Below are 111,521 nucleotides of genomic sequence, written 5' to 3'. Positions count from 1 at the left end.
ATTAGTCTCCAGCTCTCCAAGGAGTTCAAGCTGCCTTCGAACCTGATGTTCATCGCAACGATGAACACCGCCGATCGCAGCATTCGCTCCATAGATGCGGCGATGCGGCGCCGTTTCGAGGTTTTCGAGCTCGCACCGGATGCGGAAGTGCTGGAGCGCTACTTCAGCTCCATAGCTCTACCCTCAGCAGCCGTGATAGAGGGGCTGTCCAAGCTCAATGGGCATCTCACAAGGGATCTGGACCGACACCACACCATCGGCCATTCCTTCTTCATGCGCAATGACATGTCCCCAAAAGTTCTAAGGGAAGTCTGGATGCGAAAGCTGCTGCCCCTCATTGAGGAGTACTACTACGATCAGCCGGATGGCATGGGTTCCCTGAGCGTCAACCAGTTGTGGCCTGACTATGCTGACTGAAGTGGTTCTCGAGGAAAATCGAGAATGCTCTGTTCGCTTATCAGATCAGCAGGTTCACGCGTTAGAGGAAATTGGTCGTCGGATGGCCGGCCGCCTAAACTGGTGGGGCTCAAAGGCTAAAACGAATACCGACGGTATCGGTAACCCGGATGAACAAGCATCAGTGGTTAGCGTCGGGTATCGGCCTAATGGCACGCACCTACTGAAATTTAGGAACGTAGTGGGCGTAGTTCGTTTGGGCGACCTACAGCTCCAGGTTGTGCCCAAGATCCCGCTGAGCCACTTCTGCCACCTAATGGGGAGGTCTGAGGTGGCGCCGAGAGTGGATGATTCGCCAACTCGCGTCGGCAGCTCGCAAGAGTTGCGTGAACTGGTCTGTAGCTGGCTGCTGACGGAAGCCGAGCGAGTGCTACGGCTTGGACTGCATAGGGACTACAGCGAGTACGAGGATGGCCTTTCTGAGGTGAGAGGCTCCGTACAGCCTGTACCCACGGTGCTGGCAAACCTCTCTGGTCGAGTCGTGGTTCATTGCACCTATTCAGAGCTAGACGAAGACGCGGCGATCAATCGTCTGATGAAGGCGAGCTGTGCAGCCGTGGCTGCGGACCCGGCTATCGACTTGTCCCAGAGGCGGCACGCGCGCCGTCTCGTACTGGCGATGGGTCCTGTGGGTGTCCTACGTGAATCCGACTGGCGATTCCAAGCGACACGTCTGCATGCGCGCTACTCACGGGTACTGCCGCTTGCGAGGCTAGTTCTGGCGTCGCGAGGAGCATCCATGGAAGCGGGCAATGTCGCGGGGACCTGCTTCCTGATCCCAACGCCAGGCATAGTGGAAAGTGGATTGCGCAACATCCTCGCAAACGCGCTATCACCGATTGATGTGAGGAAGCGAGGGCTCCGGTTAACGGAGGGTGGGATCACGCTCAATCCAGATCTCGTTGTGGACGGAGGTCGCATCGTGGGGGACGTCAAGTACAAGTACTTCGGTGGCGACTGGGACCGTGCGAGCTTCAATCAGATCGTGGCATTCGCATCTGGCTTTGAGGCAGAGAGAGGCTTCATCGTGGGCTTCAGGCACAGGGAGGATGGATTGGTACCCTTGCCAGCCGCAATCGGCAAGATTCGGGTGAGGAAGTTTGCGTGGGTGGCGTCATCTGGGACAGACCCTGTGCTGAGCGAAGGCGTGCTCGCTGAAGAGGTCCGAACTTGGATCAGCGTGTAAGCCTACGAGTTGAGCCGCGCCAAGTTGCTAGGGCTGGTGTCGTAGGGACCAGAACGAGTCCATCCGAACCAAGTCGTAGTCCTCCCCAAACGCCAGCGCTGCCTCCCACGCGGGAAGGTCCATGTAACGCGCAAGCAGAAATTCATCCATTCCGGCGTCCGAGTGGTCGATGGCAAAGAACTCCATCATTGCGTCATCAAACTCCCGCAGCCACTCCCCATCAACCTTTGTCATCTGATCACCTCCTGAAAGAGGGCGAAGGATGCGCGCAGACCTTCCCACAGGCTGCGACTGTTCTGGGCTGATTGCGTCGCACCGTAGACGCAGCCAACCAACCCGCGCCAGATCAACAGGAACAAGCAATTTCCCATCCTCCGCACCAACGCGCATGGTGTTCATCGGAGCGTAGAAACTCCTCTAGCTGCAAAATGTTGGACGTCCCTTTGTCGGGAGGGTGGCTAATACAACACCCTCGTGGAAATACGCCCGCCGGTTGCAGCTAGACGGTTTCTAACCTCCCGACGCCCTTGCCATCCCGGCAAGGGCACGCCCTGCAGGAGGTCCAACATGTTGACGCCGTGGGAAGACGAACCCGATGACGCGCGCCCCAAGCGCAAACCCTACGCCCGCCCCGCACGCAGCTACCGCGTAGGCGCGCTGACGTACCCGGACCGCGAAGAATGCGGTCCCACCGAGATTGTTCCCTACCTCAAGCTGCGCGGCCGCTGGCTGGACAAGCTCGGCTTCGACGTAGGCGCCCGCCTGAAGGTGGAGGCCACGCACGGCAGCATCACCCTTACGGTGGTGGAGCGGCCCGTGCCGGTGGTCAAGAAGATCCCCCGCAAGTTGCAGCGCCGCACCGGCTGAGCGCCCGCGCCCACCCGTCGGGTGGGCCGCTGCACGGCCAGTGCCCGCCAGCCCTTGCGGGCGGCCTGGCCGGACAGCCGTAGCGCATGCCCCGGTTCGGCAGCGCTGCGCTGTGGCGGGCGCAAACGCCAGCACGCCACTGCACGCCCGGTGCAGTGTGGATGTACAACCTGTTTCATAACCCAGCAGTGGGAGGAACGCATGAGCAAGAGTGTCTTCATGCAGTTGGAAATGGCCGCTGGCCTGCGCGCCAGCTTTCAGCACGCGGCGGCGCGCGAACACCGCCCCGCCGCACAGGTGCTCCAGCGGTTGATGCGGGAGTATGTGGTGCAGCAATCGTGTGTGGATGCCGACGCAGAGGCCGGGGCCTTCGACCCGGTTGAGCGGCCGGCAGGCGCGGTGGCCCTGGAGGGGGCGAGGGTGGCCACGTGTGAGCCGGAGCCGGCGCCGTGCTTTGAAAGCGGCGACCGGGATCTGGAGGCGATGGCGGCCCGGCAGCTTGGGTGGCGGTGTTCGCCGTTTGGGGTGGGGTGAGGGGGCTTGCTGTGGGGAAGAGCCAGGCTCTCATCAAAAGTGAGCGCTAATGATGGAAGCCCAGCTCCCCCCATTCAGTGGGATCAACGTCGGAAACCAATGCTCGTTAAGGCATTCATCGCGTAGGGGGGAATGCGCCCGCCGGGCGCATGCTCGGTTTCTAGCCTCCCGACATCCTTTCGCCTGCCTAGGCGAAAGCCACTGCCGTCTGGGGCGGACACCATGCGCAACGTCACCACTCGCCAACCACTTTCAGCCGAGCATCCGCCAATGTCTCGCATTGTTGCGGCGCGACACCCACTGGAGACCAAGCCATGACCCCGCCCACCGGGCGCCTCGCCTTGTCAGAAGTGGTCGATGCCTTCCGCCACGCCCGGAACTGTGCCGGCCCATCTGGCGCGCCTCGTTCGAGGTCTGTTGCCTGGCGTGGGGCCTGATCCCAGTAAAGGAGTGGGGAGCGGCTAGTCAAGCTGACACGGCAGGAGGGCGCGGGTTGAGGAAAGGACAGCCCACCGGTCAACAGGCGGCGGGCTGCGCCGGGTGCAGCCACCGCCGCAGCATGTCATCCAACGCCGCTGCAGGTTGATCAAGCGCCAACACGTGCACGCCGGTGCGGTTCTCCGCATGAAAGGCAGGTACCTCCAGCCAGGGCGCGTCACCCCCCGCAGGCACCAGAAGCAGGGAGCAGTCCGGGCGCTGGCCGTCCCATCGCAGCGCATCCTGGTAGAGGTGCGCCGAGCGCATGGCCTGCAGGATGTTGTGCCGGCCAGTGCGGTACTTCGCATCCAGCACCAGCATCCGCCGGGCGCCCGCGATCTCCGTGGTCACCAGGATGTCTGGCTTCAACTGCAGCGAGATACTCCGCAGCCCCTTGGATGCACCCTCGGCGGTCACGAGCGTTCGCTGCAGCGAGGCTTCCACGCGTGTATGCCCGGCGGCTCCCACGTAGCGAATCACGTCCACCGAAGTTTGCGTCCCGCGTGCCCATGCCAGGCCCGGGAACAGCGTGCGCAGGCTGTCCAGAATGCGCACGTAGCACCAGCGTTCGTAGATCTCCCAGGTGGGGCTGAGCCACAGTTGCTCGTCGCGATCCGGCCCGGCCACGCCCGGCCGCAGCGTTGCCCACCCCAGGCGATACGCGCGCGCGTACTCCGGATGCGCGGAGATCGCGGTCAACCCTGCCGCACCCACCTCGCGGCGGCTCACGTTTGCGTAGGGGGATAGCTTTGCCAGTGACTGCAGGCGGCTTGCCTGTGCCTCCAGATACTCAAGCTTGCGGCCAATGCGGCAGGCCAGCGGCGTGCGTGCGCCTTCTTCTTTGTCCACGGCGGCCAACTTCGCCAGGCCGCTGGCCACGTGTGCGCAGCGTAACCGTACCTGTGACAGCGTTGCCGCCAATGCGCGGTTGGCTGGGTTATCCAGGTTCTCAGCCGATTGAACGACCTCCAACAAGGGCGTACTGCCTGCGGCGGAAGGCTGCCTGCGCAGCAGCCCCGCCGTTTCGGCCCGTGCCATCAGTCGCCGGGCCGAGGTAGTGTCAATTCGCCTCACCCGCTGGAAGGGAACCTGCCTGCGCTCGTGTTGCAGCCGGGTCAGGGGGCGCGCGGCCACCTGCTGCAGCGCTTTGATCAGCCCTTCCGAGTGCCGGCGCAGCCGGGCGTACTGAAGAAACAACGTGGTCACATCGCCGACAACGCCGATGTTGCCCTGCGCGGCTTCCGAGCCCAACAGCAGGGCGGGGTCGAACGCCTGGATCTGCGCCATCATCTGCTGGTAGAGCGCAGCGCCCATCTTGCGCGCATCCGGTGCCACATCCAGACGATAGCTCGCCAACGGCCGGCCGAGGCTGTCCACCACCTCGGCCGATACCTCACCGGCATAGAAGCCCGCCTGCCAGCGCAGCACAGGCCCCGCCGCGGTGGATACCGGCTCCACCGCGGCTTCGTCGATGTACAAAGTGGCGCCGTCCGGCAGCACCTGGAACTCGTAGACGCCCGTTTCTCGGAAGCCACTGCAGCAATCGCCCGGGGACACCTCAAAGCGGGTACGCGCCTGGTCATGGCAGATAAGAACGATCATCGGCTCAGCGCCAGAACCGCGCGCTACCCTGCTCGTGCAGGTCCACGGTGAGCTCCTTCACCTTGGTGGCCGATGTGTCCAACTGGTGCGCGGCAAGAACGGTGCTTACCGCCGCGAATGCCTCACGCAGCCGCCGGGTGTCCTCGCCGCGCAGTTTGGGCAGTACCTTGGCATACACAGAGAGATCCAACGCTTGGCGGGCGGTGAGCTCGCCACCGTCCACACCGGCCTCCACATAGCCCAGTACATCCCCGATGGTGCGCCAGCCAAAGTGCAGCCGCACCGCGCGTAGGGGGGCCATCAGTTCGGCAAGCACTGTCTTTACCAAGGTCAGGTCATCCGGTGCCAACGTGGTGGTGGTCCAACCCGGATACTGTTCCACTTGGATGTCCCAGAACTCGATGACCGTGCTGCGGTCGAGCACTTTGTCGCTCAGGCCGTGGGTGGTCTCATCCATGTTCACGGTGCCGATGATGACCAGGTTGGCGGGGTAGGGCAGGCGGCCGGGTACATCGCCCACCTCATCGCCCAATGCGTGGAGCTCGATGTCATCGCCGGTTTCCATCGCCGACAGCAGCGGCGCCAGATACTGCTCGGGGTGCGACAGGTTCATCTCATCCAGCAGCACAACGTAGGGCCGGTCGGGATCGGCGCTGGCGCGCAGCAGGAACTCCAGAAAGCCAGTGCGCATGTACACATCGGTGTCGATGGGGTTCACATAGCCCAGCAGGCTGCTCGGGTCATGCCAGCCCGGTTGAACCGCCACTACATGCCAGCCCTTCTGGTCGCCAGGTTCCTCATCGGCATGAGCCCACAGCGCCTTGGCGTACCCCATGGCCAACAGGGTCTTGCCGGCACCGCTCAGGCCAGTGAGCACGGCAAAATGACGGCGCGGGTGGCGCCGGTTCCACACGCCGGTGTGCAGCTGGGTAATCAGGCTCGGATCAAATGCCAGGTCCTTGCCAAATGAGGCTTTGATGGCCTGCACCGACGGAAGCTGCGACCACAGGTCATCCACCTCGGTCACTACCGAGGTGCTGGCAGTGTCTGCCGCTTCCTTGGCCCGTGCGGGTAGCTCGCCGGGCTTCCAATGGATACGCGAGGCCCACTCCCGGCCCCGCGGCGTAAGGTGCAGCACTTTGGCTGCATCCAACTCTGCCAGCTCCATGCCTTTGATCCAGTTGATCAGCACGGTAGGAGCGAAATTGCTGGTCCAGCCCGGGTTGACCCGCTGCAGCCGGCTGATGGCCTGTTTCTGCGGCAACGGCGCTTGGTCGAGCGCGTGCAGCAGGTTGTCAAAACCGAGAATCTGGGTAAGCAGCCAGTCCGATACGTCTTCGGCCTCACCAGATTCCAGCAATGCCTCGCCCCGGGGGGTGAGATACAGGTCGTCGCCCGTGGAGCGAAGCGCGCCCCACTCGGCGATGAGCGCGTTGAGGTTGGTGCCCAGGGAGTTGGTTGCCAGCTTTGGGTTAACCGAGCGGATGTGCTCCAGGAAGTCGGCGCGCTTGCAGCCATCTTTTGCGAAAGCCAGCATGGCCACCACGCTGGGCACCGAGCCGTTGATGGCCAGCATGCCGCGCCGCCGGCGCTCGGCTGGAAGAGGGTTGAGCTTCAACTCGCTGGGCGATTCGCCGGGCACCTCGGTGGCGGCGTCGCTTTTCTCCTGCACAAAATGCACGAATACCGCCCACGCCAGGGTCATGCGCTCTTCGCGGCTGGTGGTCGCCACGCCCGCTTCATCAAAGCGCTGCAACACGCGCTGGTGAAGCTCGGTGCGGTGATCCAGACCCGTGCTCAGCCCCATCGCCTTGCCTAGCGCCCGCAGCTTCTGGTAATGCGCCACCGTGGTGAAGTGCGCCGGCCACAGGGAGGCGAACACGCGATACATCTTCAGCCGGGGGCGTTTGGGAACCAGTGCAAGCACGCTGTCGTCAAGGCGCTCCCATGCGGCGCCAAACCAGGCGATGCGCTCATCCTCGGTGGCGGGGAGCTCGGCCTGCTTGAGGTCCCAGAGCATCTCGGCAATGGCGTTGCTGGCGATCACGGCCGATACGTCGATGTGGCCCTGGCCGGTGGCCGCGATCGTGCGTTCTTCCCACAGCTCCCGCTGGAACGCTGCGCTCACGAACGTATCGTGGTCGGCGGCCTCAACCCGCGCCAGCCACGTGGAGAGCCGCGAGATCCAGCCATCCAGGTGATGCCACTTGCGGTGCTGCTCAAGCGCGGCATGGCAGGCATCGGCCAGCCCGGTATTGCTCTTAAGATCGATGGTCACTACGAAATCCCTTTGTTGATGTCGCGATCACTGGCCAAAGCCGATGCGTAACAGGATAGAGGCGCTTCAGGGGCGTATCCACCGTTTGATGCGCGGGCAATAGTGCACTGAATACTGCTGCAGATACGCCATCAACATGGCGGCCAGCACCCCATACCACCATCGTAGCGAGTGGTCATCCGCTACCGTGGGGTGCCACCTTACTCGCCTATCGCGCCGCGCCTCGATCATCTGATCGACTGACAGTAGAGTGTTGTAGCCACTTGGCTCACAGCAAGCACTGCTGCGCAGCTGCCACCTCCGTCAGCAGCCGCAGAGGGTCTTAAGCAGATCATGGGAAACCAACAGCGCGAGCAGGAGATCGGCAATCTGTTGGCTGAAATAGCCCGCCAGCGCTACCGACAGCGCCTTGAGCATCAAATCCATCGGCATGGTCAGCCGCCTGCAATACTCAAACTCATGGCAGATGATTCGATGCAGGCGGAAGCCATACCGTGCTTCGGCGGCCAGTACGCCCTTCACGCCTGCTACCACCCGCGCTCTGAACACACGGTAGTCGCCCCACTCCATGGCGTGAACTGGCATGGTGCCGTCGATCACGTTGCGCCAGGTTTCCTTCTTGCTTGACAGGTCATAACGAACGCGATCGAGGCCCTCCCACTCTCTCAAGAGACTGAGTGAAAGTTCAAATTCATTCTTCTGCATGTTCTCTTCGATGCTCATCGCAATCCTTGTTTAGTTGAACGAACGTGCTACGTCGCTATGCTTTCCGCCATCTGCCCGCCCAGAGGGCAGCCATACCCGGCCACTGCCGCGCGCAGGTCCGCAGCAATTTCCTCACGCAGGTGCGCCGGTGCTTCCACCTGCACATGGCGACCAAACCCCATCAGCCACCAGCGCAGCGATTGATCATCCTCTACCGTGGCGTGCAGCCTTATCTGGTCATCGCCCAGGGGCTGGATCACCTGATCGGCTGACAGCGGCGTGTCGCGCAGATGCTCGGCCGCAGCCGCATGGAAGCGCACCACCAGTGCGATCTGCCCCCGGCCCTGGTATGCGGTGGCCACCGTGGATGCGTACTGCTGAAACTCGAAGCCCTCCGGCGCGTTGGCTGGCTCGTCCAGCACCTGCGTGCGCGAGAGGCGGTGCAGCGCCAGGTGCCGCACATCGGGGTAGTGGCGCAACGTGCAGACCAGGTACTGCGCGGGGCCCCGCACGATCAGCCCGAGTGGGTGCATCACCATTTCCTTGGGCTCATCGGTCCCCTTGCTGCGGTACCAGCCGGTGAGGCGTCGCTGCAGCAGGAGCGCCCGGTGCACATCCACCTGCACGGCCATGGCCACCTCCGGTGCCTCGAGCGCCATGCCCGTCGGCAGAATGGCGGTGCGCCGATGCCATTCGCTCCAGCCGGTGGCGGCAACATCGCCCCGTGCCATGTCGAACACGGGCATCAGTTCATTCATGGCAGTGGCAGGCAGCAGGCTGCGAAGGTGCGCCTGTGAGAGCAGCAGCGCCACGCTCTGCGCGGTAGACAGGCGGGGCGTGAAGGCAAAATTGGCGTCCTTGCTCCAGCTCCAGCCAAAGGGCTTGTCGCTCTCATCCACGACCAGCTGGAACCGCGAGGACAGATTCTGCAGGTCCCGCTCGATGGTGCGGCTGGTGGCGGTGAAGCCCAACTCAATGAGCGCCTGACGAACCTGTTTGGCGGTGATGCGGCGCGGAGCGCGTGGGATCAGGCGCAGCATCTCCCATTGGCGCATGAGGGTGTCACTGGAACGGTCTTTCATCCGTGCAGCCTTTGGCACTGCTGTCGTCTTGGGGGGCGCTGCAGTGCAGAGAGTGGGAACAGGGGAAGCGGACCGGCTACCCGACCGCTGTCGGGTAGCCGGAATGCACACTTAGGCAGCCGCCGGCGCGGCTTGCTCCTGCAGCTGGGCCAGCACGCCATCCACGTCGCGCACGGTCTTCTCGGTGGAGAGCACTAGTGCGCCATCCTTGTCCAGGATCGGCGTATCCACCATGAGCTTGATCAACTGTGCGATCTTGACCGCCCGGAAGATCTTCTCGCGCGTCTCCAGCGGGTAGGTGCTGAAGTCCTGGCCATGCGCCGCGATGGCGGCGCGGATGTCCGCAACGCCACGGCGCAGGGGCATGCCGAGCTTGGAGAAGGTCTTGTTGGCCAGTGTGGTGATCACCTGCACGGCGGCCAGGCGCTCGGCGGCCAGTACGGCCTCATCGTAGTGCGTGCGCGCCACTTCTTTGTTGCGCTTGGCGGTGGACAGCGCGGCGTCGGCCTTGGCGCCGACCACCAGGCCGAAGATCGCCAACGCCGGGCCGGCTACCAGTCCGCCTAGCACCATGGTGCCGCCGGCCATGCCAAAGCCACCGGCAGACAGCGCGCCACCACCCAACCATGCCAGGGTGGCATTGGTGGCCGCCGCACCGCTCAGCGTGGAGATGGCGGTGCCGGTGCTGGCGCTGGCCAGCAGGAAGGTGCCGTTGTACGCGCCAAACGCCAGCGCTGCGCCGCTGCCGAGGCCTGCGCCAACGCCCAGGCCGGAATCCATCAACAGCTGGTAGTCGCGGCGCAGCCCATCGAGGGAGACGACGGAGAAATCACCGTCAACCAGCTTCTCCAGCTCCGGTGAGCTCACGCTGTCCACGTTCTTCAACTTGCCGAAGGCCTCGACGAAGTCTTTGATGGCACCGTTGAACGAGCGCAATTTGCGCGCGCCGTAGTCCTCCAGCACGGCGTTGGTTTTCTTACGCTGGTCATCCAACAGCTTGGTGCCACGGCTGATCAGCTGGTTGGCATCTGCGTTGGCGACGTTGGCGTCCTTGTGGTCAGACACCGCCTTGCCACCTTTGTACAGGCCGTAAATCGCACTGGCGGCCATGGCCGCGCCGACAAACACTGGAATCATGTTCTGCTCCGTTTACTCAAGGATGATGGCGATGGTGCGGCTGGCTTCGGCATTGATGCTCATGGCGCGCTCCAGCAGGTCGGCATAGGTGTAAGGGTCCACGCCGAATCTATCGGCCAGCCAGCGCAGCTGGGCTTCCTCCACGCTGGAGACTTCGCCGTCGGCCAAGGCCAGCAGCATCAACTCATACAGCATCACTTTCGGTGAGGAGGGCTGCATGGACTCGGTGAGTGTGTCGTCCACCAAGGTGCCCAGCAGGTCGCAGGCCACGCGGGCGCGCTCGTCCGGATCGGCCTGGCGCAGCAGGGGCAACTGCTTGAGGCGCGCGAGCAGGTCTTTGGTTACGCCATCGGCGCGGTATACCTTCCCGCACTCGCGTGCGAAGTTGTCGAAGATGGCGCGCTCGTGCTCGGATTCGGCCAGGCTCACATTGCTCAGGTCGGTATCACCGGTGAGCTCGTCGTGGGCTTTTCCATCCCACAGCAGGGTGTTGTCGCTAACGCTCATGAGGCGGGCAACCTTGAGGAAGGTCGCCTGCTCGGCGTCGGGCAGCAAGTACAGGAACATCGTCTCTCCGGAGGGTCAAGATGACGCGCTGAATCAGCAACGGCGGCCAGCGCGCGCAGGGATTGGCCGCCTGAATAAAGCTCTGGTACGGCTAGAGCCGAAGCGGTTGATCGCTGGCCATGAACATCTCGAACTCGTCCATGCAGCCAAATTCCAGCGTGGCACCGAGCAGCGTGGCGTAGCTGTTGATCGCCGTGGCGAAGGCATCCACCTCCAGTGCAGCCGCGCTGGCATCCAGTGCAAGGAGCAGCTCGGTTGTGGCTGCGCGCATAGCAGGCAGTTCGGCCACCATGAACATCGCCAGTGCCTCACGCTGCCGCTGGATTTCTTCACGGGCGGCTTGATGCAGCTCGATGGCCTGGTCCAGTGCTTCCTTGGCCAGGGCGGCGTTCTTGCCGGCCAGCATCGCTTCGCGATAGAACATCGAGGACAATGTGCAGCCGATCATGCCGCCGATGGCAGCGCCCAGCACGGGAATGGGAATGGCCACTTGCCCCAGTGCGGCCATCATGCCCGACGCCAGCATGCCAGCGCCCTTCTCGCCGATCTCCTCCATGAACTGCAGGCCGTCGATCTCGCTGTTGGCGTAGCGCTTGATGCTCACCCCCATCGTGATGCACACGTTGACCACCATCGCCGGGGCAGTGGTGCGCGATAGCGTCTGCAGGCCCTGGCTGCTGGATTGCTGCATCACCGAGGTGAGCGTGGCGCCCGCCGCTGCGGAGGCATAGCCCAGCCCAGCGGCCTTGGCGGTGCCGATGGCCACCGCACCTACGGCTGCCTTCATCTGCTGGCGCTCGGTGGCCACCAGGAAGGCATTGGTGGCCAGGCTGATGGCGGCACCGACCATGGCGCCGCCTTTGGCGCCCTCCATGCCGGCACGGTGGCTGGTATGGGCGATGTCACGCAGCGTGGCGATACGGGGGTGGGTGCGATAGAAGAGCGCATCCTCGCTGGTCAGGCCGGCATCCTTTAGGTTACCGGCCAGTTGATCGTAGTTGTCGGCATGCTCGCGCAGGCGAGCGGCCACCTCCGGCTTGCCCAGTGCATCCACCGCATCGGCGTTGGCGCGCAGCTTGGCCGCTTCCGAGCGGCAGGTGGCCTCTGCGCCGGCCATCTGCTCGGAGGGCAGCTCCAGCTTGATGCCACGGTAGCGGGCAAACTCGCCATCGGGCTTGGCAATCTTGTTCAGCAGCGCGTCGCAGTTCTTGGCAGCGACAAACTTCATCTGCCCCTCGCTGCCCATGACCACTTGACCATCAAGCACCTGTAGCCGGTCAACCACGGGGTGGTTGCGCTTGTACTCGGGGTGATCATCGCTACGCACGGTGCGTACCGGCGAGCCGTTGATGATCGCCTCGGCATTATCGCGGCTGGTGGCGGCCACTTCAGCGGCATAGCCGGCCTGGCTGGCCAGCACCTTGGCGGCATGATCGGCCGGCACGCTGTAACCGGCGATGGTCTTCAGGCCCAGGGCAAACGTCTCGCCGGTGACGGCATCACGGCCGGTGTAGCCTTTGATGTACTCGGCACCGGCAGCGCCATAGCGCTGAACCACTTCGAGGGTAGATGCCGCCACGGCGGCGTCTACTGCTTCCCTGGTAACAGGCGCTGCGGCCTGATCCTTTGCATTTTGTTCCATGTGCCGTGTCCTCCGTGGAGCGTGGCGTGTAGCGGGAGTTCCATCTTCATCGTGCATAGCGACAGTGGATGTCGCAGCGCGCCGTACGCCCTGACATCGGCAGGGCGGGCCATATCTTTAGGGTCACTATTGTCGAGGCAAACGATATGGGCGCCATGCGACATGGTTTGTCGGAGCACGCATCAGGATCAACGGCGAAGGATCAATTCTGGGCACGGACGCTCGACTCTCTCGACACGCTGGAAGGACGATCATGTTCAAAATTATTGGCGCAGTGGTGGTGTACGGATTCGCCGTGTATGGACTTGGGCAGTGGATGGCGGACAAGGCGGCCGTTGAGGACGGTCGGCTCTGAGTTGGCCTTTGTACTTGTGCAGAAGCGTTATTTGCCCAGCCGGCCGCAGCCGGCTGGGCCCCCCTCACCGCGTATGACAAACCGGCGAGCAGGTGGCGCAGCTATCGCTGTTGGCATGGAAGCGCTTGGCTTCCCGCACGGCGGACTGGCAGGTGGTGTGCTCGCCCAGTGCCGTCTTGGAAGTGACAGCGCTCAACCAGCGGCAATCCCGGCGGTGCACTTCATGTTCGCCCGTGCGCTGGGCGTGGTTGTTGACGTAGTACTGAGCCATCTATGGCCTCTTTGCATCCGCGCGATGTTGCGCGCTATCGACTATCAGCATTTCGGCCAGAATGTGTTGCGACGCGTGTCAATGCCCGCGCATGGCAGCGAATAGGAATTTGATGAAAAGCAGGGAAGTGGGAGATGCGTCCCGCGAGGATTGCGCACGGAAAGCGAGTCGCCAGAAAATCGCAACGTCGATTGGCCCACCCCCAAGCGGAATGGCACGTACAGCGCCTGGAATGCAGACGCTCAGTGCAGTAGGAAGACTCTCATTTCGTTCAAATAATGAAGCATGTCTCGGAAATGAGTACACATGGCAAGGAGAAACATGGATGGCCGCTGCTAGCCTTTCAGCACATCAATAAAAGCCAAGGATACGGCGTGGGACGCACCGTAATAGTTGTGGGCGATCGCACCAGCAGCGGCGGCACCGTACTCACCGGTTCGCCCTTCACCGACATCAACGGTATGGCCGTCGCTCGCGTGGGCGACAAGGCCTTCTGCCCCAAACACAACGGCCCATTTCCCATCATCACGGGTGACACCACGTTTCTCGTGGATGGCCAGCCCTTGGCGCGTGAGGGTGACTACATCGCCTGCGGTTGCCAGTTGGTGGCGGTGAAGCAGAGCACGGTAACTGTGGAGTCGGGCGGTAGTGCGGCGCCCAGTGCCCGCAGTACCGCGGGCGCTGCAGCGGTGCCGCCCGCGGGTGGGTTTGTCGCGGCGGGTACCAAGGCCATGCCAGCGCAACGCGCGCCGGTCAAGCAGGACATCCTGCTGCACTACCACTACGGCGACCTCGACCGCACCCCGGTGCGCGGCGTGGCCTACCAGGTGATGCTGCCCGACGACAGCATCCGCACCGGCCACCTGGACGACGAGGGCCGCGCGCGTATACCCGAGGTCACCGTTGGCCCGGTACAGATGGTGCAGGTGCTGTTCCAGCCTGACGAGCCCGACGAAGACAACGCCCCCATCCTGGCCGCACGCGCGCGGCTGAAGGCGGCCCTGGACGCCATCGTCGTGCAGACCCGCACCGACATGGCCCCGGAATGGCAGCAGTGGGACAAGGCGGGCAACGCCATGCGCTGGGGCCTGCAGCGCGGCAACCAGGTGCTGGGCATGGGGCAGGGCACGTGGGACTACGTGGCCGGCACCGTGGAAACAGCGGTGGACATGGCCGTGCTCATGTACAAGGCCGACCGCGAACTGAAGGAGTGGACCCGCCTGCTGCTCACCGGCGACCGCGACGGCCTGGACCGCAAGATCGCCGCCCTGCGCGCCACCGGCGGCAAAGGCATGGATGCCGCCAGCGAGGCCAAGGAGCTGTTCAATCTGCTGATCGAGGACCCCGGCATCACCGAGGTGCTGCCGTCCTTCGGCGTGGCCTGGTGGGAGGCAGTACCGCCCGACGAACAGGAGCGCATCGAGGCTCGCTTCAGCTCACAGATCATGGTGGACGTGGTGGTGTCCATCCTGCTGGCCGCCGTCACCGTGGAATTGGGCGGCGCCGGCGGCTTTGGCTATGCTGCGGCCAAGGCGGGCAACACGGCCGCCCGCGTGGGCAAGAAGCTGCTGCACCTGATGGAAGAGGTGGAGGACGCGTTCAAGGGCTTGGCCAAGGTACTGAAGACGCGCAAGCGGCGTCAGGCCGATGGCAACCGCACGCCGGATGGTGGCAGGAAGATCGAGACCACGCGGCTGCCGAAGCGGATGCCGCGGAAGAATTTACGCTGCTTCAGCCCTCAGAAGCTCCCCGCAAGCAAATATGACGAAATGGATCGCCAGTTGAAGGGACAGGAAGCGGGTCTGAACGACATGACTGTGGAGGACTATCTTGAGGCAAGGAGGGTGTTCGATTCGGACAACCGAGATCCAAAGATCGCGAAGGCAGCACGGAAGAAGTACGAAGATAAGGTCTACAGAGATAAGTACGATGAGCTGAAGCTAGCGAAAGTCCCAACCGATCAGGCAAAGAAGGGTGCTCAGGAGTACGCCACGGCAACCATGGAGCTCTTAAACGCTCTCCACAATCCAGATCTGATCGCAGGCGGAAAAGATCGAATAGATGATTTTGGAGATGGTCAGGTCAACAAGACCATTGGTCGGCAGTGGAATCGTGGTAGGGAGGCTGGCCACACTCGGATCGAGGATCTAGACAATGCCGCGGCGAAGATACCGATCAGCGAACGTGGGAAGACGAAAATGAATGGCGGTCTGGAGCGATGCAAATGATGAACATGGTTGATGAAGGATTCGATTCTTTCTATAACGATGAAGGTTTTGGGCCAGCAATCGATGCGCGCTTAGTGCCGTCTAACAAGTTGGCGTACTATCGCGGAAAGTTGCCGAATAGACTGATCGAGTACTGGAGTGCCTATGGATTGGCTGGGTACGGAGATGGTCTTTTTTGGATGACAGATCCTGATGATTACTCCGAAGTCCTCAATGCGTGGCTCCACGGAACAGAGTTCTATGGAAGGGATAAGTACTACGTCATTGGTCGAAGTGCCTTTGGGGAATTGTTCATCTGGGGTACCAAGACAGGTCCGAGCCTGACGATTGTCAGCAACAAGGCCATGATCTTTCCCTCTGACAAGTCAGATCAAATAAGTGATGGCCGCGCTGACAGCATGATGTCCAACTGGTTCGCATCAACCAGGCGCACCAGCTTGGATGAGGATGACGATGACGACCGCCCTATGTTTGAACGCGCCCTCAAAGTGCTTGGGCCGTTGGCGGAGGATGAAATGTATGGCTTCGTTCCCGCACTAGTCATGGGTGGACCAGGTCGGCTGGATCACTTGAAGAAAGTGAAGGTCGTCGAGCACCTGATGTTCCTTGCACAACTTGGTGAACCTGAAATCATGTTGGACATCGTGAAGGAAGCAAAAGATCGAGGTGTTTGGAAGTAGCTTTCGGGCAGTGCGAGTTTTCTTGGCGTTGGCGCCGGAACAATGACCATCGCCACCTTGCGCTCCAAGCCATGCATGACGAAGCCGAAAATGATGAATGGCGACTTAGAGAGGTGCAAGGGTTGAAGATGCTGGACAGAAGTTTTGGCTTCTTCTATGAAGACATGGGATTCGGGCCGCCTGTCGCCGTTCGCGCAGTCCCCCACGAGACACTGAACTGCTACAGAGGAAGGCTCCCGGATAAGCTGTTGGCCTACTGGGCCGCGTACGGTTTCGCCGGTTACGGCGAGGGGCTGTTCTGGATGACCGATCCCGATGAGTACGCCCTTGTCCTTGAGCAATGGATCAAAGGCACGCCGTTTGACGGCACTGACAAGTACCACGTCATTGGCAGAACCGCGTTTGGCAAGCTATTCATCTGGGGGGAAAAGACCGGGCCATGCATGAAGATACTGCCCGCTTGGGCAATGATCTTCCCCCGCAGCACGCCAACCCCGATAGCGCCGGAGGAAGCTGACTTCCTCATCGCGACTTGGCTGTCCGGAATGGACAAGGAGAATTTGGATGAAATGGATGAGAATGAAGTTCCCCTATTCAAAAGGGCCCTGCGGACGCTTGGGAAACTTGAAGTAGATGAGATCTACGGTTTCGTGCCTGCTTTGAGCATCGGGGGCGCGGCCAGACTCAACCACCTTCAGCGAGTGAAAGCGATCGAGCATCTGACATTGCTAGCTCACTTGGGTCCACCGCAAGTCATGCGCGACGTCGTGAAGGAGGCCAAGGATGCGGGGCTTTGGTAGTCAGTGGACGCTGGAAGAAACAGCGCAACGTTCCCGGCATGCCGCCACGAGCGTCGCCCGGAACCATGAAAGCCAACAGTGGCCTTGAGTGTTGCAAATGAAACCCGTGCTAGATGAGAGCTTTGCGTACTTCTACGACAAGAAGGCATTTGGACCTGCAGTACCAGGAGGCGCGGTAACTCCCGAGCACCTTGCCCGGTACCGTAGCAAGCTGCCTGCCCGGCTCTTGGCGTACTGGCAGCTCTTCGGTTTTGCTGGGTTTGGAGACGGAAGGTTCTGGCTTGTCGATCCTGCAGAGTATGAGGTCGCCCTTTCCACCTGGATCCAGGGCACGCCTTTTGAAGGTAACGACGATTACTTTGTCATCGGCCGCAGCTGCTTCGGGCGCCTTGATGTGTGGGGCACGAGAACCGGTCCGAGCCTGAGAATCCTGCCAACGTGGGGGATGCTCTTCCCCAGCGACCAGTCCAAATGGATGAAAGAAGGCGAAGCTGACTTTCTCGTATCCATGTGGATCGAGCAGATGGACAAGGTTTATCTTGACGAAACGGACGAGAATGACCAGCCACTCTTCGAACGGGCGATGAAACTGCTTGGGCCGCTTCACGACGATGAGATGTATGGCTTCATTCCTGCATTGGCATTGGGCGGGCCCTGCCGCTTGGACCACATGCAAAAGGTCAAAGCCGCAGAGCACCTTACGTTGCTTGCGCATCTTGGAGAGCGGGAGGTCATGATGGATATCGTGAAGGAAGCAAAAGATCGAGGTGTTTGGAAGTAGCTTTCGGGCCCAGTGCGACTTTTCTTGGCCCTGGCGCCGGAACAATCACCATCGCCACCTTGCGCTCGCTGCCCCACGACAGCATCCGCACTGACCACCTGGACGACGAGGGCCGCGCGTATACCCGAGGTCACCGTGGGCCCGATACAGATGGTGCAGGTGCTGTTCCAGCCTGAGGAGCCCGAGGAAGACAACGCCCCCATTCTGGCCGCGCGCGCGGCTGAAGGCGGCCCTGGACGCCATCGTCGCCCAGACCCGCACCGACATGACCCCGGAATGGCAGCAATGGGACAAGGCCGGCAATGCCATACGCTGGGGCGTGCAGCGCGGCAACCAGGCGCTGGGCATGGGGCAGGGCACGTGGGACTACGTGGCCGGTACCGTGGAAACAGCGGTGGACATGGCTGTGCTCATGTACAAGGCCGACCGCGAGCTTAAAGAGTGGACCCGCCTGCTGCTCACCGGCGACCGCGAAGGCCTGGACCGTAAGATCGCCGCCCTGGGCGAACGTGGGAAGACGAGAATGAATGGCGGACTGGAGCGCTGCAAATGATCAAGATGTTGGATGACAAGTTCGCCTACTTCTACCAGAAGAAGGCATTCGGTCCCGCCGTGGATGTGCGACCGGTGTCGGAGCACACGTTAAGCAAGTACCGTGGGAAGTTGCCAAACAAGCTGCTGGAGTATTGGGAGGCGTATGGCTTTGCTGGATACGGTCGCGGCATGTTCTGGATGACCGATCCCGACGAGTACATTGACGTCGTCGAAGCATGGCTGGAGCGAACTCGTTTTTCTGATGCCGACAACTATTACGTTATCGGCCGAAGCGCATTTGGCGAGCTGATGTTGTGGGGGACCCGATCAGGTTCGAGTATCACCATCCAGTGCCCATGGGGAATGATCTTCCCAGCCGACAAGTCGCGATGGATGAACGAAGGTAAGCAGGATTTCCTGATATCGACGTGGATCGCTGGTCTGAATCATGACGGTCTTGATCAGACAGACGAACGCGAAGCTCCACTCTTTGAGCGGGCACACAAGCGGTTGGGCCACTTGGCACCGGACGAAATGTACGGGTTTGTACCTGCGCTTGCCATGGGCGGTCCCTGCCGTATCAGCAACCTTCAAAAGGTGAAGGCTGTTGAACACCTCATGCTGCTCGCCAAACTTGCCGAGCCGGAGGTGATGAGGGACATAGTGAAGGAGATCAAGGATCAAGGGCTATGGAAATAGTGCAGCCCCACCTCACTTTGGATCCTGAGCCCAAACACTCACCAACGCCTTCCTGAGCTCGCAGCCATGCAAGACGATGACGAAGATTTCGAAGGCAAGTACTGGTACGGCGAAGTGGGCTACACCCTGCGCCGTAGCCGCTGGGAACGGGATCGCGGCACACCCGAGGAAGAAGGCTTGGTCGCCTTCGTCGCGTCGGGTTGCTCGATCGAGGACATTACCGAACAACTCTACTATGAGTTGCTGGCGAGGCATCTGGACATGGCTCCCGACGGCCATTACCAACTGGGCACGCCCGCCGAAGCCGCCGTGGCCATAGGCCCGGAGCTGGCAGCATGCATGTTGCGATTGTGCGAAGCCGAACCCATTGCCTTTGGCCCATTCCCCTTCGACTAATTGCCGCCCCCAAGCACCCACCCCCACACCCTGCTACCATTCCCCGGCATTCCAGCCAGCCAGCCCACGCACACATGCGGGACCGGCCGTCACACGTACGGCCCAGCGAGCCAGGACACCCTCCCGTGCCCATTCAAGGACGCTCGCATGTACTCTCGTTCCCTTCTCCGTTCGGCCGCGCTGGCCCTCGCCGTCACCCTGTCCCTTGGCACCCCGTCGGCGTTCGCCGTGGGCAAGACCACCCCGGCTGCCGAAACCGCAGCCGCCGTGCTGCGCAAGCCCGTTGCCCAGGGCCTGTATGAGCTGGCCTACAGCCCCACGGTAGACGTGGTGTACGTGGCCTCGTCCGGTGGCTTCGGCGATGCCGCCGGCCCGGCGCAGCTGTTGCTGCTGGACCCCAACACCCTCGACGTTGAAGCGCAGATCCCGCTGGAGCGCAAAGCCTTCGGCCTGGTGCTGGACGACGCCAACCACCGCCTGTACATCGGCAATACCGTGGACACCTCGGTCACCGTGGTGGATACCAACACCCACAAGGTGGTGGGCATCGTGCAGCTGATGGAAAAGAAGGTGGGCAGGGACGGCAAGGCCGCCTACACCCACGACCTGCGCGAGCTGGTGGTGGATGGCGTGGCCAACCGCCTGTACGTCACCGGCCACTCCGGCGACGGCAGCGTGCTGTTCGTGGTGGACACGCAGTCGCTGAACGTGGTCAACACCATTCCGGGCCTGGGCAACGCCAAGGCACCGGGTCTGGCACTGGATGCCAAGGGCAAGCGCGTGTACACCTCCAACCTGCTGGCCGAAGTGGTCACCGTGGGGACCGACAGCGGCAAGGTGGAGCAGCGCTTCAAGGTGAGCGCCGAGCAGCCGATGAACATCGCGCTGGAGCCGTCGGGCAAGCGCCTGTACGTCACCGACCAGGGCTCGGAGATGATCCGCAAGTACCAGGCCAGCAGCTCGGGCTTCACCTCCACTCACCCGGGCCAGCGCGTGCTGGTGCTGGACCGCACCACCGGCAAGGAACTGGCCAGCATCCCCACCGACGCCGGCCCGTTGGGCATCCTGCTGGACGCCAAGCGCAAGCGCCTGTACGTGACCAACCGCGAAGCGGGCACGGTGACGTCGTACAACAGCGATACGTACAAGCCGCTCAAGACCTATTCGGTGCCCACGCACCCAAACAGCCTGGCGCTGGATGCGAAGAAGAACGTGCTGTACGTGACCCTCAAGAACGGCGACAACGAAGCCAAGGGCAGCCCGGAGTCGGTGGCGCGGATCCAGTTGGACTGATGCGTTGACCAAGGGCCCAACCGCGTCGGCGGCTGGGCCCCTTGGTGTGGTCGGATGCTGCCGAAGCCGCACTGGGATCCGTACTATTTCTTACAAGGCGCCATGCCAACTACCTTGTCGGTAGGGATCCGGTATACGGTTGTATCCTTGCCGCCGTCTATGCGTGCCAGATAGATCCCGCCTAGATTGGAAAGGAGCTTGAGGCCAACGGTCCTTCCCTTCGCAGTGGGCTTGCTGTCGATCAGCATGCCGAAATCAGCAGCGTCAGCAGCAAGCTGCAACGTCACGCACCGGTGACCCCCTGATGCGCTGTCGCGGAGCGCAATGCTGGTCAGTGCCGCGCCGCTGTGTGGATATGTGTAAAGGCGACTGCAACCAGCAGCAGGGCAGCTATGAAGCCCTGCCGCACGAATCCGGCATGTTGGCTGGTGTCTTGAATCACCACGACGATAGTTACCTGCAGTACGGCGACGGCGATCACGGCCCCCGCCAGAAGTAGCGCTACCCACCCTGTGTTCGTCGAATCCTCAACGTATCGAAGGCTTAACTGCATGGCAAGCAATGCGGCCATCATCTGGACTGCGCACGCCGCCAATGCAAACGCCATGAATTCGGAGAGAATCGGTGCCTTGAGCGCGCCCCGCCGGATGCGTCTTGTAATCAATGTGAACACCACCATTGAAACGCCGATAGCGGCGCCCACCAGCCAATTGCCCTGGATGTTGAAAGCAGTATCGGCGATCACCGCCGCTACGATCATGAGGCCGGGTAGCGCCAGTGTGCCCCACCATTGCAACAGCTTTCTGAGCCTCACAGGGAGGTATCTCGGCAGCACTCGCAGACGTCCGTCCGGCTCGCGGATGGCGCCTCCAAACATCATCAAGGCGGGCAGCACGAATAGTGCGCACAGCATGATGACCAGGAATGAGACGCGTGTAAGCAGCATGGGCAATGCTGCTATGGCATCGGACGAAGCGATTTCCAGTGGTACGTTGCCGTCCGCAACGAAATGATAGAGCCCGGAACTAGGCAAAAAGAACGCAAGTGCTGTCAGGAGGACCGGGTGATCTTCTATCCATTTGCGGATGATGCGAGATTCTTCCGGCCAGGTTCGTTCGCCAGTGATCGGCTTGCCGTTTGGCGTACTCATTCTCTTTGTCTCTATTATTCATGCAGGGCCGGCGCGGGCGCGCAGTGGTATGACGTACGCCTTTCGTCTCCCTTTCGGATGCGTTGGTGTGACTTCCTTGTGGCACTCGCCGGGGAAGCGGTTGATCACAGGTGCCGTCGACGGTCAGGTCGGCGATTCCTGCGGCTGTGCTTCCAATGAGGAACTAGCTGGCGGTGGTGGCGTGTAGACATTAGTCGTTGGCGCGGCTGCGCCGGTGTCGTGGGGCGGAGCGGTTGGCGTGGCTTCATCCGGGAGGCAGGTTACAGCCGCGCGGTGCTTGGCCTGGGGAGGCTTGCGCGACGGTTTGGCTCTCACGGGCGGGGCCGCAGCGATGGTGGCTCGGGTAGGAGGCTGGACAGAGGACGCACTTTCGGCTGTCGGCTCTTGATGGCTTTCTTCATACTTATACCAAGAGATGACGTCGGCAGCAGGCAGCGGGACTGAGCGGCTCGTTTTGCGGGAGAAGCGCCAGCCTTTTTCACCAATCACTACGTAGCTGCCTAGCCGCGTCAGGATCATTACCGGTTTGATCTCGTAAAGTGAAGGCGTTGATGTGGGGCTGTAAATGGGGTTGCAGCCGGTTGCGACGCCAGCCGCCTTGGCTATGTGGCATCCCTTTTCGGTCACGAGTACCGTCTGATTGGCCATCATGCCTATGCGGAAATTGCTGGTGGCGCGATCAATCCATTCAAAGCCGACACCCGTGGTGACAGTGACCAATAGTGTCATGCCCATCAACAGGCCGAGCCGAAGTGCAACTGTAAGTCGGTGCGTGATAACTACCGCGAAATGGGCAACGATCAGGATGCCAAGAAACACTATGGGACTATCTTCACTCTGGGAGAGAGTTTCCGGTGCGGTTGCTCCAAGAATGACCGCGGAAATCGGAATCGTGATCGCGTAGAGCGCGCCGATGTAGAGGGCAAGCTCAATCCGGCTTCGCGCTCCGTTGGTGCGCCATCTGCGAATCCACCACGGCCACTCATCTGCCATCATCAGCACAAGGAAGAGGAGGCCGGCGGTGCCCACGTAAACCAGGAGACTGATCTGCAGGGCCATGCCGCTCAGTGCTTTCGCCATGATGTAGTAGGCAGTTGCGGAGATGATCCAACCGAGGAAGGCATACCGCGCAATAGTCCCAAAGGAGGCGGGCGCGTGCTGCGGCTCGTCGATGAGGTTGGCCAAGGCTAATCCCGGCGCCAATAGCACAAGCGAAAAATAGATGAAAATGAGTGCCGCGAAGCAGACGATCGCGCCGGCCACCAGGCCCAGATCGATAACCGACAGCTGTGGCAGAAACCCTGCGCGCCAGAAGTGAATGATGACGCAGAAGGTACCAAGCGCACCAAACAACCATTTCCACTGCCCCAGCATGGCCAGCAGTGCATGCCAGTCCGTCGGCTTCGGCGCGGCTAGCGGTCGGGTGGCCGTTCCTGCACTGTGCCCGTTGGGATAGCCGCGGCGGCCATTGCGCGCATCGATATTCATTCGAAATCCTTTTCCTGTTCAGATCGTTGCGAGAACGTGCGCCTTGCGGCGGGTCATCCATTCCTGCTCACACGGGCAAGACTACACTTCCAGCGCCTCAGGCAATGCCGTCGGCTGGGCGCTAGGGCTAAGTACCTCACTCACGCGGTTTTTTTGGTTAAAGAACGCGGCGCTGCGCTGGCGCGCATCGGCGATGTGGTCCTCCACCAGCGCGAACCGCTGGGTGCAGGCATCGGGCAGCCGATCACTGGCAGCTATGAATCGCGCGACGTCGCGCGAGAGCGCAGCAAAATCCGGTCGCGCCACACACTCCGCTACGCGGAGCGGCCCGACATGGATTGTCGGCTCGGAGGGTGTGCAGTTGGTGCCTAAGATGCTGTCGGCCACCCGCTCGGTAGTTTGGATGTCCCCTTGCAGAGCGTACTGAGCAGTTTGGGGTGGAAGGTCAATCTTATTCTGCGGCTTGTGCGTAGAAGCCGGCACGAGCCGCGCCAATGACACGATGCGCGTTGTAGCCTGCGGAATCATTGCAACACCGCTGATGCGTGGATGCAGGTAGTCACCACCACCACACGCGTGTCTGGCAGCAGACGAAGCGGTCCCAGACCCAAAGGCGAGCGCTGAATGGGCGAGACCCATGCGTCTTCAGCGGCACCGTGCAATGCAGCCGCGGTCTGGAATGTGTTGGGCAACCGAATTAGGTTGACCGTGACAAGGTCGTTCCGGGTTGCGTATTCCTTGCTCATTGCTGCTCCTGGTCGAGAAGCTCTGCGTCACCGGACGTAACGGCGGGAAGTGTGATTTCTTTAGTGAAAAGTTCCCTGAGCCGGCTGCGCCAACTGCTTGGGTCATAATCAACGGTCGCGTCACCAGTAGACGCACCGCTACCGAGATCACGGATGTCCCCACCTTCCCCGCGCACCCTCATCGCGATGCCCGCCGACCTCCGCTCCCGCTTGCAGGCCGACCTCACCCGCCAACGCGCCACCGGCAATCTGTGGCTGTTGATTGCCGTCTGCCTGGCTGTTGCGATCACCGCCTACTTCGGATGGCTGGGCCTGCATCGCGCGCATGCAGCGCCCACCTGGGTGCCGATGATTCTGGCAGCGGTGGTGGGGTTGGCTGGCATCGTCGCGGCGGCACTGGTGCGGCAGCGTCGCCCGGTGTGGCTGCGCGAGGCACTGGCATCTTCCGAGGTGGCGGTGATGGAGGGTGCGCTGCAGTCCGCCGAGATCCTGCCGCAGCAGGCACGCTTTGCGCGGGCGCCACGCAGCTACGTGCTGGGCGACTACCGCCACCTGGTGCTGGAGGAATCGCCCGGGACCGACGCGCTGTCCGGCTTCGTGCCGCAGCACGTGTTGGGCCCCGCACCGGGCACGCCGCTGCGCCTGGTATGGAGCGCGGCGCATCCCGGTCACCTGCTGCAGGTGGATTACCCCGGCATGGCAGCGGTGGCCGATGCGCCCGCACCGATGGACGCACAGGATTGGCGCGACCTCTGCACCCGTCCGGTGGCGGCGCTGCGTGCAGCGGCTTGGCTGTGTGGTGCGGCGCTGCTGGGCATCGCCGTGCTGGCCGCAGCGCCTGCCGTCGGCGCGGGTGTCCGCGTGTGGCTGTGGGCCGGCGTGGGCGTTGCACTGCTGTGGCTGCTGGGTCTGTGGGCCCCGGTGGCGCGGCTGTGGCTACAGCGCGGGCAGTTGCGCCGCCATACCGTCAGCGGACCCGTGCAGGAGCTGATGTGGGCGCGCCGCAACGATGGTCGCCAAGGGGTTGAGCATGCGCTGTTCGCGCGGCTGGGCGGGCATTGGCATCTTCTGGACACGGCCGGCAAGGCCAGTGCGCTGCAGACCGCGCTTGTTCCCGGCGCACCGCTCACGGTGCGTTATGCGGTGCTGGGCGACCACCGCGTGCGGCTGCGGCATTCGGCGGCGCTGGCCTGAGCGGTCACGGCCGGCGCGCTGCAACGTCTGGCGTTGCAGCGCGTGCCGCTGTCACTTGCGCACGTAGTACGCGCGCGCCTCGCCATGCACCACGCTCAAGGCGTTGACCTTGCCCCACGCATCGCGGTGGAACTCGATCTGCAGTCCGTCGATATCCGGTGACACGAAGCGATTGGGGGCAAGCGGCAGTACTTGCCCGTCCTGCGGCCGCCCGGCAACGCCCACGCGCACCTGTCCGTTGGCCACCTTCACCTGCAATGCCGGAATGTCGAAGATGTCGGCCAAGGCGCGGCGGTGCGCCATGGGCACGTTGCGGTCCTGCTCGAACACGCCGGCGTAGTCGGCATAGGCGGGTGCGCGCAGGTCCAGCGCGACGGGGCGCACGGGCCGGTTCACACCACGGCCCAGTGCGTCGGACAGGGCATTGCGGATCTCGGTGGTGAGCTCGGCACCGTTCTCGCCATTGGTGAGGATGACCAGGCCGTCGCCGCTGTCCAGATAGCCTTCGATCCACGCGCGGTAGCTGTCGTTGGAGCCGCCGTGGTGGAAGATGCGGGTGGCGCCGCTGCCGTCCAGGCGCGGGCCCAGGCCATGCCAGCTCGGGGATACCTCGGTCATCATGTCGATGGCGATCGGCTGCGGCAGGAAACCGCCTGGCGCGCGATAGCTGTTGGTCAGCGCCGCCACGAAGGCGGCCAGGTCGTTGGCGCTGGTCCACAGGCCCGACGCACCGGCTTCGGGGAACGTCTGCCAGCCGCGCGGCAGGGCGGTGGGCGCGCCGTCGCCGTCGTGGGCCTTGGCGATGTTGTCGAGGGTATCCGGCGGGGTGGTGAAGCGGCTGCGCTGCATGTGCAGCGGTGCGAACACCTGCGCGCGGGCGAGTGCATCCAGGGGCTGGCCGCTGGCATCTTCAAGCACCTGCTGTTCCACCATCACCCCGCCGCCGGAATAGTCGCCGCGCTCGCCGGGTGCGTGGATCAGGCGCACCGGTTTGTTCTTGGCCGGGGCGATGCCGTCCAGCGTTTGCAGCAGCGTGGGCAGCGGCTCGCCCGGCAGGTAGTCGGCAAAGCCGTGCACGCCCAGCCCGGCGGTGTGCGACATCAGCATGCGCAGGCTCACCTGCGGGGTCGGGGTGGTGGGCGTCGCCGCCAGCTTCCAGCTGCGCAGGTAGGTGGTGATGTCCTGGTCCAGCGCGAGGCTGCCATTGGCCACCAGCCGCAGCGTGGTGGCCGCGGTGATGACCTTGCTGACCGAGCCGACCGAGAACAACGTGTCCGCGTTCACGGCATCGCGGCTGCCGGCCTGGCGCAGGCCGTACCCGGCACTGTGCACCAGCTTGCCGTCACGCAGCACCGCAATGGCCACACCAGGCACGTGGTAGTGGGCCATGCGCGCCTGCAGCGACCAGCGCGGCAGCGAATCGCTGGCGGGCACCACGCTGGGGCGCAGGCCGGCGGTCAGTGCGCTGTCGATGGCGGTGTCGTGGCGGTCGGCGGCGAAGGCGGGCAGGGCCAGCAGCAGTGAGAGCGTGGTGGTGAGTGCGCCACGCAGCAGGATGTGGCGGGGCGGCAGCACGGTGGCGGCAGGGGAAGCGCGACGGATCGAAACCATGCGGAACCTCGGGGTGGGGTGTGCGGGCGGGAAACCGGACGTGCGGCGCTGCCAAACGCAGGCCGCAGTCGGCCGGTGATGGCCGGGTGGCCACCACGTGGGGGTGCTGTTGCAGGGACGGGTTACGCGCGGTGTGCGCGTGGGCTCAGCGGCGGCCGGTGACAGCGCCGCGTTGGATCAGGTAGTCGCGCACGCGGCTGTTGCGCGCCTGGTTCAATGGCGAGCGCCACTGCCCGGCGTCGGCCACCACGCCCAGGTTGACGTCGGCACCGTGGTTGACCAGGTAGGCCACGGTATCCACGTCGCCGGAGCGGGCGGCGTTGATCAGCGGGGTCTCGTCGTAGGCGACGATCCGGTTGACGTCGGCGCCGGCGCCCACCAGCCGCTCCACCACGGGCAGGTGGCCGCGGCGGGCGGCGGCGATCAGCGGGTTGCCGTCGCCACGCGAGGCCAGGTCCGGCGCGGCACCCAGGGCGAGCAGCGCGTCTACCGTGGCCAGTTGCCCGTGGCGCGCGGCGGCGATGAGCGCGGTGCCGTCACCGGGAAGCTGGGTATCCACGGCGACGCCGCCTTGCACCAGTTGCCGCACCTGCGCGAGGTCGCCTTCTGCAGCGGCGTCGAGCAGGCGTTCGGCCTGTGCCGATGCGGTGCGTGTGGCGGTGTCGCTGTTGGGCGCCACCACGGTCGGCGTGCCCAGGCGCGGGGTGGCCGCCACGGTGACACCCACGTGGGTGGCCAGCGCGGCCAGGCACAGTGCGCTCCAGCGCAGCCGGGTACGCCAGCTCACCTGCCCCCGCTGCAACTGCAGCAGCCCGTCCACACGCTGCGTCAGCCCACTGCGGCTGCCCGACATGCCCACCGCCAATGCGGCGCGCTGTGGGCGTTGCTGCACCATGCCGGCGATACCGCGCAGCAGCGAGTCGGCGTAGTCGCGGCCACTGCTGGAGCGGTGTGCGGCGCGGGCATCGCAGGCCATTTCGCGGGCCAGTTCCAGCCGGTTGCCCAGCATGCGCAGGCACGGGCTCCACCAATACACCGCCAGCAGGGTGCGCTGCAGGGCGGTTACCCAGAGATCACGGCGCTGCACGTGCGCGGCTTCATGCAGCAGCAGATCGCGCAGCGCCGGGGGCGACAATGTGCTGGCCAGATGCGGTGGAACCAGGATGCGCGGTGCGAACAGGCCCACCACCATCGGGCCGGCCACCGCATCGGACAGGGCAACGCAGCTGCCGCGCGGCAGTGCCGGGCCCAAGAGGGCATCCAGTGCGGGCGAAGGGCGTGCAGCACGGTGCAGCCGCCGTGCCTGCCAGATGCCCTGCGCCAGGCGCAGCAGTCCCCACAGCGTGCCGAGTAGCCAGATCATCGCCAATGCCTGCAGCGCGGTGGGTACGAAAGCGTCCAGTGTTGCAATGGGTGACGCTGGCGCGGCCGGCACATCGGATACAGGCAGTAGGGTCGACTGTGCTGCAGTGGGCAGGGCCACCCCGGCCTCGGCTACGGTGACCACTTCGCGCGGCAGCAGCACCAGCAGCGGCGACACCGCGGCCAGTGCGAAGGCCCCGCACAGCAGCCACGAACGTGCCTCGGCGCTGAGCCGCGCGCGCTGCCCTACCAGCAGCACCAGCGCCAGCAACAGCGCTGCATGCCACAGGTGCTGCACGGCAACGGTCAACAGGGTGTGGGTGGTGTGTGCGCTCATGCTGATTACCCCGGGGTGCCCGCGTCGTCAACACGCTTCTGCAGGGCGGCCAGTTCGTCGGCGTCCATGTCGTGTTCGTCGATGAGGTGCTGGGCCAGCACGCTGGGCGAGTCGTTGAAGAACGACTTGAGCAGGTTTTCCAGGGCCTGGCGGCGGGCCTCGCTGCGGCTGATGGCGGCGCTGTAGATGAACGCGCGGCCTTCGCTGCGGTAGGTCACCAGGCCCTTCTTTTCCAGCACTTTGAACATGGTCAGCACGGTGGTGTAGGCCACCGGCTTCTTCTTCGACAGTGCGTCGGCCACCTCGCGCACGGAGGCTTCCTTGGTCTTCCACAGCACTTCGAGGATGCGGCGCTCGGAGTCGGTCAGGGTGGGCGAGCTGGGGCGGGCCATGGGCTGTCTACTGGTTTCTTAGTTGATGAGCGGATCGTGCGCCCGCCGCGCTCGGCATGTCAACTATGTAATTAGTAATGGGGCCGGCAACGTGCCAGGCGCGAGGACCCGGGGCGCTTGGATGTGGGGCTGCTGGGTGGGTGCGAAACCGGTGCGCTCAGGCGCTGGCTACCAAGGCCGCCTTACCTGTGCACGCGGCGCTGCGGGCGGCCGGCGAAGCGGCACACCCGTGCGAACGCGGGGCCGCGGGGCAACACTGGCATGTCCCGAGCTGCGTGCTGCTGCGCAGTGCCCTGCGCAACGCGGCGCGCGAGGCGGGGTGTGCGCCCACGCCGTGCAGCAGCAACGTGCGCGCCAGGCCGCCGCAGGCAACGCGCGGCAGGGCCAGCACGGCTGGGGCGGTGGCGCGGGGATAAAGCGGGCGAAGGTCCATCTGTCCCGGTCTCTGTGGAGTGGCACGTGATGCAGCATGCGGCGCAGCTGTCTCACAGGTTGAGACAGCTGCGCCGATGGACCGCGCCGCTACGATGGAGGAGACACGCATGTGTGCGGCGTGGTTGACCCGGAGTGGATGACGCGCCCTACGGTTGATGTGCGATTCATTCCCGTACTCCGTGCGCTGGCGATGCGCACACTGCTGTGCAGGCGGCGTAGACGTTGCGGCGGATTTTTTCACAGGCCGCGCGGTGCCGTCTGCCTAGCATCGGCCACTCTCTTTCCGCCCACACACGGAGTTTCCATGACTGCTTCCCGCGTTCGCCTGCACGTTGAAGATACCGGCGGTACCGGCCGCCCGGTGGTGTTGATCCACGGTTGGCCGCTGTCGGCCGAATCGTGGAAGGCACAGGTGCCGGTGCTGAAGGACGCCGGCTATCGCGTGGTGGCCTACGACCGCCGTGGCTTCGGGCGTTCGGACAAACCGGCCGCCGGCTACGAGTACGACACGCTGGCCGACGATCTGGCCGGGGTGATCAACGACCTCGACCTGCGGGATGTCACGCTGGTGGGCTTCTCGATGGGCGGCGGCGAAGTGGCCCGCTACATCGCCCGCCACGGCGAGCAGCGCCTGCACAGCGTGGTGTTCGCCTCGGCCGTGCCGCCGTACATGCTCAAGACCGATAACAATCCCGAAGGCCCGCTGACCCCGGCCAAGGCCGATGAGATGAAGCAGGGCCTGGAGCGCGATCGCGATACCTTCTTCGATGGCTTCACCAAGGACTTCTTCAGCGCCAACGGTGAGCTCAAGGTCAGCGAAACACAGCGCCAGGAGGCCATCGCATTGTGCAAGCAATCCGACCAGACCGCTGCGCTGGGCTGCATGAAGGCCTTCGGCACCACCGACTTCCGCGAGGACCTGAAGAAGGTCACTGTGCCCACCTTGGTGCTGCACGGCGACAGCGATGGCACGGTGCCGTACGAGGGCTCGGGCAAGCGCACCCACGCGGCCATTGCCGGGAGCGAGGCGGTGGTGCTGAAGGACGCGCCGCACGGCTGCAATGCCAGCCACGCCGAGCAGTTCAACGCGGCGTTGGTTGCGTTCCTGGCCAAGTGACGGTGCGGTAGCATCTGCCCATGCGCCAGACCCGCACCCCGCCGTGGAAGAAACCCAACCCCAATGGCGGGGCCTCGCGCCCGTTGTCGCCGGCACAGAAAGAAGCCGCACGGCAACGGGCCGAAGAAAACGGCCGGGCGTATCCAAACCTGGTGGACAACATGTGGGCGGCAAAGCTGCCGCGCGGGGACTAACGCACCCCGCTCACGCGCCGTCGCCCGGAAACGGGCGGCGACGTCAGCGGCGAACCGCGAGTACGCCGTCCATGGCCAGGTCGGCCTTGAAGCCGGCCTTTTCCAGACGCTTGGCCACTTCGCGCGGCACATCGCGGCCGCTGGTGAGTTTGTTCGGCGCGCCGGTGTAGTGGAACATGCGCCCGCCCTTGCGGATCACCCGCGCCAACTGGTCGTAGAACACCTGCGAATACAACTCGCCGGCAATGCCGAAGCGCGGCGGGTCGTGCAGGATGGCGTCTACCGAGCTGGATTCGATCCCTTCAATGGCCTGTGACACGTCGGCATGGGTCAGCGACAGGCGTCCGCCGCTGCTGGCCGCCTCCGGGTCGGGCGACCACGGGTTAAGCGTGCGCAGCCACAGGACGTCCGGGTTCTTCTCGAACGACTGGATACGGGTAACACCACCTTCCAGGCAGCACGCCGCGAAGTAGCCGAGCCCGCCGCACGTATCCAGCACGAACTTGCCGGCCGGGGCAATCAGCGCCACCTTGCGCCGCGCATCTTCAAACGGCGACACCTGCGCGCTGGGCAGCATCTTGATGCCGTCGATTTCGAAGGTGGGGGCATCCCACTCGGTGGGCACCAGCTTGATCAGCGCCGAGCCGAAGCGCGACACCGCGAGGAATTCTTCGCCGTCCCAGTAGTACAGGGTGCGGTCCTTGGTCTTGCCCGGGTAGTCGTAGCGCTCGCCCTTCCACAGCCAATGGTCGGCGGCCAGCGTGGCGGTGCCGGTGGACAGGCCCAGGTCGAGCGAGCCGGTCCATTCGGTTGCGCCGCTGTCGCGGGCGCGGGTGAGGGCTTCGGCAAGCGGGCGGGTCAGCAGGGGGCCGGTGTAATGGGGCACGGGAGTGGGGGCGCCGGGGCTGCGGGGCAGCGTGGCGTCAGGTCAGCCAGGGGAGGGCATCGTACCTGAGACCGCGCCCGGGGGCAGGCTGCGGGAGCGCGGGAGGCTCTATAGTACCGGCGGCATACCGTGCTGCAGGGCCTTACAGGGAATCGACGTGGTCACACCGTTGGAGTACATCCGCCATTTCCCGCGCTGGGCGCGCGCACTGATGATGCTGGGCGTAGTGCTGGTTACCGGCTGCAGCGCGCCGCATGGCCCGCCGGCAGGCGCCTTGCAGGACGTGCAGTCCATCGTGATCCGGTACCAGTACAGCGGCTGGGGCCGGGTGGACGAAGTGCACCGATTGGAACCGGGCGCGGGCCGACGCACGTTCCAGCGCAGCTCGCAGCTGGACAGCCAGGACGACCCGGATGCGGTGGTGACCGATGCGATCCCGGCGCAACGCGTTGCCGAGCTGCTGTGGGCGGTTTCCGCTCCACCGTGGTCGCGCGAGCGCGGCGTGGACGCGGTGGCGCGACGGGTGCGGCCAGCGCGGATACTGGAACAGGCGCTGCCGGACTATTCGACGCCGGCACCTGGTTGCACCCCGCGCGCGTTCGAGGCCAAGGTGCATGCGCTGCTGCAGGGCGCCTCCCTGAAGGCACAGCTGGGTCGTTACTACGCCAGCGGCATCTGGACCGATGATGACCCCGCCATGCGGGTGGTGATCCGCTACGAGCACCGACCACCGCAGGTGCTGGCTTCCAACGAGCGCACGTTGCTGATGCTGCCGTGGGTGCTGGGTGACCCCGGTGCAGGCGATGCCGCCGTGACCACCTGGTCGGTGCCGGTCAGTCAAGCGCTGCGTCGGCTGCTGCCCGACTCCTCCAAGGCGTTTGAACGGCTGGGCCGTCGCGAGGACGCGATTCTGGTGGAGCGGATCGCCGCCACCGCGCGGGTCGCCTGCGAGGCGCAGCATCGCTGATGACGGTGCGCGTCAGGTTCCGTAGCGCAACAGCGTTCCGCGGCTGAACAACCACTGGCAGCGTTGCTTGCGCATGGCACGCACCTGGCCGCCTTCGACCACCACATGCGCATCGTCCAGCGCTTCGCCGTGGACGCGTGCACCGGCCTTGAAACGGAACACGCCACTCTGGCCGTCCGGGGTCAGCAGGGCGTCTTCGATCTGGGCAAGCTCGGCCGCATTGAACAGGGTCGCGCGCTGCTCGTCGTCGGGGGTGATCAGCGGTGTGTCCACCTGGCGCCAGGGCGAGGCGAGCCGGTAGGCGATGAAGTAACGGCCGTCCACGCGCGTGAGTTTGACGCTTTCCCGGCTGTGTGGCCCCGGTGCGGCATAGCAGCCGATCAACCGCCCCTGGCCGATCGAATCGCCGTTGCCGCAGCCGGCCAGCAGCACAAGCGCAGGCAACAACAGGGCGGACAATCGCATCAGGCAGCCACGGGTGCGGGTGACCGCGCAGTCTAGCGTCGCCACCCCGATGAGGGGATGCCTGACCCGCCGCGGCTCATGCGATGACAGCACCGTGCGTGGCTTTCCCAGCCAGCGGCACTGCGTGTCCTGATCGTTGCTTCGCAGGCGGACACGGACACTGTGTGCATGTCCTCCGATCACCGCCCCTGGCAGCCCGGCAACGCGTACTTCTTCAGCGCGCACCTGCACCGTGCCCACACCGGGTTGCTGGTGGAGCACGCGCAGGCATTGCGGCTGGCGTTCCGCGTAGCGCAGCAGGCACGGCCATTCCGCATCGACGCCATCGTGGTGCTGCCCGACCATCTGCATGGCGTCTGGACGCTGCCGGCGGGGGACGATGACGGGCACCGGCGCTGGACACAGATCCAGGCCATCTTCGACCGCCATCTACCGGGCAAGCCGCCGCGCGCGGTGCTGCGTCGCGATCGTTCCGCGCGGCCGCTGTGGCACAGCAGTTTCCGCGAACACCGCATCCTGGACGAGGACGATTTCCATCGGCACGTGGCCTATGTGCACCAGAACCCGGTGAAGCACGGCCACGTGCGCGATGCGATGGAGTGGCCGTACAGCTCCATCCATCGCACGGGGCGGCAGGAGGAGGTGCCATGCTGAGGTAATGCCGTTGTCGCCAGGATCAGCCGCAGCGCACCTTGAACACCGGCCCGGCCCCGATCAGTACCAGGGCCATGTAGTCGCTGTTCTTGTCCTTGCCCTTGAGCGTGGCGCCCGGGTTGAAGTGGAAGATACCGAACCCGCCAGTGGGCCGGACCAACGCCTTGTCGATCTGGTCGGCATCGTCCTTGAAGTAGCGGGTGATGTCCGCGCGCGAGGAAACCTGCAACGCCGTGGACTCGCGCTGCCATTGCTCGTCGCGGTTGAAGCTGACGAAGTACTGGCCCTGCTGCTGCTCGATGCGGAACTCGGCGGGTTTGCGCGCGTGGGTGGCGTAGCAGCCCAGCAGGGGATCGGCGGAGAACACGCCCGCGCCGTTGTCGTGGTTGCCGCAGGCGCCAAGCAGCAGTACCGGGGCAAGCAGAAGCAGTGAAGCGGCAGGGCGCATGGCGGTGACCTCCTACGGCGATAGGCGCAGTCTAGGCAACCTCGTCCAACGACGCCGTGTAGAGAGGCCACCGTGTACGCCGCTGCCATGCGCCCGGGTGTACGGTGGAGACATTCCAGACGAGTAGCGCCTGTGCCCCAGGACACCCTTTCGCCCGCACCAGCATCCGTTCCCGCATCACCGCGTGCCACGCGCGCGCCCCTGTTGGGGCTGTGCAGTTTCCTTGGCCTGCCCGTAGGCGGTGCGGCCGGCTGGCTGGCCGGCGTGGCCAATCACGGCGTCATTGCCGGGGCCGGTACCACCGGCGTCGCCATCGGCGTGCTCGCGGCGGCGGCCGTGGGGCTGGTGGCCAGCATGGCCTCGCGGGTGCGCCAGGAACGCTGGCCGTGGCTGGGGATCGTCGGTGCGGTGGTCAGCACGGCACCGTTGGCGCTGTTCCTCGTGTCGATGCTGCTGCACCGCTGAGTGCGGTGACGGCGGGCGGCCGCGCGCTGACGCGGGGCCGCATCACGCCCGCCGCTACGGCTGACACCCGCTCAATGCCGATGCCGCCGCCATGCGTTCCAGACATGCGTGGCTGCCAACAGCAGACTGCCGGCGACGGTCATCGGGGTTTCGCTCTCGTGGCTGGGCCACTCGGCGGCGCCGGCCAGCAACAGCAGCAGGCCCAGCGCGGCGCTGGTGACGGCCGCTGCAGGCAGGCGCTGCTGGCGGTGTGCGCGCCACAGGGCGAAGCCGGTCAGTGGGGCGGCGATGGCCACGAACAGCACGTGCACCCATTCGGCCTGCGCCCACACCCCGAACAACGGCAGGGTGGCGGCCAGGATCGGCAGGGCCAGGCAGTGCAGCAGGCACAGGCTGGACAGGGCGATGGCGCCGGCATCGAGCAGGGTTGAGGAACGCTTCATGGGGGTGGGGCCCGGATCGGTGAATGTTATATAGTAACATTTCATTCCGCTGCGGACCCTGTCCTTCCATGAACGCCACTGCTGCCCCCACCGATGCCCGCCTGCCGGTAACCGTGTTGTCCGGTTTCCTTGGCGCCGGCAAGACCACGCTGCTCAACCAGCTGCTGCGCAACCGCGAGGGACGGCGGGTGGCGGTGATCGTCAACGACATGAGCGAGATCAACATCGACGCGCAGCTGGTGCGCGATGGCGGCGCGGCGCTGCGCCGTACTGAAGAGACCCTGGTGGAATTCAGCAATGGCTGCATCTGCTGCACCCTGCGCGACGACCTGCTGCAGGAGGTCAAACGGTTGGCCGCCGAGGGCTGCTACGACTACCTGCTGATCGAATCGACCGGTATCGCCGAACCGATGCCGGTGGCGGCCACGTTCTCGGTACGCGATGAGGACGGCTTCTGCCTCAACGACATCGCACGGTTGGACACGATGGTGACGGTGGTGGACGGGCAGCAGTTCCTGCACGACTTCGGCTCGACCGACCGGCTTGCCGACCGTGGCCAGCAGGCCGGCGCCGATGACGTGCGCGGGGTGGTCAACCTGCTGGCCGAGCAGATCGAGTTTGCCGATGTGATCGTGGTGAGCAAGTGCGACCTGATCACCGACGACACGCTGCAGTCGACCCAGGCCGTGCTGCGCGCGATGAACCGCGACGCGCGGCTGGTGTTGTCCGAGCACGGCAACGTACCGCTGCACGAGGTGCTGGACACGCATCGCTTCGACTACATCAAGGCGCAGTTGGCACCGGGCTGGATGCAGGCACTGCGTGGCGTGCATACGCCGGAGACCGAGGAGTACGGCATCAGCAGCTTCGTGTACCGGGCGCGCCGGCCATTCCACCCGCAGCGCTTCGCGCAGCTGCTGCAGCAGGGGCTGGGGCCGGTGATCCGCAGCAAGGGCTTCTTCTGGCTGGCCAACCGCATGGACTGGGTGGGCGAGCTGTCCAGCGTGGGCGCGGCTACCCGCACCGAGGCTGCCGGTTTCTGGTACGCCGCGCGCCAGCGGGTGGAGGCCGGGTTGGAAGACACTCCGCCGCTGCTGCCGCCGCCGCAGGTGCCGTACACCGACGTGGGCTGGGTGCGCCAACAGGCCGCCTGCTGGACCGCGCCGATGCCGGGCAGGGACGAGGTGGGCGATGCCGGCGAGTACCAGACCATGCGCCGGATGTGGCACCCGTGGTGGGGCGATCGCCGCCAGGAGCTGGCGGTGATCGGGGTGGAGATGGACGAGCGCGCGGTGCGTGCCGAGTTCGACGCTTGCCTGCTCACCGATACCGAAATGCGCGCCGGACCGATGCTGTGGCAGCTGCTGCCCGACGCGTTCCCGGCGTGGTCGCGGCACTGACGCGTCCGTTTACACCGCCGTCAACGACCAGCCTTCGGCGGCTGCGTCCAGGTAGTGGGTCAGCCCCACGGCGTCGAGCAGCGCCGGGTCGTGCGAGACGAGCATCAGCGTGCCCGGGAACTGGCTGAGCATCTGCTCCAGCGCGGCCAGCGAGGGCAGGTCGAGGTGGTTGCCGGGTTCGTCGAGCAGCAGCAACTGCGGCGGCGCGCGCGCGTACAGCACGGCGGCCAGCGCGGCTTTCAGGCGCTCGCCGCCACTCAGCGTGGACAGCGGGCGCAGGCTGCGTTCGGCGTCCAGCCCGAGCAGCGCGAGCCGGGTGCGCGCATCGGCGTCGCCGCCGTCGGGGTGGGCATCGCGCAGCAGCTCCAGCGCCGTTGCCTGCGCCGGCAGCGACGACAGGGATTGGTCGAGCAGCGCGGTGCGCGCGGCTACCGTGCAGGTACCGGCGACGGCCTCACACTGGCCGGCCAGCAGCCGCAGCAACGTGGATTTGCCACTGCCGTTCGGGCCGCGCACGCCGATGCGTTGGCCGCGCTGCACCTGCAGGGTGTGGTGCTGCCACGGCGGCGACACCCACGGCAGCTGGACGTCGGTGAGCTCGGCCACGCGCTGCGGCCCGGGCTCTGCGTGGTGGGGGGGCAGCAGGGCAATTCCGGTGGCATCGTCCAGCTGCGCAGCGGCGTCGCGCACGCGGGCGTCCACCACCGCGCTGCGCTCCAGCTGCTGGGCCTGCCAGCGCCCGGCACTGTGCTCGCTGCGGTTCTTCATGCCGCCCAGCAGGATCGGCGCCTGGTTGGCCGTGCGCGCGGTGCGCTGCGCGCGCGACTGGCGGTGCTCAAGCCGTTCGCGTTGTTCGCGCGCGGCATCGTGCTGGTGGCGCCGCTCGCGCTTGCGCAGGGCGAGCAGTTCGGTGGCGGCACTGTGCTCGTCGTGCTTCTGCGCGGCGTACAGGTCGTAGTTGCCGCCGTAGCTGCGCAGCCCGCCCGGCGACAGTTCGACGATGCGCTGCATCGCGCCCAGCACGCGGCGGTCGTGGCTGATCACCACCAGGCCGCCGCGCCATTGCGCCAACGCATCCAGCAGCCGCGTGCGGTGGCTGGCATCGAGATGGTTGCTGGGTTCGTCGAGGATCAGGCCGTCGGCCTGCGACAGCAGCGCACCGCCAAGGGCCACCTGCATGGCCTGGCCACCGCTGAGCGACGCGGCCGGCCGCGCGGGATCCAACGGCGGCAATCCCAACTGCTGCCATTGCGCCTGCAGCTGTTCGCGGATGTTCCAGCGCTCGCCCACCACGGTGAAATCGGCGGGGTCGACACTGCCGGCCTCGATGCGCGCCAACGCATCCAGCAGCGGGGCCACGCCGGCCAGGGCGGCGATGCTGCCCGGTGGGGCGCCGCTGTGCTGGGCCAGCAGGTGCACATGGCCGGTGCGCTGCACCTGGCCGGCGCTGGGCGCGTGCTGGCCAGCCAACACGCGGGCCAGCACGCTCTTGCCCACGCCATTGCGCCCGACCAGGCCAGTCGGGGTGGTGTCGATGTGGGTGCTGATATCGGAAAACAGGACCCGCCCATCGGGGAGGGTGCAGGTCACGCGGTCGAGCGTGAGAGAAAATGCGGTCATGCGACCTCCAGGGATGCCGTGGGTTCCCTTCACGCACGGGGCGGGAAGGACACAGGCCGTCAAACAGACGGCGGGGCATCACTGGCGCATGCGGGCATACCTCATTACACAGGCGACTGGCTGTCGCGCGGCCAGTATAGATTTGCACCGGGCCAAGGGAGTGAATGCACGCTGTTCAACAGCTAACCCCGGTGAGCCGCGCGCTGACGAAATCGATGAATACCCGCAGCTTGGGCAGCACGTGGCGGCCCGACGGCCACAGCAGGTGGAAGGTGCCGCAGGCGTGGATCTGCTCGGGCAGCACGCGCACCAGGCGGCCATCGGCCAGCGCAGCACGCACCGAGTGCTCGGGGATGTAGCCGATACCGCGCCCGGCCAGCGCGAAGGCCAGGCGCGCCTCGATGGTGTTGGCCACCATCGATACCGGCAGCTCCAGCGCCGGTTCTCCGGGCGCGCGTGGCAGCGGCCACGGTTCCAGCTTGCCGCTGCTGGGGTAGCGGTAGTGCAGGCAGTCGTGCTGCAGCAGATCGGGCGGGGCCTGGGGCGTGCCGCGCCGTGCCAGGTAGTCCGGCGAGGCCACCAGGTAGCGCGGGAACACGCCCAGTCGTCGCGCGCTGAGCCGTGAGTCGGACGGCTCGCCCACGCGCAGCACCGCATCGAAGCCTTCCTCGACCACATCCACCAGGCGGTCGTCGAAATCCAGCTCCAGGCGGATGCCGGGGTAGGTGGCCATGAACGCCGACAGGATCGGCAGCGAGAGGTCACCCACCAGCGGCAGGCTCAGCCGCAGCACGCCACACGGGGCGGCGGCCTGCTGGGCCAGTTCGGTGCGGGCGGTGTCCAGCTCGTCGAGGATGCGCCGGCACCGCAGCAGGAAGCGCTCGCCCTCGGCGGTGAGGGTCACGCTGCGCGTGCTGCGGTGGAACAGGCGCACGCCCAGCGCCTGCTCCAGGCGCGTGATGGTCTTGCCGGTGGCCGAGGCCGACACGCCGAGCAGGCGTCCGGTGTCGACGAAGCTGCGGGTGTCGGCCACGTGCACGAAGGTCTGCAGGTTGCCGATGTTGTCCAATGCCGACATGGCCGCACCCAAGGGGAAAGGCGCCACTCTAGCGGCCCGGCGCAGCGGTGGCGCGCGGCCGGTGGGATGCAGTGGTGCGTGCCGCGGTGGCATCGGCTGCATCCCTTGCTGGTACGGGGTCTGCGCGGATTGCGGAATGCAGTGTCCGGAATGTGTGGACCGCTGCCTGGGTGTTTGGCGCGCCGCCGAACGCCGAGCATGGCGCTCCCCCTGTTGCTGGAATGCCGCCATGTCCTCCGTGCTTGATGCGCCCCCCTTTGCCCCGCTGCGGCTGGCCGCGGTGGATGCCTTACTGTCACTCGCCAGTGCCAGTGCCTGTTCCAGCAGGACGTGGGCATGAGCGGCGCAGGCATGAGTGGCGAGGCCGGCGCGTGTGCGCTTGCCGCTGAGCCCGTAGCGGCCGAACGGTTGCCGCTGTCCGGGTTGCTGGCGCTGGCCTGCGCCGGCTTCATCACCATCCTCACCGAAGCCTTGCCGGCCGGGCTGCTGTCGCCGATGAGCGCCGATCTGGGCGTGAGCCGCGCGCTGGTGGGCCAGCTGGTAACCATCTATGCGTTCGGGTCGCTGGTGACCGCGTTGCCGATGACCGCCCTTACCCAGCGCCTGCCGCGGCGACCGCTGCTGCTGGCCGCGATCGCCGGTTTCGTGGTGGTCAATACGATTACAGCCCTGACCCACCACTACGCGGTGATGCTGGTGGCGCGCTTCGTCGCCGGTATCAGCGCGGGCTTGCTGTGGTCGTTGGTGGCCGGCTATGCCAGCCGTATGGTGGCGCCCCGGTTGCAGGGGCGCGCCATCGCGGTGGCGATGGTGGGTACGCCGTTGGCGTTGTCGCTGGGCATTCCCGCCGGCACCTTGCTCGGGCAGACCATCGGCTGGCGCTGGGCGTTCGCGCTGATGTCGCTGCTCAGTGTGGGCCTGCTGGTGTGGGCACGGCTGGCCTTGCCGGCGCTGGCGGCACCGGGCGCGGGCGCGCGGCAGACGCTGGGCGCGGTGTGGCGGCTGCCGGGCATGCGCGCGGCGCTGTTGACCATGTTCCTGTTCGTGCTGGCGCACAACGTGCTGTACACCTACATCGAACCGTTCGCGGCCTTGTCGGGCGCGGTGGCCTGGCTGGACCGGCTGCTGCTGGTGTTCGGTGTAGCCGCGCTGGCGGGCATCTGGATCACCGGGTTGTGGGTGGACCGCTGGCTGCGCGTGCTGGTCCTGGCCAGTACGGCCGGGTTCGTGCTGGCGGCGCTGGCCTTCGCGCTGTGGCCCGCATCGCCTTGGGTGCTGGTGCTGGGCACGGTGGTGTGGGGCATGGCGTTCGGCGGCGTACCCACCTTGTTCCAGACCGCCGTGGCGCGCCGCGCCGGGGTGGCCGGCGACATCGCGCAGTCGTTCGTGGTCACCGGCTGGAACCTGGCCATCGCCATCGCCGGGGTGGTGGGTGGGGTGATGCTGGAAACGTGGGGCGAGCGGTGGCTGCCGGCGGTGGTGCTGGCACTGTTGGCCGCCACGCTGGTGGTGGTGATGCGCCGGCCGGGGGCGTGGGGGCCCAGCGCGGATCGGTAATTAGGACGCGTAGTGCCGGGCTCTGCCCGGCATTCCCGCAGAAGAGCAGCCGGGCAGAGCCCGGCTCTACGTCTTCCGGCCAGGCATGACCCATGGTTTAAGGTGGTGCCACGGATCAGGAGGGTTGCGTGCGCCACATCGTATTGCGTTGGATGGGACTGGGACTGCTGGGACTTGCCGCTGCCGTGCAGGCCGCGCCGGACCAGCGCATTGCGCTGACCATCGACGACCTGCCCTGGCAGCGGCTGGATGAGCGCGACGATCCGGAGCTGGCACAACGCCACGCGCAGCTGCTCGCCGCGTTGAAGGCGGCGCAGGTGCCGGTGGTGGGGTTCGTCAACGAGATCAAGTTGGAGCGCGATGGCCAGGTGCAGCCGGCGCGGGTGCAGATGCTGCGCGACTGGCGGGACGCCGGGTTCGAACTGGGCAACCACACCCGTGGCCACGTGGACCTGCATGCGATCGGGCTGGACGCCTACGAACAGGACATCCTGCGTGGCGAACAGACCTTGCGCCCGTTGCTGGCCGAACGCGGGCAGACCCCGCGCTGGTTCCGCCATCCGTACCTGCGTGCCGGGGAGACGCCGCAGCAACGCGCTGCGCTGGCGGCCTTCCTGGACCAGCATGGGTATCGCATCGCGCCGGTCACGGTGGACAACAGTGAGTGGATCTGGGCGTTCGCCTACGACCATGTGCGCGACACCGAGACTGACCCGGTAGTGCGCGAGGCGCGGCTGCGCCAATTGCGGCGTGGCTATGTGCCCTACATGCTCAACAAGCTGGACTACTACGAAGACCAGTCGCGGCAACTGCTGGGCCGGTTGCCGGCGCAGGTGTGGTTGATGCATGCCAATGCGCTCAACGCGGCCAGCATCGACGAACTGATCGCCGCTACCCGTCGCCGGGGCTACACGTTCATCACCTTGGCGCAGGCGCTGCAGGATCCGGCGTATGCGCATGCCGACGGCTACAACGGTGCCGGCGGCATCAGCTGGATCCACCGTTGGGCAATGGCCGAGGGCAAACCGCGCAGCTTCTACGCGGGCGAGCCCAAGGTGCCGCGCTGGGTGCTGGAGTTGGCGGGTATTGCGGACGAGTAGTGCCGGTCCCCGGAACGCGTAGTGCCGGGCTCTGCCGCGCCGCGCGACCGGTGGGCGCCAATGCGTACAACGCGTCGCCACGCGCCTATACCCATCCGCGTTCCCCGGAAAACGTAGTGCCGGGCTCTGCCCGGCAGTTCCGTATTACCCGCATAACAGCAGCCGGGCAGAGCCCGGCTCTACTCCACCGCGCTGTTCGGGTTCTGGAAGTTCTCGCGGGCCTTGCCGTACTGCTGCAGGCGCTGGTGGTGGAAGGCGATGAACTCCTCCGGGGGCAGTGCACGCGAGAACAGCCAGCCTTGCCCGAACTCCACCTGGCGGGCCTGCAGATAGGCCAGCTGGGCGGGGGTTTCGATGCCTTCGGCCACGGTGAACAGGCCCAGGGTCTTGGCCATGTCGATGATGTGCGAGGTGACCGGGCTGGTGGCGCTGTCGGTGCCAATGGCATCGATGAACGACTTGTCGATCTTCAGGGCATCCAGTGGCAGCTGCTGCAGGTACTGCAGGCTGGAATAGCCCACGCCGAAATCGTCGATGGCTACGCAGTGCCCGGTGCGCCGCGCGATGGCGAGCGTGTTGCGCGCGCGCTGGATGTCGATGAAGCCCCGTTCGGTGGCCTCCAGCCAGATCTGCTGCGGGTGGATGCCGGTGCCGGCCAGCTTGGCCGCCAGTACCTTGAGGGCGCGCCCGCTGCTGACATCGCCGGCCGACAGGTTGATGGCGATATGCGCGCTGCGGTCCTGGACCAGCAGCTCGCGCATGTCATCGATGACCCGCTCGATCACCTGGTCGGTCAGCGCGTCGATCAGGCCATGTTCCTCGGCCAGGGGAATGAACAGGTCCGGGCGTACGTGGCTGCCGTCGGGCCGGGTCCAGCGCACCAGCGACTCGGCACCCACGCAGATGCCGGTGTCCAGCTCGATGATGGGCTGGTAGTGCATGTGGAATTCGCGGCGGCGCACGGCCGTGGCCAGTTCGCCACGCAGCGACAACCGCCGCCGCGACAGCCACACCACCGCAGCGATCGCCGCCAGCGCGCCGAGCACGCCCAACGGAATGAACTGCCAGAACTGCTGGCGGAAGCTGGCCAGCAGGTCGGTACGCGGGGCGGTGGCGATGGCCAGCCACTCCTGGTCCTGCGCGGTGGCATACAGGGTGTGGCTGTCCATGCCGCTGTGCGGGTTGCGCAGCAGGCGTTGCAGCAGGGACTGGTCGAGCAGGTCCTGCTGGGCCATCAGGCGGCCGTCGGGGCTGGCCACGGCCAGCCGAACGTTGGGATCGGCGATGACGTCCACGAAGCGGGCCGGGTCCATCAGGATGTCGTAGCGACCAAAATGCAGGGCGATCAGCGGCGACCCATCGCCGGCAATCGGGCGTACCCCCAGGGTGATACCGGCGCCGTCCGCGGTGACGTGGTCCGGCCGGGGCTCGGGCACCTGTCCGTCCATCATGCCCCACGAGGTACACCGCAGGCGGCCGTCCTCGAAGTAGCCCACCTGTTCGGCCGAGTGGGTGCTCAGGGTGAGCGCCCGCATCAGGTGCAGGTGCTCGGCCGAGCAGGGCTCCAGCGGGCTCTGGTTGAGGCGGCGCAGGGCCAGCATGCCGGCTTCGTAAGCCCGGTTGGCGCGCAGCAGGGTGCGTTCGGCGGTGAGCTGCAGGCGGACGCACTCGGCCTCGGTGGCCCGGCTCCAGGTGAAATACACCAGCGCAGTGATCGGCACGAACGCGCCGAGCAGGGCGAACAACACGGTGGCGGCGATGATCCTGGCGCGGTTCAAGCAGACCTCGATGCCGTGGAAGGGAGACGGGGGGCGGCGCTCACGACCTCGATCCCCTGTGGCCCGCCGCGCTATCTCACCACCTGACGGGCGCGATTGGAACCGGGATGTTCCGAGGCGCCTGTCAGGCGGCCGCCCGCCGGACCGTCAGGCGGCACCGGGGAGGGCAAAACCGACATTGGCCCGACGCCAACGCACGCAACAGTGGCGCGGCGGCCAGCGGTCTTCTATGTTCAGAGCCTTCGCCCTGCTGGCCCCGTCCATGACCGATCCCGCCGTGCCGCCGGAACACCTCCGGCGCAGCCTGTCCAACCGCCACCTGCAGCTGATCGCCATTGGTGGCGCCATCGGCACCGGCCTGTTCATGGGCTCGGGCAAGACCATCAGCCTGGCCGGCCCGTCCATCGTGCTGGTCTACCTGATCATCGGCGCGATGCTGTTCTTCGTGATGCGCGCGATGGGCGAGCTGCTGCTGTCCAACCTGGAATACAAGTCGTTCATCGACTTCTCCACCGACCTGCTCGGGCCCTGGGCCGGGTTCTTCTGCGGATGGACCTACTGGTTCTGCTGGATCATCACCGCCATCGCCGATGTGATCGCCATTGCCGCCTATGCGCAGTTCTGGTTTCCCGAGCTGGCGCCCTGGATACCGGCGCTGCTGTGCGTGATCCTGCTGCTCAGCCTGAACCTGGTTACGGTGAAACTGTTCGGTGAAATGGAGTTCTGGTTTGCGCTCATCAAGATCATCGCCATCTGCGCGTTGATCATCACCGGCTTCGGGCTGGTGGCGTGGGGCTTCACCTCGCCGTCGGGCCACCAGGCCTCGTTTGCCAACCTGTACAACGACGGCGGCATGTTCCCGATGGGCATGGCGGGGTTCTTCGCCGGTTTCCAGATTGCGGTGTTCGCCTTCGTCGGCATCGAACTGGTCGGCACCACCGCCGCTGAAACCGCCGATCCCGAACGCAACCTGCCCAAGGCGATCAACTCCATCCCGGTACGCATCATCGTGTTCTACGTGCTGGCGCTGATCGCGATCATGGCCGTCACCCCGTGGCGCGAGGTGGTGCCGGGCAAGAGCCCGTTCGTGGAGCTGTTCGTGCTGGCGGGCATTCCGGCCGCGGCCAGCCTGATCAACTTCGTGGTGCTCACCTCGGCCACCTCGTCGGCCAACAGCGGCATCTTCTCCACCAGCCGCATGATGTACGGGCTGGCCGAAGAGCGGCACGCACCGGGCTTCTTTGCGCGGTTGTCGCGGGCGGCGGTGCCGGCGCGCGGGCTGGTGTTCTCGTGCATCTGCCTGCTGCTGGGCACCATGCTGATCTACCTGATCCCCAACCTGGTCACCGCCTTCACCCTGGTCACCACGCTGGCGGCCGTACTGTTCATGTTCGTGTGGTCGCTGATCCTGTGTTCGTACATCGTGCACCGCCGCCGTCGCCCGCAGCTGCATGCGGCGTCCAAATTCAAGATGCCCGGCGGCGTTTTCATGTGCGGCGTCTGCCTGGCGTTCTTCGTGTTCGTGCTGGTGCTGCTGACCCTGCAGCCGGACACCCTGTACGCGTTGGCGATCAGCCCGCTGTGGTTCCTGTTGCTGGGCCTGGGCTATGCGGCCAAGCGGCTGATCGAACGCTGAGCGCGGCCGGGCCCGCCGCCGCGGCGGGCCCGGTATTCACCTTCGGTTCGCGGGCGTGGCCGGATGATCGCGCCGCACCCTTCCGTGCCCCGATCCGAGCCCATGAATCCGACCCTGCCTGCCGCGTTGGCCCTGTTGTCGATGCTGCTGCCGTGGTCGGCGTCGGCGCGCACGGTGTACCGCTGCGTGCGGGACAACACGGTGAGCCTGGCCACCGCCCCCGAGCCGGGGTCGAAGTGCACGCCGCAGCAGATCGATGACAGCGCCGTGCAGACCCCCAACCTGTGGGGCAACATGGGCATCTTCAGCGGCACCCTGTACGAACGCGAGCAGGACGGCGCGCTGGTGTATTCCACGCGCAACCTGCCCGGGTCACGCGTGTTCCTGAAGTTCACCGTGGCCACCCCGCCCGGCGAGCCGGCGCATGAGGGGCTGGGCAAGGTGGGCACGCCGCAGCTCAACCGCCATGCCAAGCAGTTCAAGGCGGCCGCCAAGGCCACCGGGGTGGACGATGCCTGGCTGCGTGCGATCGCCCATGCCGAAAGCGGCTTCGATGCCGGTGCGATATCGCCCAAGGGTGCGCAGGGCGTGATGCAGCTGATGCCCGATACCGCCACCGAATGGGGCGTGGCCGACCCGCTGTCGGCCGAGCAGTCCATCAACGGGGGCGCGCGCTACATGAAGGCGCTGCTGAAGCGCTACAAGGGCGACCGCACCCTGGCGGCGGCCGCGTACAACGCCGGCATCGGCGCGGTGACCCGCTACAAGGGCGTGCCGCCGTACGCCGAAACCCTGGCGTACGTGGAAAAAGTCAGCGCGTTGTACCAACGCTACCGCGAGGCGATGGGCTTCAAGGTGGAAACGCCGGCGCGCTGACCGCGGCGTGCGGCTTCAACGCCACGCACCGCGCCCGTAGATCGGCAAGGTCTCGCGGCGGCCGACCCGTTCCAGCGCGGCGCGCACATCGGGTCGCTTCAGCAGCGCTTCCCAGCGTGCGTCGTTGTCCACGTCGGCGGGCATCGGGGGCAGCGCGCGGAAGTCCTGCATCACCTCCAGCAGGTCCTGGCGGCGCCGGGGCGACTGGAGTTCGGTGATGACCCAGCGTGCCGCCTCGTCGGTGCGCTGCTCTTCCAGCAGCACGTTTACGTACACGCTGCGGCCCTCGTCCTGGTTGGCCTGCAACCACTGGCGGGCCTGCGCCGAGCGCGCGGTATCGCCCAGCGTGCGGTACGCGCTGAAACGGATCCACTGGCGCAGGTACTCGCCGAACATCGGTTCCTCATCCAACCCCTCCAATGTCTGCAGGGCACGCGCCGGTTTGGCGCTGGACAGATACCAGCTGGCCAGATAAAGGCGCTGCAGCGGATTCACCGTGTCGCCCTCGTCGGTGAGCGTACTGGCCAGCTCCAGCGTTGCCTCTGTCTGGTCGTCCTGGCCCAGCCGGTGCTGGGCCACGGCACGGTGCAGCAGCACCCACGCCGCATAGGCACCACCGGGGAAGCTGCGCGGGGCGCCGGCCTCGGTCAGGCGCGCAGTGAACGGGTCCGTAGCGGTCAGCACCTGCGCGTGCTCGCCCAGCAACAGCAGGGTATCGGTGAGCGCGGCGAGGTCGCTGGCCTCTGGCTGCAACAAGGCCGACACGCGCAGGGCATCGGCATGGCGACGCGCCGATTGCAGCGGGTCGAAACGGGGATCGCGGCGGTCGACCACGGCATCGAAACGCTTGTCGCTGCGCAGCGCGACCACTTCGATCGGCGCATCGATACGCATCACGGTGGCGGCCAGGCGCTGCTGCTGCCCGGCATCGGCCTGCAGCGTGGCCAGCGTCAGCCACAAGGCCGTCGGCTCCAGGCCATCGACCTTCCACTGTCGGTCGAACAGCACCTCCAGCAGCGCGCGGTAGTCATCGGGTTGCTCCTGCAGCGCATCGCCCAGCCGGTACACCAGCGGGGCATCGATGTCGGCCAGGAACCGGTCCGATGCACGCAGCGAGCGGGTGATCAGGGCGGCGCCCTGCACCGGTTGGTCCTGCAGCAGCTTCAGGCGACCCAGCACGTACAGCGCACGCGCGTCGTCGGGTGCCTGCTTCAATGCGGCATCCAGATAGCGCTGCGCTTCCTGCGGCTGGCGCGCATTGAAGGCGGTGCGCCCGGCACTGACCAGGCCTTCCAGGCGCTGCGCTGCATCCAGGCTGGCGAGATCGGGGTCGTTGAATACGCGCTCGAAACCGATCAGCGCACCCACGCTGTCGCCCTGCTCGGAGAGCGCGATGGTGTCGGTGAGGCGTTGCGCCAAGGCATCTTCAGACGGTGCGGCCGCCGCCGTCGCGGCGAGTGCTGGCATGCCGGACATCGCCAGCAGCAGGGACAGGGCGAGGCGATGGTGCGGGCGGTGCATGGCGCATCCTTGCGTGGGGTCTGCACCGATTGAACCCGGAACCACGCAGCCACACAAGCGCATGGGGTGTGCAGACGCGCAGGCAACGTTTAAGGTCTACGCCGGACAAGCGCAGGGATGGCAATGAAACGTTGGCAGGTAATGATCGGCGGGGTGGTGGCGATCACCGCTGCGGCACTGGCATGGACGTTTTTCGACACGCCTGCATCGGCGCCGGTTGAACAGGGCCCGGTACCCACGCCGCTGGCGTGGCAGGCGCAGATCGACACGCTGGCCGGCGATGGCGTGGGCGGCCTGCGCGATGGCGCGGGCGCACAGGCGCGCTTCGCCGACCCGTATGCGCTGGCGGTGGATGCGCACGGTGTGGCCTACATCGCCGATGCCGGCGACAACAATCGTATCCGCCGCGTGTATCCCGATGGGCGCGTGGATACGTTGGCCGGCACCGGTGAGGGGTGGCGCGATGGGCCCGGCGTGCAGGCACAGTTCCATACCCCGTCCGGCATCGCGCTGGATGCCGCGGGCAACGTGTACGTGGCCGATACCGGCAACCACCGCATCCGCCGGATCGGTCCCGATGGCGTGGTGAGCACGCTCGCCGGCGACGGGGTGGCGGGCTTTGCCGATGGGCCGGCCGCGCAGGCGCGGTTCGATGCGCCCATGGGCGTGGCCGTGGATGCCACCGGCCGCGTGTACGTGGCCGATACCTACAACGACCGCATCCGGGTGATCGAGCCGGACGGCACGGTGCGCACGGCAGCAGGCGGCGAGCACCCGGGCAACGTGGACGGCTTCGGGGCCGAATCGCGGCTGGATACGCCGGTGGCACTGGCGCTGGACAGCCACGGCAACCTGCTGATCGCCGACCTGTACAACAACGCCATCCGGCGACTGTCGCCGGACGGCATGCTGCGCACCCAGGTGGCCAACGGCAGCGTGATGAGCGGGCCGTTGTCGGTGGCCGTCACTCATGATGATGTGCTGTACGTGGGCGATATCAACGGCAAGGTGGTGCAGGTGTCCACCCAGGGCCACCAGGTGGCATTGGCGGGCGTTTCACCGCAGCCGCGCTTTGCGCGGCCCAGCGGGTTGGCGCTGGATGCGCAGGGCGGTGTCTATCTGGCCGATGCGGCGGCGTACCGCGTGCACCGGCTGCGTCCGCTGGACATCGGTGCGGTGCCGGCACCGGCGTTGACCGGTCCGGCCGCCGACGCGCCATTGCCGGTGACGGGCGGGCGCTGGCCGCTGGCCCCCCAGGACGGATGGCATGAAGTGGTGGGCACGCTGGGTGAGGTGCGCGGCAACTTCACCGGCGAGAGCCGCCATCACCTGCACGGTGGCTTCGACATCCGCGGCGATGTCGGCCAGCGCGTGCTGGCGATCGCCGACGGCAAGGTCGACAGCGCGTTTGCCAGCTGGTCGGTGGGCGGGCAGGCCGAAGGCCTGGCACTGGGTCGGCTCAAGTACATCCACATGCAGGTGGGGCGCGATCCGCGCGGCCAGGCGTTCGACCCCCGCTGGCAGCAGGTGCTGGGCCTGGACGGAAAGCTGGAACGGGTGCGCGTGCGTCGTGGCACGCGGTTCCATGTGGGTGAACCGCTGGGCAGCATCAACCGCATGGCACACGTGCATCTGAGCGTGGGGGCCAGTGGGTTCGAGCGCAACGCGGTGGCGCTGGGCTTTGTCGGCTACGCCGATGCGTTCGCACCGCGCGTCACCTCGGTGGAAGTGCTGGATGACCAGGATCTACCGATCAAGGCCGTGGGCACGGCGCCGGTGGTGGTGCCACGGCAGGGCCCGGGCGTGCAGATCGTGGTGGAAGCCTGGGACCAGGTGGATCGCAACCTGCCGCGGCGTCGCCTGGGCGCCTACCAGGTGGGGTACCAGATCCTGGATGCGCAGGGCCAGCCGCTGGCCGGTTACGAGCAGCCGCGCTTCAACATCGTGTTCAACCGCATGCCGCCCCAGGACAGTGCCACCGTGGTGGCCTACGCACCGGATAGCGGCATCACCGTGCATGGCAGTGCGGTCACGCGCTTCCGCTACCTGGTGACCAACACGGTGCGCGACGGACTGGTGGAAACCGGGCGCTGGCGGCCCGACGCGCTGCCCGCCGGCGACTACGTGATCCGGGCGAGCGTGCGCGACTACAGCGGCAACGAGGGCGTGGGCGCGCGCGACCTGAAGATCACGCTGCTGTAGCGCGGCTCAGGCGCCGACGCGTTCGCGCTCGGCGTCCATGTCGGCCAGCGGCCGCACTTCGATGCTGCCAAAGCGCGACCACGGAAACTGCCGGGCGATGCGCAGTGCGTCGTCGTGGTCGCGTGCGTTGATCAGGTTGAAGCCGGCCAGCAGTTCGTGGGTTTCGGCGAACGGCCCGTCGATGATGCGCTCCTTGCCCTGGCGGGTGCGCAGGGTACGGGCGCTGTGCACCGGTTCCAGTTTCTGCGCCAGCACCAAGGTGCCGTCGGCCTGCAGTGCATCGGCATGCTGCAGGCAGTCGTGCATGAGGCGGTCGTATTCCTCGCCGGGCAGGGCCTGCAACAGGCCGTCGTCGATGTAGATCAGCAGCAGGAATTGCATGGCCGGCACGCTCCGGGGCAGGGGCGGCCATGATGCCGCAGCTGGCGCTACCGTGCTGTTGCAGCGCGGCACGAGGTGCCTGTTCAGGCGGCACCGGGGGCGGCAGAAAATTATTTTTGCCGGCGTGTCGATTTCCGGTGCCCGGCTGCGTTGTATCCCTTGAAGGGCCCACCAACCGGGCCTGCCCTGAGGGAAACACCGATGAAAGTCATGGTACTGGTCAAGGCGACCCCGGAGACCGAGGCCGGTGAGATGCCGACCGAGCAGGAAATCCGCGCCATGGGCGCCTACAACGAACAGCTGGTGCAGGCCGGCATCATGCTGGCCGGCGAGGGCCTGCACCCCACCTCGCGCGCCCGGCGCGTGGCCTTCGGGGCGCAGGCGCCGTGGGTGATCGACGGCCCCTTCGCCGAGACCCGCGAGCTGGTCTGCGGCTTCTGGCTCTGGCAGGTGCGCTCGCTGGATGAAGCCACCGAGTGGCTCACGCGCGCCCCGTTCGGCCCCGGCAGCGTGGTCGAGCTGCGCCCGATCCTCAGCGCCGAGGATTTCGGCGAGGCCTTCACCCCCGAATTACAGGCGCAGGAACAGCGTCTGCGCGAGCAGATCGGCACCGCCGACTAACCCCCCACGTCCCTGGAGCACACCCATGAAACTGATTCCGTTCCTTGGCTTCAACGGCAAAACCCACGAGGCAATGGCCTTCTACGCGCACGTGCTGGGCGGCAAGGTCACCTCTGAAATGCGGTACCGCGACATGCCGCCCATGGAGAACACCGATGGCTGCGGCGAGATGCCGCCCGAATCCCTGGACCACGTGGCGCACAGCCAGCTGGAGGTGGGCAGCGCGATCCTGATGGCCGCCGATGGCCCGTCCAGTGGCGGGGAGAACAGCACCACCATCAACATCGACGTGGACACGGTGGAAGAGGCCGAGCGCGTGTTCAAGGCGCTGGCTGACGGCGGTGAGGTCAAGATGCCGATCGGCGAAACGTTCTGGGCACACCGCTGGGGCTTCCTGATCGACCGCTACGGCAAGCCGTGGATGGTCAACTGCATGAAACAACCCTGATTCGCACACTTCTAAGGATGGCACCGTGACCGATTCCCCGCAGATGATCTTCGTCAACCTGCCCGTGCGCGACCTGGAAGCGTCCAAGACCTTCTTCGGCTCACTGGGCTACACCTTCAACCCGACCTTCACCGACGACAACGCGGCCTGCATGATCATCAGCGACAGCATCTTCGTGATGCTGCTGGTGGAGTCTTTCTTCGCCGGCTTCACGACTCGGCCGATCAGCGACGCGCGCCAGCAGACCGAGGTGATCACCTGCCTGTCGGCGACCAGCCGCACGGCGGTCGACGCGCTGGTGGACACGGCCCTGAAAGCCGGTGCCAGCGAGCCGATGCCCGCGCGCGACTACGGCTTCATATACCAGCGCGGCTTCCAGGACCTGGACGGCCACCTGTGGGAGATCGCGCACATGGACGGCCAACCGTAGAGCGGGGCTCTGCCCCGCTGGCTGCCGTGGTCGCGCTGGCGGCGGGCTTGTACCCGCCTGCCGCCAGTGCTTTGATCGCCCGCATGGAAAACGCCTTGTCGCACCGCTTGGACACCCTCTGGCGCATGGAGTCGCCGGCCCTGATCGCACGCCTGGCGCGGATGCTGCGCGGCGACGTGGGGCGTGCCGAAGAACTGGCCCAGGACACCTGGCTGGCCGCGCTGGAGCGTTGGCCGACGCAGGGGGTTCCGGACAACCCGGGAGCGTGGCTGATGACCACCGCACGCAATCGCGCCATCGACGTGTTGCGTCAGCACCAGCGCGTGGCCGGCCAGCATGCGCTGTGGGGCAGCGAACTGGAGCCGCAGCCGTTGCCGCTGCCCGACGATAGCGATGCGCTGCAGGACGACATCGGCGATGACCTGTTGCGCCTGATGTTCGTGGCCTGCCACCCGGTGCTTTCGGCCGATGCGCGGGTAGCGCTGACGTTGCGCCTGCTGGGCGGGCTGACGACCGACGAGATCGCGCGGGCGTTCCTGCAGCCCGAACCGACCATCGCCCAGCGCATCGTGCGTGCCAAGCGCACCCTGGCCAGCAAGCAGGTGGCCTTCGAAGTGCCGCGCCAGGCGGCGTTGCCGGAACGGCTGGAGTCGGTGCTGGAGGTGGTCTACCTGGTGTTCAACGAGGGCTACACCGCCAGCGTGGGCGACGACTGGATGCGTCCGGCGCTGTGTGAGGAAGCCCTGCGGCTGGGGCGGGTGTTGGCCAGCCGGTTGCCGGCGTGGCCGCAGGTGCACGGGCTGCTGGCGCTGATGGAACTGCAGGCCTCGCGCGCGGCGGCGCGGGTGGATGCGCACGGCACGCCGATCCTGCTGCCCGAACAGGACCGTGCGCGCTGGGACTGGCTGCAGATCGCGCGTGGGCAGGCCGCGCTGGCCCAGGCGATGGCGCTGGGCGGCAGCGATGATCCCTATGTGCTGCAGGCGGCAATCGCCGATTGCCATGCCCGCGCGCGTCGCGTCCAGGACACCGACTGGGCGGCGATGGCGGCGCTGTACCAACGGCTGGCTGTGCAGCAGCCGTCGCCGGTGATCGAATTGAACCGGGCGGTCGCGGTGTCGCGCGCGCAGGGCGCGGCGGCGGCATGGCCGTTGGTGGAGCAGTTGGCGCAGGACCCGCGCCTGCACGGCTATGCCCCGCTGGCGGCGGTGCAGGGCGACCTGCTGCTGCAGCTCGGGCGCGGCGAGGAAGCGCGCGCCGCCTTCCTGCGCGCCGCCCACCTCACTGCCAACGCCCGCGAGCAGGCGGTGCTGCTGGCACGGGCGCAGGCCGTCCCGATCGCGTAACGCCGGCTGCGGCACACCGTCGGACGGCGCGGCCCCACCGCGGTAGAGCCGGGCTCTGCCCGGCTGCTGTCGCGTCGCGCGGCCCCACCACCGTAGAGCCGGGCTCTGCCCGGCTGCTGTGCATTGCGCGGTGCGGTCGAGGCAGCGGGGCAGAGCCCCGCTCTACGCGGCGGCTGTTGCGGGCTAGGGCAGCGGGGCAGAGCCCCGCTCTACTTCGCCTACACTTGGGGTTTCGTGGTCCTGGCTGTGGAGAGAGCGATGAAACGAGTAGTACTGAGCGTGCTGGCCCTGTCGGTGTCCGGCGCCCTGATGGCGGCAACGCCCAAATTCGACGGGGCGCGGATCTCCGCGGACGTCAAGGAACTGGCCTCCGACGCCTACGAAGGCCGCTCCCCGGCCACCGCCGGTGAAGAGAAAACCGTGGCCTTCCTGAGCAAGCAGTTCGCAGCAGCCGGGCTGCAGCCGGGCGGCGACCTCAAGGACGGCAAGCGCCTGTGGACCCAGGCCGTGCCGCTGCTCAAGGGCGATATCGTCGGTGCGCCGAGCCTGTCGCTGAGCAGCAAGGGCACGCCGCAGGCCTTGAGCCAGGGCAAGGAAATCGCCGTGCGCGCGGCGATGAACGGTGCCAGCAACGTGGACATCAAGAACGCGCCGCTGGTCTTCCTCGGCTACGGCGTCAAGGCCGGCGAGCGCAACTGGGACGACTTCAAGGGCGTGGACCTGAAGGGCAAGATCGCCGTGGTGCTGATCAACGACCCGGACTTTGAAAGCGGCCAGGGCGACTTCGACGGCAAGGGCATGACCTATTACGGTCGCTGGACCTACAAGTACGAAGAAGGCGCGCGCCAGGGCGCCCTCGGCGTGCTGATCGTGCACGAGACGGCACCAGCGTCGTACGGCTGGGCCACCGTGGCCGGCTCCAACACCAACACCATGTTCGACGTGGTCCGTGACAATCCGGCCGACGCACACCCGCTGCTGGAAGGCTGGATCCAGCGCGATCTGGCGGTGGACCTGTTCAAGCGCGCCGGGCTCGATTTCGAGGCGCTCAAGCGCCAGGCACAGACCCGCGATTTCAAGCCGGTGGAACTGAAGGGCGAAACCTTCTCGGCCAAGTACGCGGTCAAGACCGAGGTCATCACTTCGCACAACGTGGCCGCGCGCCTGGAAGGCCGCACGCATCCGGACGAGACCGTGGTGTACAGCGCGCACTGGGACCACATCGGCGTGGGCAAGCCCGACGCCAACGGCGACACCATCTTCAACGGCGCCCTCGACAACGCCAGCGGCACCGCCTCGCTGATCGAACTGGCGCGCGGGTTTGCCAAGGGCAAGCGCCCGGAGCGTTCGGTGCTGTTCCTGGCCGTCACCGCCGAGGAAAAGGGCCTGCTGGGCTCGGAGTACTACGCCAGCCACCCGCTGTATCCGCTGAGCAAGACCGTGGCGGTGATCAACATGGACGGCATGGCGCCGTTCGGGCCGTCGCGTGATTTCGGCATCTACGGGTCGGCCAAGCTGGAACTGCTGGACCAGCTCAAGGACGTGGCCAAGGGCTGGGACATCCGCTACACCCCGGACCCGAAGCCGGAGGCCGGCCTGTTCTTCCGCTCGGATCACTTCCCGTTCGCCAAGCGCGGCGTGCCGGCGGTGTCCTACTCGGCCGGCCAGGATTGGGTGAACGGCGGCGTGGCGGCCGGCAAGGCCGCTTCGGACGACTACACCGCCAAGCGCTACCACCAGCAGGGCGATCAGTGGCAGCCGGACTGGACCTTCGCCGGTGCCTCGCGCGACCTGGAGGTGCTGTACACGCTGGGCAACCAGCTGGCCAATTCCCGCGCCTGGCCGAACTGGAGCGCCGATTCCCAGTTCCGCGCCCCGCGTGAAGCCAGCGCCGCCGAGCGCAAGTGACCCACCGTCCCCACCGGCACAACGCCGGTGGGGACACCCGGGGCGTTACGTTATCCGGGCAGAGCGCGGCTTCATCCCCCCATTCCCCGCCTTCGTCGCATGCCGCTTGTCCTGGCCGGCGGCAGGGCTATGCTCGGCCCATCCCATCGTGAAGACGCCGCCGTGTTCGCCAGCCTCGCACTGATCCTTCGCATCCTGTTGGCCTGGGCCGTCGCCATCATCGTGGCCGGCTTCGTCTGGAGTGGCATCTTCAGCGGCATGGACGATGGCCCCGGTTGGGTCTTCGGGCTGCTGGCCATGTTCCTGGCGGTCACCGCCATCGGCAGCTGCATCACCCACATCCGCCGGGTCTGGTTGATCGCCGGGCGCCTGGACGGCACCACCCTGTCCAGCCGCCAGCGCCGCCAGATCGAACTGCCGATGGATGCCGGCCCGGCCTTCGCGCTGCTGGAAAAGGCCATCGCCGAGCTGCCCCGCGTGGAAGACATCGAAAGCGCCGCCGGCAGCCTGCAGGTGCGCGCCTACGTGCGCCGCGTGGATCCCTACAACGGCCGCCCGCCCTCGCGCTGGAACCTGCCGGCACGGCTGGCGATCCGCCGCAACAGCGTGCTGGCCACGGTCACCCCGGGGCAGGGCACCAGCAGCGTGACCCTGCTGTTCGAACCCGACGCGGGGGTCTGGGCCGACCTGCTGGCCGTGGATGAGGGCAGCAACTTCGAGAATGCCGAAGCGGTTACCCGCGCCATCACCCGGCGGGTGTCCGAGCAGCGCCGCGATGAGCAGGCCGCGGCCGAACAGACCGCCACCGAGAAGGAACTGTCGGTAGCCAAGCTCAACCTGCTGCATGCCCAGGTGGAACCGCATTTCCTGTACAACACGCTGGCCAACGCACAGGTGCTGACCCGTACCGACCCGCCGCGCGCCGACCAGATGCTGGGACATCTCATCCAGTACCTGCGCAGCTCGCTGCCCAGCGTGGAGGAGTCCATGTCCACGCTGGGCGTGGAGCTGGAACGCACCCAGGCCTACCTGGAAATCCTCAAGATCCGCATGGGCGCGCGGCTGGCGCTGCAGGTTGACGTGCCGCCGGCACTGACCGGCCTGCCGCTGCCGTCGATGGCGCTGCAGACGCTGGTGGAAAACGCCATCAAGCATGGCCTGGAGCCCAAGCCGGGTGGCGGCACGGTGTGGATCATCGCGCGCGCCTTCGATGACCATGTCACCCTCACCGTTGCCGACGACGGGCTGGGGTTCGGCCAGGGCACCAGCGGCACCGGCATCGGCTTGAAGAACCTGCGCGAACGCCTGCGTCTGACCTGCGGCGACCGCGCCGGCGTCGCCATCGTGTCCAACTTCCCCAGCGGCGTCGCCGCCACCATCACCCTGCCGCGCGATGCGCGCGAGGCCGTCCATGCAGCTTGATGCCCTGATCGCCGAAGACGAAGACCTGCTGCGGCAGTCGCTGGTGGCGCAGCTGCAACGGCTGTGGCCGGAGCTGCGGCTGGTGGCCGAATGCGAAGACGGTGCGTGCGCGCTGGAACGGCTGGCCGAGTTGAAGCCGGACCTGGCCTTCCTGGACATCCGCATGCCCGGCATCACCGGCATCGACGTGGCACGTGCGCTGCCCGAGATCAGCCCGCGCACCCAGGTGGTGTTCGTGACCGCCTACGACCAGTACGCCATCGACGCCTTCGAACAGGGCGCGATGGACTACCTGCTCAAGCCGGTCAGCGATGAGCGCCTGCTGGCCACGCGCGAGCGCATCCTGGCGCGCATGCAGCAGGGCCGGCCGGACAACGCCATGCTGGAGCAGCTGCTGCAGCGTCTGGGGCAGGGCGGCAGCGCGCCCAGCAGCGCGCCGCCGCTGGCCTGGATCACCGCCAGCAACGGCCGCGACACCCAGCTGATCATGCTCGAAGACGTGCTGTATTTCCGTGCCGACAGCAAGTACACCACGGTGGTCACCGAGCAGGGCGAAAGCCTGCTGCGCACGCCGCTGCGCGAGCTGCTGGACGTGCTGGACCCGCAGCGTTTCCGCCAGGTGCATCGTTCCACCATCGTGAACATGAAAGCGGTGGCGGCGGTGAGCCGCGACGATACCGGGCGCGGCCAGCTGCGTCTGAAACACCGGGCCGAAGTACTCAATGTCAGTCAACCGTTCATGAGCTTGTTCCGGGGCATGTAGCCAGAGCAGGCCCTCATTTTTCCTGGAGTGATCATGCGTACTTTCCTGCCCCTGTGCGTCGCCGTACTGCTGCTGGCCGGGTGCCAGCAGTCCAGCAACACCTCGGTGACCCGCATCCGTGCCAACGGCGTGGATGCGCTGTACAGCAAGAGCACCCTGGTGGACGGCGTGGCGCACTTCGAGTGCATCGCCAGCAGCAGTGGAACCTGCCACTACCTGCTGCTTGATCCCACCTGCAGCAAGGACGCGGCGTGCACCAAACCGCCGCTGCACCGGCTGGCCGTGGCGGTCGGCAAGACCGAACAGATGGCCGGGTTGCCCACCGGCTTCAACCAGTGCGTCAGCGAGCAGCCCAAAGAACAATGCCACCGTGAGTGATCACGGTGGCATTGTGGCTCCCCCCACTTTCCGGGTTGGTCAGAATGCGGGTTGCAGGTGCAGGTTGCTGCGGTTGTCCTGCTCGCCCACATGGTTGAGCTGGCCCACCAGCTCGGTGTGCTGCTGCATCCGACCGATCTCGCGCATGATGCGGATGTCTTCGTGGCGAAGCTCGCGGCGCGCGGTGACGGCCTGCTTGTAGTCCAGCACGTCGGGATAGTGCTGGGCCATGTCCAGCGCTTCGGCCACGCATTCCACGCTGTCGGCGTCGGAGGTGATGCGGGCGCGGCTGTTGAAGGCCTTCATCCAGCGCTCGAAACCGGCCGTGTGGTCGAACATGTTGGCCATGAACCAGATCACGAACAGGATGGAAATCCACGAGCCGAACACGATCACCACGCGGGTGAAGGTGATATGGAAATCGTCTTTCCACAGATAGTTGGAGATCAGGCCCAGGATCAGCAGCGAAGCGGCCTGCCAGCCGACGATCGAGGCCATCAGCCACTGGCCCTTGGCCTTGGCCAGCACCGCCACTTCCTCGCGGATCTGCTGCTCGCTCTTGTTACGCCAATGCGCGACCTGTTTTTCGAACGGGCTGTTGTACAGCTCGTTGTCCTGCAACAGCAAACCCAAACCCTTGAACAAAGCGATCATGACGTGCTCCTTCTGGAACGTGCGGCAGCGCATTGGACGAACGTGAGGCGGATTCAGTTCTAGCACTTCCAGCGGGTCGTGCAATGGGGGAAATGCGAAGCCACCGGGCTGATATTTCTGAATGCGGGTGGCCTGATGCGGTGCATCATCGCCATCGCAGCGTGCGACAAGATGTCGCAGGTAAAATCATGCTGCACCTGCACATCGAACGCCGGTTAAGCGCAGGGGCTCCCCGGGGGCGCCGGGATCGGCCAGAATCGGCCCCGACCGCGCAGACTGCCGTCGCCTCCGCCCGATTGGACCCCCGAGATGCCGCCGTTGCTGCACCGTCTTTCCCAGCCTGTCACCGCGCCCATCCGGCGTTGGGTGCTGGGCGCCTTCCCCCGCGGCCAGAGCGGCATCGAGTACGACCACCCGCAGGGCGATCCGGGCTGGTTCGGGCCGCACAGCGCGACCTGGCGGGTGCATTCGGAATTCCCCGGCATGCTCGCCGGCGGCCTGTGTGCCTTGATGCTGCAGACCCTGCACCCGCTGGCCCTGGCCGGGGTGTACGACCACTCCAACTTCCGCGACGACCTGGTCGGACGGCTGCGTCGCACCACGGCCTTCGTGGCCGGCACCACCTATGCGCCCAGCGCCGAGGTGGATGCGCTGGTGGCCAAGGTCACGCGCATTCACGCGCAGGTGCGCGGGCACAGTGCCGACGGCCGCGCGTATTCAGCCGATGATCCGGCCTTGCTCACCTGGGTCCACGTGACCGAGGCCTACGGTTTCCTGCAAGGCTGCCGGCGCTACTGCCGCGAGGTGCCCGGTGCGGTGGCCGACCAGTATTACCGCGAGTACAAGCGCGTTGCCGAGGCACTGGGCGCCACCCAGGTGCCCGCGTCTGAAGCGGAGGTGGACGCGTACTTCGCCCGGCAGCTGCCGCAGCTTCGGTTCGATGGGCGCTCGCGCGAAGTGCTGGGGGTGTTGTCGGGCATCCGCCTGCCGGTGCCGATGGCCGGATTGTCGCGTGAGCTGTTCCTGGGCGCGGGTGCGGCGTTGTTGCCGGACTGGGCCGAGGCGATGCTGGAACGCACGGCAATGCAACGCGCGCAGGCACGCACGTCCGCCCGCGTGCTGCGCGCGATGACGCCGTTGTTCCGGCGCGCGCTGCAGGATGGTCTGGCCCCGCGTGCCTGCGCGCGGATGGGCCTGCCGGCCAGCGTGCTGGCCGAGTGGCCTCCCCCGTAGAGCCGACCGTTGGTCGGCTGCGCCATCGCCGCACGGCCCGGATTGGCGTGCGGGTGTGCGTGGGGTGTCGCGGAGGGCAGCCGACCAACGGTCGGCTCTACCGGGCGTTCAACACCACGCCGATGCGCGCCGGCTGTTCACCGCGCCCCCAGACGCGAAAACGGGCGCCGAAGCGCCCGTTTTCAGGTGTCACCGTCGCGCGGTGACACCGATCACCACACCTTGACCCGCTTGTCCGGGGCCAGGTACAGCTTCTGGCCTTCCTTGACCTCGAACGCCGGGTACCACGCGTCCAGGTTGCGCACGGTGAGCGCGCGGAACTGGCCCGGTGCGTGCACGTTGGTCAGCAGCGAGTTGCGCAGGGCCTGCTCGCGCGCCTTGCTGCGCCAGGCCTGGGCAAAGCCCAGGAAGAACCGCTGGTCCGGGCTGAAGCCTTCCAGGGTCTGGCCCGGCTTGCCCTGCAGCGACAGCTGGTAGGCGTCGTAGGCGGTGGCCAGGCCGGCCACGTCGGCGATGTTCTCGCCCAGGGTCAGGCGGCCGTTGACCGACACGCCCGGGAACGGCTGGTAGCTGCTGAACTGCGCGGCCAGCGCATCGCCGGCGGCGTTGAACTTCTTCAGGTCATCGGCCGTCCACCAGTTGTGGAGCTTGCCGGTTTCATCGAACAGCGCACCGGCATTGTCGAAGCCGTGGCTGATCTCATGGCCGATCACCGCACCGATCGCGCCGTAGTTCACCGCGTCGTCGGCAGCACCATCGAAGAACGGCGGCTGCAGGATCGCGGCCGGGAACACCAGGCGGTTTTCCAGCGGCACGTTCATCGCGTTGATGGTCTGCGGCAGCATCGCCCACTCGCCGTGGTCGACCGGCTTGCCCAGCTTGGCGATGTTGCGCTGGTACTCGAACTGCTCGGCGCGCTCGGCATTGCCCAGTGCGTCGTCGCGCTTGATCTCCAGGCCGCTGTAGTCGCGCCAGGTGTCCGGGTAGCCCATGCCCACGGTCAGCCCGGCCACCTTGGCCTTGGCGTGTGCCTTGGTCTGCGGCGACATCCACGCCAGCGCGTCGATGCGCTTGGCGAAGGCAGCGATGATGTTCTTGGCCATCTCATCGGCGCGGGCCTTGGTGGCCGGGTCGAAGTGGCGTTCCACATACAGCTTGCCGATGGCCTCGCCGACGGCGTGGTTGCTGTCATCCACCGCGCGCTTCCAGCGTTCGCTCTGCTGCGGGGTGCCGTTCAAGGTGGTGCCGTGGAAGGCGAAGCGCGCATCGGCGAAGGTCTTGGGCAGGTACGGCGCGGCGCGGTCCAGCGCGTGGAAGGCCAGGTAGTCCTTCCACACATCCAGCGGCTCGGTGGCCACCAGGCGCGAGATGCCGGCCACGGCCTTGGGCTGCCACACGATGAAGTCCTGCTGCTCGCCCAACTTGGCACCGGCCAGGAACGCGGCCCAGTCCATGCCCGGCGCCTTGGCGTTCAGGTCGGCCTGCTTCCAGGCATTGGCGCCCTTGGCCACATCATTGGTTTCTTCCTGGGTGGCGTGGGCCTGGGCGATCTTGGTCTCCAGCGCCAGGATGCGCTGCGCCTTGGCCGCCGGGTCGGCAACGCCGGCCAACTGCAGCACCTGGGCGATGTAGGCCTGGTACTGCTTGCGCAGCTCGGCCATGCGGCCGCCCTGCAGGTAGAAGTCGCGGTCGGGCAGGCCCAGGCCACCCTGCACCAGGTACGGCGCATTGCGGTCCGGCTGCAGCAGGTCCACCGACACCCATACGCCGAACAGGCGGTCGGTGTAGAAGTTGGTCGCATTCAGCAGGTCGACGTCGGCGCGCAGGGTGCCACCCAGGGTGGTGGCCAGCGCGGCCTTGTCGGCGATGCCGCCGATCGCGTCCAGTTCCGGCTTCACCGCGGCCACGCCACGCGACTCGATGCCGGCTTCGTCCATGAATGCGGCGTAGTAGTCGCCAATCAGCTTGGCCTCGCCACTGGCCTTGGTGTCGGCGGCGGCGCCTTCAAGGATGGCGCGGGTGTCGGCCAGGGTCTTCTCGGCAATGACATTGAAGCTGCCGTAGCTGGAGCGGTCGGCCGGGATCTCGGTGTTCTTCACCCAGCTGCCGTTGGCAAAGCCGAAGAAGTCGTCACCGGCGGCGACGCTGCGGTCCATGCCGGTCGCATCGAAGCCGAAGCTGCCCAGCTGCGGCTTGGGCGCGGCCGGTGCCGCGGCGGGGCTGTCCGGCGCGGTGGCGACGGGGGCGGCCGGCTCACGGTCGCAGGCGCTCAGGCCCAGCGACAGGCTGGCGGCGATGGCAAGCATCAGGGTAGGGCGGCGCAGCGTGGACATGGACTTCTCAGGCAACGGGGAAACCCCAAGTCTAATCCCCCGGGGACGGGGTGGGTTGCCGCTGCAGCCGTGCCTGGCTGTGCCAAGCGTGGCCGTTTTCCGCGCCGCCCGCCGCCGTGGCTCTTCCCGTGCTGCACGCGCTGGTGCATGCTGGCAGACAGGATTCGGGGCGCGCCCGCGTGCAGGCACGGCGGGGCGACGCAGAGGTCAAGAATCCCGGGCTTCGGCCGCTCAGGTTTGGGGAAACCAGGAAGCGTTTACGCATGAAGTCAGCCCATCGCAGCGGGAGAGGTCGGCAATGCCCGCGTTGAACCGCGCCTTGGCGCGGCCATTGCGCACGATCGTGTGGCTGGGCGTCAGCCTGGGCGTGCTGCTGGCCGTTGGGCTGGCGCTGACGCTGGCCAACGATTACCAGCGCCGCCAGGAAGCCGCGCAGCGCCAGAGCGCGGCGTTGGCCACCGGATCGCAGCGCCTGCTGCGGCTGGAGCTGCGCAACCTGGAGCGGGCCATCCTGGGCATCGCCGAGGACGGCGCATTGCTGTTCGAGCGGGTCCCGATGCAGGCGCCGGACCTGCTGGACGACGCCATCGGCGGGGTACTGCAGCGGCATGCCGAGCTGGACAGCATCGTGGTGGTGGACCAGTACGGCCGCGCACTGACCAGTGGCAGCGGCGACCTGTACCTGCCGCTGTGGGCCGTGGATACCAATCGCGGCAGCGACAGCCGGCTCTACCTGGGGCCGCCGCAGCAGCGCAATGCGCAGCGCTGGGTGCTGCCGCTGGCCTTGCGCATGGGCGACGACCGCTGGCTGCTGAGCCGGCTGCACACCAGCGAGCTGCAATCGATCATCGGTGGCATGGACACCGGCGACCAGGGCGTCATCTCGATCACCGATGCGCAGGGCTACGTGCTGGCGCGCAGCCCGGACACCGTGGGCCTCACCGGGCAACGTTTCGGGCTCGGCAAGCGCGAGATGCTGCGCCGCGACGCCGTGGTGCCGCTGGGCGTTGAAACCAGCGCCATCGACAACATCGAGCGGATTTCCACGCTCACCACGTTGGGTCAGTACCCCATCGCGGTGTACGCCGGGTTGGGCCGCGCGGACGTGCTGGCCCCGTGGTGGCCCTACGTGCAGGCATCGGTGGCGCTGTACTTGTTGTACTGGGGTGTGTTCGCGCTGGTGTTTGTGAGCGTGCGCCGTGCCACCCGCAGCCAGGATGCGCTCACCGAGGAACTGCGCACCGGCCACGCCGAGCTGCTGATGGCCCACCAGGTCGGCAAGGTATGCACGTGGTACGTGGACGAGGATGCCTCGCAGCTGCGCTGGTCGCCGCTGGCGCGGGAGATCTTCGGCATCGAGACTGAAAGCCTGCCGGTGGCCGCGTTCTTCGCGCGGGTGCACCGCGAGGATGCCGAGCGCATGCAGCTGGCCTTCGACAACGCCTTCGCCGGCAACGGCGTGCTGGATGAAATGTTCCGGGTGGTGCTGCCCGGTGGCACGGTGCGCTGGGTGTCGGCGCGCGGCCAGCGGGTGGCGGTGGCGGACCGGCAGCGGCACATGATCGGCGCGCTCACCGATGTGAGCGAACGCGTGCAGGCGCTGGCCCGCGTGCAGCAGGCTGAGCGTCAGTTCCGGCTGCTGTTCGACCGCAATCCCGCCCCGTTCTGGGTGTTCGACCCGGACACACTGCGCTTCATGGAGGTCAACGAAGCAGCGGTGAAGCAGTACGGCTACAGCCGCGACGAGTTCCTGTCGATGAGCATCCTGGACATCCGCCCGCGCGAAGGCTGGGACGAAATCCGCGGCGCGATTTCGCGCGCCACCATCGGCGATGCACAGGACGCGCAGGTACGCGTGCACCGGCGCAAGGACGGCACCCTGTTCGAGGTGCGCGCGCATCTGTCGCGGCTGGATTTCGACGGGCGCCAGGCCTGCCTGGTGCTGGCCGAGGACATCAGCGAGCGGCTGGCCTACGAGCGTGACCTGGCGTATCACGCCACCCACAACCCGGCCACCGGCCTGCTCAATACGCGCGCGCTGGCCGCGCAGCTGGACGAGGAGGGCGGCGGCTACACCATCGCCTACGTGCAGTTCCGCGGGCTGCAGCTGGTGGCCGATACGCTGGGTCGCGAAGTGGGCGATGTGGTGCTGCAGGCCATGGCCAAGCGCCTCGGCGGGCTGGGCACGCGCTATGGCCTGCTGGCATTCCAGCCGGCGGAAGATTTCATCTTCGCCATCCGCGACGACCACGAGCGCCAGACGGCGCTGGATACGCTGGTGCAGACGGTATCGGAGCCGGTGCGCGGACAGGACTGGCTGCACCAGTTCGAGCCGCGGATCGGCGTGGCGGTGAAGTTCGACGGTGACAACGTGCCGGCCGAACAGCTGATCGGCATGGCCGCACAGGCCGCGCACGCCGCGCGTGACGAGGGCAGTGTGATTGCCTGGTTCGACACCACGGTGAGTTCGCGGCTGGCCGAGCGGCTGCGCCTGGCCGGGCGCATCCACAGCGCGATCGACACCGAGTTCGAGCTGTACTACCAGCCGATCTGCCACGCCAGCGACGGTACGCCGGCGGCGTTGGAGGCATTGCTGCGCTGGCCGCAGGCCGACGGCAGTTTCATTCCGCCGGGCGAGTTCATCCAGTTGTGCGAAGACACCGGGTTGATCCTGGCGTTGGGGCGCTGGGTGATCCGGGCGGCGGCGCAGGCGCAGCGGCGGTTGGCCGATGCAGGCTGGCCGTTGCCGATCGCGGTGAACGTGTCGGCGGTGCAGTTCTTCAACAGCGACCTGGTGGCCGAATTCGCACGCGCAACGCAGGAGTTCGGGCTGGAGCGCGGCGCGTTGCAGGTGGAGCTGACCGAGAGCAGCCTGATGCGCAAGCCGGCCCAGGCCAAGCAGACGATGCAGCGGCTGCACGAGCAGGGCGTGTGCATTTCGCTGGACGACTTCGGCACCGGGTATTCCAACATGTCCTACCTGCAGCACCTGCCGCTGGACATCCTGAAGATCGACCGCAGTTTCGTTTCCGATGTGGAAACCAATCCGCGCAATGCATCGATCTGCCGCGCGCTGTTGTCGCTGGGTCACAGCATGGGCCTGACGGTGATCGCCGAGGGCGTGGAAACGCCGGGCCAGCATCAGTGGCTGGCCGCGCACGGCTGCGACCAGGTGCAGGGTTACCTGCTGGGCCGCCCCTCGCCGCTGGTCGAGGTGATCGCGCGGTTGGAAACCGCCGAGGCCACCTGATGCAAGGCAGCCGGGCAGAGCCCGGCGCTACGCATTACCAACTCATGCCGTCGGGCTCTGCCCGGTTGCCAGCGCACGATGCGTATTTTCGGCCGCCATCATCCCGTAGCGCCGGGCTCTGCCCGGCTGCCAGCGCCCGACGCGTGTTTTCGGCGGCCGTCACCCCGTAGCGCCGGGCTCTGCCCGGCTGCTCTACACGCAAACGCCCGCCGTCACCCCAACGCCTCCACCAGATAATCAATGAAGCTGCGCACCTTCGGGGCCAGATGGTTGCGGCTGGTGTAGACGGCGAAAATGCTGATCGGCGCGATCTCCCACTCCGGCAGCAGGCGTTCCAGGCGGCCGTCGGCCAGCGCGTCGGCAATCAGGAAGTCCGGCTGCAGGATGATGCCCATGCCGGCCAACGCGGCCTCGCGCAGCACGTCGCCGTTGTTGGCGCGCAGGCCGCCGTGCACCGGCACCGACACCTCGCCGCGCGGGCCGCGCAGTTGCCAGCTGTCGCCGCCGCCCCAGTAGCTGTAGCCCAGGCATTCGTGGTCGGACAGGTCGTCGGGCTGTTGCGGGCGGCCGTGGGCGTCCAGGTAGGCGGGGGCGGCACACAGGGTGATGTGGGTGTCGGCCAGCTTGCGTGCGATCAGCGCCGGGTTGGGTTGGCGGGTGATTCGGATGGCCACGTCGTAGCCTTCTTCCACCATGTCCACCAGGCGGTCGGACAGCGACAGGTCCAGCTGCACCTGCGGGTAGCGCGCGCGGTAGCCGGCCAGCAGCGGTCCCAGCCGGCCGATGCCGTAGCTGACCGGGGCGTTGACCCGCAGCAGCCCCGACGGTTCCAGCGCCTGCGCGCCGATGCCTGCTTCCAGTGCGTCGAACTGGGCCAGCAGCTGCACGCATTGCGCGTAGTAGGCCGCGCCGGTGCTGGTGGGGCTTACCCGGCGCGTGGTGCGGTTGAGCAGGCGCGTGGACAGGCGCTTTTCCAGCGCGGCGATCTGCCGGGTGACCCCGGCGGTGGACATATCCAAGGCCTGGGCGGCCGCGCTGAAGCCGTTGCGTTCCACCACCGCCACGAACACACGCATCGCGTCGAGGGTATCCATTGTTTCAGATCCTGTAATAAACAGCGTCGTCTGATCGTATTTATCGCCACGGCTGAGCGCAATAACCTGTCGCCATCCTAGTCCGCGAGGTGTCCCATGCCTACCACCGCTCTCCGTGTTTCCGCGCTCGCCCCTGTCGGCGCCACCCTGCTGCGCTGGGGCCTGGGCGCGCTGTTCCTGGTGCATGGCCTGACCAAACTGCTGGTGTTCACCCCGGCCGGCACCGCGGCGTACTTCCAGTCGCTGGGCCTGCCCGGCGCACTCGGTTACGTCGCCCTCGTGCTGGAGCTCACCCTTGCCGCGGCGCTGCTGCTGGGCGTGTACGCGCGGTGGGTGGGGCTGCTGGGCGTGCCGCTGCTGCTGGGCACCATCGTGAGCGTGCACGGCGCCAACGGCTTCAGCTTCGCCAACGCCGGCGGCGGCTGGGAATACCCGGCGTTCTGGGCGCTGGCGCTGCTGGTGCTGTTCTGCATCGGCGATGGCAAGTGGACGCTCGCCTCGCGCTGAGCACTGCACCGTCGTTGATCCTTCCTTGGAGCCTGTGATGTCCCGTCTGCCTTCGCTGTACATCTCCCATGGTTCGCCGATGACCGCGCTCCACCCCGGTCTGGTCGGCGAACGCCTCGCGGCGCTGGCCGCGCAGTTGCCGCGCCCGCGCGCCATCGTGATGGCCTCGGCGCACTGGCTGACCCACCAGCCGGCAGTGGGCGCACACGCGCAACCGCCCACCATCCACGATTTCGGCGGCTTCCCGCAGGCGCTGTTCGACCTGCAGTACCCGGCCCCGGGCGACCCGGCCCTGGCCGACGAGATCGCCGCGCGGCTGGCGGCGGCCGGGCTGCCGACCGCGCTGGACCCCAAACGCGGCCTCGACCACGGCGCCTGGGTGCCGCTGCGCTTCCTGTACCCGCAGGCCGACATTCCGGTGGTGCCGCTGGCGATCCAGCCGCTGCTGGGGCCGGCCCACCAGTTCGCGCTGGGCCGCGCACTGGCACCGCTGCGCGAGCAGGGCGTGCTGGTGATCGGCTCCGGCAGCATCACCCACAACCTGCACGACTGGGGCAACTACCAGGACGGCAAGGAAGCGCCCTACGTGCGTCCCTTCATCGGCTGGGTCGAACAGCGCCTGCAGGAGGACGACACCGCCGCGCTGCTCGACTACCGTGCCCGCGCGCCGCACGCAGCGCAGGCGCACCCGACCGACGAGCACCTGCAGCCGCTGCATGTGGCCATGGGCGCTGCCGGGAGTGAGACGCTGGGTGCGCAGCGCATCGATGCGGGTATCGATGCGGGGTTCCTGGCGATGGACATCTACCGCTTCGACGGGGCCGCGGCATGAGCACGCTGCACGCCGTGGCGCGCCCTGCCACCGGCCCGGCGCACGGGCTGGTGGTGCTGCTGCATGGCGTGGGCAGCAACGAGCGTTCGCTGCAGGCACTGGCGGACGGGCTGGATAAGCGCCTGCAGGTGGTGCTGCCGCGCGCGCCGCTGGCGTTCGGGGCGGATGCGTTCGGCTGGTTCACCGTGCAGTTCGGCGCGCAGGGGCCGGTGATCGACCCGGCGCAGGCCGAGGCCAGCCGTCTGCTGCTTATCGACTACGTGCGCGCATTGCAGGCAGAGCACGGCGTGGATGCCGCGCACACGCTGGTGGCCGGCTTCAGCCAGGGCGGCATCCTGAGTGCCAGCGTGTCGCTCACCGCGCCGCAGGTGGCGCGCCGGTTCGCGATCCTGTCCGGGCGCATCCTGCCGGAAATCGCACCGCACGTTCCCGCCGACATCGCCACGCGTGGCGTGCGCGGGTTGATCCTGCACGGTGAGCAGGACAGCAAGCTGCCGTTCGCGCTGGCCACCGCTGCAGCGGCGCGGCTGCAGGCGCTGGGCGTGGACCACGCATTGCACGGCTACCCGGCCGACCACACGCTGACGGCTGCGATGCAGGCCGATTTCAACGCGTGGACCGCGCGCGAGCTGCTGTCCCGCCACTGAGCCGCGGCAGGCCCGGCGTTCGCGCAGGTGGATGGGTGTGGTAGTTTTTTTGCAGTTTCCGGCGCCTGGCTGCCCGCAGCCTCCCCCCCTCGCGCCGTCCACTGGAAAATGCATGCATACCATTGAAGTCGTCCTGGCGATGCTGGTGGCCGTGGTCGCCAGCGGCTACCTGGTCCGGGTGTTGCCGCTGTCGTTGCCGCTGCCGTTGGTGCAGATCGGCCTGGGCGCGGTCATTGCCGGGGTGTTCAACCGTGGCCACGCGCTGGAACCGGAGATGTTCTTCCTGCTGTTCCTGCCGCCGCTGCTGTTCCTGGACGGCTGGCGCATTCCCAAGCAGGGCCTGTTCCGCGACAAGGGCGTGATCCTGGAGCTGGCGTTCGGCCTGGTGGTGTTCACCGTGATCGGTGCCGGCTTCCTGATCCACTGGATGATTCCGGTGATGCCGCTGGCGGTGGCCTTCGCCCTGGCGGCGATCATCTCGCCCACCGACCCGGTGGCGGTCGGATCGATCGCTGCACGCGCGCCCATTCCCAAGCGGCTGATGCACATCCTGGAAGGCGAGTCGCTGTTGAACGATGCGTCCGGCCTGGTCTGCTTCCGCTTTGCCGTGGCCGCGGTGATGACCGGCAGCTTCTCGCTGGCCACCGCATCGCTCACCTTCCTGTGGGTGGCGCTGGCCGGCGTGGCGATCGGCGCGGCCGTCACCCTGGGCGTGTCGACCTTCCAGCGCTGGCTGTGGCGGCGCTTCGGCGAGGAGCCCGGTGCAGCGCTGCTGGTCAACCTGCTGATTCCGTTCGCCGCCTACCTGCTGGCCGAAGAGGCCAACGCGTCGGGCATTCTGGCCGCGGTGGCGGCGGGCATCACCATGAGCTACGTCGAGCTCACCGGCCGGGTGTCGGGCAGCATGCGCGTGCAACGCGCGGCCGTGTGGGGAATGCTGCAGTTCAGCTTCAACGGCATCATGTTCGTGCTGCTGGGCGAACAGCTGCCGGGCATCGTCGAACGTGCGATCAAGACAGTCAGCGAGAGCGGCCACCACAGCGCGTGGTGGCTGCTGGTGTACGTGGTGGTGATCAACCTGGCGCTGGTGCTGCTGCGCCTGGCCTGGGTGTGGCTGTCGCTGCGCTGGAGCGTGCTGCGGGCGCGTCACCGCGGTGAAGCGCGGCCGGGCACGTCGTGGCGGATCGTGGTGGCCACCTCGGTGGCCGGCGTGCGCGGTGCGATCACCCTGGCCGGCGTGCTCACCCTGCCGCTGTTCCTGCCCGATGGCAGTGCCTTCCCGGCGCGCGATCTGGTGATCTTCCTGGCGGCGGCGGTGATCCTGGTGTCGCTGGTGGGCGCCAGCGTGGCATTGCCGCGGTTGCTGAAGGGGTTGGAGCTGCCGGCCGATTCGGGCGAGCGCAAGGCCGAGGATCTGGCCCGGCGGCTGGCGTCCAAGGCGGCGCTGGCCGGGGTGGAGCGCATGCGCCAGCAGCTGGTGCAGAACCAGACCACCGAGAACGTGCAGCTCTACAACGACGCCGCCTCACGGGTGAGCCTGCTGTACCAGCGCAATCTTGAGAAGGACGACGGCCCGGATGCGGACCCGGAAAAGGTGCAGCGCATGGAGCAGGGCTACCGCCAGTTGCGCGGCGCCGGTCTGACCGCCGAGCGCGAGGAGCTGTTCCGGTTGACCCGGCGCGGCACCATTTCCGACGAGGTCTCGCGCAAGCTGATCCGCAACCTGGACCTGCTGGAAACCCGCCAACGCGATTGAACCGTGGCCCGTTCGACCGGTAGGGCCACCCCATGGGTGGCTGTCGCGATGCCGGGTACATGAGGTACGCCTGACCCGGAACACAGCCACCCATGGGGTGGCTCTACCCGGCGACCGGCCGCGGGGGGCCGGCCATCAACGCGGATCACGCGTCGGTTTTCTGATCCAGGTAATACGCCACCACGGTGCCCTTGATCTTGATGGTCATCGGGTTGCCACGGCGGTCGCGGGCCTTGCCGGCCTGCACGCGGATCCAGCCTTCGCTGACCGAATACTCTTCAACGTTGTCGCGCTCGACCTCGTTGAAACGGATGCCCACCCCGCGCTCCAGGGCGGCGGCATCGTGGAAGGGGCTGGTCGGGTTGATCGCCAGGTGATCGGGAGGGGTATCGCTCATGGGCATTCAGTTGTGATGGCCACCACGGCCATCTTCCAGGCGCACAGGATAAACCGCGACGCGGCCCACGCCGAATTTCGCTTCCTGCCAACGCCGCTGCACGGCAGAATGCCCGCCTGCCTCAAGGAAATGCCGGTCATGCCTGACAACAGCGATTATTTCGACTTCGAAGAAGACGAGCGCGATTTCGACGAAGACGACTTCGAGGCGCGGATCTGGAACCTGTTCGTGCTGATCAACCCGGGCGATGACGAGCTGGCGCTGCAGCAGTTCAACCGCTGGCGCGAGGCGCTGCTGGAAAGCGGCGAGGAGATCGACGAAGAAGCCGACTGGCTGCCGCCGCTGATGGCCGCCATTGCCTGGCAGTCGGGGTTCGAGGTGGACCGTGAGGACCCCGATGCGCTGGTGTCGGCGATCAATGAGCTGGCGGCGCGCTGGAACCTGCAGCTGGACTGGGGTGGCGACCTGGACGATGAGGATTTCGCGGCCGCCACCGATGCACCGGCGCTGATGGCCACCGCGCACGACCGCCTGCGCGAGCACAACTACGCGCTGTGGAGCGTGGATACGGGCAATGGCGGCCTGGCCGGCTGGATGGCGCTCAACCGCGACGATGACGCCATGCTGGCGTTGTGCTCGCTGCTGGGCGTGGAAGTGCGGCCGGGGTCGGACCCGTTCTGAGGGGTGCTGGTGTGCCGACAAACGGTCGGCACCTGCCGGCGCGGGTAATGCGTTTGCCGATCAACGGCGGGCATTCACCGGGCGCGGGGCAGGGATCTGCCGACCAACGGTCGGCACCTACCCCTGGTATTGGCTTCGCGCGTTGGCGATGACGGCTTTGACCAGCGCGCGGTCGGTGTGCCGCGAGATGGCCTGTGCGCCGCGTTCGATCGCCTGAAGGCGAAGCGGGGCGGGGACGTCGTAATGCGCGCCGCTGGGGCGGTTCTGGAACGCCCGTCGGGGAATCCCGAGCTGCGCCGCCATGGCGTGCAGCTCGGGCAGGGTGTCGGCCATCAGATGCGCCCAGCGCTCGCCGCGCCAGGGGTGGACCGCATCGTCGATATAGACCGTCACCGGGTGGCCGTGGCTCAGGCCTGCGGCTTGTCGTCGCTGGCGGCCGGGGTGGCGTCGGCGGCGGCATCGGTGCCGGCCTCGTCTGCCACCGGGGCGTCTTCGCTGGCGTCGGCAGCGGTTTCGGCGTCTTCGCCTTCTTCGCCTTCTTCGCCTTCCACGCCTTCAAACTCGGACACCAGCTGGGTCAGGTACTCGTCGGCGGTCTTGCCTTCGTCGGCGGCCAGGTCGTCGATCAGCTGCTGCAGCTGGCTCGAGTATTCCAGGTTGACCTTGCGGCCTTCCTTTTCCTGCACGTTGGACAGGTGCTTGAGCATGGCCAGCATCGGGATCGGGTTGTCGGCGTTGCCCATGGTCTGGCCGCCGATGGCCAGCAGCCATTCGGTGCCCTGCAGGCCGATCGCGGCCACGACCTGGCCCTCTTCGTTGGTCAGCACGGCGTGGTTCTGCACCTGCTGCTGGGCGTTGAGGCGGTTGATCGGGCGCTTGGGCTGCAGCTTCTTGCGCTTGTCGCGCTTGGCCTTGGACTGCTTGGACATGGTGGGATCTATCTGTACGTGGAAAGACCCCATTGTAATGGGGGTTGGCCGCAGACGTCGGCCATTGCGGTCATGCCCCCATCGAATGCGGCCCACCGCGGTAGGGTCGGGTCCCAACCGACTGCCGGTAGCCTGTCCGCGCCCGGGGACGCATGGCCTCCAACGACATGGCGTCTGGAAGCGGTCATTCCGTTGAAGGTCATGCCCCTATCGAACGCTGCCCATGCGCGTGCAGTCGGCTGGGGCGCGACCCTACCAGCGTGCGAGGCGTGCATCGTCTGGGCGTGCAGGCATCAACCGAACGTGGCGCGCACCGACCGGCCGTGCGGCCCTCCGACCGGCCCGCACGACTGACCGACCCCCGACCGGCCGCCGGTCAGGGCGTCGCCGCTGGCGCCTGTGCGGCGTGGATGTCGGCGTCGCCGGTGGTGGGCGACAACGCGACTTCCTGTCCGGCACCGGCCAGGGCCGCCGCTTCGGCCGCCTTGGTCATCACCACGATGCTGATGCGGCGGTTGATCGGGTTGTCCGGTTGGGCCTTGTCGAACAGCACCGAGGAGGACAGGCCGACCACCCGGGTCACCTTCTCTTCGGTCATGCCACCGTCCAGCAACGCACGCCGGGCGGCGTTGGCGCGGTCGGCGCTGAGCTCCCAGTTGCTGTAGCCGTGCACCGCGTTGTAAGCGGTGGTGTCGGTGTGGCCGGTGATGCTGATCCGGTTCGGCACGTGGTTGATGAACTGCGACAGCTCGCGCAGGATTTCGCGGGTGTACGGCTTGAGCGCTGCGCTGCCCATGTCGAACATCGGGCGGTTCTGCTTGTCCACGATCTGGATGCGCAGGCCTTCCGGGGTCAGGTCCAGCAGCAGCTGGTCCTTGAACGGCTCCAGCGCCTGGCTCTTGCTGATGGCCTCTTCCAGCTCCCGTTTCAGCGCTTCCAGTTGCTGCTGCTCGCGCTCGCGTTCGGTCTGCGGGATCGGCTTGGCGGTCTGCTGGGACTGGAACGGGTCGTTGCTGTTGCCGCGCGAGATGTCGGTGGCGCCGCCCAGCTTGATCATCGAGGTGCTGGCCCCGCCCGGACCGGCCATGCCGGGCGCCGGGGTGGAGCTCTGCCCAACCAGCGGACTGGGGTTGCGGAAGTACTCGGAAATGGCCGCGCGCTCGGGCTTGGTGGTGGCCGCCATCAGCCACAGCACCAGGAAGAACGCCATCATCGCGGTGACGAAGTCGGCGTAGGCCACTTTCCAGGCGCCGCCATGGTGGGCAGCGTGGCCGGCCTTCTTGACCCGGCGGACGATGACGGTGGGTTTGTTCTCGGCCATGGGGGTGCCTTACTTGACCGTCTTGAGGTGCTGCTCGAAGGCGCTGAAGCCCGGGCGCACGTTCGAAGGCAGGGTCTTGCGGGCGAACTCCAGCGCGATCTTCGGGTTGTAGCCGCGCAGGCAGGCCAGCAGCGCGGTCTTCACCGACTCATAGATGCGGCTGTCCTGCTCGGCGCGCGCTTCCACCGCCGCGGCCAGCGGGCTGACGAAACCGTAGGCCAGCAGGATGCCCAGGAAGGTACCGACCAGCGCGCCGGCGACGTGCGCGCCCACTTCGGTGATTTCCCCGCCGATCGAGCCCATGGTGATCACGATGCCCAGCACCGCGGCCACGATGCCGAAACCGGGCAGGCCGTCGGACACCTTGTTGAGCACCGCCGAGGGCTGCATCGCTTCGGCATGGTGCTTTTCCAGCTCCAGCTCCAGCAGCGGCTCCAGCTCGTGCGGCTCGATGTTGCTGCCGATCATCAGGCGCAGGCAGTCGGTGATGAAGTCGACCAGGTGGTGGTCTGCCTGCACCTTGGGGTAGTTGGCGAAGATGCTGCTTTCGGCCGGGCGCTCCACATGGTCTTCCAGCGCCATGAAGCCTTCGCGGCGGGCCTTGTTGAGCAGTTCGTAGAGCAGGCTCAGGACGTCGATGTAGTCCTGCTGCTTGTAGGCCGGGCCCTTGAACACGCCCACGGTGGCCTTCAGGGTCTGCTTGACGGTCTTGAACGGGGTGCCGACCAGGAACGCGCCCAGTGCCGCGCCGCCGATGATGACCAGCTCATAGGGCTGCCATAAGGCAGCCAGCTTGCCGTGCGCGCCGATGTAGCCGCCGAGCACGCTGATGATGACGATGAGGAATCCAACGATGATGAGCATGGGGCCGGCGCGGAGTAGGGGATACCTCCATGTCGGCCCCGTTCCCGGTTTTCTGAAGGGGACCGTTCGCTCAATGTCACACTTTTGCAGATTCAGCCGGCCGGTTGGGCCTCGGCCCCGCCGCGCTGCAGCAGATCCGGATACGCCTGTCCGTTCGGGGTGAACGACAGCGAGACCGAGTTCAGGCAGTGCCGCTCGTGGGTCGGCGGCGGGCCATCGGGGAACACATGGCCGAGATGGCTGTCACACCGCGCGCAGACGATTTCCGTGCGGACCATGCCGTGGCTGATGTCGCGGATCTCGCGCACGTGGGCCGGGTCGAACGGGGCGAAGAAGCTGGGCCAGCCAGTGCCGGAGTCGAATTTGGTGCTGGACCGGAACAACGGCAGTCCACACAGGCGGCAGCCATAGACGCCGTCCTGCTTGTTGTCCAGGAACACGCCGCAGAACGGCGCTTCAGTGCCGTGCTGAAGCAGCACCCGGCGTTCGTCGGCGCTGAGGCCGGCCACCAGGGCGTCGCGCTGGGCGTCGCTGGGGGGAGAGAGATCGAAGGCGGTCATCGGCGGTTCCTCGCGGGGGTGGGTTCAAGATTGGGCCGGGATCGCGGGCTTCAAGCCGACGCCCCGGCGATCCAGGCGCGTTCATGGTGCTGATACCTGCATGGGTGCAAGGTGCAGTAACCCACCCCGCCGGAGCCTGCCATGTCCCGCCACGTCCGCTTCGCCACCGCGCTGGGCCTGATGCTGCCGGCCATCGGCATGGCCCAGATCGGTCCGCCGCCCAATCCCACCGCGACCCGCCCGGTGGTGGTGGCGCCGCCGGCGCCGCTGCCCACTCCGGTGCGCCCTGCGCCGGTGGACAGCCTGTCCGGGCAGATGGCGCCGGTGAAATCCAACAGCCAGGTCCAGCAGCAACTGCGCAGTCATCCCATCGAGGCCCGGGGTACCGGCCCGACGCAACCGATCCAGGGCCCCGCCCTGCAGCCCAAGGTGTATGACCGCCACGGGCGGATCATTCCCGGCGCCAAACAGGTCGGGCCGAACCGGGTGCTCGATACCCGCACTGGCAAGTACTACGACGCCATTCCCAGTGGCGATGGGCAGCAGATTCGACCGTAAGCGGCGTGCACTGGTGCAGCGCATGAACGGTGCACAAACCACGCCGCACAGTCAGCTGCATCAACGCGCCATCTCACCGCTTTTTCGCCTGTGTTTAACCGTTTTCGCGCGACCCTTTGCGTGCGCCGGAACGCGGCGTATTCCGAAGGGTTTTCCAGAAGAGTGCAATCATGACCAACCAGCAGAACCAGAAAGGCGGCAAGATGCCGCAGGAACAGCAGGGCAGTCAGCAACAGCACCAGAAGGCCGGACAGCAGAACCAGCAACAGTGGGACCAGCAGAGCCAGAAGGGCAAGCAGCCGGACCAGCGTCACCCCGATTCCAAACAACAGCGCTGACGCGCGGGATTGCATGACCACAGGCGGTGCGCGCAAGCGCGCCGCCTTCTGCATTCAATGCCCCGGTTCAATCCGGGATCGGCAGGGTCAGCGTTTCCTTCACCTCTTCCATCACGATGTAGCTCTTGGATTCGCGCACGTGCGGCAGGGTCAGCAGGGTGCTGCCGAGCAGCTTGCGGTACGACGCCATCTCGCTGATGCGCGCCTTGAGCAGGTAGTCGAAATCGCCCGACACCAGGTGGCACTCCAGCACATTGGGCAGCTTCAGGGCCGCGCGGCGGAATTCCTCGAAGATGTCGCCGGACTTGTAGGCCAGGCTGATCTCCACGAACACCAGCAGGCTGGCCTTGAGGTAGTGCGGGTCGAGCTTGGCGTAGTAGCCGGTGATGGCCCCATCGCGTTCCAGCCGCCGCACCCGTTCGGTGCAGGGCGTGGTCGACAGACCCACCCGTTCGCCCAGTTCGGTAAAGGAAATGCGGCCTTCGTCCTGCAGGATGCGCAGGATCTTGCGGTCGATCTTGTCCAGTTCGCGGGGGCGCACGGCCATCGGCGTCATCCAGGCATGGGGGTTGGCGCGACAATATCCTGTCATCGCTCCTAAAAACAGGGCAAAAGCTTGGTTTGGCCGGAATATACTTCCGCAATTATGGTCCCGGCACGCTCCAGTGCAGGGAATGATCGGGTCGGAGAAGCTACATGCGCGTTCTAGTCCTTGGCAGCGGCGTCATCGGCACCACCAGTGCCTGGTACCTGCGGCAGGCCGGGTTTGAAGTCACGGTCGTGGACCGCCAGCCCGGTCCGGCGCTGGAAACCAGTTTCGCCAACGCCGGCCAGCTGTCGTTCGGCTACACCTCGCCGTGGGCCGCGCCGGGCGTGCCGCTCAAGGCGGTCAAGTGGCTGTTCTCCGAACATGCGCCGCTGGCCATCCGCCCCGGCCTGGACTGGCGCCAGTACCTGTGGCTGGCGCAGATGCTGCGCAATTGCACCCATGAGCGTTATGCCATCAACAAGGCGCGCATGGTGCGCATGTCCGAGTACAGCCGCGACTGCCTGAACGAGCTGCGCGAGCAGACCGGTATCGAATTCGAAGGCCGCGACCTGGGCACCACCCAGCTGTTCCGCACCCAGCAGCAGCTGGACGCCTCGGCGCAGGACATCGAAGTGCTGGCCCAGTACGGGGTGCCCTACAAGGTGCTCGACCGCGACGGCATCATCGCCCACGAGCCGGCCCTGGCCGGGGTCGCCGACAAACTGGTCGGCGCGCTGTGGCTGCCGCGCGACCAGACCGGCGACTGCCAGCTGTTCACCCGGCGCCTGGCGCAGATGTGCGTGGACGCCGGCGTCGAGTTCCGCTTCGACCAGGACATCGCCGGCCTGCAGACCGACGGCGACCGCATCACCGGCGTGCGCATCGACGGCACGCTGGAAACCGCCGACCGCTACGTGGTCGCGCTGGGCAGCTATTCGCCGTCGCTGGTGGACCCGCTCGGCCTGCGCCTGCCGGTCTACCCGCTCAAGGGCTACTCGCTGACCCTGCCGATCACCAACCCGGCCATGGCCCCCACCTCGACCATCCTGGACGAGAGCTACAAGGTGGCGGTGACCCGGTTCGATGACCGCATCCGCGTGGGCGGGATGGCTGAAGTGGGCGGGTTCGACCTGTCGCTGTCGCCGCGCCGCCGCGCCACCCTGGAAAAAGTGGTGGGCGACCTGTACCCGGACGGCGGCGACCTGTCGCGTGCCGAGTTCTGGACCGGCCTGCGCCCGGCCACGCCCGATGGCACCCCGGTGATCGGCGCCACCCCGTACCGCAACCTGTTCCTCAACACCGGCCACGGCACGCTGGGGTGGACCATGGCCTGCGGTTCGGGCCGTTACCTGGCCGACCTGATGAGCGCGCGCCAGCCGCAGATCAGTACCGAAGGCCTGGATATCTTCCGCTACGGCCACACGGCCGCATCCGTTGTTCATAGTGAGCCCAAAGCATGCGCCCAGCCCGCGCGTTGATTGACCTGGACGCGTTGCGCGCCAATTTCCAGCTTGCCCGTGAACTGGGCGGCGGTCGCAAGACCCTGGCGGCCATCAAGGCCGATGCCTACGGCCACGGCGCCATTGCCTGCGCGCGCGCGCTGCAGGGCCAGGCCGACGCGTTCGGCGTGGCCTGCATCGAAGAGGCGCTGGAACTGCGCCAGGCCGGCATCACCACGCCGATCGTGCTGCTGGAAGGCTTCTTCGACGCCGACGAGCTGCCGCTGATCGTGCAGCACGACCTGTGGTTCGCCGTGGGCGCGCCGTGGCAGGTGGAGGCGGTGCTGGCCTTCCAGACCACTGCCCTGTTGAAGATCTGGTTGAAGCTGGACAGCGGCATGCACCGCCTCGGCCTGTCGCCGGCCGACTTCCGCGCCGCGCACGCCCGCCTGAGCGCGCTGCCGCAGGTGGCGCCGATGGTGCTGATGAGCCACATGGCCCGCGCCGACGAGCTGGACAGTCTGCGCACCCGCGAGCAGGCCGACCTGTTCGCCGCCACCATCGACGGCCTGGCCGGTGAGACCAGCCTGTGCAATTCGCCGGCCCTGCTGGGCTGGCCGGACGTCCGCAGCGATTGGGTGCGACCGGGGCTGATGCTGTACGGCGCCAACCCGCTGCCCACCCATTCGGTGCTCACCGAGCGGCTGCGCCCGGTCATGACCATGCAGTCGAAAATCTTCGCCGTGCGTGAGATCGGCATCGGCGAACCGGTGGGTTATGGCGCGCGGTTCGTCGCGCAGCGGCCCACCCGGGTGGGCGTGGTCGCCCTGGGGTATGCCGACGGCTACCCGCAGTTCGCCCCGAATGGCACCCCGGTGCAGATCGACGGGCAGCCCGGCACGCTGATCGGCCGGGTCTCGATGGACATGCTGACCGTGGACCTCACCGACCTGCCCGACGCCGGGGTAGGCAGCACGGTGACCCTGTGGGGTGAGTCACCGCGGCTGGATGTGCTGGCGCCGCTGTGCGGGGTCAGCGCCTATCAGCTGCCGTGCGCGGTCAAGCGGGTACCGCACCAGCACCTGGGCGGCTGAGGGGGCGCCACGCCCGGCGTGGCGCCACCGTCAGCGGCTGGCGGTGGCGTCGCTGCGCAGGTCGCGGCGGACCCAGTCATCCACCAGCCGCTTCTCATAGCGCAGCGGGTCGGTATCGCGTTGCAGGCCGATGTTGTGCAGGTAGCCGCTGTCGGACAGCTTGCGCTCGCCCTGCGCCAGCACCTGCCCCTGGGCATCGGTGAGGGTGAAGGTCAGCGCGATGCGCGGCGGGTAGACGTCGCGCAGGATGCGGATATCGTTGCCGCGCGGCCCGTGCCACGGCTCGTAGTCACCGGCGCGTTTGATGTCGGTCAGGGTCACATCCAGCGTCTGCCCCGGCTGCAGCTGCTTGCCGGCGCTGGTCTGGACGTAGGTAGCCAGCTGCTGGACCCAGTTGCCGCGCTGGGCTTCGAAGCGGTTGGTGCTTTGCCGGATCTCGGTGAACTGGGCCGGGTCGGTCCACGACACCTTGACCGGGCCATCGCCGCTCAGGGCACGGGGCGCCTGGGGGTCGGTCACGGTACGGGGCCCCGCGGCGTTCGCGCTGCCGATCACCAACAGGCAGGTCAACAGACCGGCCACCAACGGTTTGCGGTTCATGACGACTCCTCGATCACGATCACAGACGGGATCAGGTTTTCAGTGTGATCCTGATCACCCGGTGGGACAATCGCCAATTGCGTCAGCCGCTGCGGCGGTTGCCGCCAATTCACCTACGTCGTCGGCCACGTCAATCCCACCCATGGCGCTTGACGCTACGAATACGCCCTCTGGAAGATGCTGTGTCCCTCTGTTTCGCCAGTTGCCCCCTTGACGCCCTTGCCCAGCCTGCCTACTTCCACTCTTGAACGCCCCTCTTTCATGACAGTTGCGTCCCACGCGGGGATGTACCGGAGCGTGCTGGAGCAGATGAACGCCGGCTTCTGCGTGATCGAAGTGCTGTTCGACGACAACAAGGCGGTGGATTACCGCTTCCTTGAGGTCAACGACGCCTTCGAGCGCAACACCGGGCTGGCCAACGCGCGCGGGCAGCGCATGACCGCGCTGCAGCCGGACCACGAGCCGGACTGGTTCCGCATCTACGGCCAGGTGGCCCTCACCGGCCAATCCCAGCAGTTCGAACTGGAAGCGCGTGCGCTGGGCCGCTGGTATTCGGTGGAAGCGGTGCGGGTGGGCGAGCCGGGCGACCACCAGGTGGCCGTGGTGTTCTTCGACGTCAGCAGCCGCAAGCAGATCGAAGTGGAACTGGCGGAAAGTGAAGCGCGCTTCAGTGCGCTCGCCGATGGCCTGCCCATGCCGGTGTGGGTACTGGACGAAGCGGGCCATGCGCGCTTCGTCAACAGCGCCTTCAGCGAGTTCTTCGGCGGCGACGAACAGCGCGTGCCCGAGAACGTCTGGCGGGGCCTGGTCCATCCTGATGACGCGTCGGTATTTGATTACGAGCTGCAGGAAGCGCTGAAGGCGCAGCGGTCGATGCATGCGCTGGTGCGCGGCCTGCGTGCCGATGGCCAATGGCGCTGGCTGGAAATGAATGCCCGCCCGCGGTTCTCGCGCATGGGCCACTTCATCGGCCTGGCCGGCAGCAGCCCGGACGTGACCGAGCGCCGCGAAATTGAAATGGCGCGCGAGGAGCTGCTGCAGTCCGAGCGCGCCGCGCGCAGTGCCGCTGAAAACATGGCGCGGCTCAAGGACGAGTTCCTGGCCACGCTGTCGCACGAACTGCGCACCCCGCTGACCACCATCCTGGGCTGGAGCGAACTGCTGCTGCAGCGTGTGGATGCCACCAGCCCGCTGTACAAGGGCCTGGGCGTGATCGCCAACAGTGCGATGGCGCAGAAGCGCCTGATCTCGGACATGCTCGACCTGAGCAGCATGCTGCTGGGCAAGGTGCAGCTGGAAGTGGAAGTGCTGGACCTGCGCGCGCAGCTGACCGAAGCCATGCGGGCGCAGGAACTGGTGGCCGAAGGCAAGGCACTGCACATGACCCTGTCGCTGCCTGACGAGCCCACGCTGGTGCTGGGCGACGCCACGCGGCTGCAGCAGGTGCTGTGGAACCTGTTGTCCAACGCGATCAAGTTCACCCCCGCCGAAGGCACCGTGGCCGTCACCCTGGCGAGCGATGGCGGCCACTGGTCGATCAGCGTGGCCGACACCGGCGACGGCATCGCCCCCGAATTCCTGCGCCACCTGTTCAGCCGCTTCCGCCAGGCCGATGGCACCACCACCCGCCGCCATGGCGGTCTCGGGCTGGGCCTGGCGATTGCGCAGCAGCTGGTGGAGCTGCACGGCGGCACCGTGGCGGCCACCAGCGAGGGTGCCGGCCACGGCGCCACGTTCACCGTGCGCCTGCCGCGCTACCAGCCGCAGGCCGACGGCCGCCCGCTGCGCGAGGTGTTCAGTGGCCCGATAGGGGAACAGGTGATCGAGCCGTTCCCGCTCAAGGGCCTGCACCTGCTGGCGGTGGAAGACCAGCCCGAAGTGCTCGAATACCTGCGCCGGCTGTTGGAGGAGCAGGGCGCCGAAGTCACCGCGGCCGCCTCGGCGGGCGAGGCACTGGCCCTGCTGGACCGGGGCGGGCATGAAGGCATCGACGTGCTGCTGACCGACATCGGCATGCCTGGCATGGACGGTTACGGCCTGGTACGGACGCTACGCGAGGACATCGGCGTGGAAGCGCAGGTGCTGCCGGCGGTGGCGGTCACCGCGCTGGCCCGTGCCGACGACCGCAAGCGGGCGCTCGCCTCCGGGTTCCAGGAGCATGTGGCCAAGCCGTATTCGGTGGCCCAGCTGGTCTCGGCCGTGCGCAGCGTACTGGCCGAGCAGCGCCGGTAACCCCGCACACGTACCCCACAGGAGTCCCCATGTCCCGTTACGCCCCGACCATCCATACCGATCCGGCCCGGATCGCGGCGCTGGAAGCCCTGCTGCCGCAGCTGCGCGGCCAGACCCACGTCGAGATCACCCTGGACGACGGCACCCGCCTGCTGGGCACCGTCGCGGTGCAGCCCACCCTGCAGCAGTACCGCGATGCCGACGAGAACGAAGGCAGCAATGGCCAGCTGCGGCTCGACGACCTGGATAGCCCGGTGCAGCAGCACCTGGTGTGGCTCGACCGGATCGCCAGCATCCGCCAGCTGCCCCCGGTCGAGTAACCCCGCGCCGGGCAGACCGGCGTGATTGGGCTGAACCAGTCGCCATGCGCGTCAGCGCCCGCACGGCGACGTAAAAGCGCAGGGCCGGCACGAAGCGGCAGCGCCTGCGCTTATCCCCGCATCAGTGCACGAACACCTCGGGCTCGGCCTCGAAACGCCGTGCATACGCGCGTTCGTCGGCCACCCGCGAGACCTCGTCGTCGGCCATGTCCGGCGCGCCATACACCGCGTACGCCACCGTGCCGTCGGCCTGCTTGCCGACCTGGTGCAGGCGGTAGCGTGAGTGACCGCCGCCGGTGTCCTGGGGGTAGTGCACCGGGGGCTGGGCGCCCTCGATGTCCATCTCGCTGTTGTCGACCACGCCACCGACAAACAATGCACGCATGAGCCATCTCCATCGCAAATGAGCCTCCACCCTGACGGTTTGGATGTTGCCGGGGCATCAACATGGCGTTGAATAAACGCAAATCGGGCCCGGGCGGAGGCGATCCGGGCGAACCGGTAGAATGGCGGTCTCTTTTCAAGATGTGCCCCCTCTCGATGGCTGCCCAGCACGACGCTCCCCTGGAAACCCTGTTCCTGCCGTTCGCCAGTGGCGTGCTGTCCTGGCCCGCCGGCCCGGTGCTGTTCCTGCGCGCCCGCGACGGCTGGCCCCTGCGTGAGCACGCCCAGCCGACCCAGCTGGTCTGCGAGCAGAGCTTCCGGCCGTTCGCCGATGCGCTGGAAGCCAGCGGCTGGACCGTCCGCGACGAGCAGCAGCTGGCCGACGACAGCACCCGCTACGCAGTGGTGCTGGTGCTGCCGCCGCGCCAGCGTGAGGAAGCCAAGGCGCTGTTTGCCCGCGCCGTGGCGCTGGCCGCCCCGGGCGGGGTGGTGGTGGCCTGCCAGCACAACAACGAAGGCGCCCGCTCCGGCGAAGGCGACCTGCAGCAGCTGACCGGCCTGGGCGGCAAGCTCACCAAGAACCACTGCCGCGCCTACTGGACCGCGCCGCTCGATGGCCAGCACGACGCCGCGCTGGCCAAGCGCTGGGCCACCCTCGACGCGCCCCGCGCGATTCTGGGCGGCCGCTTCCAGAGCCGCCCGGGCATCTTCGCCTGGGACCGCATCGACCCGGCCTCGGCGCTGCTGGTGGAGCAGCTGCCGGCCGACCTGGCCGGGCGCGGTGCCGACCTGGGCGCCGGTTTTGGTTACCTGTCCGCCGAAGTGCTGGCCCGTTGCCCCGGCGTGACCGGGCTGGACCTGTATGAGGCCGAAGGCCGCGCGCTGGCGCTGGCCCGCACCAACCTGGACGCGCTCGGCGCGCCGGCCGCGCTGACCTATCACTGGCAGGACGTGACCGCCGGGATCGAGGCGCAGTACGACTTCATCGTGACCAACCCGCCGTTCCACACCCCCTCGCGTGCCGACCGCCCCGACATCGGCCAGCGCTTCATCGCCGTGGCCGCGCAGGCGCTGCGCCCGGGCGGGCGCATGTGGCTGGTGGCCAACCGCCACCTGCCGTACGAGCAGATCCTCAACGAAAGCTTCGGCCAGGTCCGCGTGGCCGCCGAGCGCGACGGCTTCAAGCTGATCCAGGCCACCAAGGCCAGCAAGACCGCCACGCCGGTCCGGGGGCCGCGGGAACGTGAGCCGTCGTGGGGCCGCGGAGGCCGCGCGTGAAGCTGGTCAAGCTTCTGGCCAACCTGGGCTATGGCAGCCGCAAGCAGGTGCAGGGGATGTTCCGCGACGGCCTGGTCACCGATGCCGACGGCGAGGTGCTGTACACCGATGACGTGGTCGCGCACGAGGCGATCCGGGTCGAGGGCGAACCGCTGGACCCGCCGCAGGGCCTGACCCTGATGCTGCACAAGCCGCGCGACTACACCTGTTCGACCAAGGACAAGGGCCGCTTGATCTACGACCTGCTGCCGCCGCGTTTCCGCGAACGTTCGCCGCTGTTGTCGTCGGTGGGCCGGCTGGATCGTGACACCAGCGGCATGCTGCTGATGACCGACGACGGCGCGCTGCTGCACCGCATCGTCTCGCCCAAGTCGCGCCTGGACAAGGCCTATGAGGTCACCCTGGCCGAAGACCTGCGTGGCGACGAAACCGCGCGTTTTGCCAGCGGCACGCTGCTGCTGGAATCGGATGACAAGCCGCTGCTGCCGGCCGAACTGCACGTGCAGTCGCCGCGCCAGGCGCAGCTGGTGCTGCACGAAGGCCGTTACCACCAGGCGCGGCGCATGTTCGCGGCGGTGGGCAACCACGTCGCGGCGCTGCACCGCAGCCGCATCGGCGGGCTGACCCTGGGCGACCTCGGCGAAGGGCAGTGGCGCATCCTGGATGCCGCCGATCTTGAAACGCTCTTCAACGTGCCATGACCGCGATTGCCGCGTTGCCGTTCCTGCCGGACGCCGTCATCTTCGACATGGACGGCCTGATGATCGACAGCGAGCGGGTGTCGATCGCCTGCTGGACGCAGGCGGCGCACGAGCTGGCGCTGCCGCTCGCCGATGACTTCTGGCTGCGCTTCGTCGGCCTGGGCGACCGCGACTGCGAGCGCCTGTTGCTGCAGCACATCGATGCAGGGCAGGTGGCGGCGTTGTTCGCGCGCTGCCATGACCTGTACGAAGCGCGCACGCAGGAAGGCCTGCCGTTGCGTCCGGGCATCCTGGACCTGCTGCAGCTGCTGCACGACCACGGCATCGCGCGCGCGGTGGCCACCTCGACCCGCCAGCCCCGCGCGTCGCGCAAGCTGGCCGCGGCCGGCCTGCTGCCGTTCTTCGAGGTGGTGGTGACCAGCAGCGACGTGGCCCACCCCAAGCCGGCCCCGGACATCTACCTGCTGGCCGCGCAGAAGCTGGGCAAGGACCCGGCGCGCTGCCTGGCACTGGAAGACTCGCCGGCCGGCATTCGTGCCGCGGTGGGCGCGGGCATGACCGCAATCCAGGTACCCGACCTGGTGCACCCCGACGACGACCTGCGCGCCCTGGGCCACCGCATCGTCGACTCGCTGGCAGACGCGCACACCCTGCTGCTGCCGCATCTGCAGTAGATCGGGGTTCCAACCGGCGAGCAGCGTCTCCGGCCAGGGTCCTGCCCACCATCGGCCGGGGCGCGGAACGTGCGGTCGTCTGGGGAGCGACCCTACCAGCGATGGTCCGCCAGCGCGTTGGTCGACGACGTTGGTGGCGCGCCGCATCTGCCTTGTTGGGGATACTGCACGTGAACCCCGGTAGGGTCGGTTCCCAAACGACCGCCGACACCGCTGACCGGCGCGACGAACGCATGACCGCCGCCGAAGACCGCATCACCTGGCTGCCAGCAGCTCCGTCTCCCCACCAACACTCACCGCCCCCATCGGGGCACAAAAAAACCCGGCGCGCTGGCCGGGTTTTTCTGTCACTGCATCAACCAGGCATCACACCCGGCCGAACACCAGCGCTGCGTTGGTGCCGCCGAAGCCGAAGCTGTTGGACATCACCGTGTTCAACTGCGCATCCTGGCTTTCGCGCACGATCGGGAAGCCTTCCACCAGCGGGTCCAGCTCGCCGATGTTGGCCGAGCCGGCGATGAAGCCGTCGCGCATCATCAGCAGGCAGTAGATCGCTTCGTGCACGCTGGCTGCGCCCAGCGAATGGCCCGACAGCGCCTTGGTCGACGACAGCGGCGGCACGTCCTGGCCGAACACTTCGCGCACGGCCTTCAGCTCGGTCACATCGCCCAGCGGGGTGGAGGTGCCGTGCGTGTTGAGGTAGTCGATCGGACCACTCAGGTTGGCCATGGCCATGTTCATGCAGCGCACCGCGCCTTCACCGGACGGGGCGACCATGTCGGCACCGTCGGAGGTGACGCCGTAGCCCACCAGTTCGGCATAGATGCGCGCGCCACGTGCCACGGCGTGGTCGTAATCTTCCAGCACCAGCATGCCGCCGCCACCGGCGATGACGAAGCCGTCGCGGTCCTTGTCGTACGGGCGCGAGGCGCTGGCCGGGGTGTCGTTGAAGCGGGTGGACAGCGCGCCCATGGCGTCGAACATGACGCTCATCGACCAGTGCAGGTCTTCACCGCCGCCGGCGAACATCACGTCCTGTGCGCCATGGCGGATCAGGTCGGCCGCCGCGCCGATGCAGTGCGCCGAGGTGGCGCAGGCCGCGGACAGCGAGTAGCTCAGGCCCTTGATCTGGAAGGCGGTGGCCAGGCAGGCCGACACGGTGGAGCACATCGTGCGCGGCACCATGTACGGGCCCACCTTGCGCACGCCACGGGCGCGCAGGATGTCGGCCGATTCGACCTGCCACTGGCTGGAGCCGCCGCCGGAGCCGGCGATCAGGCCGGTACGCGGATTGGCGACCTGCGCCTCGTCCAGGCCGGCATCAGCGATCGCATCGCGCATGGCGATGTAGGCGTACGCCGAGGCATCGCTCATGAAGCGCTTGACCTTGCGGTCGATCTGCGCGTCCAGGTCCAGTTCGATGTTGCCACCGACGTGGCTGCGCAGGCCGGCTTCGGCATGGTCGGGCAGGTGGCGGATGCCAGCGCGGCCTTCACGCAGTGCGCTGGAGACCGTGTCCAGATCGTTGCCCAGGCACGAGGTGATGCCCATTCCGGTAATGACGACGCGACGCATCAGAAGTTCTCGGTGGAAGTGAACAGACCTACGCGGAGGTCTTTGGCGGAGTAGATTTCACGGCCGTCCACCAGCATGCGGGCGTCGGCCTGGGCCATCACCAGCTTGCGGTTGATGACGCGGGTAATGTCGATTTCGTAGCTCACCAGCTTGGCCTCCGGCAGTACCTGGCCGGTGAACTTCACTTCACCGCAGCCCAGGGCGCGGCCACGGCCGGGCGCGCCCAGCCAGGTGAGGTAGAAGCCGGTGAGCTGCCACATGGCATCCAGGCCGAGGCAGCCGGGCATGACGGGGTCGCCGATGAAGTGGCAGCCGAAGAACCACAGGTCCGGGCGGATATCCAGTTCGGCGCGTACCAGTCCCTTGCCGTGGGGGCCGCCGTCGTCGCGGATGTCGGTGATGCGATCGAACATCAGCATCGGATCGTTGGGCAGGCGACCGCTGCCCGGGCCGAACAGTTCACCGCGGGCGCTGGCCAGCAGTTGTTCGCGCGAGAACGCGTGGAGACGAGTCATGGAAAGCGCAATCCTGAAGAAGCCATCGGGTAAAGCCGGCCATGGGCAGGCTGTGTTGCTGGAACCAAGTGCGCAAGAGTGCAGAGGAAAAGTGATTCAATCAAACGTTTTAACCGTACGCCGGCGTAGTGTTTTCAGCTTGAAAAACGCATGTTGTTGTTATGAAAAGACCATACTCAGGCGTGTGGCTGTAATCTTGTTCATCTACGCATCTGCTTCCAGGTCCGAGTCTTCCCGCCGTGTCTGTTCTGCGCAAAATCATCCATGTGGACATGGACGCGTTCTACGCGTCGGTGGAGCAGCGCGACGATCCGTCGCTGCGCGGCAAGCCGGTGGTGGTGGCGTGGAAGGGGGCACGTTCGGTGGTGTGCGCGGCGTCGTACGAGGCGCGGGTGTTCGGGATCCGGTCGGCGATGCCGGCGCTGCGTGCGGAGCGGTTGTGTCCGGACGCGGTGTTCGTGCCGCCGGACTTTGTGCGCTACAAGGCGGTGTCGCGGCAGGTGCGGGAGATTTTCCTGCGGCATACGGATCTGGTGGAGCCGTTGTCGTTGGATGAGGCGTATCTGGATGTGACGGTGCACAAGGGGGGGATGACGGTGGCGACGGAGATCGCGGCGATCATCCGGGGGGAGATCCGTGAGGAGACGTCGTTGACGGCGTCGGCGGGGATCGCGCCGAACAAGTTTCTGGCGAAAATCGCATCGGACTGGCGCAAGCCGGACGGTCAGTTCGTGGTGCCGCCGCATCGGGTGGAGCAGTTTCTGACGCCGCTGCCGGTGAACCGGGTGCCGGGGGTGGGGAAGGTGATGGCGGGGAAGCTGGCAGAGTTGGGGATCGTGACGGTGGGCGATCTGCGGTCATTGCCGCTGGAGGTGTTGGAGGGGCGGTTCGGGACGTTTGGTGCGCGGTTGTTCAATCGGGCGCGGGGGATCGATGAGCGGGCGGTGGAGCCGGACCAGCCGGTGCAGTCGATTTCGTCGGAAGATACGTTCGCGGAGGATCTGCCGTTGGAGGCGCTGGAGGCGGCGATCGTGGAGTTGGCGGGGAAGACGTGGCGGGCGACGCGGAAGACGGAGCGGGTGGGGCACACGGTGGTGCTGAAGTTGAAGACGTCGCAGTTCCGGATCATTACGCGGAGTTTTACGCCGGAGTCGCCGCCGGAATCGGGTGAGGAGTTGCGCGATATCGCGCTGGCGTTGCGGGCGCGGGTGGATCTGCCGGCAGAGACGCGGTATCGGTTGGTGGGGGTGGGGTTGGGCGGGTTCCGCGAGCGCGAGGCGGTGAGCCAGCCTGGGCTGTTTGATCATCTGGATGGCGAGTGATTTTCGCTTGTGGCGAACAGCTAGAAGCTGAAGGCGAACAGCGAACAGCGAACAGCTGAGAGCCAGTGCGTTGGTGCGTGCCTGATGAGGGTCTGGGTGGCGCGGGTGGGTTGGCGGGACACGCCGTAAACCCATCCTTGGGGGCTCGTGAGCGCCATCCATGGCGCCCAACGGTCCCGCCAACCCACCCGCACCACCCCCTGATACTCGGTCGGCGCGTTGGGGCGGGCAACGGCGTCATCTGCGCAACGCGCGACGCTTATCGTGCACGTCATGCTTATCGTGCTTGGAAATTTCTGCTCGGTAGGGTCGCATCCCAATCGACTGCCGATACTCTCTCAACGTTCTGTCGTGGCATGACACTGAACAACGTTGCGCATTTTCTTTGATGCGTTACATCGCTTTTCTCTGTCGCATGTCACACCATCACGGCCACTGCATTTCCCCCTTCGCGACCTTCGCACTGATCTCCAACGAACCCACACCCTGCAGGGTCGGGTAACGTTTTTTCATTGCGGCAATCAAGGCGTCCGCATTCTTGCTGCGTGCGGTTTCTTCATCAAAGGCGCGGATGTAATCGGCGGTGAAGGTGAGGGCGGTGGCGTCGAGTGCGGCACCGCGGGCGTAGTGGCCGGGGATGACGTGGGCGGGCTTGAGGGCCGCGAGGGTGGTCAGGGTGGTCAGCCAGTCGGTGTGCGATTGGGGGCTTTGGGTGTCGGCCATCCAGACGTGTTCGCCGGCGACCACCGGGATGCCGCCGACGAGGGTGCGCAGGCTGGGGATCCAGAGCACGGTGCGGTCGGGGGTGGGGCCGTGCAGGCCGATGAGGGTCATCGGCTGGCCCTCGAGGGTGAGGGTGTCGCCCTGGAGGACGTCGGGGACGACGATGCGGCTGGGTTTGTCGGCGCCCATCTGCGGGCCCCAGTAGGCCAGTTTGCCGGCCTGGGTGGCGGTGATGTGGGCGACGGTTTGGGCGGTGGCGACGATGCGGGCGTGGGGGAAGGCGTCCTGCAGGGTGGCCAGGCCGAAGTAGTAGTCGGGGTCGCCGTGGCTGATGTAGATGGTGGTCAGCTGCTTGCCGGACGCACGGATGCGCTGCACCAGCTGGGCGGCGTCGGACGCGGCGAACTGGGCGTCGACGAGGATCGCGTCGTGCTGGCCGGTGATCAGGGTGGAGGCTACGGAGAACAGGGCGGTGTCGCCGGGGTGGTATGGCTGCACCTGCAGCGCGTGGGCATCGGCGGTGGCCGCGGCGGCGTGGCTGATGGCCGGTGCGGTCACGCCGAGCGCGGTACCGAGCGTCAACGCCAGGGCCAAGGTGGTGCGGGAGAAGGTCGGCATATCAAGAATTCCTGTGCAGAACGGCCCCGGCATGACACCGGGGCCAGACGGCCCCGACATGACACCGGGACCAGACGGCCCCGACATGACACCGGGACCGGTAGAGCCGACCGTTGGTCGGCTGCTCCAGATCGGCGGCTCGGTCAATACGCAACCGTGGCGATCTGCCGCACGTACTGCGGCGTTTCAATCTCGCTGACGAAGGCGTCGGCGTAGTCGGGGTAGCTGATCCGGCTGTGGCCGTCATCGCCGACCAGGAAATTCGTCGCCTGGGTGCGGAAGCCACCGCGCTGCGGGCCGGGGCCGATCTCGGCGGCGGGCGAGTAGAAGGTCCAGTCCAGGTCGTCGACGGCCTGCAGCTGCTTGAGGGTGTCGCGCGCGGCCAGGGCGACCGGCTTGTAGGCATCCGGGAAGCCTTCGGTATCCACCAGCTGCACGCCGGGGGCGACTTCCAGGCTGCCGGCGCCGCCGACCATGATGAAGCGGGGCACGCCGGCCTGGCGCGCGGCCTTGACCAGCGCGGCGCTGGTGGTGGTCACGGTGCTGGGGGCATCACCCGGGCGCGGGCCGAAGGCGCTGGCCAGCACGTCGTGGCCGGCGATCACCGCAGCCAGGGCGTCGGTGTCGTCCAGCGCGGCGACGGCCAGCTGGGCGCCGTCCAGTTCGGCCGGCAGGTCGGTTTCACGGCGCACGATGGCGGTGACCTGGTGGCCGCGGGCGAGAGCCTGGCGGGCGATTTCACGGCCGATGTTGCCGGTGGCACCAACGAGGGCGATTTTCATGGGGGCAGGTCCGTTGAGGAAGGAAGGCCAGCGTATGCGTCTGGAATCGAACGAAAAACCGCGTATAACGGGCTAATTTGTTGCACGGATCGATCAAATGGACCGCATGACGGCGATGAACGTGTTCGTGGAGGTGGTCGAGCGCGGCAGCCTGACCGCGGCAGCCGACGCGTTGGACATGTCGCGGGCGATGGTGACCCGCTACCTGGCCGAGGTGGAGCGCTGGCTGGGCGCGCGGTTGCTGCACCGGACCACGCGCCGGATCAGCCTGACCGGCCCGGGCGAGGCGGCGCTGCTGCGGTTCCGGCAGATGCTGGCGATCGGCGATGAGCTGCACGGCGAACTGGCCACCGACAACCCCGAGCCGCACGGGTTGATCCGGGTCACGGCAAGCGTGTCGTTCGGGCAGATCCACTTGGCCGCCGCGGTGGCCGACTTCGTCAAGCGGTATCCGCTGACGCGGGTGGAACTGCTGCTGGTGGACCGGGTGGTCAACCTGGTGGAAGAGCGCGTGGATATCGCGGTGCGCATTTCGCGCGCGATCGACCCGGCGCTGATCGCACGGCGGTTGGCACCGTGCCGCTCGGTGCTGTGCGCGGCGCCGTCGTACCTGGCCGAACGCGGTGCGCCAACCACGGCCGACGCGCTGGCCGCGCACAACTGCCTGACCCACCATTACGTGGGCAAGAGCGTGTGGCACCTGCAGCGCGATGGCCGCGCGATCGCGGTGGCAGTGGGCGGCAACATCAGCGCCAACGAAGCATCGCTGCTGCTGGAAGCGGTGCGCGCCGGCGCGGGTATCGCGATGCTGCCCACCTACCAGATCGCCCCGTTGCTGCACAGTGGCGAATTGATTGAAGTGCTGCCCGATTACCAGGTGGAAGGGCTGGGCATCCACGCGGTGTATGCCTCCCGCCGGCAGCTGCCGACGATCATGCGCAGCTTCCTGGATTTCCTGGTGGAACGCTTTGCCAGCCCGGAATTCCTGGCGCAGCTGTAAACGCGGCCCCGGTAGAGCCGACCGTTGGTCGGCTGCACTTGATCCGGCAACCGCGCATCAGCACGCCGCGCAACCGCAACCGCAGCGGGCGCGTGCAGCCGACCAACGGTCGGCTCTACCGGGGCGTGCATCGGTATCACACACGCACCTCCGTACAATGGCGCTTCCCTGTGCTGTGGAAGTGAGCATTGCCTTGTCGTATCCGTATCCGTTGGTGGTGTTCGATCTGGATGGCACGCTGGTGGACAGCGCGGCCGATATTGCCGAAGCGTTGAACCGCACGCTACAGGACTGGCAGTTGCCCCGCGTGGCGGAGGCCACGGTACTGACCTGGATCGGCGATGGCGTGCGCCGGCTTGTCGAACAGGCATTCACCGCGGCCGGCAGTGATATCGATCTGGACACGGTCATGCCCGGTTTCATGCGGCACTACGAGGCCTGCCTGTTGCGCAGTCCGCGCCTGTTCGATGGTGTGGCCGAAACGTTGGCTGCGTTGCGGGAACGCGCGGTGACGCTGGCGATCTGCACGAACAAACCGTCCGCGCTGGTGGCGCCGTTGCTGCAGCACTTCGGGCTGCAGGATCAGTTTGCGCTGGTGCTGGGCGGCGATTCGCTGCCGGAACGCAAGCCCAGTGGTGCGCCGTTGCGGCATATCGCCGCTCAGTTCGAGGTGGCCGTCGAGGCCGCCTTGATGGTGGGCGATTCGATCACCGATTACCGCGCGGCGGTGGATGCAGGCATGCCGGTGGCGCTGGTGCGCTATGGATATCCGCGCGGGCTGGATCTGGACAACGTCGAGGCGGTGGCCGTGGTGGATGATCTGCGGGAATTGCTGGTGCTGTAACCGGCGGCGGTTGACACGTGTGCCGACCAACGGTCGGCACCTACCAGGGCAATCAGGTGTGCCGACCAACGGTCGGCACCTACCCAGGTTCAATGATTGTGCCGACCAACGGTCGGCACCTACCGAGGGTGGGACGGCGGCAGTGCCGCCGTCCAGATCCCTTATTTCGGCTGGTAGCGCACGCTCAGGCGGTACTCGCGGCCGGGCTGGTTGTACCAGGCCACCGTTTCGTAATCGCGGTCGAACACATTGCTGACCCGGCCGAGCACCGACCAGTCGCGGCTCAGTGCGTATTCCAGGCGCAGGTCGAGCGTGCCGTAACCGGCCAGGCGCACGGTGTTGGCGGCGTTGTCGTAGCGCTTGCCGGCACCGTTGGCGGTCACGCCGGCGCGGAAGCCACCGAAGCTGCGGTCAATGTCCAGGCGCGCGGTATTCTGCGAGCGGCGGGCCAGCCAGTTGTCGAACTGCGCGCTGCCGTTGGTGCGGTTGCGTGGATCGGTGTGGCTGAGCTGGGCGTTCACGTCGAACCCGGCCAGGGTGATGCCACCGGTCAACTCGGCACCGCGGATGCGCGCCTTCTCCACCTGCGACATCATGAAGGTGGTGGCGTCGTAGGTGATCAGGTCGTCGATGCGGGTTTCGTACACGTCCAGGCCCCAGCGCCAGCCGTCGCCCTGCTGGGCGATGCCGACGTTGGCACTCTTCGACTTTTCCGGGTCCAGGCCCGGCACGCCGCTCCACGGGTCGTACAGATCGCTGAAGGTCGGGGCCTTGAACGCGGTGCCGTAGCTGGCGTTGAGGCGGAACCCGCTGCCCAGCTCCAGGCCCCAGCCCAGGCTGCCGGTGGTGTGGTTGCCGAACTGCTCGTTGTCGTCGTTGCGCACGCTGGCCTGCAGGTGGTGCGCGCCGAAGCGGCCCTGGTACTGCACGAACACGCCGGTATTGTCGCGGCTGTCGACCAGGTAGCCAGCGCTGCTGCCGTCCAGGTTGTCCTGGCTCCAGTCCACGCCGGCGCTGAGCAGCTGGCCCTCGGCGATGCCCACGTCGGCCTGCACCGAGGCGCTGTTGCGGTGGGTCTGCGCCGCACCCAGCCAGGTGCTGCCGTTGTAGTTGTCCGATTCGTTGTCGGCACGCCCGACGTTGGCGGTCAGGGTGAAGCGCTCGCTGGGGGTGTAACGCACCTTGCCGCCCAGCACCTGCTGCAGCGTTTCCGAATAGTTGTAGTAACCGTCGTAGTGGTTCTCGCCTTCGGCGCGCAGCGCGGTCCCTTCCACGCTCAGCGCATCGGTCAGCGCGTAACCGCCGCGCAGGCTCATCGACAGGTTGCGGTAGCCGTCGCGGTCGGGCTCATCGGCACCGCAGCCGGCGAAGGTCGCGGCATCGCCGCGGCACGAGTTGATACCGTCGGTGTGCTGGTAGGCGATGTCGGTGCCGAACCAGCCACGCGCGCCGCTGCCGCCGAAGCCGCCGCTGGCTTCGCGCAGGCCGTTGCTGCCGCCACCCACCTGGAAGTGCGGGGCGAAGGTGCCGGCGTTGCGGCGGGTGAAGATCTGGATCACCCCGCCGATCGCGTCGGCACCGTACAGGCTGGACTGCGGCCCGCGCACGATTTCAATGCGCTCGATCTGCGCCAGCGGCAGGTCCTGGATCATGGCCAGGCCCAGGTCGCCGGTGTTGATGCGCACGCCGTCCACCAGCACCAGGGTGTGGGCCGAGTTGGTGCCGCGCAGGAACAGCGAGCTCTGCTTGCCCAGCCCGCCACTGTTGTTGAGGTTGATGCCGGCGCGGCCACGCAGCAGGTCCTGCAGCGACGGCGCCTGGCTGCGCTCGATCTCGGCGCGGTCGATCACCTGCGCCGGGGAGATGCTGTCCTGCAGGGCGATCGGGGTGCGGGTGGCGGTGACCAGGACCTGGTCCAGCGCGGTCGCCTCGTCCTGGGCCGACGCCAGCAGGGGCAGGGCCGACAGCACGGCCAGGGAAAGGACTTGGATCTGCAGCTTCATCGATGACTCCATGCACCGCGCACGCCCGCGCGGCAAGGGGTGGGGATGATCGCGCTGCAGGGATGGATCGACGGTGGGCGGACACGCGCACGGCGCCGCTTGCCGCCGCCATGCCCGCCGCATCGCAACCAGTCGTCTTCCAGGCCGGTCTCCGGGCTTGCGGGCCGATGGCCAGGGCCATCGCACCCGGCGCCTTCCCATGCGCAAGCACAGTGGCGTAATGCCGGGTGTTTCCACGCTTACCGTTGCGGGGGCAGCGCCGGAGTGGCAGGCAAGGGTCTGCTGCGTCACCGGCTTCCCGTTTCAACCTGCCGGCATGCGCCGCAGGTCACCTGGAAGTGCGCGCAGTGTAGAGCAAAGGCCTGGCTGCGGCAGCCGGCGCGGCGGGGTGGCACGGAGCGAGCGGTTAGAATGCCCCTCGTTCCACGATGTGATGCCCATGACCCCTTCGAGGTTGCAGCACCGTTCCGCTCCATCCACCGCGCAGGCAGCGGCGTGATCCTGGACCTGATCCGCCACGCCAGCACCGGCCGTGACGGCCACCTGGACGGGCGCACCGACCCCGTGCTGGAAGACGGCAGTACCGACGCCCTGTGCGCACGCTATGCGGGGCTGCCCTGGCAACGCGTGGTGAGCTCGCCCCGCCAGCGTGCGCTGGCCACTGCCGATGCGCTCGCGTTGCCGCACGGGGTGGAAGTGGTGGCCGACGAGGAGTGGGCCGAACTCGACTTCGGCGACTGGGATGGGCAGGCGCTGCATGAGCTGCCGATGCAGGAGCTGTCGGCGTTCCACCTGGACCCGCACGCCAACCCGCCGCCGCACGGCGAAAGCTGGGGCCACTTCGAGCGCCGCATTGCCCGTGGCCTGCACCGGTTGCTGGATGACCCCGACCCGCTGCCCACCCTGATCGTCAGCCATGGCGGCCCGTTGCGGATGGTGCTGTCGCAGGTGTGTGGCCTGCCGATGGCGATGTGCTGGGCATTGCGCATCGACCACGGCACCCGCCTGCAGCTGCGCGTGGAGCGCGAGGACGACCGCCTGTGGGGCGAACTGCTGGAACTGCAGCAGCCTTGATCGCGCGGCGTTACGACGTCTCGTCGTCCGGTTCGAACGGCGGCACGTCGTCGGTGTCGGCTTCATCATCGCGACGTTCGGCGGTGCGGTCGTAGACCGGGCCGGACGCCGGCGGTGCCTTTTTCAGGGGCTTGTCGGCAATGATGGCCTCGTACTCGGCCACCAGTTCGGTGCGGCGTGCTTCGGGCAGTTCCTGCCAATGGCAGTCCTGCAGCGCGCCTTCCAGCGAGTAGAGCAGGTTGAGGCTGGGCTTGAAGCCGGCGCGGCGCACCTTCACGAACGCGCCGACCGCGCCGATCGCGATCAGCTCCTCGGGCGTGCGCAACCCGACCTGGCGCAGCCAGGCTGCGCTCTTGGGACCGATGTTGCGCAGCTTGGTGCTCATCCCAGGGCCTCGACGAACACCGCGGCGATCGCCTCCAGGCCGGCCTGATCGTCGGCGTCGAAACGCGCCAGCGAGGGGCTGTCCAGGTCGAACACGCCGATCAGGGTATCGCCGTGGACCAGTGGCACCACCAGTTCCGAGCGCGACGCCGAATCACAGGCGATGTGGCCGGGGAAGGCATCCACGTCTTCAATGCGCTGGGTCACGCGCTGGCTGGCCGCCGCGCCGCACACGCCCTTGTCCAGCGGGATGCGCACGCAGGCCGGCAGCCCCTGGAACGGGCCGACCACCAGCTCGGTGCCGTCGAAGAAGTAGAAGCCCACCCAGTTCAGGTGCGGCAGGGCGTGGTAGACCAGGGCCGACAGGTTGGCCGCATTGGCGATGCGGTCGCGCTCGCCGTGTACCAGTGCGCGGGCCTGGGCCAGCAGCTGGCCGTACTGTTCCGGCTTGCTGCCGGTGAGCGTGGAAGTATCGAACATGCCCGGAGTCTAGCAAGCAGCAGGCCGCGCCGGGACCGTCGATAATGCACCGCTCCTTCCCGATCCCGGCCGTGATGACCGCCTCCCCGCTTCCCGCCCTGTATGTCACCGGTACCGACACCGGTATCGGCAAGACCTTCAGCAGCTGTGTGCTGCTGCACGCGCTGCGCCAGCGTGGTGGCACGGCGGTGGGGATGAAGCCGGTGGCCAGCGGCTGCGAGCGCACCGCGCACGGGTGGCGCAACGAGGACGCCACCGCGCTGCTGGCCGCCAGCCAGCCGGTGCCGGCCTACGCCGACCTCAACCCGTACGCGCTGCCCCTGCCGCTGGCGCCCGAGCTGGCCGCCGCCGACGCCGGCGTGCAGCTGGCGCTGGGCCCGATCGAGGCGGCCTTCGGGCGGCTGCGCGCACAGGCCGACACGGTGGTGGTGGAGGGCGTGGGCGGCTGGCTGGCACCGCTGTCGGCCACGCTGGACCAGGCCCACCTGGTACACGCGCTGCAGCTGCCGGTGGTGATGGTGGTGGGCCTGCGGCTGGGTTGCCTGAACCATGCGCGCCTCACCGCGGCGGCGATCGCGGCCAGCGGGGCCACCTGCATCGGCTGGATCGGCAACGAGGTCGACCCGCAGATGGCGCGCATCGACGACAACATGACCATGCTGCGCGACCGCCTTGCGATGCCGTGCCTGGGCCGCCTGCCCTTTGCGCCCGGGGCCGATCCGGCCGGGCTGGCCGGGTGCCTGCAGCTGTAACCGCGGGGCTTGGACTCAGGCGTCGCGCAGGGCGCAGGCCAGCTGCCCCAGCGTGGCGATCGCGTCCACGTACGCCGCGTCCAGTTCCTGGCAGCACGACAACCGCAGGCAATGCCGGTAGCGCGCGCCGCGTGAGTACACCTGGCCGGGCATGAACACCACGCCGCGCGCCAAGGCCTGTTCGAACAGCGCGCCGGTGTCGATGCCGGCGGGCAGCTCCACCCACAGCAGGAAGCCGCCGGTGGGCTGGGTGGCCAACGTGCCGGCCGGGAAGTGCTGGGCGATCAGCGCGCGCACGCGCCGCACCTGGTCGTTGTACAGGCGGCGCAGCGTGCGCAGGTGGTGCTCGTAGCTGCCCGCTTCCAGGAACGCGCCCACGGCCTCGCCGAGCAGGCGCGGCTCGGCCCCGGTGGACTGGAACTTGAGCAGCTGGATGTCGGCGGCGAACCGCCCCGCATCGAGCCAACCGATGCGGTAGTCCGGCGCCAGTGTCTTGGAGAAGCTGCTGCACACCATTACCCAACCGTCTTCATCGAAGGATTTCAGCAGCGGCGCCAGCGGCTCCTGGAACTGCAGTTCGGCATACACCGCGTCTTCGATGAGGGGAATGCGGTAGTGGTTGACCAGCGCGGCCAGGCGCTGCTTTTCGGCCACGGGCATGGTGCAGCCGAGCGGGTTGTGCACGGTGGGCATGGCCACGATCGCACGCAGCGCACCGCGTTCCAGCTGCGCGGCCACGGCATCCACATCCAGCCCGCGGCGCGGATCGGTGGGCAGCTCGATGGCCTTCAGGCCCAGATTGCTGAGCAGCGGGTACAGGTTGAAGTAGGACGGTGCTTCGATCCCCACCGCATCCCCGGGCCGCGTCACCGCGCGCAGGGCCAGCTGCAGCGCTTCCATGGCGCCATGGGTGAGGACCAGGCGCTCGGTGCTGGTGTGCAGGCCCAGCCGTGGCCCGCGCCGCACGATCTGCTCCAGCAGCCGGGTGGCCGCATTCGGGCGGGCATAGGTTTCCACCATGCCGGCGCGGCGCAGCACCTGCGCGGTACTGCGCGCCAGTTTGTCGCCGGGATAGAAGCGACGCCCGCGCGGGCCGGCGAAAGCCAGGTCGACGATGCCCGGTTGCTGCTGCGCGGCCAGCACCCGCGCCATCATCAGCTGTTGGGCCTGGGTGGTGGCCAGCGACGGTGCCTGGCGCAGCGAGCGGGTCGGTTCGGCCAGGCGCGGGCTGACCACGAAGCCGGCCTTGGGCCGCGGTACCACCAGGCCGGCATCTTCGAGCTGGCGATAGGCAGCAATGACGGTGTTGAGGCTGAGCTGGCGCTGCGCCGCCAGGCCACGCAGCGAGGGCAGGCGGGTGCCCACCGGCAACCGACCGCTGTGGATGGCATCGGCCATTTCATCGGCCAGGGATTGGTAAAGGTTGGCTGCCATGGGGAGAGTCCGCCGCAATCTGTAACCGTGCGGATGGCCGGAAGCTGGCTCTGTATCCGCTGCTGCGCGCAGCCTAGCATGCTCCCTCCCGCGCAGTGCGGCCCGCCGCTGCGCCTGCCGGACTTCCCTCGTGCACGGCGGTGCCGTGTTGCGCCGTGCACTTTTTTCGACCCCGTCCGGGTAGAGCCGACCGTTGGTCGGCTGCACGTATCCCGGCACCCAAAGGCAGCCGACCAACGGTCGGCTCTACCCGGGGGGCATTTTTCAGCGCGCCGACAGCGTGGACACCAGCCGCGGCGTGTCTCGGTACAGGGCCGGGTACTGGCGCTTGAGCGCCTCCACCTTCGGCAGGTCGTTGATGCGGATATACAGCGACTCCGGGTGCAGGGTGAGGTAGTTCTGGTGGTAGCCCTCGGCCGGATAGAAGCGCTTGCCGCCCTCGACCGTGGTCACCACCGGGGCGCGGAACGCCTTGGCGCGCTGCAGCTGGGCGATATACGCCTGGGTGGCATCGCGCTGCCCGGCATCGTCGGCAAACACCGCCGAACGATACTGCGTGCCGCGATCAGGTCCCTGGCGATTGAGCTGGGTGGGGTCGTGGGCCACCGAGAAGAACACCTGCATCAGCTGCCCGTAGCTCACCTTCGACGGATCGTAGGTGACCTGCACCGCCTCGGCATGGCCGGTGCCGCCGCTGCCCACGCGCGTGTAGCTGGCATCGCCCGCGCTGCCGCCGATGTAGCCGGACACCGCGTTGTCCACGCCGTTGATGTGCTGGAACACGCCCTGCACGCCCCAGAAGCAGCCGCCGGCAAACACCACCCGCGCGCGCTTGATGCCGGGCGGCTTGAAGTCGGCCGTGCCGGTGGGCGCAGGCAGCGTCACCAGCGCCTGCGCCTGCGCCGTGGCCGCCTGCGCCGGGCGATCCAGGCTGACCACCGCGGTGATGGTCATCGCCGCGATCACCGCCGCGATGCTGCCGGCCACCAGTTTGTCCATTGCGATCTTCATCGAAGGCCTCCAGGGCTCAACCGAACGTAAAGGCATAGGCATGCACGCCCGGATCAAGGAACTCGATCTCGAAGGTGCGTTCACGAACATCGCCGCGCTGGCGGATCAACTGGTACAGCCGGTGCTCGCCGACCTGGCCGCTGCCATCGGCCGACACATCGCCCCCGGCGGCCGCGCCCGGCGGCTGGCCGTCGATGCGCACGCGGTAGCGCAGTGGTTTGCCATCCACGGCCGGGGCCAGCACCAGGTGCAGGTCGCGGGCATGGAAGCGGAAGGCGATCCGGCCACCGGCTGCGTCCAGGTGTGCGTCTTCCTCGCCCACCGTCCAGCGCCCACCCAGCGCCCACTGGTTCAAGCGCAAGGTGGCCGGCACGGTGTAGTCGGTGGCATGGTCCGGCTGCTGCCCGCCAGGCGAGGCGAAGCTCTGCGCGCGCGCATGGCCCAGGTAGGTTTCCGGCGATTTCAGGTTGCGCATGTCGGCCTGCTGCTCGATGCCATCGCGCGGCGCCGCGGCGGCCATCGCCATCGCCTGCGCCGGTTCGTCGGGCAGGGTGTTGCCGGCCTCGCGCAGCAGCTGGCGGATGATCTGCTCGGACTGCGCGTAATTGCCTTCGCCGAAGTGGTGCGCACGGATGCGGCCTTCCGCATCGATGAAGTAGTGCGCGGGCCAGTAGCGGTTGTTGAAGCCGCGCCAGATCGCAAAGTCGTTGTCGATCGCCACCGGGTAGGTGACCTTCAGGTCCTTCACCGCGCGCTGCACGTTGCCCAGGCTGCGCTCGAAAGCAAACTCCGGGGCGTGCACGCCGATCACCACCAGGCCGTGGTCGCGGTAACGCTCGGCCCACTCGCGCACGTACGGCATGGCGCGCAGGCAGTTGATGCACGAGTAGGTCCAGAAATCGACCAGCACCACCTTGCCGCGCAATGCCTCGGCGCTCAGCGGCGGGCTGTTGAGCCAGCCGGTGGCGCCGGCCAGCGAGGGCAGGGTGCCTTCCACCGGCAAGGGCGCGCCGGCTGGCGCGTTGGCGGCCATCATCATCATCGAACCGCCCGCGGCCGGTTCCTGCCCCGGCAGTACGTCCAGCAGGCCCTGCTCGAGCTTGGCCGTACTCACCGTGGACAGCCGGGTCAGCACGCCGGTGTCCCAGCCCATGCCGATCGCCACCACCGCCAGCAGCGCGGCCACGCCGAGTGCGCGGCGGATCCACTCGCCCACGCCCAGGCGCTGCTTGAGCGCGGCAAACACGCGCCCGCCGATCCAGATCGCCAGGGCCAGCGACGTGGCGGCGCCGAGCGCATAGGCCAGCAGCAGTCCGCTGGTGCCGACGCTGGCGCCATTGAGCGCCGCGCCGGTGAGGATCAGCCCCAGGATCGGCCCGGCGCACGGTGCCCAGAGCAGGCCGGTGGCGATGCCGATCAGCAGCGAGGTGCCCACCCCGCCGCGCCCGGCATCACTGGCCGCATCGGCCGAAGCACTGAGCCGCGCGCCCAGCCGCTGGAACGGCGACAGCAGGCGGTTGGCCAGCGACGGCCACAGCAGCGCCAGCGCGAACACCGCCATCACCACCAGCGCGATCCAGCGCCCGATCTGGTTGGCCTGGGCCACCCACTGGCTGCCCACCGCGGCCAGGCTGGCCACCACCGCGAACATCAGCGTCATGCCCACCAGCAGCGGCAGGCCGCTGCGCAGGAAGGGGCGGTCCGAGCGGGCGAACACGAACGGCAGCACCGGCAGGATGCACGGGCTGAGGATGGTAAGTACGCCGCCAAGATAGGCCAGGACAAGCAGGAACATGGTCAGATCCTTCCAGGATGCAGGGGAAGCGGCGCTCAGGCCGCGGTGAAGCGCATCGCCACGCCGTTCATGCAGTAGCGCAGACCGGTGGGGCGTGGACCGTCGTCGAACACATGGCCCAGGTGGCCACCGCAGCGTCGGCAGTGCGCCTCGATGCGGATCATGCCCAGCGTGGTGTCGCGGTCTTCCTCCACGGCGCCGTGCAGGGGCGCCCAGAAGCTGGGCCAGCCGGTGCCGCTGTCGAACTTGGTGGACGAGGAAAACAGCGGCAGCGCGCAGCCGGCGCAGCTGAAGGTGCCGCGCCGGTGCTCCTTGTTGAGCGGGCTGCTGTAGGGCCGTTCGGTGCTCTGGCGGCGCAGGACGGCGTAGGCGGCCGGGCTGAGCTGTTCGCGCCACTGCGCGTCGGTGCGCATCACCTCGAAACGGCGCGTGGGGGCCGCCGGTGCGGCCGGTGCCGGGCCGCTGCATGCGGTCAGGCCGAACAGGCCGGCGGCGGCCGTCATGGCGCCCATGCCGAGCACATTGCGACGGGTGTAACGCATGGCCGATCTCCTGGGAGGGAAACGATGCGGCCATGCTGCGCCCGGGCCGGTCAACGAATCCTCACGCAGGGTTAAATTTTCCGTGACACATCCGGGCCCGGATCGGCCGACAATGCAGCCTGTTCCCCCTACCGGCCCGCCCGCACCGATGAGCAGCGCCAAGCGTGTCCTGATCGTCGAAGACGATGTCCATATCGCCAACCTGCTGCGCATGCACCTGCGCGACGAAGGCTATGAGGTCACCCACGCCGCCACCGGCGACGAGGGCCTGGCCCTGCTCGAAGCGCAGCCCTGGAGCGCGCTGGTGCTGGACCTGATGCTGCCGGGCGTGGACGGGCTGGAGATCTGCAAGCGTGCCCGGGCGATGGCGCGCTATACGCCGATCATCATCACCAGTGCGCGGGCCAGCGAAGTGCATCGCATCCTGGGCCTGGAACTGGGCGCCGACGACTACCTGGCCAAACCCTTCTCGATGCTGGAACTGGTGGCGCGGGTGAAGGCGCTGCTGCGGCGCGTGGAGGCCATGGCGCAGAACGCCCGCATCGATGCCGGCGAAACCGAGGTGGCCGGGCTGCGCATCGACCCGGTTGCACGCACCGCGCAGGTGGAAGGCCGCCCCTTGGAACTGACCCCGCGCGAATTCGACCTGCTGTATTTCTTTGCCCGGCATCCGGGCCAGGTGTATTCGCGCATGGACCTGCTCAACCAGGTCTGGGGCTACCAGCACGACGGCTACGAGCACACCGTGAACACCCACATCAACCGGCTGCGCAACAAGATCGAACGCGACCCGGCCGCGCCGCAGCGCATCCAGACGGTGTGGGGGCGGGGCTACAAGCTGGTCGACACTGACGGGGACGCCGCATGATCCGCCTGACCTTGTCCCAGCGCCTGTCGGTGGTGTTCTGCGCGCTGCTGCTGGCCTGCTGCGGCGCGCTGCTGTGGATCCAGATGCGCAGCACCGCCATGCACGAGCAGGAAACCGTGCAGCGGCTGTCGCGCGGGCTGGCCGAGCACATCGCACGCAGCGGCGAACTGATGGACGCACGCGGCATGCGCGGCGGCGAAGTGCGCGCGCTGTTCGGCAAGCTGATGGCGGTCAACCCCAGCGTCGAGGTCTATCTGCTGGACGACGAAGGCCGCATCCTCGGCCACGACGCGCCCGACGGCCACCTCAAGCGCGACCGCGTGGACCTGGCCCCGGTGCAGGCGCTGTTGCACGACGAGCCCCTGCCTATCCTCGGCGACGACCCGCGCAGCGCGACCGGCCGCAAGGTGTTCAATGCCGCGCCGTTGTGGGTGCAGGGGCGCCAGGCCGGCTACATCTACGTGGTGCTGGTGGGCGAGCAGCGCGAGGCGCTGGCGGCCAACATCGCCGCCAATGCGACCCTGCGCACCACGCTGTGGTCGCTGGCCATCGTGGCGGTGGTCGGGCTGCTGGCCGGCGTGGTCGCGTTCCGCTGGGTGACCCGCCCCCTGCGCCAGCTGACCCGGCGCATCCAGGCTTTCGACGTGGACGCCGCCGGTGTCGGCACGCCGCTGCCACCCACCCCGCTGCGGGCCGGTGAGCGCGACGAGCTGGCGATCCTGCAGCACAGCTTCGGGCACATGGGCCAGCGCCTGGGCGAACAGTGGCAGCAGCTGCGCGAGCAGGACCTGCAGCGGCGCGAGCTGGTGGCCAACATCTCCCATGACCTGCGCACGCCGTTGTCGTCGCTGCATGGCTACCTGGAAACGCTGGCGTTGAAGGACGCCACGCTGGGCGCCGACGAACGCCAGCGCTACCTGGGCATCGCGTTGGCGCAGAGCCGCAAGGTGGGCGCGCTGGCACAGGCGCTGTTCGAACTGGCACGACTGGAGCACGGCGGGGTCAGCCTGGATCTGCAGGCGTTCTCGCTGCCCGACCTGGTCCAGGACGTGTTCCAGAAGTTCGAGCTGGCTGCGCAGGCACGCCGGCAGACGCTCACCGCCGACATTCCGCCGGGGCTGCCCGCGGTCGTGGCCGACCTGGGGCTGATCGAGCGCGTGCTGACCAACCTGCTGGACAACGCGATCCGGCACACGCCCGAAGGCGGCCGCATCGAAGTGGTGCTGCGCGCGCAGGACGGCGAGGTGCAGGTGGCCATCGCCGACACCGGCCCGGGCATCGCGCCCGAGCGCCGCGCGTCATTGTTCAGTACGCCGCCGGCGCTGGGCAGTGCGCGCCCGGACAGCGGCGGGCTGGGGCTGTTGATCGTGCATCGCATCCTGCAGCTGCATCACCGGCAGATCCGCCTGATGGACAGCCGCGACGGCGCGTTGTTCGTGTTTACGCTGCCGGTGGCGGTGCGCTGACGCACCGTGTGAGGAACTGGCCAACGGGACCTGCTGCGACGGTCCCTCACAATCTCCAGAGGCGGTGTGTCTGCCACGCGTGTGTGGCGCCAAGTCCGCTGATATGCCTATCAGTGGTCAGCCCCTTCTGAAGGTGGGTGTCCACCCGGTCACGCCAAAGAACAGCATCTGCCGTGGTCTGCTTCAGGAGGCGGCGAAGCAGCAGGAGAAGAAAGAAGACCCGGCCCGGAGGGAACGGTGCTTCTGGCTCAGACCAGCCGGCAGATCGTGGACGTGCCGCGCTGACGCCAAGTTCCTTGTTCCACAAGCGTCCGTGGTGTGCAACCACGTTGCGCGCCACGCTCGTGACATGCAACCAGTTCTGCAGCACCGGTGCGGCCATCTCAACATCGCGTGCTATCACCTTCTGCTCCACCGCCCGTAGCGCTTTGTAGAAGCGCGAGAGGGATCCCAGCGACATCACCTCCGTCGCCATCCAGATGGGAACCAGTGGGAACGCCGGAGTGGAGTACGTGTCCTGATAGTGACGAATGAACGTCTCCTTGGAACGTGAGATCTCCTTGCTGATCCCATCCACCCACGTACGGTGGTCTGCTGGGGAGAAGGAAAAGTTCCTGGGATCCAGGTGCCCGAAAGGCCCGTAGGCATGGGAGAAGTGATAGGTGAGCAGCGTGCGGGTTGCTACCTCGATATGACCAACAGCCTCCATCACGAGATCTCGCAGGCCGCGATCGAATTCATACAGGGAGACGGCTTCCTCGAAGGTTGCGCCACGCAAGAATTGGTCACTACCGGGCATGCGTTGCAGGTATAGATAGCCCATCAGCCTGTAGTAGCCGACGCGCTGCAGGTAGCGATTGGCGGTGTCGAGGTCCGCTATGCCTAATCCGCGCGACTGCAGTTGTTGCAGCTGCGCCTGAAACGTTAGCGCTTGCTTGAGGTATCGAGTCATCCTGACGCCGCCCCCCTGATAGCGGCAAAAAAAAACCCGCCAATTTGAGCATGGCGCGAAAGATCGCGTCAGAGGCGTGGCGGGTGTGTTACGGCAAGTCTAGCCATCGCATGGATTACCCGCAAGTAATGACACGTCAGGAGTGTGACGCCAGTAATGAAATGTCGGCGCGCGGTGCCACCGGTTCAGGCGCGCTTTAGCGGCCATGCCCCGCGCCCAAAAAAAGACCCGACAGAGGGAGGGTTCTGTCGGGTCTGGGATTGCGTGGGGGGAGGGACCCACGCAAATTCGATGCGGGTGTGGCTCAGCGCTTGGCAGCGCCCGCCTTGGCAGGGGCATCCGCGGACGGACCCCGGACCAGCTCGCTGAACGCCTCGGAGGCTTTCAGCCCCAGGTCGACCACGTCCTGGTGGGCACGGGTCCAACGGGCGAGGTTGTCACGGGCCAGCTGCGCGCCCTTGGGCAACAGCGTGCCGGGTTCCTGTGACTGCGCGATTTCACCGAAGAACCCGCTGGTGGCGGTGATGTTCTTTTCCAGCGTCTTCAACTGCACGCCGAACATGCTTTCGGCATTTTCCAGTGCGAGCCGATTGGCACGCGTGGCCGTGGCGGCCAGCTGGCGGGTGTAGTCGCTGAAGGAATCGGTGAACGCGGACGCCATGGGAGCGGCTCGAGAACGTTGATGCAATGCAGCATACGCCGAAAATATTGCATTGCAACATTTTGTTGCCAGTTGTGGTCCGGTTTCAGTTAAACCGCTTTCCAATCAATGGGTTGCGCAGGCTTGCGGGCGATGATGATGGGTCGGGAGCCGACCAACGGTCGGCTCTACCGCGCGCTGCCGGGTCAGCCGCGGTAGCGGCAGCCGGAGGTGCAGGTTTCGTGGACGGTCACTTCGCTCAGCTGCGGCAGGGCCGGCTTGAGTTCGTTCCAGATCCAGATCGCCAGGCGCTCGCTGGTCGGATTCTCCAGGCCCGGGATGTCGTTGAGGTAGTGGTGGTCCAGGCGGTCGTAGATCGGCTGGAAGGCCGCCTTGACGTCGCCGAAGTCCATGATCCAGCCGGTCTGCTCGCCGGGTTCGCCTTCCACTTTCAGTTCCACCCGGAACGAGTGCCCGTGCAGGCGCGCGCACTTGTGGCCCGGCGGCACGTTGGGCAGGCGGTGGGCCGCTTCGAGGGTAAAGACTTTGAAGATTTCCATGCCGCCATTGTAGCGGGCGGCCCATGCCGGCGTGGGGGCGGGACATGGATGCAGGCGAAACCAAATCTATCCATCCGGATGAAGAGATGGTAGTTTCTCTTATATCCGTATGAAGAGATGTTATTGGCCGGTTCATGGCCAGGCATGGACTACTGCGGAACTTGTCGTCCACCACCCCACTGAAGTTCATGCCCAAGCACACCCTTCTTGTAGCAGCGCTGTCTGCTGCTCTGGCCACGCCTTTGCCTGCGTTTGCCGATACCGCCACCGATGCCACCGCTGCCGGCGACAGCAAGACCCTTGCCGCCGTGCGCGTCACCGGCTCCAACATCAAGCGCACCGATACCGAGTCGGCCAATCCGGTCCAGGTGATCGACCGCCAGCAACTGGAGGAGACCGGCAAGGCCACCGTCGCCGACCTGCTACGCTCGATCTCGGCCAATACCGGCAACGCCAACAACGAGACCACCAACAACGGCTGGGCGTCCGGCTCGGCCGGCATCGGCCTGCGCGGCCTGTCGCAGAAGAACACGCTGGTGCTGCTCAACGGCCGCCGCCTGGCCAACTACGGCTTCCCGGCTGGCGGCCTGTCGGACACCTTCGTCAACCTCAACGCGCTGCCGCTCGTCGCCGTGGAACGCATCGAGGTGCTCAAGGACGGCGCCTCGGCGGTGTACGGGTCGGACGCCGTGGCCGGCGTGGTCAACATCATTACCCGGCAGAATTTCCAGGGCGCCGAACTGGGCGGCAGCCTGGGCACCGCCGATCAGGGCGGACTGGACGAGCAGAACCTGAAGTTCATCGGCGGCATCGGTGACCTGGACGCCGACGGCTACAACATCCTGGTCAGCCTGGAAGGCTACAACCGCGAACGCCTGGACCAGGACCAGCGCGACCTCACCAAGTCGGGCATCTACACCGACAAGCCCGGTGGCCGCTGGAACGGCTGGTCGGCCAAGGGCGCGCGCTATCTGGTCAACGGCACCTCGGTGCCGATGCTCGACGCCAGCGGTAACTGCCCGCAGGGCACCACGCTGGTGGCCAGCGCGCCGATCGACGGCCTGGCCGGCAACACCTGCGGTTTCAACCAGGCGCCGTACACCACGCTGATCCCGTCGACCAAACGCTACCAGGCCTACGTCAACGGCACCTTCCGGGTGAACGACAACGTCGAAGCCTTCGGCGAGGTGCTCCACAGCGACATCAAGGGTGTCTCCTGGTTCGGCAGCAGCCCGTTCTTCACCCTGGAAAGCGGCCGCTTCGCGCTCAACGCCGATACCGGCCTGGCCGAGCCGGTGTCGTCCAACCTGCCGGCGAGCAGCCCGTACAACCCGTACGGCCGCGCGGTGCCGATCGAGTACACCTTCTTCAACCTCGGCCCGACCATCAAGACCAACCGTTCGCAGGCCTACCGCGGCCTGGTCGGGCTGCGCGGCAGCCTGCAGAACTGGGACTGGGAAGTGGGCGCGTTCGGCGCACGCAGCAGCGAGCGCGAGACCGTGTCCGGCGGCTTCGCCAACCGTTACGCGCTGGCCGATGCGCTGGCCAGCGGCAGCTACAACCTGCTCAATCCGTCGGCCACCGCGCCGGAGGTGCTCAACGCGATCAACATCAGCACGCTGCGCCCGGCCGAGTCGGTGCTGCAGGGCGTGGACGCGAAGATTTCCGGCGCGCTGGGCCACACCTGGGCCGGTGAGATCGGCTTCGCCGCCGGTGCCGAATGGCGCCGCGAGAAGCTCGACTCCAACAACCCGTGGCAGATCGATGCCGGCCTGCAGATCCGCCCGGCCATCGCCGAAGTGCACGGCGAGCGCAAGGTCACCGCCGCCTATGCCGAAGTGAACGTGCCGCTGGCCGAGCGCCTGGAACTGCAGGCGGCCGCACGCGCCGACCACTACAGCGACTTCGGCGATGCGTTCTCGCCCAAGCTCAGCCTGCGCTGGCAGCCCTGGGACATCCTGCTGGTGCGTGCCGCGGCCTCCAAGGGCTTCCGTGCACCGTCGCTGTCGGAGAACTCCAACAGCACCAGCATCGCCTACGGCAGCGTGATCGACCCGCGTGATCCGGACGTGCCGGGCTCACGCCAGAACCCGACCTTCTTCACCGTGGGCAACAACGACCTCAAGCCCGAGCGCACCAAGAGCTTCAACGCCGGCATCGTGCTCTCGCCGTGGTCCAACACCAGCCTGAGCGTGGACTACTACCGCATCGAGCTGGAGAACCTGGTCGGGACCAACAACACCCAGACCCTGGTCACCGACGATGTACCCGGTGCGGTGCTGCGCGATGACCGCGGCAAGCTGCTGGCGGTCTACAACCGCTACCAGAACCTGAGCGAGCTGAAGACCTCCGGCTTCGACGTGGAACTGCGCCAGCGCTTCCCGACTGCGCGCGCCGGTGACTTCGCGCTCAGCAGCGCTTTCACCCACGTGCGCAACTACAGCCGCCCGACGGTGGTCGGTGGCCCGCTGGTGGACTACGCCGGCAGCAATCTCGGCGCGACCCTGCCCAAGAACAAGGCGACCACCACCTTGGACTGGAGCTACGGCGACTTCCGCACCGCGCTGACCTGGTACTACACCAGCGGCTATGACCAGAAGGCCAGCGCAGCGGCCACTGCCGTGCAGGACCGCGTGGATGCGTACAGCCAGTTCGATCTGTACCTGGCCTACACCGGCGTGGAGAAGCTGACCGTGTACGCCAAGATCCAGAACCTGGCCGACGAGGAACCGCCGTACGACGCGTCCTTCCCGGGTATCCGCGCGCCGTACGACTTCAGTCAGTACGACCTGCGCGGCCGCTACTTCACGGTGGGCTTCGACTACCGCTTCTGAACCTGCGGGCCGGTCGCCTTCGCGCGCCGGCCCGGCACCTGGCTGCACCGGAGCGTGCGCATTCAACGGGGCCGGCGGAGAGGCCGGCCCGCTTCATGGGGAACTGCTGTGTCTTTGCATCGTGTCGTGTCACGTCCCATCACCTGGCTGGTGGGCGCGTTGTGGTTGCTGGCCGCGCCAGCGTTCGCGCAGAGCGCGTATTTCTTCCCGCAGGGCGGCGAGTTCGACCCGTCCATTCCCACCCCGCAGCAGTTCCTCGGCTACGAGATCGGCAGCCGCTACACGCGGCACGACCAGCTGGTGGCCTACTTCAACGAACTGGCCAGGCACTCGGACAAGATCAAGGTCGAGCAGATCGGCAGCAGCTACGAGGGCCGCCCGCTGGTGATCGCCACGGTGACCTCGGCGCAGAACCAGCAGCAGCTGGAAACGCTGCGCCGCCAGCACGTCACCCTGGCCGATCCGGCCCAGCCGCTGAGCGCGGCCGGCAGCAGCCCGGTGGTGGTGTGGCTGGGCTACAGCGTGCATGGCAATGAAACCTCCAGCGGCGAAGCCGCGCTGCTCACCGCCTATTACCTGGTGGCCAGCCGCAGTGCCGACACCGCGCAGTGGCTGCAGCAGGCAGTGGTGCTGTTCGACCCGGCGCAGAACCCGGACGGGCGCGACCGCGCGGCCAGCTGGCACAACGCCTATGCCTCTTCCCCGGCCTCGGCCGATCCGGCTGACAAGGAACATGTCGAACCGTTCCCGCAGGGCCGCACCAACCACTACTTCACCGACCTCAACCGCGACTGGCTGGCCCTGACCCAGCAGGACACGCGGCCGAAGATCGCTTACTTCCACCGCTGGTATCCCAACGTCCAGATCGATTTCCACGAGATGGGCAAGGACAGTACCTACTACTTCGAACCGTCGCCGGCGAGCATGCACAGCCCGCTGTTGCCGGCCTCGTCGTACGCCTTCAACAAGACGCTGGCCAAGTACCACGCGCAGGCGCTGGATGCGCTGGGTTCGCTGTATTACACGGGCGAGAACTTCGACAACTTCTCGCCGGTGTACGGCTCCACCTATCCGGACTTCCACGGCGCGGTCGGCGTCACTGTGGAACAGGCCAGTTCGCGCGGTCGCGTGCAGGAATCGGTCAACGGTCTGTTGACCTTCCCCTTCACCATCCGCAACCAGGTGGCTACCGGGCTGGGCACCATCCGCGGCGCGGTGACCGAACGCGATGGGCTGCTCAAACTGCAGAAGGAGTTCTTCCAGTCGGCACTGAAGCAGGCCGGCCAGCAGCCGGTGAAGGCGTTCGTGTTCGGCGACGCGCACGATCCGGGGCTGACGGCCCGGCTGTTGGACCTGCTGTTGCAGCACCAGATCACGGTGGAGGCCTTGGGCACCGCCGTGACCGTGGAGGGGCAGCGCTTCGAGCCGGGCAGCGCCTACGTGGTGCCCACCGCGCAGCCGCAGTTCCGGCTGGTCCATTCGATCTTCGCCGACACGCCGCCGATCAAGGGTGACGTGTTCTACGGCAGCACCTCCTATGCGATCGCACCGGCCTACGGCGTGGCGTTTGCCGGCAGCCGCAGCCGTATCGGCGGTGGCCAGCGCGTGGCAGCGGTAGCGCCGGCCCAGGGCGGCGTGGTGGGCGGGCAGGCCGGCTACGCCTATGTGCTGGACTGGCGCGACTACAACGCCAGCCGCGCGCTGTACGCACTGCAGGCACGGGGCCTGCTGACCCGCGCCGCGTTCCAGCCGTTCACCGCCGCCACCGTCGATGGCGAGCAGGCGTTCGCACGCGGCAGCGTGGTGATTCCGGTGGCCGGGCAACCGCTGGCCGGCGCGGCGCTGCTGGCGGCGGTCGACGAGGCCGCGCGTGCTGCCGGTGTGCGCGTGCAGGCGCTGGCCAGTGGCCAGAGCCGCAGCGGCATCGACCTGGGCAGCGACAGCGTCAAGGCGCTGCGCAAACCGGCCGTGGCGCTGGTGATGGGCGAGGGCGTCAGTGCCACCGAGATCGGCTCGGCCTGGTTCGTGCTCGACCAGCAGGTGCAGCTGCCGGCCAGCAAGCTTGATCCGGCCCAGCTCGGCAAGGTGGAACTGGATCGCTACACCACGATCGTGCTGGCCGGTGGCACCTACACCGGCGTGGACGCGGCAGCGGTGGCCGCACTCAAGCGCTGGATCAACGCGGGCGGGTCGCTGGTGACCTACGGCACCGCCGCGCGCTGGGCGATCGAACAGAAGCTGGCCGATGAAGTGCTGGGCGAAGACGAGAAGGAACCCGACGCAGCGCGGCGTGCCTTCGGCGACCAGCGCGACATTGCCGCCATCGAGCGGGTGAGCGGCAACATCCTCAGTGCGCAGGTGGATACCAGCCATCCGCTGGGCTTCGGCCTGCCGCGCACGCAGCTGGCGATCAACAAGGAAAACGGCATCCGCTTCAAGCCCAGCCGCAATCCGTTCTCCACCGTGGTTCGCGTGGATGAAACGCCGCGCGTCAACGGCTACCTGTCCGAGACCAACCGCAACCGCGTGGCCGGTGCCGCCTGGCTGCTGGTATCGCCGCAGGGGCAGGGCAACGTGGTCCTGTTCGCCGACGACCCGGCACACCGCAAGTACTGGCACGGCACCGAGCGCCTGCTGTTGAACGCCATCTTCTTCGGCAACCAGCTCAACCCGACCAAACAACGCGGCTGACGGTAGAGCCGACCGTTGGTCGGCTACGACAATGCTTCCCG

Annotated in this window: 109 protein-coding genes and 1 riboswitch (1 of these 110 running past the window's edge); of the genes, 58 read left to right on the top strand and 51 right to left on the bottom strand. The window is 67.0% G+C overall.

Going from position 1 to position 111,521, the window contains the following annotated elements; genetic code table 11:
• Positions 1-417: the 3' end of an MrcB family domain-containing protein gene (locus DX03_RS20475; protein WP_219335234.1), read on the top strand. 1,563 nt of this gene lie to the left of the window's left edge; only the last 417 of its 1,980 coding nucleotides appear in the window; its start codon lies off the left edge, out of view; it ends in the stop codon at positions 415-417.
• Positions 407-1,642, top strand: a complete 1,236-nt coding sequence (locus DX03_RS20805) for a 5-methylcytosine restriction system specificity protein McrC (protein WP_081797274.1) — start codon at positions 407-409, stop codon at positions 1,640-1,642. Before DX03_RS20475 ends, DX03_RS20805 begins: the two co-directional genes overlap by 11 nt.
• Before the next feature lie 27 nt (positions 1,643-1,669).
• Here DX03_RS20805 and DX03_RS17665 read toward each other — a convergent pair whose 3' ends face one another.
• Positions 1,670-1,876: a hypothetical protein gene (locus DX03_RS17665; protein ID WP_038690825.1), complete on the bottom strand. Its 207-nt coding sequence runs from the start codon at positions 1,874-1,876 to the stop codon at positions 1,670-1,672.
• 333 nt (positions 1,877-2,209) lie between these two features.
• Between DX03_RS17665 and DX03_RS17660 the strand changes: the two genes are divergently transcribed.
• Positions 2,210-2,509: a SymE family type I addiction module toxin gene (locus DX03_RS17660; protein WP_038690824.1), complete on the top strand. Its 300-nt coding sequence runs from the start codon at positions 2,210-2,212 to the stop codon at positions 2,507-2,509.
• 201 nt (positions 2,510-2,710) lie between these two features.
• A complete protein-coding gene (locus DX03_RS17655; RefSeq protein ID WP_038690822.1) occupies positions 2,711-3,043 on the top strand; it encodes a hypothetical protein in 333 nt (110 codons plus the stop codon).
• A 516-nt stretch (positions 3,044-3,559) separates the two neighbouring features.
• Here DX03_RS17655 and DX03_RS17650 read toward each other — a convergent pair.
• Positions 3,560-5,122 (bottom strand): DUF2357 domain-containing protein, encoded by a 1,563-nt coding sequence (locus tag DX03_RS17650; RefSeq protein WP_051598910.1) that lies wholly within the window; start codon positions 5,120-5,122, stop codon positions 3,560-3,562.
• A gap of 4 nt (positions 5,123-5,126) precedes the next feature.
• Positions 5,127-7,250 carry an McrB family protein gene (locus DX03_RS17645; RefSeq protein ID WP_185753387.1) on the bottom strand — a complete coding sequence of 708 codons (2,124 nt, stop codon included), beginning with the start codon at positions 7,248-7,250 and terminating at the stop codon, positions 5,127-5,129.
• Positions 7,251-7,259: 9 nt separating this feature from the next.
• Between DX03_RS17645 and DX03_RS21280 the strand changes: the two genes are divergently transcribed.
• Positions 7,260-7,451 (top strand): hypothetical protein, encoded by a 192-nt coding sequence (locus tag DX03_RS21280; protein WP_185753386.1) that lies wholly within the window; start codon positions 7,260-7,262, stop codon positions 7,449-7,451.
• 252 nt (positions 7,452-7,703) lie between these two features.
• Here DX03_RS21280 and DX03_RS17640 read toward each other — a convergent pair whose 3' ends face one another.
• The 6 genes from DX03_RS17640 to DX03_RS20800 all read right to left on the bottom strand — a co-directional run bounded on the left by DX03_RS17640 (position 7,704) and on the right by DX03_RS20800 (position 13,159).
• On the bottom strand, positions 7,704-8,123 hold the full coding sequence (locus DX03_RS17640; protein WP_038690818.1) for a hypothetical protein: 420 nt from the start codon (positions 8,121-8,123) through the stop codon (positions 7,704-7,706).
• Positions 8,124-8,152: 29 nt separating this feature from the next.
• On the bottom strand, positions 8,153-9,187 hold the full coding sequence (locus tag DX03_RS17635) for a helix-turn-helix transcriptional regulator (protein ID WP_051598909.1): 1,035 nt from the start codon (positions 9,185-9,187) through the stop codon (positions 8,153-8,155).
• 111 nt (positions 9,188-9,298) lie between these two features.
• Positions 9,299-10,324: a hypothetical protein gene (locus DX03_RS17630; RefSeq protein WP_051598908.1), complete on the bottom strand. Its 1,026-nt coding sequence runs from the start codon at positions 10,322-10,324 to the stop codon at positions 9,299-9,301.
• 12 nt (positions 10,325-10,336) lie between these two features.
• A complete protein-coding gene (locus DX03_RS17625; RefSeq protein WP_038690813.1) occupies positions 10,337-10,891 on the bottom strand; it encodes a hypothetical protein in 555 nt (184 codons plus the stop codon).
• A 91-nt stretch (positions 10,892-10,982) separates the two neighbouring features.
• Positions 10,983-12,470, bottom strand: coding sequence for a hypothetical protein (locus DX03_RS17620; protein WP_219335233.1), 1,488 nt, complete (start codon positions 12,468-12,470; stop codon positions 10,983-10,985).
• A gap of 482 nt (positions 12,471-12,952) precedes the next feature.
• Complete coding sequence (locus DX03_RS20800) at positions 12,953-13,159, bottom strand: hypothetical protein (protein ID WP_081797273.1); 207 nt, start codon at positions 13,157-13,159, stop codon at positions 12,953-12,955.
• A gap of 374 nt (positions 13,160-13,533) precedes the next feature.
• Between DX03_RS20800 and DX03_RS20470 the strand changes: the two genes are divergently transcribed.
• The 8 genes from DX03_RS20470 (at position 13,534) to DX03_RS17580 (ending at position 20,570) form a co-directional block, all read left to right on the top strand.
• Positions 13,534-15,387 carry a PAAR domain-containing protein gene (locus tag DX03_RS20470; protein WP_219335232.1) on the top strand — a complete coding sequence of 618 codons (1,854 nt, stop codon included), beginning with the start codon at positions 13,534-13,536 and terminating at the stop codon, positions 15,385-15,387.
• Positions 15,384-16,067, top strand: coding sequence for a GAD-like domain-containing protein (locus DX03_RS17610; protein WP_081797271.1), 684 nt, complete (start codon positions 15,384-15,386; stop codon positions 16,065-16,067). The genes DX03_RS20470 and DX03_RS17610 overlap by 4 nt, the downstream gene beginning before the upstream one ends.
• Before the next feature lie 71 nt (positions 16,068-16,138).
• A complete protein-coding gene (locus DX03_RS17605; protein ID WP_051598905.1) occupies positions 16,139-16,867 on the top strand; it encodes a GAD-like domain-containing protein in 729 nt (242 codons plus the stop codon).
• A gap of 97 nt (positions 16,868-16,964) precedes the next feature.
• Positions 16,965-17,648, top strand: coding sequence for a GAD-like domain-containing protein (locus DX03_RS17600; protein ID WP_038690809.1), 684 nt, complete (start codon positions 16,965-16,967; stop codon positions 17,646-17,648).
• A gap of 265 nt (positions 17,649-17,913) precedes the next feature.
• A complete protein-coding gene (locus tag DX03_RS17595) occupies positions 17,914-18,201 on the top strand; it encodes a hypothetical protein (RefSeq protein ID WP_038690807.1) in 288 nt (95 codons plus the stop codon).
• Complete coding sequence (locus tag DX03_RS17590) at positions 18,198-18,881, top strand: GAD-like domain-containing protein (protein WP_038690805.1); 684 nt, start codon at positions 18,198-18,200, stop codon at positions 18,879-18,881. The genes DX03_RS17595 and DX03_RS17590 overlap by 4 nt, the downstream gene beginning before the upstream one ends.
• A gap of 66 nt (positions 18,882-18,947) precedes the next feature.
• Entirely contained in the window at positions 18,948-19,277 is a 330-nt protein-coding gene (locus tag DX03_RS17585; protein ID WP_038690803.1) for a hypothetical protein, read from the top strand.
• A gap of 147 nt (positions 19,278-19,424) precedes the next feature.
• The gene (locus tag DX03_RS17580; RefSeq protein WP_038690801.1) at positions 19,425-20,570 is read left to right on the top strand and encodes a YncE family protein; all 1,146 of its coding nucleotides are present in this window, start codon (positions 19,425-19,427) and stop codon (positions 20,568-20,570) included.
• A gap of 331 nt (positions 20,571-20,901) precedes the next feature.
• Here the strand turns inward: DX03_RS17580 and DX03_RS17570 are convergent, their stop codons facing one another.
• The 4 genes from DX03_RS17570 to DX03_RS21275 all read right to left on the bottom strand — a co-directional run bounded on the left by DX03_RS17570 (position 20,902) and on the right by DX03_RS21275 (position 23,975).
• Entirely contained in the window at positions 20,902-21,720 is an 819-nt protein-coding gene (locus tag DX03_RS17570; protein WP_185753384.1) for a hypothetical protein, read from the bottom strand.
• Positions 21,721-21,864: 144 nt separating this feature from the next.
• Positions 21,865-23,229, bottom strand: a complete 1,365-nt coding sequence (locus DX03_RS17565; protein WP_185753383.1) for a hypothetical protein — start codon at positions 23,227-23,229, stop codon at positions 21,865-21,867.
• 81 nt (positions 23,230-23,310) lie between these two features.
• Positions 23,311-23,757, bottom strand: coding sequence for a hypothetical protein (locus tag DX03_RS17560; protein WP_038690793.1), 447 nt, complete (start codon positions 23,755-23,757; stop codon positions 23,311-23,313).
• On the bottom strand, positions 23,754-23,975 hold the full coding sequence (locus DX03_RS21275; protein ID WP_185753382.1) for a hypothetical protein: 222 nt from the start codon (positions 23,973-23,975) through the stop codon (positions 23,754-23,756). Before DX03_RS21275 ends, DX03_RS17560 begins: the two co-directional genes overlap by 4 nt.
• A gap of 153 nt (positions 23,976-24,128) precedes the next feature.
• On the opposite strand from DX03_RS21275, the gene DX03_RS17555 reads away from it, so the two are divergent.
• Positions 24,129-25,169 (top strand): hypothetical protein, encoded by a 1,041-nt coding sequence (locus DX03_RS17555; protein WP_185753381.1) that lies wholly within the window; start codon positions 24,129-24,131, stop codon positions 25,167-25,169.
• Positions 25,170-25,220: 51 nt separating this feature from the next.
• Here DX03_RS17555 and DX03_RS17550 read toward each other — a convergent pair whose 3' ends face one another.
• The 3 genes from DX03_RS17550 to DX03_RS17540 form a co-directional block, all read right to left on the bottom strand.
• Entirely contained in the window at positions 25,221-26,780 is a 1,560-nt protein-coding gene (locus DX03_RS17550; RefSeq protein ID WP_051598904.1) for a serine hydrolase domain-containing protein, read from the bottom strand.
• A 145-nt stretch (positions 26,781-26,925) separates the two neighbouring features.
• Positions 26,926-28,479 carry a M56 family metallopeptidase gene (locus DX03_RS17545; protein ID WP_038690789.1) on the bottom strand — a complete coding sequence of 518 codons (1,554 nt, stop codon included), beginning with the start codon at positions 28,477-28,479 and terminating at the stop codon, positions 26,926-26,928.
• Positions 28,480-28,484: 5 nt separating this feature from the next.
• A complete protein-coding gene (locus DX03_RS17540; protein ID WP_038690787.1) occupies positions 28,485-28,871 on the bottom strand; it encodes a BlaI/MecI/CopY family transcriptional regulator in 387 nt (128 codons plus the stop codon).
• 739 nt (positions 28,872-29,610) lie between these two features.
• Between DX03_RS17540 and DX03_RS17535 the strand changes: the two genes are divergently transcribed.
• Positions 29,611-30,423 carry an alpha/beta fold hydrolase gene (locus tag DX03_RS17535; protein ID WP_038690786.1) on the top strand — a complete coding sequence of 271 codons (813 nt, stop codon included), beginning with the start codon at positions 29,611-29,613 and terminating at the stop codon, positions 30,421-30,423.
• A gap of 20 nt (positions 30,424-30,443) precedes the next feature.
• Complete coding sequence (locus tag DX03_RS21270; RefSeq protein ID WP_185753380.1) at positions 30,444-30,617, top strand: hypothetical protein; 174 nt, start codon at positions 30,444-30,446, stop codon at positions 30,615-30,617.
• A gap of 43 nt (positions 30,618-30,660) precedes the next feature.
• Here DX03_RS21270 and DX03_RS17530 read toward each other — a convergent pair whose 3' ends face one another.
• The gene (locus tag DX03_RS17530) at positions 30,661-31,503 is read right to left on the bottom strand and encodes a class I SAM-dependent methyltransferase (RefSeq protein WP_038690784.1); all 843 of its coding nucleotides are present in this window, start codon (positions 31,501-31,503) and stop codon (positions 30,661-30,663) included.
• A 157-nt stretch (positions 31,504-31,660) separates the two neighbouring features.
• On the opposite strand from DX03_RS17530, the gene DX03_RS17525 reads away from it, so the two are divergent.
• On the top strand, positions 31,661-32,470 hold the full coding sequence (locus DX03_RS17525) for a hypothetical protein (RefSeq protein ID WP_185753379.1): 810 nt from the start codon (positions 31,661-31,663) through the stop codon (positions 32,468-32,470).
• Between the two features lie 12 nt (positions 32,471-32,482).
• Here DX03_RS17525 and DX03_RS17520 read toward each other — a convergent pair whose 3' ends face one another.
• On the bottom strand, positions 32,483-32,935 hold the full coding sequence (locus DX03_RS17520; RefSeq protein ID WP_038690780.1) for a hypothetical protein: 453 nt from the start codon (positions 32,933-32,935) through the stop codon (positions 32,483-32,485).
• A 168-nt stretch (positions 32,936-33,103) separates the two neighbouring features.
• On the opposite strand from DX03_RS17520, the gene DX03_RS17515 reads away from it, so the two are divergent.
• On the top strand, positions 33,104-33,589 hold the full coding sequence (locus DX03_RS17515; protein ID WP_038690778.1) for an REP-associated tyrosine transposase: 486 nt from the start codon (positions 33,104-33,106) through the stop codon (positions 33,587-33,589).
• Positions 33,590-33,611: 22 nt separating this feature from the next.
• Here the strand turns inward: DX03_RS17515 and DX03_RS17510 are convergent, their stop codons facing one another.
• Positions 33,612-34,037 (bottom strand): hypothetical protein, encoded by a 426-nt coding sequence (locus DX03_RS17510; RefSeq protein WP_038690777.1) that lies wholly within the window; start codon positions 34,035-34,037, stop codon positions 33,612-33,614.
• Positions 34,038-34,241: 204 nt separating this feature from the next.
• On the opposite strand from DX03_RS17510, the gene DX03_RS17505 reads away from it, so the two are divergent.
• Complete coding sequence (locus DX03_RS17505; protein WP_244880141.1) at positions 34,242-34,502, top strand: hypothetical protein; 261 nt, start codon at positions 34,242-34,244, stop codon at positions 34,500-34,502.
• A 71-nt stretch (positions 34,503-34,573) separates the two neighbouring features.
• On the opposite strand, the gene DX03_RS17500 is transcribed toward DX03_RS17505, so the two are convergent.
• On the bottom strand, positions 34,574-34,945 hold the full coding sequence (locus DX03_RS17500) for a MerC domain-containing protein (RefSeq protein ID WP_038690775.1): 372 nt from the start codon (positions 34,943-34,945) through the stop codon (positions 34,574-34,576).
• A 68-nt stretch (positions 34,946-35,013) separates the two neighbouring features.
• Here DX03_RS17500 and DX03_RS17495 point away from each other — a divergent pair, with 68 nt between their 5' ends.
• A complete protein-coding gene (locus DX03_RS17495) occupies positions 35,014-36,345 on the top strand; it encodes a GTP-binding protein (protein ID WP_038690773.1) in 1,332 nt (443 codons plus the stop codon).
• Positions 36,346-36,354: 9 nt separating this feature from the next.
• Here the strand turns inward: DX03_RS17495 and DX03_RS17490 are convergent, their stop codons facing one another.
• Positions 36,355-37,965 carry an ABC-F family ATP-binding cassette domain-containing protein gene (locus DX03_RS17490; RefSeq protein ID WP_038690771.1) on the bottom strand — a complete coding sequence of 537 codons (1,611 nt, stop codon included), beginning with the start codon at positions 37,963-37,965 and terminating at the stop codon, positions 36,355-36,357.
• A 175-nt stretch (positions 37,966-38,140) separates the two neighbouring features.
• On the bottom strand, positions 38,141-39,043 hold the full coding sequence (locus DX03_RS17485) for a LysR family transcriptional regulator (protein WP_038690770.1): 903 nt from the start codon (positions 39,041-39,043) through the stop codon (positions 38,141-38,143).
• A gap of 336 nt (positions 39,044-39,379) precedes the next feature.
• Between DX03_RS17485 and DX03_RS17480 the strand changes: the two genes are divergently transcribed.
• The gene (locus tag DX03_RS17480; RefSeq protein WP_425598284.1) at positions 39,380-40,600 is read left to right on the top strand and encodes an MFS transporter; all 1,221 of its coding nucleotides are present in this window, start codon (positions 39,380-39,382) and stop codon (positions 40,598-40,600) included.
• Between the two features lie 143 nt (positions 40,601-40,743).
• Entirely contained in the window at positions 40,744-41,700 is a 957-nt protein-coding gene (locus DX03_RS17475; protein WP_038692559.1) for a polysaccharide deacetylase family protein, read from the top strand.
• Between the two features lie 179 nt (positions 41,701-41,879).
• Here the strand turns inward: DX03_RS17475 and DX03_RS17470 are convergent, their stop codons facing one another.
• Positions 41,880-43,478, bottom strand: a complete 1,599-nt coding sequence (locus tag DX03_RS17470) for an EAL domain-containing protein (protein WP_038690766.1) — start codon at positions 43,476-43,478, stop codon at positions 41,880-41,882.
• A 262-nt stretch (positions 43,479-43,740) separates the two neighbouring features.
• On the opposite strand from DX03_RS17470, the gene cycA reads away from it, so the two are divergent.
• Both cycA and DX03_RS17460 read left to right on the top strand, forming a co-directional pair.
• A complete protein-coding gene (gene cycA, locus DX03_RS17465) occupies positions 43,741-45,114 on the top strand; it encodes a D-serine/D-alanine/glycine transporter (RefSeq protein WP_038690764.1) in 1,374 nt (457 codons plus the stop codon).
• 102 nt (positions 45,115-45,216) lie between these two features.
• On the top strand, positions 45,217-45,990 hold the full coding sequence (locus tag DX03_RS17460) for a lytic transglycosylase domain-containing protein (RefSeq protein ID WP_038690762.1): 774 nt from the start codon (positions 45,217-45,219) through the stop codon (positions 45,988-45,990).
• A gap of 15 nt (positions 45,991-46,005) precedes the next feature.
• Here the strand turns inward: DX03_RS17460 and DX03_RS17455 are convergent, their stop codons facing one another.
• The gene (locus DX03_RS17455; RefSeq protein ID WP_038690760.1) at positions 46,006-47,511 is read right to left on the bottom strand and encodes a tetratricopeptide repeat protein; all 1,506 of its coding nucleotides are present in this window, start codon (positions 47,509-47,511) and stop codon (positions 46,006-46,008) included.
• 123 nt (positions 47,512-47,634) lie between these two features.
• On the opposite strand from DX03_RS17455, the gene DX03_RS17450 reads away from it, so the two are divergent.
• The gene (locus tag DX03_RS17450; RefSeq protein ID WP_038690758.1) at positions 47,635-49,713 is read left to right on the top strand and encodes an NHL repeat-containing protein; all 2,079 of its coding nucleotides are present in this window, start codon (positions 47,635-47,637) and stop codon (positions 49,711-49,713) included.
• A gap of 6 nt (positions 49,714-49,719) precedes the next feature.
• Here the strand turns inward: DX03_RS17450 and DX03_RS17445 are convergent, their stop codons facing one another.
• Positions 49,720-50,094: a YciI family protein gene (locus DX03_RS17445; RefSeq protein ID WP_038690756.1), complete on the bottom strand. Its 375-nt coding sequence runs from the start codon at positions 50,092-50,094 to the stop codon at positions 49,720-49,722.
• A 201-nt stretch (positions 50,095-50,295) separates the two neighbouring features.
• On the opposite strand from DX03_RS17445, the gene DX03_RS17440 reads away from it, so the two are divergent.
• The 8 genes from DX03_RS17440 to DX03_RS17405 all read left to right on the top strand — a co-directional run bounded on the left by DX03_RS17440 (position 50,296) and on the right by DX03_RS17405 (position 57,410).
• Positions 50,296-50,715 carry a YciI family protein gene (locus tag DX03_RS17440; protein WP_038690754.1) on the top strand — a complete coding sequence of 140 codons (420 nt, stop codon included), beginning with the start codon at positions 50,296-50,298 and terminating at the stop codon, positions 50,713-50,715.
• A 25-nt stretch (positions 50,716-50,740) separates the two neighbouring features.
• Positions 50,741-51,163 carry a VOC family protein gene (locus DX03_RS17435; RefSeq protein ID WP_038690752.1) on the top strand — a complete coding sequence of 141 codons (423 nt, stop codon included), beginning with the start codon at positions 50,741-50,743 and terminating at the stop codon, positions 51,161-51,163.
• 43 nt (positions 51,164-51,206) lie between these two features.
• Positions 51,207-51,593: a VOC family protein gene (locus DX03_RS17430; RefSeq protein ID WP_038690750.1), complete on the top strand. Its 387-nt coding sequence runs from the start codon at positions 51,207-51,209 to the stop codon at positions 51,591-51,593.
• Between the two features lie 83 nt (positions 51,594-51,676).
• Positions 51,677-52,939 (top strand): RNA polymerase sigma factor, encoded by a 1,263-nt coding sequence (locus tag DX03_RS17425; protein ID WP_038692557.1) that lies wholly within the window; start codon positions 51,677-51,679, stop codon positions 52,937-52,939.
• Between the two features lie 258 nt (positions 52,940-53,197).
• Entirely contained in the window at positions 53,198-54,847 is a 1,650-nt protein-coding gene (locus DX03_RS17420) for a M28 family metallopeptidase (protein WP_038690748.1), read from the top strand.
• A gap of 162 nt (positions 54,848-55,009) precedes the next feature.
• On the top strand, positions 55,010-56,269 hold the full coding sequence (locus tag DX03_RS17415) for a sensor histidine kinase (protein ID WP_038692555.1): 1,260 nt from the start codon (positions 55,010-55,012) through the stop codon (positions 56,267-56,269).
• The gene (locus DX03_RS17410) at positions 56,259-57,032 is read left to right on the top strand and encodes a LytR/AlgR family response regulator transcription factor (RefSeq protein WP_038690746.1); all 774 of its coding nucleotides are present in this window, start codon (positions 56,259-56,261) and stop codon (positions 57,030-57,032) included. The genes DX03_RS17415 and DX03_RS17410 overlap by 11 nt, the downstream gene beginning before the upstream one ends.
• A gap of 33 nt (positions 57,033-57,065) precedes the next feature.
• A complete protein-coding gene (locus DX03_RS17405) occupies positions 57,066-57,410 on the top strand; it encodes a putative periplasmic lipoprotein (protein WP_038692553.1) in 345 nt (114 codons plus the stop codon).
• A gap of 39 nt (positions 57,411-57,449) precedes the next feature.
• Here DX03_RS17405 and DX03_RS17400 read toward each other — a convergent pair whose 3' ends face one another.
• Positions 57,450-58,064, bottom strand: coding sequence for a hypothetical protein (locus DX03_RS17400; RefSeq protein ID WP_038692551.1), 615 nt, complete (start codon positions 58,062-58,064; stop codon positions 57,450-57,452).
• Positions 58,065-58,373: 309 nt separating this feature from the next.
• Between DX03_RS17400 and DX03_RS17395 the strand changes: the two genes are divergently transcribed.
• The gene (locus tag DX03_RS17395; RefSeq protein ID WP_038690744.1) at positions 58,374-59,297 is read left to right on the top strand and encodes an oxygenase MpaB family protein; all 924 of its coding nucleotides are present in this window, start codon (positions 58,374-58,376) and stop codon (positions 59,295-59,297) included.
• 212 nt (positions 59,298-59,509) lie between these two features.
• On the opposite strand, the gene DX03_RS17390 is transcribed toward DX03_RS17395, so the two are convergent.
• Complete coding sequence (locus tag DX03_RS17390; protein ID WP_038690742.1) at positions 59,510-61,630, bottom strand: M13 family metallopeptidase; 2,121 nt, start codon at positions 61,628-61,630, stop codon at positions 59,510-59,512.
• 298 nt (positions 61,631-61,928) lie between these two features.
• On the opposite strand from DX03_RS17390, the gene DX03_RS17385 reads away from it, so the two are divergent.
• Positions 61,929-64,880: a bifunctional diguanylate cyclase/phosphodiesterase gene (locus DX03_RS17385; RefSeq protein ID WP_038690740.1), complete on the top strand. Its 2,952-nt coding sequence runs from the start codon at positions 61,929-61,931 to the stop codon at positions 64,878-64,880.
• A 212-nt stretch (positions 64,881-65,092) separates the two neighbouring features.
• On the opposite strand, the gene DX03_RS17380 is transcribed toward DX03_RS17385, so the two are convergent.
• A complete protein-coding gene (locus DX03_RS17380; protein ID WP_038690738.1) occupies positions 65,093-65,974 on the bottom strand; it encodes a LysR family transcriptional regulator in 882 nt (293 codons plus the stop codon).
• 96 nt (positions 65,975-66,070) lie between these two features.
• Here DX03_RS17380 and DX03_RS17375 point away from each other — a divergent pair, with 96 nt between their 5' ends.
• The 4 genes from DX03_RS17375 to DX03_RS17360 all read left to right on the top strand — a co-directional run bounded on the left by DX03_RS17375 (position 66,071) and on the right by DX03_RS17360 (position 69,716).
• Positions 66,071-66,481, top strand: coding sequence for a DoxX family protein (locus DX03_RS17375; protein ID WP_038690736.1), 411 nt, complete (start codon positions 66,071-66,073; stop codon positions 66,479-66,481).
• A gap of 37 nt (positions 66,482-66,518) precedes the next feature.
• Positions 66,519-67,313: a dioxygenase family protein gene (locus tag DX03_RS17370; protein WP_038690734.1), complete on the top strand. Its 795-nt coding sequence runs from the start codon at positions 66,519-66,521 to the stop codon at positions 67,311-67,313.
• Positions 67,310-67,960 carry an alpha/beta hydrolase gene (locus tag DX03_RS17365; RefSeq protein WP_038690732.1) on the top strand — a complete coding sequence of 217 codons (651 nt, stop codon included), beginning with the start codon at positions 67,310-67,312 and terminating at the stop codon, positions 67,958-67,960. The genes DX03_RS17370 and DX03_RS17365 overlap by 4 nt, the downstream gene beginning before the upstream one ends.
• A gap of 112 nt (positions 67,961-68,072) precedes the next feature.
• Positions 68,073-69,716, top strand: a complete 1,644-nt coding sequence (locus tag DX03_RS17360; RefSeq protein WP_038690730.1) for a Na+/H+ antiporter — start codon at positions 68,073-68,075, stop codon at positions 69,714-69,716.
• 145 nt (positions 69,717-69,861) lie between these two features.
• On the opposite strand, the gene DX03_RS17355 is transcribed toward DX03_RS17360, so the two are convergent.
• A complete protein-coding gene (locus tag DX03_RS17355) occupies positions 69,862-70,113 on the bottom strand; it encodes a DUF3297 family protein (RefSeq protein WP_038690728.1) in 252 nt (83 codons plus the stop codon).
• 138 nt (positions 70,114-70,251) lie between these two features.
• Here DX03_RS17355 and DX03_RS17350 point away from each other — a divergent pair, with 138 nt between their 5' ends.
• Positions 70,252-70,794 carry a DUF6630 family protein gene (locus DX03_RS17350; RefSeq protein WP_038692549.1) on the top strand — a complete coding sequence of 181 codons (543 nt, stop codon included), beginning with the start codon at positions 70,252-70,254 and terminating at the stop codon, positions 70,792-70,794.
• A gap of 117 nt (positions 70,795-70,911) precedes the next feature.
• Here DX03_RS17350 and DX03_RS17345 read toward each other — a convergent pair whose 3' ends face one another.
• From DX03_RS17345 to msrB (DX03_RS17325), 5 genes are all read right to left on the bottom strand, one after another.
• Positions 70,912-71,187, bottom strand: coding sequence for a DUF4031 domain-containing protein (locus DX03_RS17345; RefSeq protein ID WP_038690726.1), 276 nt, complete (start codon positions 71,185-71,187; stop codon positions 70,912-70,914).
• Positions 71,188-71,201: 14 nt separating this feature from the next.
• Positions 71,202-71,723 carry a hypothetical protein gene (locus tag DX03_RS17340; protein ID WP_038690724.1) on the bottom strand — a complete coding sequence of 174 codons (522 nt, stop codon included), beginning with the start codon at positions 71,721-71,723 and terminating at the stop codon, positions 71,202-71,204.
• A gap of 376 nt (positions 71,724-72,099) precedes the next feature.
• Positions 72,100-73,044: a flagellar motor protein MotB gene (gene motB, locus DX03_RS17335; protein ID WP_038690722.1), complete on the bottom strand. Its 945-nt coding sequence runs from the start codon at positions 73,042-73,044 to the stop codon at positions 72,100-72,102.
• A gap of 9 nt (positions 73,045-73,053) precedes the next feature.
• Positions 73,054-73,908, bottom strand: coding sequence for a flagellar motor stator protein MotA (gene motA, locus DX03_RS17330; protein ID WP_038690720.1), 855 nt, complete (start codon positions 73,906-73,908; stop codon positions 73,054-73,056).
• 92 nt (positions 73,909-74,000) lie between these two features.
• The gene (gene msrB / locus DX03_RS17325) at positions 74,001-74,468 is read right to left on the bottom strand and encodes a peptide-methionine (R)-S-oxide reductase MsrB (protein WP_038690718.1); all 468 of its coding nucleotides are present in this window, start codon (positions 74,466-74,468) and stop codon (positions 74,001-74,003) included.
• 141 nt (positions 74,469-74,609) lie between these two features.
• Here msrB (DX03_RS17325) and DX03_RS17320 point away from each other — a divergent pair, with 141 nt between their 5' ends.
• Together DX03_RS17320 and DX03_RS17315 are read left to right on the top strand one after the other, a co-directional pair.
• Positions 74,610-75,026, top strand: coding sequence for a hypothetical protein (locus DX03_RS17320; RefSeq protein ID WP_051598902.1), 417 nt, complete (start codon positions 74,610-74,612; stop codon positions 75,024-75,026).
• Positions 75,027-75,196: 170 nt separating this feature from the next.
• Positions 75,197-75,364, top strand: coding sequence for a hypothetical protein (locus tag DX03_RS17315; protein WP_038690716.1), 168 nt, complete (start codon positions 75,197-75,199; stop codon positions 75,362-75,364).
• Between the two features lie 67 nt (positions 75,365-75,431).
• On the opposite strand, the gene DX03_RS17310 is transcribed toward DX03_RS17315, so the two are convergent.
• Positions 75,432-75,911 carry a winged helix-turn-helix transcriptional regulator gene (locus tag DX03_RS17310; RefSeq protein ID WP_038690714.1) on the bottom strand — a complete coding sequence of 160 codons (480 nt, stop codon included), beginning with the start codon at positions 75,909-75,911 and terminating at the stop codon, positions 75,432-75,434.
• Positions 75,912-76,060: 149 nt separating this feature from the next.
• Here DX03_RS17310 and DX03_RS17305 point away from each other — a divergent pair, with 149 nt between their 5' ends.
• Positions 76,061-77,371, top strand: coding sequence for a D-amino acid dehydrogenase (locus tag DX03_RS17305; protein WP_038690712.1), 1,311 nt, complete (start codon positions 76,061-76,063; stop codon positions 77,369-77,371).
• Positions 77,350-78,426 (top strand): alanine racemase, encoded by a 1,077-nt coding sequence (gene alr / locus DX03_RS17300; protein ID WP_038690711.1) that lies wholly within the window; start codon positions 77,350-77,352, stop codon positions 78,424-78,426. Before DX03_RS17305 ends, alr begins: the two co-directional genes overlap by 22 nt.
• 30 nt (positions 78,427-78,456) lie before the next feature.
• On the opposite strand, the gene DX03_RS17295 is transcribed toward alr, so the two are convergent.
• Positions 78,457-79,026, bottom strand: coding sequence for a DUF3016 domain-containing protein (locus DX03_RS17295; RefSeq protein WP_038690710.1), 570 nt, complete (start codon positions 79,024-79,026; stop codon positions 78,457-78,459).
• A gap of 261 nt (positions 79,027-79,287) precedes the next feature.
• On the opposite strand from DX03_RS17295, the gene DX03_RS17290 reads away from it, so the two are divergent.
• Together DX03_RS17290 and DX03_RS17285 are read left to right on the top strand one after the other, a co-directional pair.
• Positions 79,288-81,258, top strand: coding sequence for a hybrid sensor histidine kinase/response regulator (locus DX03_RS17290; RefSeq protein WP_038690709.1), 1,971 nt, complete (start codon positions 79,288-79,290; stop codon positions 81,256-81,258).
• 29 nt (positions 81,259-81,287) lie between these two features.
• Complete coding sequence (locus DX03_RS17285; protein ID WP_038690708.1) at positions 81,288-81,578, top strand: DUF3247 family protein; 291 nt, start codon at positions 81,288-81,290, stop codon at positions 81,576-81,578.
• Positions 81,579-81,699: 121 nt separating this feature from the next.
• Here the strand turns inward: DX03_RS17285 and DX03_RS17280 are convergent, their stop codons facing one another.
• Positions 81,700-81,963: a hypothetical protein gene (locus tag DX03_RS17280; RefSeq protein ID WP_038690707.1), complete on the bottom strand. Its 264-nt coding sequence runs from the start codon at positions 81,961-81,963 to the stop codon at positions 81,700-81,702.
• 155 nt (positions 81,964-82,118) lie between these two features.
• Here DX03_RS17280 and DX03_RS17275 point away from each other — a divergent pair, with 155 nt between their 5' ends.
• From DX03_RS17275 to DX03_RS17265, 3 genes are read left to right on the top strand one after another with little or no spacing between them, the layout of a single operon-like run.
• The gene (locus DX03_RS17275) at positions 82,119-83,240 is read left to right on the top strand and encodes a class I SAM-dependent methyltransferase (protein ID WP_038690704.1); all 1,122 of its coding nucleotides are present in this window, start codon (positions 82,119-82,121) and stop codon (positions 83,238-83,240) included.
• Entirely contained in the window at positions 83,237-83,941 is a 705-nt protein-coding gene (locus DX03_RS17270; protein ID WP_038690702.1) for a pseudouridine synthase, read from the top strand. The genes DX03_RS17275 and DX03_RS17270 overlap by 4 nt, the downstream gene beginning before the upstream one ends.
• On the top strand, positions 83,938-84,615 hold the full coding sequence (locus DX03_RS17265) for an HAD family hydrolase (RefSeq protein ID WP_038690700.1): 678 nt from the start codon (positions 83,938-83,940) through the stop codon (positions 84,613-84,615). The genes DX03_RS17270 and DX03_RS17265 overlap by 4 nt, the downstream gene beginning before the upstream one ends.
• Positions 84,616-84,981: 366 nt before the next feature.
• Here DX03_RS17265 and fabB read toward each other — a convergent pair whose 3' ends face one another.
• The gene (fabB, locus tag DX03_RS17260; RefSeq protein ID WP_038690698.1) at positions 84,982-86,190 is read right to left on the bottom strand and encodes a beta-ketoacyl-ACP synthase I; all 1,209 of its coding nucleotides are present in this window, start codon (positions 86,188-86,190) and stop codon (positions 84,982-84,984) included.
• Positions 86,190-86,705, bottom strand: coding sequence for a 3-hydroxyacyl-[acyl-carrier-protein] dehydratase FabA (fabA, locus tag DX03_RS17255; protein ID WP_038690696.1), 516 nt, complete (start codon positions 86,703-86,705; stop codon positions 86,190-86,192). The genes fabB and fabA overlap by 1 nt, the downstream gene beginning before the upstream one ends.
• A 239-nt stretch (positions 86,706-86,944) precedes the next feature.
• Here fabA and dinB point away from each other — a divergent pair, with 239 nt between their 5' ends.
• A complete protein-coding gene (dinB, locus tag DX03_RS17250) occupies positions 86,945-88,027 on the top strand; it encodes a DNA polymerase IV (protein WP_038690694.1) in 1,083 nt (360 codons plus the stop codon).
• Positions 88,028-88,453: 426 nt separating this feature from the next.
• Here dinB and DX03_RS17245 read toward each other — a convergent pair whose 3' ends face one another.
• Together DX03_RS17245 and DX03_RS17240 are read right to left on the bottom strand one after the other, a co-directional pair.
• Positions 88,454-89,368, bottom strand: a complete 915-nt coding sequence (locus tag DX03_RS17245) for an MBL fold metallo-hydrolase (protein WP_038690692.1) — start codon at positions 89,366-89,368, stop codon at positions 88,454-88,456.
• 143 nt (positions 89,369-89,511) lie between these two features.
• Positions 89,512-90,150 (bottom strand): NAD(P)-dependent oxidoreductase, encoded by a 639-nt coding sequence (locus tag DX03_RS17240; RefSeq protein WP_038690689.1) that lies wholly within the window; start codon positions 90,148-90,150, stop codon positions 89,512-89,514.
• A gap of 97 nt (positions 90,151-90,247) precedes the next feature.
• On the opposite strand from DX03_RS17240, the gene DX03_RS17235 reads away from it, so the two are divergent.
• Positions 90,248-91,150 carry a LysR family transcriptional regulator gene (locus DX03_RS17235; RefSeq protein ID WP_038690687.1) on the top strand — a complete coding sequence of 301 codons (903 nt, stop codon included), beginning with the start codon at positions 90,248-90,250 and terminating at the stop codon, positions 91,148-91,150.
• Positions 91,151-91,343: 193 nt separating this feature from the next.
• Positions 91,344-91,994, top strand: coding sequence for a phosphoglycolate phosphatase (gene gph / locus DX03_RS17230; protein ID WP_038692545.1), 651 nt, complete (start codon positions 91,344-91,346; stop codon positions 91,992-91,994).
• Positions 91,995-92,155: 161 nt separating this feature from the next.
• Here gph and btuB read toward each other — a convergent pair whose 3' ends face one another.
• Complete coding sequence (gene btuB, locus DX03_RS17225) at positions 92,156-93,997, bottom strand: TonB-dependent vitamin B12 receptor (RefSeq protein WP_038690685.1); 1,842 nt, start codon at positions 93,995-93,997, stop codon at positions 92,156-92,158.
• Positions 93,998-94,122: 125 nt separating this feature from the next.
• Positions 94,123-94,348, bottom strand: a riboswitch (cobalamin riboswitch).
• A 60-nt stretch (positions 94,349-94,408) separates the two neighbouring features.
• Here btuB and DX03_RS17220 point away from each other — a divergent pair.
• A complete protein-coding gene (locus tag DX03_RS17220) occupies positions 94,409-95,071 on the top strand; it encodes a histidine phosphatase family protein (protein WP_244880140.1) in 663 nt (220 codons plus the stop codon).
• 10 nt (positions 95,072-95,081) lie between these two features.
• Here DX03_RS17220 and DX03_RS17215 read toward each other — a convergent pair whose 3' ends face one another.
• On the bottom strand, positions 95,082-95,456 hold the full coding sequence (locus DX03_RS17215) for a TfoX/Sxy family protein (protein WP_038690681.1): 375 nt from the start codon (positions 95,454-95,456) through the stop codon (positions 95,082-95,084).
• Positions 95,453-95,935 carry a GAF domain-containing protein gene (locus DX03_RS17210; protein WP_038690679.1) on the bottom strand — a complete coding sequence of 161 codons (483 nt, stop codon included), beginning with the start codon at positions 95,933-95,935 and terminating at the stop codon, positions 95,453-95,455. Before DX03_RS17210 ends, DX03_RS17215 begins: the two co-directional genes overlap by 4 nt.
• A 74-nt stretch (positions 95,936-96,009) precedes the next feature.
• On the opposite strand from DX03_RS17210, the gene bioD reads away from it, so the two are divergent.
• On the top strand, positions 96,010-96,687 hold the full coding sequence (gene bioD / locus DX03_RS17205; RefSeq protein WP_038692543.1) for a dethiobiotin synthase: 678 nt from the start codon (positions 96,010-96,012) through the stop codon (positions 96,685-96,687).
• Positions 96,688-96,702: 15 nt separating this feature from the next.
• Here the strand turns inward: bioD and DX03_RS17200 are convergent, their stop codons facing one another.
• The 4 genes from DX03_RS17200 to msrB (DX03_RS17185) form a co-directional block, all read right to left on the bottom strand.
• The gene (locus tag DX03_RS17200) at positions 96,703-98,121 is read right to left on the bottom strand and encodes an aminotransferase-like domain-containing protein (protein WP_038690678.1); all 1,419 of its coding nucleotides are present in this window, start codon (positions 98,119-98,121) and stop codon (positions 96,703-96,705) included.
• A gap of 264 nt (positions 98,122-98,385) precedes the next feature.
• On the bottom strand, positions 98,386-99,132 hold the full coding sequence (gene msrA / locus DX03_RS17195; RefSeq protein ID WP_038690675.1) for a peptide-methionine (S)-S-oxide reductase MsrA: 747 nt from the start codon (positions 99,130-99,132) through the stop codon (positions 98,386-98,388).
• A gap of 16 nt (positions 99,133-99,148) precedes the next feature.
• Positions 99,149-100,927 (bottom strand): cytochrome c biogenesis protein DipZ, encoded by a 1,779-nt coding sequence (locus DX03_RS17190; protein WP_038690673.1) that lies wholly within the window; start codon positions 100,925-100,927, stop codon positions 99,149-99,151.
• A gap of 35 nt (positions 100,928-100,962) precedes the next feature.
• On the bottom strand, positions 100,963-101,469 hold the full coding sequence (gene msrB / locus DX03_RS17185; RefSeq protein ID WP_038690671.1) for a peptide-methionine (R)-S-oxide reductase MsrB: 507 nt from the start codon (positions 101,467-101,469) through the stop codon (positions 100,963-100,965).
• A 148-nt stretch (positions 101,470-101,617) separates the two neighbouring features.
• Here msrB (DX03_RS17185) and DX03_RS17180 point away from each other — a divergent pair, with 148 nt between their 5' ends.
• Together DX03_RS17180 and DX03_RS17175 are read left to right on the top strand one after the other, a co-directional pair.
• Complete coding sequence (locus DX03_RS17180; RefSeq protein ID WP_038690669.1) at positions 101,618-102,337, top strand: response regulator transcription factor; 720 nt, start codon at positions 101,618-101,620, stop codon at positions 102,335-102,337.
• The gene (locus tag DX03_RS17175) at positions 102,334-103,803 is read left to right on the top strand and encodes a sensor histidine kinase (protein WP_038690668.1); all 1,470 of its coding nucleotides are present in this window, start codon (positions 102,334-102,336) and stop codon (positions 103,801-103,803) included. The genes DX03_RS17180 and DX03_RS17175 overlap by 4 nt, the downstream gene beginning before the upstream one ends.
• Positions 103,804-103,849: 46 nt before the next feature.
• Here the strand turns inward: DX03_RS17175 and DX03_RS17170 are convergent, their stop codons facing one another.
• The 3 genes from DX03_RS17170 to queD all read right to left on the bottom strand — a co-directional run bounded on the left by DX03_RS17170 (position 103,850) and on the right by queD (position 105,955).
• Entirely contained in the window at positions 103,850-104,755 is a 906-nt protein-coding gene (locus tag DX03_RS17170; protein ID WP_038690666.1) for an Abi family protein, read from the bottom strand.
• 304 nt (positions 104,756-105,059) lie between these two features.
• Positions 105,060-105,416: a phasin family protein gene (locus DX03_RS17165; protein WP_038690664.1), complete on the bottom strand. Its 357-nt coding sequence runs from the start codon at positions 105,414-105,416 to the stop codon at positions 105,060-105,062.
• Positions 105,417-105,601: 185 nt separating this feature from the next.
• Positions 105,602-105,955 (bottom strand): 6-carboxytetrahydropterin synthase QueD, encoded by a 354-nt coding sequence (gene queD, locus DX03_RS17160; protein ID WP_038690662.1) that lies wholly within the window; start codon positions 105,953-105,955, stop codon positions 105,602-105,604.
• Positions 105,956-106,143: 188 nt separating this feature from the next.
• Between queD and DX03_RS17155 the strand changes: the two genes are divergently transcribed.
• Together DX03_RS17155 and DX03_RS17150 are read left to right on the top strand one after the other, a co-directional pair.
• Complete coding sequence (locus tag DX03_RS17155) at positions 106,144-108,789, top strand: TonB-dependent receptor (protein WP_038692542.1); 2,646 nt, start codon at positions 106,144-106,146, stop codon at positions 108,787-108,789.
• Between the two features lie 108 nt (positions 108,790-108,897).
• On the top strand, positions 108,898-111,480 hold the full coding sequence (locus DX03_RS17150; protein WP_425598283.1) for a M14 family zinc carboxypeptidase: 2,583 nt from the start codon (positions 108,898-108,900) through the stop codon (positions 111,478-111,480).
• Positions 111,481-111,521: the final 41 nt, after the last annotated feature.

It is taken from the genome of Stenotrophomonas rhizophila, from assembly GCF_000661955.1.
Classification (GTDB): domain Bacteria; phylum Pseudomonadota; class Gammaproteobacteria; order Xanthomonadales; family Xanthomonadaceae; genus Stenotrophomonas; species Stenotrophomonas rhizophila.
Note: the sequence above shows the minus strand (reverse complement) of the source record. Positions and strands in the feature narration are given on the sequence as shown.

Bases quoted from the DNA above. Each gene is read 5' to 3' on its own strand.
- DX03_RS17655 (WP_038690822.1), top strand. From the start codon at position 2,711: ATGAGCAAGAGTGTCTTCATGCAGTTGGAAATGGCCGCTGGCCTGCGC.
- cycA (WP_038690764.1), top strand. From the start codon at position 43,741: ATGACCGATCCCGCCGTGCCGCCGGAACACCTCCGGCGCAGCCTGTCC.
- DX03_RS17295 (WP_038690710.1), bottom strand. From the start codon at position 79,026: ATGAACCGCAAACCGTTGGTGGCCGGTCTGTTGACCTGCCTGTTGGTG.
- msrB (WP_038690671.1), bottom strand. From the start codon at position 101,469: ATGCGTTACACCCGTCGCAATGTGCTCGGCATGGGCGCCATGACGGCC.
- DX03_RS17520 (WP_038690780.1), bottom strand. From the start codon at position 32,935: ATGCGATTGTCCGCCCTGTTGTTGCCTGCGCTTGTGCTGCTGGCCGGC.
- queD (WP_038690662.1), bottom strand. From the start codon at position 105,955: ATGGAAATCTTCAAAGTCTTTACCCTCGAAGCGGCCCACCGCCTGCCC.
- DX03_RS17240 (WP_038690689.1), bottom strand. From the start codon at position 90,150: ATGAAAATCGCCCTCGTTGGTGCCACCGGCAACATCGGCCGTGAAATC.
- DX03_RS17305 (WP_038690712.1), top strand. From the start codon at position 76,061: ATGCGCGTTCTAGTCCTTGGCAGCGGCGTCATCGGCACCACCAGTGCC.
- DX03_RS17600 (WP_038690809.1), top strand. From the start codon at position 16,965: ATGAAACCCGTGCTAGATGAGAGCTTTGCGTACTTCTACGACAAGAAG.
- DX03_RS17245 (WP_038690692.1), bottom strand. From the start codon at position 89,368: ATGCCGACCTTCTCCCGCACCACCTTGGCCCTGGCGTTGACGCTCGGT.
- DX03_RS20800 (WP_081797273.1), bottom strand. From the start codon at position 13,159: ATGGCTCAGTACTACGTCAACAACCACGCCCAGCGCACGGGCGAACAT.
- DX03_RS17400 (WP_038692551.1), bottom strand. From the start codon at position 58,064: ATGATCGCTTTGTTCAAGGGTTTGGGTTTGCTGTTGCAGGACAACGAG.
- DX03_RS17610 (WP_081797271.1), top strand. From the start codon at position 15,384: ATGATGAACATGGTTGATGAAGGATTCGATTCTTTCTATAACGATGAA.
- DX03_RS17540 (WP_038690787.1), bottom strand. From the start codon at position 28,871: ATGGCCCGCCCCAGCTCGCCCACCCTGACCGACTCCGAGCGCCGCATC.
- DX03_RS17585 (WP_038690803.1), top strand. From the start codon at position 18,948: ATGCAAGACGATGACGAAGATTTCGAAGGCAAGTACTGGTACGGCGAA.
- DX03_RS17380 (WP_038690738.1), bottom strand. From the start codon at position 65,974: ATGGATACCCTCGACGCGATGCGTGTGTTCGTGGCGGTGGTGGAACGC.
- DX03_RS17560 (WP_038690793.1), bottom strand. From the start codon at position 23,757: ATGATTCCGCAGGCTACAACGCGCATCGTGTCATTGGCGCGGCTCGTG.
- DX03_RS17290 (WP_038690709.1), top strand. From the start codon at position 79,288: ATGACAGTTGCGTCCCACGCGGGGATGTACCGGAGCGTGCTGGAGCAG.
- motB (WP_038690722.1), bottom strand. From the start codon at position 73,044: ATGGCCGAGAACAAACCCACCGTCATCGTCCGCCGGGTCAAGAAGGCC.
- DX03_RS17545 (WP_038690789.1), bottom strand. From the start codon at position 28,479: ATGAGCGCACACACCACCCACACCCTGTTGACCGTTGCCGTGCAGCAC.
- DX03_RS17395 (WP_038690744.1), top strand. From the start codon at position 58,374: ATGCCGCCGTTGCTGCACCGTCTTTCCCAGCCTGTCACCGCGCCCATC.
- DX03_RS17450 (WP_038690758.1), top strand. From the start codon at position 47,635: ATGAAACGTTGGCAGGTAATGATCGGCGGGGTGGTGGCGATCACCGCT.
- DX03_RS17515 (WP_038690778.1), top strand. From the start codon at position 33,104: ATGTCCTCCGATCACCGCCCCTGGCAGCCCGGCAACGCGTACTTCTTC.
- DX03_RS17565 (WP_185753383.1), bottom strand. From the start codon at position 23,229: ATGAATATCGATGCGCGCAATGGCCGCCGCGGCTATCCCAACGGGCAC.
- alr (WP_038690711.1), top strand. From the start codon at position 77,350: ATGCGCCCAGCCCGCGCGTTGATTGACCTGGACGCGTTGCGCGCCAAT.
- DX03_RS17635 (WP_051598909.1), bottom strand. From the start codon at position 9,187: ATGAAAGACCGTTCCAGTGACACCCTCATGCGCCAATGGGAGATGCTG.
- DX03_RS17390 (WP_038690742.1), bottom strand. From the start codon at position 61,630: ATGTCCACGCTGCGCCGCCCTACCCTGATGCTTGCCATCGCCGCCAGC.
- DX03_RS17170 (WP_038690666.1), bottom strand. From the start codon at position 104,755: ATGACTCGATACCTCAAGCAAGCGCTAACGTTTCAGGCGCAGCTGCAA.
- DX03_RS21270 (WP_185753380.1), top strand. From the start codon at position 30,444: ATGCGCCAGACCCGCACCCCGCCGTGGAAGAAACCCAACCCCAATGGC.
- DX03_RS17320 (WP_051598902.1), top strand. From the start codon at position 74,610: ATGTCCCGCCACGTCCGCTTCGCCACCGCGCTGGGCCTGATGCTGCCG.
- DX03_RS17630 (WP_051598908.1), bottom strand. From the start codon at position 10,324: ATGATTCCAGTGTTTGTCGGCGCGGCCATGGCCGCCAGTGCGATTTAC.
- DX03_RS17405 (WP_038692553.1), top strand. From the start codon at position 57,066: ATGCGTACTTTCCTGCCCCTGTGCGTCGCCGTACTGCTGCTGGCCGGG.
- DX03_RS17280 (WP_038690707.1), bottom strand. From the start codon at position 81,963: ATGCGTGCATTGTTTGTCGGTGGCGTGGTCGACAACAGCGAGATGGAC.
- DX03_RS17360 (WP_038690730.1), top strand. From the start codon at position 68,073: ATGCATACCATTGAAGTCGTCCTGGCGATGCTGGTGGCCGTGGTCGCC.
- msrA (WP_038690675.1), bottom strand. From the start codon at position 99,132: ATGAAGATCGCAATGGACAAACTGGTGGCCGGCAGCATCGCGGCGGTG.
- DX03_RS17640 (WP_038690818.1), bottom strand. From the start codon at position 8,123: ATGAGCATCGAAGAGAACATGCAGAAGAATGAATTTGAACTTTCACTC.
- fabB (WP_038690698.1), bottom strand. From the start codon at position 86,190: ATGCGTCGCGTCGTCATTACCGGAATGGGCATCACCTCGTGCCTGGGC.
- DX03_RS17440 (WP_038690754.1), top strand. From the start codon at position 50,296: ATGAAAGTCATGGTACTGGTCAAGGCGACCCCGGAGACCGAGGCCGGT.
- DX03_RS17650 (WP_051598910.1), bottom strand. From the start codon at position 5,122: ATGATCGTTCTTATCTGCCATGACCAGGCGCGTACCCGCTTTGAGGTG.
- DX03_RS17155 (WP_038692542.1), top strand. From the start codon at position 106,144: ATGCCCAAGCACACCCTTCTTGTAGCAGCGCTGTCTGCTGCTCTGGCC.
- DX03_RS21275 (WP_185753382.1), bottom strand. From the start codon at position 23,975: ATGAGCAAGGAATACGCAACCCGGAACGACCTTGTCACGGTCAACCTA.
- DX03_RS17175 (WP_038690668.1), top strand. From the start codon at position 102,334: ATGATCCGCCTGACCTTGTCCCAGCGCCTGTCGGTGGTGTTCTGCGCG.
- DX03_RS17490 (WP_038690771.1), bottom strand. From the start codon at position 37,965: ATGACCGCATTTTCTCTCACGCTCGACCGCGTGACCTGCACCCTCCCC.
- DX03_RS17310 (WP_038690714.1), bottom strand. From the start codon at position 75,911: ATGGCCGTGCGCCCCCGCGAACTGGACAAGATCGACCGCAAGATCCTG.
- DX03_RS17220 (WP_244880140.1), top strand. From the start codon at position 94,409: ATGCCCCTCGTTCCACGATGTGATGCCCATGACCCCTTCGAGGTTGCA.
- DX03_RS17555 (WP_185753381.1), top strand. From the start codon at position 24,129: ATGTCCCCACCTTCCCCGCGCACCCTCATCGCGATGCCCGCCGACCTC.
- DX03_RS17570 (WP_185753384.1), bottom strand. From the start codon at position 21,720: ATGAGTACGCCAAACGGCAAGCCGATCACTGGCGAACGAACCTGGCCG.
- DX03_RS17420 (WP_038690748.1), top strand. From the start codon at position 53,198: ATGAAACGAGTAGTACTGAGCGTGCTGGCCCTGTCGGTGTCCGGCGCC.
- DX03_RS17460 (WP_038690762.1), top strand. From the start codon at position 45,217: ATGAATCCGACCCTGCCTGCCGCGTTGGCCCTGTTGTCGATGCTGCTG.
- DX03_RS17200 (WP_038690678.1), bottom strand. From the start codon at position 98,121: ATGGCAGCCAACCTTTACCAATCCCTGGCCGATGAAATGGCCGATGCC.
- motA (WP_038690720.1), bottom strand. From the start codon at position 73,908: ATGCTCATCATCGTTGGATTCCTCATCGTCATCATCAGCGTGCTCGGC.
- DX03_RS17480 (WP_425598284.1), top strand. From the start codon at position 39,380: ATGAGCGGCGCAGGCATGAGTGGCGAGGCCGGCGCGTGTGCGCTTGCC.
- DX03_RS17510 (WP_038690777.1), bottom strand. From the start codon at position 34,037: ATGCGCCCTGCCGCTTCACTGCTTCTGCTTGCCCCGGTACTGCTGCTT.
- DX03_RS17535 (WP_038690786.1), top strand. From the start codon at position 29,611: ATGACTGCTTCCCGCGTTCGCCTGCACGTTGAAGATACCGGCGGTACC.
- bioD (WP_038692543.1), top strand. From the start codon at position 96,010: ATGACCGCCTCCCCGCTTCCCGCCCTGTATGTCACCGGTACCGACACC.
- DX03_RS17235 (WP_038690687.1), top strand. From the start codon at position 90,248: ATGGACCGCATGACGGCGATGAACGTGTTCGTGGAGGTGGTCGAGCGC.
- DX03_RS17265 (WP_038690700.1), top strand. From the start codon at position 83,938: ATGACCGCGATTGCCGCGTTGCCGTTCCTGCCGGACGCCGTCATCTTC.
- DX03_RS17495 (WP_038690773.1), top strand. From the start codon at position 35,014: ATGAACGCCACTGCTGCCCCCACCGATGCCCGCCTGCCGGTAACCGTG.
- DX03_RS17445 (WP_038690756.1), bottom strand. From the start codon at position 50,094: ATGCAATTCCTGCTGCTGATCTACATCGACGACGGCCTGTTGCAGGCC.
- DX03_RS17370 (WP_038690734.1), top strand. From the start codon at position 66,519: ATGTCCCGTCTGCCTTCGCTGTACATCTCCCATGGTTCGCCGATGACC.
- DX03_RS17210 (WP_038690679.1), bottom strand. From the start codon at position 95,935: ATGTTCGATACTTCCACGCTCACCGGCAGCAAGCCGGAACAGTACGGC.
- DX03_RS17410 (WP_038690746.1), top strand. From the start codon at position 56,259: ATGCAGCTTGATGCCCTGATCGCCGAAGACGAAGACCTGCTGCGGCAG.
- DX03_RS17605 (WP_051598905.1), top strand. From the start codon at position 16,139: ATGCATGACGAAGCCGAAAATGATGAATGGCGACTTAGAGAGGTGCAA.
- DX03_RS17365 (WP_038690732.1), top strand. From the start codon at position 67,310: ATGAGCACGCTGCACGCCGTGGCGCGCCCTGCCACCGGCCCGGCGCAC.
- DX03_RS17350 (WP_038692549.1), top strand. From the start codon at position 70,252: ATGCCTGACAACAGCGATTATTTCGACTTCGAAGAAGACGAGCGCGAT.
- DX03_RS17285 (WP_038690708.1), top strand. From the start codon at position 81,288: ATGTCCCGTTACGCCCCGACCATCCATACCGATCCGGCCCGGATCGCG.
- DX03_RS17550 (WP_051598904.1), bottom strand. From the start codon at position 26,780: ATGGTTTCGATCCGTCGCGCTTCCCCTGCCGCCACCGTGCTGCCGCCC.
- DX03_RS17435 (WP_038690752.1), top strand. From the start codon at position 50,741: ATGAAACTGATTCCGTTCCTTGGCTTCAACGGCAAAACCCACGAGGCA.
- DX03_RS17430 (WP_038690750.1), top strand. From the start codon at position 51,207: ATGATCTTCGTCAACCTGCCCGTGCGCGACCTGGAAGCGTCCAAGACC.
- DX03_RS17190 (WP_038690673.1), bottom strand. From the start codon at position 100,927: ATGTTCCTGCTTGTCCTGGCCTATCTTGGCGGCGTACTTACCATCCTC.
- DX03_RS17315 (WP_038690716.1), top strand. From the start codon at position 75,197: ATGACCAACCAGCAGAACCAGAAAGGCGGCAAGATGCCGCAGGAACAG.
- DX03_RS20805 (WP_081797274.1), top strand. From the start codon at position 407: ATGCTGACTGAAGTGGTTCTCGAGGAAAATCGAGAATGCTCTGTTCGC.
- DX03_RS17595 (WP_038690807.1), top strand. From the start codon at position 17,914: ATGACCCCGGAATGGCAGCAATGGGACAAGGCCGGCAATGCCATACGC.
- DX03_RS17580 (WP_038690801.1), top strand. From the start codon at position 19,425: ATGTACTCTCGTTCCCTTCTCCGTTCGGCCGCGCTGGCCCTCGCCGTC.
- DX03_RS17425 (WP_038692557.1), top strand. From the start codon at position 51,677: ATGGAAAACGCCTTGTCGCACCGCTTGGACACCCTCTGGCGCATGGAG.
- btuB (WP_038690685.1), bottom strand. From the start codon at position 93,997: ATGAAGCTGCAGATCCAAGTCCTTTCCCTGGCCGTGCTGTCGGCCCTG.
- DX03_RS17485 (WP_038690770.1), bottom strand. From the start codon at position 39,043: ATGTCGGCATTGGACAACATCGGCAACCTGCAGACCTTCGTGCACGTG.
- DX03_RS17590 (WP_038690805.1), top strand. From the start codon at position 18,198: ATGATCAAGATGTTGGATGACAAGTTCGCCTACTTCTACCAGAAGAAG.
- msrB (WP_038690718.1), bottom strand. From the start codon at position 74,468: ATGACCGCCTTCGATCTCTCTCCCCCCAGCGACGCCCAGCGCGACGCC.
- DX03_RS17665 (WP_038690825.1), bottom strand. From the start codon at position 1,876: ATGACAAAGGTTGATGGGGAGTGGCTGCGGGAGTTTGATGACGCAATG.
- DX03_RS17660 (WP_038690824.1), top strand. From the start codon at position 2,210: ATGTTGACGCCGTGGGAAGACGAACCCGATGACGCGCGCCCCAAGCGC.
- DX03_RS17625 (WP_038690813.1), bottom strand. From the start codon at position 10,891: ATGTTCCTGTACTTGCTGCCCGACGCCGAGCAGGCGACCTTCCTCAAG.
- DX03_RS17180 (WP_038690669.1), top strand. From the start codon at position 101,618: ATGAGCAGCGCCAAGCGTGTCCTGATCGTCGAAGACGATGTCCATATC.
- DX03_RS17165 (WP_038690664.1), bottom strand. From the start codon at position 105,416: ATGGCGTCCGCGTTCACCGATTCCTTCAGCGACTACACCCGCCAGCTG.
- DX03_RS17385 (WP_038690740.1), top strand. From the start codon at position 61,929: ATGCCCGCGTTGAACCGCGCCTTGGCGCGGCCATTGCGCACGATCGTG.
- DX03_RS17355 (WP_038690728.1), bottom strand. From the start codon at position 70,113: ATGAGCGATACCCCTCCCGATCACCTGGCGATCAACCCGACCAGCCCC.
- DX03_RS17455 (WP_038690760.1), bottom strand. From the start codon at position 47,511: ATGCACCGCCCGCACCATCGCCTCGCCCTGTCCCTGCTGCTGGCGATG.
- fabA (WP_038690696.1), bottom strand. From the start codon at position 86,705: ATGACTCGTCTCCACGCGTTCTCGCGCGAACAACTGCTGGCCAGCGCC.
- DX03_RS17375 (WP_038690736.1), top strand. From the start codon at position 66,071: ATGCCTACCACCGCTCTCCGTGTTTCCGCGCTCGCCCCTGTCGGCGCC.
- DX03_RS17340 (WP_038690724.1), bottom strand. From the start codon at position 71,723: ATGTCCAAGCAGTCCAAGGCCAAGCGCGACAAGCGCAAGAAGCTGCAG.
- DX03_RS17275 (WP_038690704.1), top strand. From the start codon at position 82,119: ATGGCTGCCCAGCACGACGCTCCCCTGGAAACCCTGTTCCTGCCGTTC.
- DX03_RS17500 (WP_038690775.1), bottom strand. From the start codon at position 34,945: ATGAAGCGTTCCTCAACCCTGCTCGATGCCGGCGCCATCGCCCTGTCC.
- DX03_RS17215 (WP_038690681.1), bottom strand. From the start codon at position 95,456: ATGAGCACCAAGCTGCGCAACATCGGTCCCAAGAGCGCAGCCTGGCTG.